Here is a 115,343-nt window from a genome sequence, read left to right on the forward strand (position 1 = left end):
AGGCAGCCTGAGACGCTATGTACCGAGCCAGTACCTCCCCCATGATCGTTCCGATCGAGGAGCTGGTATAAAAGTCGCCTTCACGCCCGATTTTGGTCCTATCACTCATGTAGTAGCCGTATTCCGGATGATACAAGCACTGCTCCATGTAATCGTGAAACGAAATAGCCTGATCCGGGCTTCGGCGGATTTGTTCTACAATCGACCGGACCAGCTGCGGATTCCCCTGAATCATGATTTCTCCTCCCCCTTCGGACCCTTGAATTCCTTTGAAACATGTCACCTTTTGACTAAAGACAAATTCGCCCATAGTCGTTATAATTGAAGGATGTTTCATAGATATGTTCGATTTCATTTGGAAGGGGCTTTTATGTTGTTCGCCTATCGTAAGTTTACCGTTATCGTTGCTTTGCTGTTAACCATTGGAATAGCCTTGTTCATGACCGGCTGTACGGACAATGCACAGGTCAAGCAGGAACTGCTCCAAGCCGTCAGCAAGCAGGAGCAGATCGTCAATTATCGTTTCCAAGGCTCTATCGAGCTGAAAGCCGACGCTTCCTTGATCGGCCAAGCCAGCCCGGTGACGGCAGCGCTGTTCGCTTTGCTCAAAGACAGCAAAATCGAGTACAAGGGCGTCTCTTCTCTGGAACCGTCGCGAATGGAGACGACTTTGAACGTGACTCCGAATGGCGGCTCCGCGATCGCGATCCCCGTCATCATTAAAGATAGCAAATTGTTTTTCCATATGCCACCGTTAAATAAGCAGGACGAATACATGGTGCTCCCCATTGCTTCCGGACTTCCGGCTGCATCCGGCGCCAACGGTTCGGCCGACCCGCTGAAAAATACAGGTCATTTGACCGCTGAATTAACGAAGCAATTGCTGAACGGCATCGATCCCAAATGGCTCGTAACCGCCAAGGATCAAGCAACGCTTCAGGACGGCACTCCGGTTAAGAGCATCACGATCGATGTGAACAAAAAGAACGAGCAAGCGTTCAACGATTATCTTAAAGCGACCGTGATCCCGGGGCTGATGAACAGCTTGAAAACCAACGGATTGTCCAACGCGGGAACGCTCGACTCCTTTACGGCTTCCCTGCAGCAGATCAAACTCCATGCCCCAAGCAGCATCAATCTGCGCATCGGCAATGACGGCTACATTCGCGAGCAAACGTGGTCGCTCGTATTTGCCACAGGAACAAGCACGAACGAGAATAAGCTTGTATGGACTCAAACCTTATCCGAGGTGAACCAAAATCCCGCTTTCACTCAGGAGACGCCGGCCAAGCAAAAGTCGCTCGACGAACTGCTGCGATTGGTGAAGCCCGCTCCTGCGGATGCCGGTAAAAAATAACGAATTTTATAGCTTGACCTGCTTCTTCTTCGGAAGAAGTATTTTTTTGCCCATTTCTTCATAGAGTTGTGATAATCTGATTAGGAATTCCACTCAGAAAGGAACAATGCCTGATGAGGCCCTTGCCCAAAGCAGCCTGCATCCTGATTTGCTTTAGCCTATGCTTGTCTCTTCTAGCAGGTCCCGCGCTAGCCGCGAATGATGATACGAAGCAGCTGCTGCAAAAGAGCTTGACCGTATTCGAAATCGATCAAGAGCTGGCGCGAATCGAGCAGGAGCAGTCGAAGCTTGTCCTGCAGCTTGCCTCGACGGAGCAGCGGCTCCAGGAGCAGCAGGCTTTATCCGTACAAACGAAAAAGCATGCCGGCCAGATATTACGAGCGTATTATATGGGCGATCGCGAATCGCTCTGGATGCTGCTTTTTACCGTCTCCTCTTTTAAAGAAGCCCTCGTCATGTTCGAATATATGCAAATGATTCTCGGCAACGACCATAGAACGCTGCAAGCTTATAAGGATAGCGAACGGCAGCTTAAGGATCTCACGTCGTCGCTTCGTTCCTCTCAAGACGCTCTGCAGCAATCGAAAGACCGGTATACGAAGCAGCGGGAGCAGCAGGTTCTGCTTCAACGGCAAATCGATACGGAGCTTTCCATGCAGGCCGATGCAGCGCCCGTTCTAAAGCAAATAACGGATCTGACCGTCCAATGGCAGGAGAAAGGCATTCCGCTGTTTAGAACGTATTTCACGGCGTTGGCACAGGCTATGAAACAGCTTCCCGAACTAGTCAACGCCACCGGTGCCGACGGTAAAAACACCCATCTGATCATGAACGGCTTTCAGTACACATTCCAGATTACGGACCAAGAGCTTAATGCATTCCTTCGTACCAAAAATCCGTTATTCAACAATATGACATTTCGTTTCAAGGATTCACAGGTTATAGCGACGGGGAAGCAGGATCAAATGGAAGTGGAGATTAAGGGGAGCTACGAAATCGCGACGAAGGAAAGCGTAAAGGGCAAATATATCCGATTTCATATGAGTCAGCTCAAATTCAACGGCTTCGACTTGCCACAGACTACTATCGAAGCCATGGAGAAGGATTTCGACCTGGGCATTTACCCGCAAAGCATCGCCTCGTTCCTGCAAGTAACCGATGTTCGTCTGCAGGAAGGGAAGCTGAGTATTTTCCTTAAGCTGGCCTTATAATCTATTGCCGTTGCAACGCAAAGTTTTTTGATGAATAATAGTGATAACGTTCCGGCAAAAACAATCATGACAATTCCTTAAAGAATACGGGGGAGAATAATGGAGCAAAAATACGGATTGCTAATGGAGCTTCCGGACGGTAAGCTTCCTGGATTTTATGCGCAGATCGTCAAAGCGCTAGCCGCTAAGGCGCCTCTATTTGACAGGGATAAGGAGCTGCTCATTTTCTCGGAGACGGAAGAGCGTGATGCCGCCTACCCGATTATGGAGCAGTATAAAATCCCCTTTGAGGATTTGGATCTGATCCTTCTTCCTCCCCCTGTCTATGTGTTGCCTACGCTTACCGATTTCGGCTTGATCAGCCGATCCGAGCATGTATATGTATACAGCGATGCGGCCTGTATATTTACTATCCGCGAAGACGGTCCCGGCGCCGAGCCTGCGCAGGCAGCCCTGCAGATGGACGAGCATTTGCTGGCCCGGTTCGGCCGGGAGGACGAAACCTTCTACGTTGCGCAAGCGCAGTCGGATGAGCTTATGCTCAGAATCGCTGCTGCATACCGCTGTACGGTTCAATACATCCATAAATAAAACAGCGGCTCCGGCTTAGTGATACAAGCAGGGAACCGCTGTTTTTCTTATGCTAGAGCAAATCTGCCGCGAGTTGAGCGAGATGGGAGCGTTCGCCGCGCTCCAGTGTTATATGTCCGCTGATTTGCTGCCCCTTGAAACGCTCTACAACGTACGTGAGGCCGTTGCTGGAGGCATCCAGGTACGGATGGTCTATTTGCTCGGGATCGCCCAGCAAAACGATTTTACTGCCCTCTCCGACCCTCGAGACGATGGTCTTGATCTCATGCTTGGATAAGTTCTGCGCTTCATCGATGATGATAAACTGCCCCGGAATCGAGCGGCCGCGAATGTACGTCAACGCTTCCACCTGAATGCTGCCGAGACCCGCCAGCACTTTATCGATATCGCCCGGTTTTTTCGTATCGAATAAATATTCCAAATTATCGTAAATCGGCTGCATCCACGGGCGGAGTTTCTCTTCCTTCTCGCCCGGCAAATATCCGATATCTTTGCCCATAGGAACGACCGGACGCGCAATCAGCAGCTTCTTATATTTTCGTTCATCCTCTACCTTCATCAATCCTGCCGCTAGCGTCAAGAGCGTCTTCCCTGTGCCGGCCTTGCCCGTCAGCGTAACGATCGGGATATCGTCGTTCAGCAGAAGCTCCAGCGCCATACGCTGCTGCGCGTTGCGGGCTCCTATCCCCCAAATCGGATCGTTACTTAAATATAACGGCTCCAGCTTCTTTCCTTCCGCATTGACTTTCAACAGCGCGGATTTCGAGGTACCCATCTCATCTTTCAAAATAACGAATTCATGCGGGTGCAGCGGGTAGGCCAAATTCAAGGAATTTACGCTCAAAAAACGGTACGAATAAAATTCGTCGATGATCGAAGGATGCGCGTGAATGGTCAAATAGCCCATATACATATCCGGCATGTTGACGATCCGATCGGTCAAATAATCCTGCGCCGTCAATCCGAGCACATCCGCTTTAATCCTCACCAGGGTATCTTTACTTACGATGATGACGGGCCGCGGCACCGCCTTCTCTTGCTCTTCCAGATGATAATTCAGCGCGACCGCCAAGATCCGGTTGTCGCTCGTCACTTCGGCAAACACTTCCTGCAGCTTGGCAAAGCTCCTGTGATTCAATTCTACCTTCAGACTGCCGCCGTTCGGCAGCGGTATTCCCTCATACAGCCTTCCCTTGGAACGCAGGCTGTCCATCATCCGAGAGATCTGTCTGGCATTGCGTCCCAACTCATCCGCATTACGTTTCTTGCTGTCGATCTCCTCCAGCACAATGGCGGGAATGACGACCTCATTATCCTCAAAAGCAAATATTGCGTTAGGATCCTGTAATAATACGTTGGTATCCAATACAAAAATTTTTTCCATTTGAGTCCCTCCCAGGCCGGTGTTTGGTTGCCGTAATACATAGGAATCAACTAGTAAGGACAAACTAACCGCAGCAATTAAGGGATAGAAAGGGTCGATGACTAATGAGAATGTTTGTCTACAGTATTCTGTTGTTGTCTGTATTGGTAGGTTGTAACCAATCACCAAAGAATGGAGCTTCCCCCTCCCCGACGAATGATGCGAATCGACAAGTTCAGGTGCAGCAGACGGCGCCTCAGAAAAAAGAAATCGTCGATTCCCGGGCTGTCTCCGAACGTTTGGAGCAAATCGCCACCAGCATACCTCAGGTTGAAAGCGCCAATTGCGTCGTTTTCGGGAACACGGCGGTAGTCGGGATCAATTTGCCTCCGGATATGGACCGGTCCAAAATCGGAACCATTAAACTATCGGTCGCGGAAGCTTTAAAGAAAGATCCTTACGGCGTTAATGCTGTAGTTACTGCGGATATGGATATGGCCGCAAGGCTTCGCAAAATTAGAGAAAGCATTGCCGGCGGCCGGCCGATAAGCGGGTTTGCCGAAGAGATGGCGGAGATCATCGGCCGGATTATGCCGCAAATTCCGAGGGACGTGCAGCCTGCGCCGCCGTCACCGAGAAGCACGGAACCGCAAATGCCGAATCAACAAATGTAGCGGTTTGAGTCATATGGAGAAAAAGCCTAGAATCAGCAGCATTCTAGGCTTTTTTCATAGCATCGAAAACTTGCGCATCCAGCTTATCTGCTGCGCGTTTATCGTAGGTTTTCTCATATTCAGGCGCAACCGAAATGCGCGAGCCATAGAACATCGCATCGCGTACCGCGGTGATTTGAATGTCATAGCAGGCCAATTTGAACGGAACCCCGTCCAATACATTCGTCACCTGCCGGGCTTTTCCGTAAATGGCATGTACGGACCCCGCTCCGATGAAAGTGACATTAACGAGATCATTGTTGTTCAGGTTGGTAATAATACGGGACCTTTGATCCACAGCGAAGCGAATGGTTTCAGGATCTTTTGCATAGAGCCAGGATACCGCATTCATGCTCGGACCACCGGATTCAAAATCAATAGTGCTGAGCAGCGCAAGAGCTTCTTTTTGCAAAGATGCCATTAAAGGCTCCTGCAGAACTGTGATCGTTTCTGCCATGGTTACCCCTCCTGTGTATCTCTTTATTGTGTTAATGTAACCTCATTATAGCACAGGAACTGCTTGGCAACCACAGACAGTTGCGCTATGGTACTTGCTGCTATGTACTCCAATAATTGTCGGACACTCCTTTCGAACATGTTTAATTTATTGTATCGAAGGCGTCCTATATATATGTCACTGATTGTAGATAGGATTGGAATTAATATCCGTGAGCAGCTGCTCGGCGTTCTCCTTTTCGAACTGAAGCTTTTTGACTTCTTCGCCGATCTGGTAGGTTATCACGATTTTGCTGTCATCGTCTGTGATTTGGTAGGAGGTGACGGAGTGGTCTTCGCGCAGTATTTCTTCAAAAAACAGCCTGGTGTCCTCCGCCGCCCGGTCGTCCGGTCTCGCTTCGGATACAATCTTCATTTGCAGCCAGTTAAAAAAGGCGTCCTCCAATTTCACTTTGTTGTCCTCCTAAGAGCTTTCCGAAGGAAAGCTTGCGTCGTAAGCGGTGCTTGGGTTTTCGAAAGAAAAGCAGACGTCGTAAATCTAGGGAATGAAATTTTACTTGCATACTCCAGTGGAATATGCCCCTCCAGCCGCTGTTGAAATCAGTGAATTTTTATTATATATAATGGTATTTTCACCAATTTCAAAGGCGGACGTAAACTCTTCCGAGGCATATCTCCACTTCCCGTATCGTTAAATTTCAAACCTGGTTTGTAATATCTTACGTCAGCCTTTCAGATTAAGTATCAGTTAAGCAGCAGGATGGAGAAGCCCTTCTCATTCCATTTGTTCATCGTATGCAGCCAGCCCGCAATTGGTTCGTCCGCCGTCGCAGGCGCCTTCAACTCATGACATTGTTGAAGATGATGGCGCATTTCCGCGGTCGTCGGCACCTTATCGAGGTAGGCCTCCGCACAATGGGATAGCTCCAGCATGCCGTCACCGAAACGGATAGGCTTGCCCGAAGCTAGATCAAACGGCGTCTCATCCACCCCGCATGCCGCTTCTGAATCGTCGCTGAGGAGCAAATTCGCCTTAAAAGGAATCAGCATGCGAGGATGGACCGATTTCGCCAGCTGAAGAAATCGCTCAGCCGCAGGCTGCGGAGCCAGAGCTATCCGCTCGTCCGACAATATCATTACCGTTCCCTCGTACACAATAGGTACCAGCCAATATTTCCCCATCATAAGCACCCCGCTAACGTTTAAGTGCGCAAGACTACTGCTTTTTGGCACGCCCCTGAATGAAGTACCGTATCTTCACCAGGAACATCATAGCTACCGCTACGGACAAGCTCGGGATGATCGGCAGCGCTCCCAATTGAAACAACAGCAGCATCCCCGCTCCCAGCGCCAGCATGAGATAGATGATAGCCTCTTTCAAAATAGGCAGTCTGCGAGTTTTGAACACTCTGTTATACACATAAGTGATCAATACAAAAATAATGAGGTAAGTAATGAACGGATGCTCGCGAAACCATTCGGTCATAATGATTGAACCCCCTTTTGTTGAAAAGTCAAAGCAATGTATGCGTATTCCAGGTTGTTGAAAAAGAAAGCCCTGAATTATCAGAGCTTTCCCTCGGATGCATGTTATGCGTTAGCTTCAGCCATTTTGCGGTGTTTCTCCGCACGTTCGCGTTCGCTCTTATTCAAGATCTTTTTACGCAGACGAATGGACTTCGGCGTAATTTCACAATATTCGTCGTCGTTCAAATATTCGAGAGCTTGCTCCAAAGAATAAATACGAGGAGTCTTCATCTTCACCGTATCGTCTTTACCCGCAGAGCGGATGTTGGTCAGCTGCTTCTCTTTACAAATATTGACGATGATGTCGGTATCGCGCGTATGCTCGCCGACGATCATGCCTTCGTATACTTCCGTACCCGGTTCCAGGAACAGAATACCGCGATCCTCTACGGACAGCATGCCGTACATGGTCGATGTGCCGGTCTCGCTCGATACGAGCACGCCCTCGTGACGGCCACCGACTCCTGCTCCGTAATATGGACCGTAGCTGTCAAACGCGTGGTTCATAATACCGTAGCCGCGGGTCAGCGTCAAGAAGTACGTACGGTATCCGATCAAGCCGCGCGCCGGAATCAGGAATTCCAGACGAACGTTGCCGTTGCCGTTGTTGATCATGTTTACCATTTCCGCTTTGCGGGTTCCGAGACTCTCCATTACGGAGCCCATGCTTTCTTCCGGAATATCGATGATCAGACGCTCGATCGGCTCCATCTTTTGACCGTCGATAAGCTTGATAATAACCTCCGGCTTGGAAACTTGCAGCTCGAAGCCTTCACGGCGCATATTCTCGATCAAAATACCAAGATGCAGCTCGCCGCGGCCCGATACGATAAATGCATCCGGGCTGTCGGTTTCATCGACGCGCAAGCTTACGTCGGTTTCCAGCTCCTTGAACAAACGCTCGCGAAGCTTCCGGGAAGTAACCCATTTGCCTTCGCGTCCCGCGAACGGGCTGTTGTTGACGAGGAACGTCATTTGCAGCGTAGGCTCGTCGATTTTGAGTACCGGCAGCGCTTCTGGATTAGCAGGGTCTGCAATGGTTTCTCCGATGTTAATATCTTTAATCCCTGCGATAGCGACAATATCTCCCGCACCCGCTTGATCCACTTCAATCCGCTTCAAGCCTTGGAAGCCGAACAGCTTCTCGATACGTGCTTGCTTCGTTACGCCCTCGCGATTAATAACCGCAACCGGCTGTCCTTGTTTCACGATACCGCGGTTTACGCGACCGATAGCGATACGTCCCAAGTATTCATTGTAATCCATCAAAGTTACCAAAAATTGCATAGGATCTTCGACGCTCTCCGTCGGTGCCGGGATATGGCTAATTACCGTTTCATAAATGGCCTGCATGTTGCTGTCCTGCTTTTCAGGCTCAGGCTCCAGACTGGAGGTTCCCATCAAGCCGGATGCATACACAACAGGGAAGTCGAGCTGATCGTCATTCGCGCCAAGCTCGATAAACAGATCGAGCACTTCGTCCACCACTTCGGCAGGACGGGCATTCGGACGGTCGATTTTGTTAACAACGACGATAGGCGTCAGGTTTTGCTCCAAAGCCTTGCGAAGTACGAATTTCGTTTGCGGCATCGTGCCTTCGAATGCGTCGACAACGAGCAAAACACCGTCAACCATTTTCATAATCCGTTCTACTTCGCCGCCAAAGTCGGCGTGTCCAGGGGTGTCGACGATGTTAATCAAAAACTCTTTATATTGGATTGCGGTATTTTTGGCGAGAATGGTAATGCCGCGCTCTCTCTCCAAATCGTTGGAGTCCATTACACGTTCCTGAACCGCTTCGTTCTCACGGAACGTACCGGATTGCTGCAGCAATTTGTCTACCAGAGTTGTTTTACCATGGTCAACGTGAGCAATAATCGCAATGTTGCGGATTTTATCTCTTGAATGCATGTTTTCCCTTACCTCTCCTTAGTTTGACCCTTCTCTCCTTGCTCCATTATAGGAACAACCGGGGCCCGTTCCACAAAACAAGCGTCGGACATAAGCGCCGACGCTTGACATTTATGTTTATTATACGTGGAAATGCTGCAAAAGGCAAGGCAAAGCGACAACTTTGCCGTTCCATTTACAACCTTTTAACATGTGCCGGTTACGAGTGGTGTGGTTTCGGCTTGGCCAGCAGCTTCTTAAACACTCCGGTTAGAACGACGATGATCGTAGTGGCCAGCGGAATGATCCAGTGCGGCGTGTTCCCGAGCACGAAATGAGAAGCGCTCTCGTCCTTCACGAACATCTCGCCTGCCGTATACCCGAGAATCCCTGCTCCGAGCAATACTAGGATCGGATATTTATTGAGCAAATTCATGACAAGCGTGCTGCCCCAAATGATAATCGGAACGCTCAAGCCGATCCCGAGAATGATAACGGTCAAATCATTATTCGCTTTGGCTGCAATTGCCAGAACGTTGTCGAGGCTCATGACAAAGTCGGCGACGATAATAGTCCAGACCGCTTTGCCGAGCGTCGAAGCTTCCTTCACGTTGGCGTGGCCTTCATCATCAATCAGCAGCTTGATGGCAATCCACATCAGCAGCAGCGACCCTGCCGCCTGAATATACGGGATCGTCAATACGTAAACGGCAATGACCGTCAGAACAAGGCGCAGGCCGATAGCTCCGAATGCTCCCCACCAGATCGCCTTCTTCCGCTGGTGAACAGGCAGGTTTTTGCTCGCAAGCGCGATGACTACGGCATTGTCGCCGCTTAGTACGATGTTAATCAGCATAATTTGCAAAAATAATAGAAACCATTCCCACATTTCCCGTTACCCTCCACATTTCATTTTGAACCACTTTGTTTATTCCATCTTCATCCCGTCTTAGAAAAAGGACGAGAACGGAGTTTGCTCCCCAGCCTGGATCCAGATCGTTTCCGCTCCGGCCACCGCTCGATCGATTTCCTCGTCGAGCCAATCCATGCTCTGTTCAATCGCTTCCACAACTCGCAGATTCGGATTTGTGCTGGGCGACGGCGGCAAAAATAACGTACAGCAATCTTCATGAGGCTGTATAGAAATGTCGTAGGTGTCGATCATTTCCGCAATGCGGATAATTTCTTGCTTCTCCATGCAAATTAATGGCTGCAGAACCGGAAGATCAACCGCACGTCCGATGACGTTCATGCTTCCTAACGTTTGACTTGCAACCTGCCCGAGGCTCTCGCCGGTCACGATGGCCGAAGCTCCGTTCTCTTCGGCTAGCCTCTCCGTAATTCGGAACATTGCTCTACGTAAGACGGTTATTAACAAATTTTTCTTATATGACTGATGGACTCGCGTCTGTAAGCTGGTAAACGGTACCAGATGCAGCTTGATATCGCCGGCATACTCCGCCAGCTTGGATACAAGGTCCTTGACCTTTTGCTGCGATCTTTCGCTCGTATACGGATAGCTGTGAAAGTGAACCGCTTCAACCTTCAAGCCCTGCCTTAGAGCCAAATACCCTGCCGCCGGGCTGTCGATACCGCCCGAGAGCATCAGCATCGCCTTGCCGTTAGTGCCAAGAGGAAAGCCTCCGACACCTTGGATCACACGGGAGAACACGAGAGCCTTCTCCTCGCGAAGCTCTACTCTCAGCTCGACTTCGGGGTGGTTAACATCCACCTTTAGCCCCGGATACGCTCGAAGAACGTAACCGCCTACCAGCTTGTTCATCTCTTGAGAGGAATGGGGAAATTGCTTGTTCACCCGCCGTACCGATACTTTAAAGCTGCTTGGCGTATGTTCGAGATTTGCCATCGCATCCAACGCTCTTTGTTGTATGGCCTCCAGCTCAAGCGGTGCGGTATGTACCGGACTGAATGAGGTCAGCCCGATAATTTTTTTCAATCGGTGCTCTATTTCATTATATGGTTCTCCATTCAACTCCATGTACACTCTGCCAAATTCCCGTAAAAAGGTAAGCTTGGCAAAGGGCTTCATTGCCTTTCTGATCTGATCGTACACGGTTTTCTCGAACCGGTGCCGATTCTTCCCCTTTAAAGTAAGCTCCCCATGGCGGAGAACGATTAAATCCGGTTTCATTGCTACCTCCGTTTATGCTGTGCCTTCATCGCCGGCTTCAATTGCTCCACTACGGCTTGCAACGCGGTACAGAACCGTTCCGCATCTTCCAGGCTCTGACTTAAAGAATAACTGATTCGAATCCCGTTCGCGGCCCTTTCATCGTCATACCCCATCTCATGGAGCACCCGGCTTGGCAGATTGGCTCCCGAGGAACATGCCGATCGGGTCGAAACGTACATATCGTGCTGTTCTAAAGCATGAACAAGAACTTCCGACTTCATACCCGGGAATGAAAAATGAACAATGTGCGGCGCCATATGTTCCGCATGCTCCGATCCGTTAAGCGTCAGCTCCGGGATGGCGCGGATCCCCTCGACGAAACGCTCGCGCAGCCGAGCGGTATGCTCTGCAAACTGCCGCCGCTGCTCAAAGGCGATGCGTACGGCTTTGGCCATTCCGACGATAGCCGGGACGTTCTCGGTACCGGAACGCAATCCCGATTCTTGCCCGCCTCCGAAGACGAGAGGATGAAGCTCCAAACCTTGCCGGCAATACAAAAAGCCTACCCCTTTCGGGCCGCGCAGCTTATGCGCCGAGCAGGACAGCAGATCGATCCGGTCCCTCACCGGGTCCAGTGGCAGCTTGCCGACCGCCTGAACGGCATCGACATGAAACAGCGTCTTCGGATGCGATTTCAATATCGCTCCGATCTCCTCAATCGGCTGAATACGTCCCATTTCATTATTTACCGCCATAACGCTCACCAGAATCGTCTCGTCGGATACCGCTTGCTTGAGCTCCTCCAGCTTTACGCAGCCCGTCTCGTCGACAGGCAAATACGTCACCCGGAATCCCTCCCGCTCCAGCTCGCAGAACGTTTCATACACCGACGCATGCTCAATGACCGTCGTAACCAAATGATTTCCTCTATGGCGGTATTGGCGCGCTGCGCCTTGAATAGCCATATTGTTGCTTTCCGTGCCGCCGGAGGTAAACCGGATTTCTTCAGGCCGAACCTGCAAACATTTCGCAATGACCGTTCGTGCCTGACGAACGAGCTGCTCGGCTTCCACGCCGACGCGATGCAGTGACGAAGGGTTGCCGAAATGCTGTTTCATCACCTGTATCATCGTCTCGGCCACTTCTTCGTAAGGAGGCGTCGTAGCTGCATAATCCAGATAAATCAAGTTCATCTCCTCCTTTTTTTGCTGCTTAACCAGGGTTATGGCTGAAAAAACATTGAGAAAAACCTCTACCGAGACCTTTCACAGAGGAACGGCCGCGTTTAGAGGTTGTTTTTATCGCCAAATAGAATGTCTGCATCCGAATTTCGAATCATATCAATTCTATTGTGGTAAAAATAAGACCTTTCTTAAGCTACATCCCGAAATCGGGACGCTTACAGAAGGTCTCGGTCATGCCTGTTCAATCAAGCCTCGTACTGCCGTTGAAGCCTCATCACTTTGCTTACGTAATCTTGCGTTTCGGACGGCAGCAGGTGCAGCTTCGACATCAGCTCTTGATCCGTCGTTATGCCCAACCGGTCTATGCGCCCCGGACCCGCGTTGTAAGCGGCGAGAGCAACGGCACGATTGCCGTTATACTTGCGCAATAAGCCGGATAAGTACTGCGTTCCGCCGTGGACGTTCTGCTCGGGATCCAACGGATTGCTGACTCCCAGCCCTCTGCTCGTTCCATCCATGAGCTGCATTAATCCTTTGGCACCTGCCCGGGAAACCGCATTCGGGTTAAAGGACGATTCAGCGTCGATAACCGCTTTCACCAAACTCGATTGCACTCCGTAACGCCGGCTTGCCTGATCTATCAGCGGATTCAAAGCGTCAGCCGCGAAGCTGTCTCGGGATCCGTATAACGGATTCATGCTTGTGCCCCATGCCAAATCCGGAACATAGCCCGGCCTTAAGGGCGCTTTGGCACCAAGTTTGCCGTCGATCGCCGCAGTGTCAGCACCAGAGGTCATCTTGTTAGGTACTGTTGCGGCGGACAAGAAGCTGTTCAATATATCCGAAAATGGGGAATCCTCTTCGCTTCCCGCCGGGGAGTCGGAAGAAGATAACAGGCTCAATTGGTTCAGCAGCTGCAGCTGAAGCAGCTCCTTGATTGTACTCGGCTGAATGTTCATCAAGTCGGACTCTCCCTGTTCAAAGATTCACCCATTCATTGTACACTGTTTTGGACCTGCCATCCAGCTATTTTTTGCATAAATTGCCTTAAAAAGCAGGAAACAGGCCTGAAGGCCTGCTTCCCGTCGTTTCATAGACATACCGTTACGAATAAAGCGGGACAAGCAGAAAGTAACCCGCCAACGAAATAAGACCAAGAATAACAGACCATACTCCTAAAGCGCGGCTTCCCAAACCGAATGCAATGGCGCCAATCAACATGGCCCCGCTGCCCAGAATTGCCGGAAGCATGAACATGGACAAAATGGCTAAGGCCAGCGCCGTATAACCCAGCCAACGGCTGTTTGCAGCAGTGCCTCCCCTTGCATTTTCCATGCTTCTCTCATTCGTTTCGGACACTTCTACCGGTGCTTGGAGCGGTCCGCCGTACGCAGCCGACATATCCGCCGCGTATTCCTCTTTGTCGTTCATGCCCGACTCTTTATGCAATTGCTCGAAGGAATATCGCTGCTTGCCGGAAGAGGTCTCGCGTTTCTCCTTATCGCTCATGTGATAATCCTCCCGAATCAGGCTGATGGTTATTTCTTGGCCTTGAACGTATGACAACAGGTGTTGCGCACACTTGTCGCCTGGTCCTGATGGCCTTCGAAATCTTCAGCAAATTCGGAATTCAGATCGGCATTGGCATGCTTGTCGATCTCGATCATGATGGACTTGGCTGCACAATTATTGCCTTCCGCCCAATAAGTACAGTTGGCAACGCTGCATTTCACATCTGGCATCATCATCACCCCTTACTTAGGAGTGCCCGGAAACAGGGTGATGTTATACTAGCCGTAAAGCTGGGAATATAGCACAAGATACATCGCATGAGACCAAAGCAATGGCGTAGCTGGAGTTCCCCATCTATGCACCCATTGCTCGTAAGTATCCTTCGAAGCCAGAGAATGGAACACCTGCTCTGGAAGCCTTCCCCATGCATCGGCTTGACGGGCAATCCACTGGAGCGACTCGGCTGCTTGCTCATATTGGCCGGCGCTATAATCGATCCATCCATACCATGCGGTTAGCAATATCCACTCTCCGCCGCCGTAGTATTCATCCCCGACATATCGTCGAACGCCGCCATCGGCGCTTTTCAATCGGGCTTCAAGCTCGGCCAATGTAGCATTCATGATGGCATGATCAACTCCGAATACTTGAAACGGCTGAGCGAGCCACATTAAACTCGCGTCTACACCCTCAAAGCCGATATCATAGCTATTTGAATCCGCCGCAGGACGGATGCTCTTGACGAAGTATTTTTTTTCCGGATGGATGCAATGCTTCAGAAGAAATAAGCGGATATCATTCACAACATCAGCGATTTCCGGCATATGCACAAACCGATGGATCGAAGAAAGCCCTCCATAGATGCAGGCCAGTGTCGACGGATGAATTTGATCGTTGCGCTCCTCCCAGCAATCGAAATTCGGCTGCTTCCAGAACGCGCACAAATAGCGGATCGTCAGCTCAACGCTGGAACGAAACGATTCCGGCAGCTCATCAATGCCGGTTCTCTTCCAATGCTCGGCAACGCCCCATAACCATGCGCCATATCCATCCAGCTGGAAATGTCCCCATTCCGAGTGGTCGTCGTCTCTGCCGTCGAGATGGTATCTTGTATGTAAAAACTCATGCTGAGCAATCGTCTCGCCATTCGCATGCTTGTGCAGCAGCTGCTCCACCCGGTCCCTCTGCCGGTCCAGCACGCGACGAACCCATTCGTAGAAACGTCCGGCGCTGTCTTTCTCTCCCGCTATATCCATAGCATATGCAATAAAGCTGCCGTCTCTAAGCCAGCTGAATCCGTAATGGGAAAATAAAGGGCAAGCGACATAGCTTCCCGCAGGGTGCTGATTCCATAAAATCAATTGCCGGCTTATTTTAGCCAGCTCATGGACTGTGATCGTTTCGGTCATAGCCCGTAGGACCACTCCTTTCGTTTAAACAAAAAGAGATGCGCGTCAGCATCTCTTTTAGTAAGTATTTCCATGTTGTTATGATTATACGCGTTCGCCTTGCATACGTTTTTGCGTAATATAGTCGGTTTCGTAATAAGACAGCTCTTCGCGGAGCGCTTCGAAAATTTTGGACAGCTCAATCGTCAAATCGCGAACGGCGCGGTTCGGTTTTTTACGGAATCGGATGGCGTCTTGTCCTGTGTAGGCATACCGTCCGTCTTCGGAATAGCACTCGTTTTTCGGATAAAAGAAGCTGTTGACGCAGCTGTGGTATACTTCGTAAAGCACTTTTTCAGCATACTCAACATTGAATGTAGGACGACGCAAGCTGACGCCGAGCTTCTCGTAAGCTACCTCGCAAAATACAAGCAAGTGCCGAGTGTCGGACAAATACCCCTTATAAAATTCCTCCATCGTGGAATCCATTTCGGAATTCAGCTGCTGCAAGGAATGTTCGTTTAGAAAAGTTTCCAGTTTAGCGATCGCATCGCTCAATTTGGTTTTTGTAGTTTCACACACATTTTTGACATTAAACGTCGCCATAAATTCAAGACCTCCTGTATTTAAAACAAAACATCGGTTAAGAAATGATATCTTAGTCCATCGTACCACAAAATGTTTGTAAAAGTAATAGCTAAAAGGACTATCGGCAAAAAACCGAGGGGATGATTTCCGGTTGTAAGAAAATCTCGTTGCGGAGATTACTAAAGGTAAACCAGAAGGTAAAGGAGTCCTATCCATGTGGAAATATGCCTTGTCTTTCGCGCTACTGCTTGCTTTCGGCGCACTCCTCTTTCCTCGCAACGAAGGAGCGCCGCGTATTGCAAGCCTTACGCCAGCCGAAGAGCTGAAGGTTAAGCAAACTACGCTGTCGCAGGACATGCAGCTTACGGACCATTTGTGCCGGACGCAATGCAGTCTGGAGCTTCAACGGATATTGAACCAGGTGAAGCAGCAGCCTGCGGAAGCTAAGCTGAGCGGCCTGCAAGAGCTTCAGAAGGAGCACCCTCATATGGAGAAGCTGATTCTTGCTACGAAGACTCAGTCCGTAGATGAGGGAATCCAGTCCGGCTCCGTGGACTTCAAGGACCCGGCCACCGGCGCTCATGTCCAAAAGGAGCTGAAGCTGGCCAAAGAACATACGGATAAAGGCCAAAGCTATCAATCCGCACCGTTTCAGTATAACGGCTCTACCCATTTCGTCATCGGCGTACCGTCCAACGATTCCGATATCGCTGCCCTAGGCGTTGTAAAGCAAACCATTTTGAAGCAGGTCGAGGATCATCAGCTAAAAAACCTGCGTATTGTCACTTATCCAAGCGACAATCGTTACAAAATCGAATCGGTCGATTCCAAAACGCTGAAGGATGTCAAAGTGGACCATCCTGAGGAAAACGAAGGGACAAGCCATTATCATGTGAATCAGGTGGTAGTCCGGTTCAAGCAGGACCCTTCGCCTGCGGATTTGGCTAAAATCCAATCGGAAATCGGCTCTACCCATTACCGGAAGATTGGGTATACCTACGTATTCGAATCCGGGCAAATGGAAGCTAAGCAGCTGATGAATTATTTTCAAAAGTGGAACGTCGTTTACGCGGAGCCTCACTTTTTGTATTTAACCAATAGCGAGGGCGTTGACGCAGCGACGGATACGGAGCGCGCTCAGGCCGCTTCGCAAAATCAGGACCAGAATAGCGTTAAGCCTAACGATTCGCTGTATCAGCGTTACCAGTGGAACTTGCCGATTATCGAAACCGTGCCCGGCTGGTCGATAACCAAAGGCTCTCAGGATATTAAAGTCGCTATTGTCGATACCGGAGTCGATCTCAACCATCCTGACTTGAAGGACCAGCTCGTAAGCGGCTTTAACGTCGTCAATTCCGATTCTCCACCGCTGGACGATGTCGGTCACGGAACCCACGTTGCCGGAGTCGTAGGCGCCATCGTCAACAACAATTTGGGTGTAGCCGGCATGAGCTGGTACAACCGCATTATGCCGATCAAGGTATTGGACCAGACCGGCGCAGGCAGCACCTATTCCGTAGCGCAAGGCATCATATGGGCGACCGATAACGGAGCCAAGGTAATCAATATGAGTCTTGGCAACTATGCGGATGCAAGCTTCCTCCACGATGCGATTCAATATGCTTTCGATCACGATGTCGTTCTGATTGCAGCAAGCGGCAACGACAATACGGAAACGCCGGGCTATCCCGCCGCTTATCCGGAAGTGTTTGCCGTAGGTGCCGCCGATGCCAACAAGAATAAAGCATCCTTCTCCAACTTCGGCGATTATATCGATGTTGCGGCGCCTGGAGTCAGCATCGCCAGCACCTACCCGCATAACCAATATGCGGCTTTGTCCGGCACTTCGATGGCCAGTCCGCATGTTACGGCGTTGGCCGCTCTTATCCGCTCGGTGAACCCGAATCTTAAAAACACCGAGGTTATGCAAATTATGCGCGATACCGCTCAGGATGTCGGACCCGCAGGTAAAGATAAGTATTTCGGCTATGGTCTGATCGACGTCGTAGCCGCTCTGAAAAAAGCGGAAGCCAGCAAAAATCCGCAAGCACTGCAAAATCCTTCAGCAGCCGGAACGGAAAGCAATCCGCCTTCTGTGTCATGGACGCAAAGATTGCTCGATCGGCTAAGAGGAAGACCATAACAGCACAAAAACCGCCTTGTTAAAGGGCGGTTTTTCTTCGGTTCCAGGAAAGCTTGCCGTAAGCCGGGTTCTGTACTTCCAGTGGTCATAACGGGTACCACCCTCCCACCGTTGAAGCGACAATCATCTATCTAGGCTGAACATTGCTGAACAGCTCAAGCGACCAACCCGAACGCGTCCCGGGCAAGGACTGTCTCGCGAAGAGACTTGCGTTCCACTAGGTCTTGCTCCAAATGGGGTTTACCAGGACCTATGTCACCATAGGTCCTCGTGGTCTCTTACACCACGGTTCCACCCTTACCTGTGCTTAAAGGATAACCCTTAAGCCATCGGCGGTCCATTTCTGTGGCACTAGCCTTCAGCTCGCGCTGACTGGACGTTATCCAGCATCCCGCCCTGCGGAGCCCGGACTTTCCTCTCGTGATTTCTCACCAGCGATTGTCTGTCAAGCTTTCCTGATGTGCATTTGCTAGTATACAGCGAATCGAAACAAAAAACAACCTTCACGTTACTGCCAATGCCGCCAAATCATCGACTTTTTGCTAAATAGTGTACAATCGGCGGCCGAAAGCTTTAAACAAAACGGAACGGCTCCGTATCAATTTGCGATGCAATGACTTGAGTATCGGACTTTTTCTCCTGAAGCTTGCGCCGCAAGTAGTCCGCGACTCCCTGCTTCAAGATTTTCTCAACATTATGGCCCGGATCAATGATCGTAAGCCCAGCAGCCAAAGCGTCTTGGGCCGTGTGATAATCGATGTCGCCGGTAATCAGCACATCGGCGCCGGCAAATAGCGCATGCCGCACGTAGCGGCTTCCCGATCCCCCCAGCACGGCGATTTTACGCACTGCTTTGCCGGGATCGCCTACAAGCCTTACGACGGGAACGTCATAGGCTTGCTTCACGCGCTCGCACAGCTCCTGGAGCGTTACAGCCTCATCCAGCTTGCCTACACGGCCCAAGCCGAAGCTGCGACCCTTCAAGTCAAGCTGATATAAGTCGTACGCCACTTCTTCATACGGATGGGCTTTCAGCATAGCCTGAATCGCTTTGCGTTCGATGCTCTGCGGGATAATCGTTTCGAGCCGCACCTCTTTTACCTGCTCCAGCTTGCCCTGCTTGCCGATAAACGGCTCGCTGCCCGATTCAGGAACAAACGTTCCCGTACCTTCAATATTGAAGCTGCAATGGCTGTATTGGCCGATCCAGCCTGCACCCGCTTGAAACAGCGCTTGCCGCACTTTATCCAGGTGGTCCTCAGGAATGAAGACGACCAGCTTCTTCAGCCTGTCCGTATGAATATCCTCAAGCGGCGACAGCCCACTCAGGCCCAGAGCCTCGGCCATCATATCATTAACGCCGCCTTCGGCTACGTCAAGATTCGTATGCGCGATATAGACCGCGATGTCATGCTTGATCAGCTTCTCGTACAGCCTGCCTGCCGGCGTGTCCGTCTGCAGATGCGATAAAGGCCTATAGATGATGGCATGATGAGCTATGATGAGGTTTGCCTGAAGACGGATCGCTTCGTCCACGACTTCTTCGGTCACGTCCAACGCAACCAGCACATTCAGCACTTCTTTATTCAATGTTCCGAGCTGCAGCCCGATTTTATCGTCGGCGACGGCATAATGCTTGGGCGCCAGTTCTTCCATCAGTTGGATGATGCTTTGTCCTTTTGCAAACAAGCCAATACCTCCCTGATCGTTTTCATTTCCTCTTCGATTTCCCGCTGCTTCTGCTTGGCCTCCGGTTGTTCCGACAGAGCCAGCTGTCCGCGAATCATCTCCAGCTTGCCGTATTCCAGATCCCATTTGGCGAACCAGACCGGAGTCGGGTCTTGCAGCAAATACGGTCCCATTTTCAAAAGCCAATCGCGCTGGACGGGCATTTCCCCGGCAAGCGTTCGATCCCTGTAGATTTCATCGTTAGATGTCGAGGCAAGCCCGGACGGGACTGCCGTCAAAATTTCATAAATTTTGCCGTCTTCTTCAAGAATCATTTCCTCAGCAAGCACCCACTGGTGGTCCAGCAGCCATTGACGGACCATCGCCTCGCCTACATTCGGTTGAAGCACCAGCCGGCTTACTCCCGGGAGCTTCTCCTTGCCGGCCTCAAGAATGCTTGCTATCAATGCTCCGCCCATACCGGCAATCGTAATAACGTCGACCTCGCCGGCCGAGATGACTTCAAGTCCGTTGCCTAACCGGACATCTATCGTATCCGTCAAACGCGCTTCGCGAATTTGTCTCGACGCAGCCTGGTAAGGGCCGGGGTTTACCTCGCCCGCAATGCCTTTCGCGATGCGTCCCTTCTGCGCCAAATACGTTGGAAGCAGCGCATGATCGGAGCCGATATCGGCAACCCTGCTGCCTTCAGGCACTTGGTTCGCTATCATTTCAAGTCGTTTTGACAATCGTATCATAATTTACGCAACCCACTCTGTCCATTTTTTTCTAAATGCGAATAACAATCCGGCTTCGGTAAACAATTTCCCGATTAACGCCAGCTGTACGGTTTGCTCTCCATACTGTTCGGCATAAAGCATACCATACAATTCAGGCATAAACCAAACGATGCAGCTCAGCATAAGGAATACGGTTGCTATTTGCTTCGTTTTCTCGTGCAGCATCCATCCCAGCCATCCGAACAATAAGCACAGCGGAACCCAGCTGAGCTCCAGCGTCAGCCAGTTGATCGTATCCAGCTGGAAATGCAGCAGCCATCCGTAGCAAAACACAAGCACGACCCAGCCGCTTAGCTGGAATAGCAGCAGCCGGGCCAACAGACCGGTTAACAGCCATACCAGGCTGCAGAGCACAACATAGCCTACGAACCATACGGGCGCATCGACTTGGTGAATTCGCAGCAAGTATACGCCTATAAAGAGCAGAAATAAAGATGCCATACCGAACAAAATTTGCGCACGAACCGGCTCCTTTTTATTTTGTATGCTCCCTAACGCATAGCAAATAAATAAGAAGAGCAAAGAAACGCCAATTTGCATTGGCAATTCAAAAGCGGTAAAATTAAGAGCAGTTAAAGAAATAGCCGCTATGATGACGAAGATCAGCATCCATATTTTCCAATTACTGTTTTTTATAACAACCGGCGTGATGCCCATAAATCCGGCCGAAGGCTTACCGGTGCCTTCCTCTAAATAAAGATTTAATAAAAAATCGCAGTAATGCTCGGGCAGCAGCTTGCTTTTGCGCCAGCGCTCTATTTCGCGAATGATGATTTTACGATTTTCATCCATCAGTATCGTTCCACCTCTTCAATCCTTTGAAATTCATTCTTGGCATGTTCCTTTTATCGGTTGAGGTGAAACAAAAAATTAGACCTGACTGCAACGAGCGCAGAAAGGTCGAATAGGTGAGTTGCTTTATTCAAGAAAATCTTTGAGACGCTTGCTTCGGCTAGGATGTCTCAGCTTGCGCAATGCTTTTGCTTCGATTTGACGAATCCGTTCGCGGGTTACGCCGAACACCTTGCCCACTTCCTCCAAGGTGCGGGTACGTCCGTCGTCCAGCCCGAAACGAAGCCGAAGTACATTTTCTTCACGCTCGGTCAATGTATCCAATACATCCTCTAGCTGTTCCTTCAACAGCTCGTATGCCGCGGCATCGGCAGGAGCGAGCGCTTCCTGATCCTCGATGAAATCTCCCAGATGCGAATCGTCCTCTTCCCCGATCGGAGTTTCCAACGATACCGGCTCCTGCGCGATTTTCATAATTTCCCGAACCTTTTCCACGCTTAAATCCATTTCTTTCGCAATTTCTTCCGGCATCGGTTCGCGACCGAGCTCCTGAAGCAATTGACGCGATACGCGGATCAGCTTGTTGATCGTTTCCACCATATGAACCGGAATCCGGATCGTCCGGGCTTGGTCGGCAATAGCGCGAGTAATAGCCTGACGAATCCACCAGGTTGCATACGTACTGAACTTGAAGCCTTTGTCGTGGTCGAATTTCTCAACCGCTTTAATCAAGCCCATGTTGCCTTCCTGAATCAAATCGAGGAAAAGCATGCCACGGCCCACATAGCGCTTTGCAATACTTACGACAAGGCGCAGGTTAGCTTCTGCCAAGCGGCGTTTGGCCTCTTCGTCTCCGAGCTCGATCCGTTTCGCGAGACCGATCTCATCCTCTGCCGATAGCAAAGGCACGCGGCCGATTTCTTTCAAATACATACGAACCGGGTCATTGATCTTGATCCCAGGCGGAAGGGACAAATCATCGTCAAAATGAAAATCGTCCTGATCCTGATCCGGATTCATATCATTATCTTCGTCCGATTCATTGCCTACATCAATGCCCATTTCCGAGAGCTGCTCGAAAAACTCATCGATCTGTTCAGGATCCTGATCAAACGGAGCCAGCTTCTCCATAATATCTTTGTAGGTTAAAGAGGAACGCTTCTTGCCCTGCTCAATCAGCTGCTCCTTGACTTGCTCTAACGTCAACTCAGTCTCTATCTCCGTACGTTGATCGTTCGCCATAATCCAACTCCCTCCTCCCTAGAGTCATCCCCCGTTATGGAACTAGGATGATTTCAATTGCTTTTCTAGGGAAATAATCTCAATGCCTATTTGTGCAGCCCGTATGATATCCCCTGAACGTTCTGCGGAAATCATTTCTTCTCTTTTTCGCTCAATTAGCTGCTGCTGCGGATATTTTTTTATTTCCCGGATGTAATCGTCGATGACTTGATCGTTGACCCCGTGAGAATTGCCCATCATCGCAATAGAACTCGCCAAGCTTTCCAGCTCGGCTTCTTGAAGCATAGCAATAAAGCTGCTTGCGTTCGGCTCGAAGCCTTGTGCAAAATAAGCGTACAAATAAGCAGCCAGAGCCGCGTGCGCATCTACGTTAAACTGGTCCCCCAGCTCCCGCTCCACCTGCTGTGTTACTTCCCGGTCGTACATCATGATGGCCAGGAGCTGGCGTTCAGCATTATGATAAGCTAAAGATAAGGAAGGACTTCGCTCTCGAGGTGTTCCGTCATTCATAACATTATTCCACGCTTTGTCTTTATTATCCCCGAACCTGTTGTTTTTTTCCGCTTGGAGTCTAATTTCATTCAAAGTTTGAAGCGCCGCTTCATAGGAATAACGAAATTCGGATGACAGCTCTCTAACGTAGTGCTCTCTTTCGATTGGTGAAGGAATATCGGCAATAATTTTGAGCGCTTGCTGGATGTACCGAAGCTTTTCTCCATCCTCTTGCAGTTTGAAATTTTTGCGAAAATAAAGAAGTTTATATTTGATCGACGGTACGGCAGCTTCAATCACTTCCCGTACGAATCGTTCAGAACCGTTACTTGTAATATACTCGTCAGGATCTTGCCCGTTCGGGATCATCGCAATCTTGACAACGCAGCCCGCTTTTTCGAGAATCGGAATGCTCTTGTAGGCTGCGGCCTGACCCGCGGAATCGCCGTCATAGGCGACGATAACCTGATCGGCTTGCTTGCGGATGACCTCTGCGTGCTCTTCCGTCAAAGCCGTTCCCATGGTGGCAACGCCTGTCGTAACCCCCGCTTCCCAAGCCTTGATGACGTCTACATATCCTTCGAACAGCACCAATTGCCGGTATTTGCGGATATGAGGCCTGGATAAATGGATATTATACAAGCTTCGGCTTTTGTAAAACAGCATGGATTCCGGGCTGTTCAAATATTTCGGCTGCACATCTCCCATCGCCCTGCCGCCAAATGCTATCAGCTGACCCTTCCAATCATAAATCGGAAACAGGATCCGGTCGCGGAACTTGTCGAAATAACCTTGGCCGTCCTGCCTGGAAGAGATGAGTCCGCCTTTTTCCATTAAAGGTAAAGGAAATTGCCTCCGTTCGAGCAGCTGGGTCAACGTATCCCATTGGGTAGGAGCGTAGCCGATGCCGAACGTTTCGATAAGCTTGTCGTTCAAACCCCGTGATCGTAAATACTGCAAAGCCTGCTTGCCCTGCTCGGTATTCTTCAATATATATTGATATAATTTGCCGGCAAGCTCGTAAGCTTCGAGGAGCTTCGTCTTCTCCGGGTTTTGCTCGGAACGGCGATCCGACCTCGGGTCGATTCCGATATCCAGATTGGCGTCTTTGGCCATTTGACTGATCGCTTCCGCGAAGGTGTATCCTTCCATCGCCATCAAAAACTGAATAACGCCGCCTCCGGCTCCGCAGCCGAAGCAATGATAGATTTGCTTTTCAGGTGTGACGGTGAAAGATGGCGTTCTCTCCGAATGAAAAGGGCAAAGCCCTTTCATGTAGTGGCCCTGCTTGCTTAGATGCACATAGCGGCCGACGACATCTACAATATCATGATGCTTCAGGACCGCCTCAATGATTTCTTCAGGAATGCGTCCGTTACTCATCCTATCCACCTTCAATTCCATTAACACGTATTACTATTCGCTACCTCTCCGCAATCTCCTGCAAGGATCTCAAAAGTTTTGTCAAAGAATGTAGAAAAAAATGTCGATCCTCGTCGGTAAACGGTTTCGGCCCTTTGGAATGCTTGCCTCCGCGCCGCTGCTTCGCCTGCTCGTGCCTCCGGTCCAGCAAAAAATCGATTGTCCTGTCGCTGTATTGCTGGCCGCGGTTGGAGAGAGCGATGGCTTTCTTGCCGAGAGCAAGAGCCGCAAGCCCGAAATCCTGCGTCACCAGAATATCTCCGGGAGCTATCCGGTTTGCAATATACAGATCGACCGATTGATCGGAACGATCGACTTGAACAATCTGCACGCCGTCCATCGGAGACAAGCGATGATCGAAGGAAGCAACCATTACCACATCGACATGAAACTGCGCCGCAGCTTTGACGATTTCCGACTTTACCGGACAAGCGTCGGCATCCACAATGATTTTATGAGTCATAATTCAAGTCCTATCGAATTCGTACTTAAGTACCACCGTAATATTATATACGATGAAGAAATAAAAAATCCTGCTCCCCATCGGGAAAAAACCGTTTATCGGCTTTGGAGCAATTCGATGATCAAACTCGCCGTTTCTTCGACAGCCTTGTTTGACACATCAATGATTCGGCAGCCCAGCCTTTTCATGATTTTGTCGGCAAATGCGAGCTCCATATTGATTCTTTCGACATTTGCGTACATTGCATCCTGAGGCAAGCCGAGCATTTTCAGTCGCTCCGAACGGATCACGTTCAGCTTCTCCGGAGTAATGCGAAGCCCGATGATTTTCTTGTTCGATACGGTGAACAGCTGTTCCGGCGGCTGAATTTCCGGCACCAGCGGAACATTGGCGACCTTGAACTTTTTGTGGGCCAAATACATGGACAACGGGGTTTTCGACGTTCGCGATACACCGACCAGCACGATATCGGCTTGCAGCACGCCGTTGAAATCTCTTCCGTCATCATACTTCACCGCAAATTCGACCGCTTCGACCTTCTTGAAATAATCTTCATCCAGCGGATGTATCATGCCCGGCTGATGGCGCGACTCCTGCTGCAGCTTCTTCTCAAGCGAGCCTATGATCGGCCCAAGCAAATCAATGTATTGCAGCTGGCTGCGAATCGCCTGCTCGACCAAATAATCGCGCAGCTCCGGGATGACGAGCGTAAATACGATGATTCCGTCCCTTTGCTTCGCCGTTTGGATGAGTCTGTCGATTCCCGCCCTGTCCTCCAAAAAAGGAACGATGCGCATATCCACCGGCTGAGGATAAAACTGCACCATGGCCGCGCGAACCACAGCCTCCCCCGTCTCTCCCGCAGAATCGGAAGCAACGTAGATTATCGGATTCGTTTGTTCCCCCATGATCAACCTACTTTCTTTAGACAAGCTACTATTAATACGTATGTAACAGCGATTTGTTTCGCTTGCTTGAACAGGATTCCCTCTTCAAACAAAAAATTCCCGCCGGCATAAAGCATAAAAGAGGGTGCCGGACGAGAAGTCGTCTTTAATGTTAATATATTATATTACCAAACAGCAAGATTAATGTCAAAGCTTTATACGCCGTATTTCTCCATTTGTTCGAGAAAATGGCGAGATTTCAAGTTGAGCCCGATATGAGCGTCAAAATAGCTCCGCATCAGCTGCTTTAAAGCCTGCTTCGTTTCAGGCTTCACATCGATTTGTCCCAGCCTGCGGATGTCGGCTTGGGCAAAAATGCGCAGCAGCTTCAGCATGCCGGCCGACAGCGGGATTGCTTGAGGGTCTTTGCCCCGGCAGCGGTCGCATAAGATGCCTCCCATCCCTGCACTGAACCGCATATCTCCTTGCACCGACCGGCAGGAAACGCATGCATCGAGCTCCGGCAAATAACCGGCATGCATCCATATTTTCATTTCGTACATGAAGCCTATAATCTGCATGTCCTTATCTTCTTCGAGACCTTGCAGCGCGGCTCTCAGCTGCTCAAACAAAAAAGCGTTAGCCTCCTGATCGGCCAGCATCCGATCGGTCAGCTCCGCCATGTAGGAGGCATAAGCCGCTTTATACAAATCGTCCCGGATCCGGTGATGCGAATCCGTTATTTCCGCATGGTTCAGCGTACCCAGCTGCCCTGACTTGAAAAATAAATAATCGCCATACGTAAACAGCTGGGCAACGGATGCATAGCGGCTTTTCACTTTCTTCGCTCCTCTGACAATGACTGCCATCTTGCCGAATTCGAGCGTAAACAAAGTGATGATTTTATTGCCTTCCCCATAATCCATACTGCGGATAACGATCCCCTGTACTCTGTATTGCATCGTCCGTTCCCCCATGCCTTGACCAAAGGTTATTGTAACCCGTCTGCATCGTCCGGCGAAGACTCCTCCTCCAATTCAACGTCGGAGCTATGCTCATCAAACGGAATTTCCTTGTAAAGCAGGTAAGCATCCACATTCCCGGTCATCGAAAAATACTTCCACGAAAAATCTCTCATGTGTATCCATCTCCTCTCCTGAGCACTTCACTATAAGAAGGTTACTTAATAGCTAAGGCAAAAGGATGAACAATATTGTCGACATCATTAGGATGATACGTTTGAGGTGGAAGTATGCCAAGTAATAACTGGCATGGAATGCAAGATGCTTACACAGCCTGCTATTCGTTGCGGAAGCCCAGATCGCGCAGAACGCGCTCCTGGTTGCGCCAGTCCTTCTTCACTTTGACCCATAGCTCCAGGAAGGTTTTCGAGCCGAGCAGCGCTTCGATATCCTGCCGCGCCTTTTGCCCGACTTCTTTCAAGAGCGCTCCTTTTTTCCCGATAATAATCCCTTTTTGCGAATCCCGCTCCACGTAAATGACGGCGGAAATATGTACGACTCCGTTCTCGGCCACTTTCATATCCTCAATCGCGACGGCAATGGAGTGCGGAATCTCTTCGCGCGTCAAATGCAATATTTTCTCGCGAATCAGCTCTGCGCAAACAAACTGCTCCGGATGGTCGGTGACTTGGTCTGCAGGATAATATTGAGGGCCCTCCGGCAAAAACTTGACCACCTGTGCAAGCAATGTGTTCACATTGTTTCCTTGAATGGCGGAGATCGGAACGATTTCGGCAAAAGGATACAAATCCTTATACGTTGTAATGATCGGCAGAAGCTCTTCCGGCTGCACCTGATCGATTTTATTCATGACCAGAATGACCGGGGTCTTGATTTTCTTCAGATTTTCGATAATGAAGCGGTCTCCTCCGCCCAACCCTTCCACAACATCGATTAGAAATAAAATGGCGTCCACTTCGCTCAAGGAGCTTTCCGCCACCTTCATCATATAATCGCCCAGCTTGGATGACGGCTTATGGATGCCCGGCGTATCGAGGAAGACGATCTGTGCTTCATCCGTCGTATACACGCCGTGGATTTTGTTGCGGGTCGTTTGCGGCTTGTCCGACATGATCGCGATTTTTTGCCCGATCACCTGGTTCATCAATGTGGATTTGCCTACATTCGGCCGGCCTATAATAGCTACAAAGCCTGATTTAAATGCTTGTTTATTCGAATTCAATGTCATTTACGGTCAGTTCCTCCATTAAGATCATTCATTGTAAAAGCTCCCGGCAGAAGCGCGCCCACGGTCGTTTCGGCAATATCCCCTTTCGTATTCGCCAAATACACCGGCATATCCGGACGGCACAATTCAACAAGGACCTGCCGGCAAACGCCGCACGGCGTTATCGGAAGCGGAGTGTCGCCTATCACGGCCAATGCTTGAAAAGACTGCGGGGCTTCTCCATCGGCAACCGCTCTGAATAGAGCAGTCCGCTCAGCGCAATTCGTAGGGGAATAAGCCGCGTTCTCGACATTACAGCCCAAATGGACCTTCCCGCTGCTATCCAGAAGCGCAGCCCCCACCTGGAAACGGGAATAGGGTACATAAGCGTTTTGCATAGCTTGCTTAGCTAACGCGACTAATGCTTGCCGATCCATAAGACTCATCCCCATTCGATTAAATGTGTACCAAGTAATAAGCCAGCACGGATACGAAGCTCCCTATTACGGCGCCCAATAGCAGCGCGGGAAAGCCTCTCTTCCGTTTATCGTATAATACCATCATGACCAAAAAAGCCAATAAATACGCGAGCAGCGCAATAAAGGTGATGGTTGCGTAGCAAGCTATAAAGGTCGCAACTGCAAAAGCAAGTGCCGAGAGCAGGCTCGGCTGCACTCTTTTTCCTCCCGAGGAAAATCGGGTCTCCACTACAATTACTGTCAAAGCGACCAAGCATAACAGGATCCAGATCATTCCCGCGGAAAATACCGGACCTTCCTGGCCCTTTACATTGCGGAACAGCCGGTCGACCGGCTCGTAGAACACGATCATGCCGACAATAGCGGCAAAAGCCGCAGACACCAGTACGGAGGCTGCGGCCACATCCTTGGCTATTTTGGCCAGCGGATGGCGGTCCGGCATGGCAAGGTCGACGGCCTTTTCGACAGCCGTATTAATCAACTCCGTTACGATCATCATCGTAACGGCAAGTAAAATAAACAGGATTTCCAGCTTATGAAGACGGAAAAACAAAGCCATCACCAGAACGACGAAAGCTGCGAAAAAATGGAACTTCATGTTCCGCTGCGTGGCTAATGCATACTTGACGCCCTCATATGCGAAGCGAAAGCTCCTGTGCCACTTCACCTGCGGTCTCACCGGGTTAATCCTGCCTGCTGCAAAATGTGCTCCTGCTTCGCAAACATGACTTTCTCTTCCTCTTCGCTCTGATGGTCGTAACCGATCAGGTGCAGGAAACCGTGCACGAACAAGAAACCTAGCTCCCGATCCACCGAGTGGCCGTACTCCTCGCTTTGTTCAATCGCCCGAGGAACGGAGATTATAATATCGCCGAGCGGCTCTTCAAATGCTTCGTATTCTTCGTCTTCATCATGCTCGTCCTGGTCGTCATCATCACGACCGTCCGCATCTAGGGCACGGCTGTCTTCAAGATCCTCCTCTTCCATTTCGCCGAATACGATCTCGATTTCGTCGTCACCCATCTCCTGCATCGCGAAGGACAGCACGTCCGTCGGCTTGTCGAGGCCTCTGTATTCCTTGTTCAGCCGGCGAATTTCATTGTCGTCGACAAAGGTCAGAGCAACCTCTCCATCCCGTATATTCTCAGCTTCGCCTGCAAGCTGCAGAAGCTGACGGAGCTTCTCAATCAGCTCCTCCGAAACAGGAAATTCATTTTGTTCGTTGTTCCATTCCAGCCGCAAGCTCATACGTTAACTCCTTTTCCCCTGCTTAGCCGCCCCGTCCTGATTTTGCGCGGACAGATCGTTAGGGTATTCGATTCTCGAATGAAAAATGCCGAGCAGTGTTTCGTTCAATATTTTGGCGACAAGATCCAGTTCTTTGATGGTCAAGTCGCATTCGTTGAATTGCCCGTCGTCCAGACGGCTTTTGATGATTTTACGTACCATCGTATCGATTTGCTCCAGCGTCGGACTGCGGAGCGAGCGCACCGCGGCCTCCACACAATCCGCGATCCCGACTATCGCCGCTTCCTTGGACTGGGCTTTCGGCCCAGGGTAACGGAAGTCCGCTTCCTCAACAGGCTTCGGCTCGTTCTCCGCTTCGGCGATTTTCTTGGCCTTGTGGTAAAAATACTGCAGCAGCGTCGTACCGTGGTGCTGCTCGGCAATATCCCGGATCGGCTTCGGAATGTTGTAATCCTTCAGCATCTCCACGCCGTCCCGCGCATGAGCCACGATAATGGATTTGCTCAAGTTCGGATCCATTTTGTCGTGAGGATTCTCGATATTCGTCTGGTTCTCGATAAAATAATTCGGGCGCTTCGTCTTGCCGATATCGTGATAGTAAGCCCCTACCCTGCACAGCAGCCCGTTAGCACCGATAGCTTCGGCTGCAGCTTCCGCCAAATTGCCGACCATGACACTGTGATGATACGTGCCCGGCGTTTCGGTCAGAAGCTTGCGCAGCAGCGGATGGTTCGGATTCGACAGCTCAACGAGCTTTAACGGCGAAAGAATGCCGAACGCCGCTTCGAAAAAGGGCAGCAGGCCGATGACAAACACCGCTGTCAGCAATCCGCCTCCGACGATGAAAGAAAGCGCGAACAACATCGTCTGCTTCGTCTCATGATCATCCAGCAGCAATAACGATGCGATGCACACCATGCCCAGCAAGGAAACGATGATCCCCGCCTTTAGAATGGAAGACCGCTGACTGGCGCGCTGGATCGAGAAAATAGCGGCAAAGGACGTTACTAGCGTAACGAGTCCATACCGGAAGTCAAACGTCTGCTGATGATCCGTGTTGAAGATGACGCTCGCCATTACGCTGAACAACACCGTGGATATAAACGCAAGATTCGTATCAAGCAATATCGCAATCAGCATCGCACCGAGCGCGGTCGGAGCCAAAAAGCCGATATACGGGTAATCCAGGTTTTGTACGAGCGAGAACAGCTTCATTCCAAGTATATTGATAAGCATTATAAGAACTAACATTAACAGCTGGGCGTTGTTCTGGCTTATCGCCAAGCTGCTCTGCTTGACGAACATATACATGACGAGCCCGAACATCATGGTAATGAGCAAAAGCCCTATTTTAGGCCAGTAGCTGGTATCGTCCCTGAGCATCTCCAGCCCGCTTAAGCGCTGATATATTTCCTCGGTAATAATGTCGCCCTTTTTCACGAGCACATCGTTCTTATTGATGAACACCGGCTTCACATTATCTCGGGCATGTCCCTTTGCTTCATCGGTGCCTTTCTGATCGAAAAACTTGTTCGGCGTAATAGCCGCTCTTACCAGCTCGAGCACAATTTCGCGCGTCGTGCTTTTGGTCAGCGTCGAAGTGTTGACGAGCTCGGCCACCTTGGCCCTTGCAGTCTGCGCATCCATTATCTGATCGTTCATAAGCCGGGTCACGATATCTTTAGCAACCGGCTCCATCGCGGTCAAATCCTCTTTGGCCACCCGCGGCAGCTTATAGTAGGTCTCTTCCGGTATACGGTACTGCTGCTCGCTGATTTTCTTGTGCATTTCCTGCAGCATCGGCTCGTTGTATTGGCCGCTTGCGGTATAAGATTTGGCTTGCTTATCCACATGATCGTCAATAATATTTTGAATGACCGTCTTGAAAATATTCACTTTATCGCCAAGCGTTACTTCCGTATCCGCATTGATTTGCTGCAGCTTCTCGAACATCGCCTCGATGATCATTTCGTTCTTCAAGGCAACAATCCGGTACACGGGCTGCACCCGCTGCGCCGCATCCTCTTTGGCCTTCTCCGTCGCCACTGCGTTTTCCACAGCCCTTGGAGCGAGCAAATCCTTCTCGGCCGTAGAGCCTAGCTGGATATCGAACGTCTGCGGAATCAGCTTGCCCATTAATGCCGTATAGAAAATGACGACCAGCACAAGAAACAGAAGAAAGCGCACAGGTGCGCTATATTTCCAGCCTGCCAGCCGGTATTGAAACTTGCCTTGAATGGAAACCTGGTTTTTCATCCCGAAAGGTCAACCCTTTCTTAGCTTATCCCCATGTTTTAACGGTCGAGCTGTTTTTCTTTATCCTCATTGTAAGCGACAATAATCTTTTGAACCAATGAGTGTCTGACCACGTCCGCTTCAGCAAATTCAATCATACCAATTTCTTCCACATTCTTCAAGATACGCTGCGCTTCTACAAGACCGGACGATTTCCCGCGAGGCAAATCGATCTGCGTCACGTCTCCGGTAATAACCATCTTCGAGCCGAACCCGAGCCGCGTCAAAAACATCTTCATTTGCTCCGGCGTCGTATTCTGCGCTTCATCCAAAATAATAAAGGAATCGTCCAAAGTTCTGCCGCGCATATAAGCCAGCGGGGCGATCTCGATGAGCCCTCTTTCGAGCGATTTCACTACTTGCTCCGGCCCCAGGACGTCATTAAGAGCATCATACAATGGACGTAAATAAGGGTCAACCTTTTCTTGTAAATCCCCGGGGAGAAATCCCAGGCTCTCTCCGGCTTCCACGGCAGGCCGGGTCAACACGATCCGTTTGACCTTGCCCTCCTTAAGCGCCGATACGGCAAGCACGACGGCGATATACGTTTTCCCCGTTCCTGCAGGACCGATACCGAACACTATATCTTTCTGCTTGATCGTAGACACATACTGCTTCTGCCCGATCGTTTTCACCCGGATGGGCTTCCCTTTATGGGTAGTAGCGATGTCCCCTCTAAAAAGATCCAGCAGCTGATCGGCTTTCATTTGCTTGGCAAGCTCGATTGCGTAATGAATGTCCCGCTCGTTCAGTATGTAATTGTTGCGCACAAGCTCCAGCAATACCTCGAACAGCTGCTGCAATGAATCCAGCTCGCCCGGCTCGCCTTGAATGACGATCTCTTCTTCGCGGGAGCGGATTTTGGCAGAGGTCTGCTCTTCGATCAGATGCAGGAACTTGTCCTGCGGTCCAAAGAGCGCCAGCCCTTCCGCCGTATTTTTCAGTGATACTTTCACGATTCGTGCGTTGTCGATCAACAGGCCTCTTCTCCTTCATGCGAACGCGTTATGGAACGATAGGTTGCTCTGCAGTGATAGATTCTTCCACTTCCAAATGTACTTCCATATAAACTTTACCATTCTCCGTCTTTTCATGCAAAATTTTTTCGCCTATCACCTTGGCATCCTTGCCTGCTGACGCGATGATTTCTCGCTTAGCCTGCTCCAAACCGAGCTTTCTCGCCTCTTCCTGATCCAGCGTCCGTTCCAGCTGCCGTACCTCCATTACGCGTTCTTTAAGCCAGCCTACCGGCAGGACCCAGTTTCTCCACTGCAGCGTTTTCCGTTCCCCAATCGTTTCGAATTGATCGAAGGCGAGCTTCCCGTATCCCGTAAGCTGTAAGGCCCGGTTACCGAATACAACATATTGCCGCTCCTTCGTCTCGCCTGTGTAAGCCTTATATTGATGAAGAAGCGGTACCTCCACCTTCGGGGTATACCACACTAGACCTCTTACCTCTCCGGACGCCACAACCGTCTGGCGGTTTACATCGTCGCCGATGATGCCGGATATAAGGATGTCCCCTTTTCGGACATACGTATTCTGCTTAACGACAGGCTTCCCCTTCTCCGCCAATATCGAGGTGACCATCGCGTTTTTCGATGCAACCAGGTGTCGCGGGCTGAGCAGTGGCGGCTTCTCCGGTATCGTTGCTTCCACCACTTTGATCACGATATGCGTTCCGTGAATTTCTACTCCGACCCATGCGGTTCCGGGCAGATGGGTTTGAATCGTCTTGGCCAATGTCTCCGGATTTTTCAGGCGATGCTTCCACTGCATTTTATATACTCCCTGTTCTTTGGCCGCCTCCAGGATTTGCTGCGTGCTGAGCAGCTCATTACCTTCGACGCGCACCTGCCAAACGATCGACGACAGTAAATATAAGCCAACGACAAACCCGATGATGCCGATGGCGAAAATTTTTCTTTTTTCCAGCCGGTCCAAGAGAAACGGCATCCCATGTCTCTCCTTGACATGTACGCGACAGCCTGTCTTGCGCAGCAGCGGACGAAGACGAAAAAAATCCTTGATCAGGATGAACAGCTCCGCACGGGACTCGTCCAACAAGCGAATGTCCCACACTGTCATCCGCTTTTCCGTCAATTCATTGATCAGCCGATCGATTCGTGCTCCTCTGACATCAACCCTGACATATCCTCGCAGCGATAAGAGAAACGATGATTTCAATGTCGAACACCTCTTTACGGGATAATTTTTATGTCCTCTATAACCCCTTCAATGAACACTTCTTCCGATAAAATCGCCCGAATCACCAGCTGTTTGCCTCGTACCTCCAGGCTCCCCTTGGATAGCGCCAATCGTAAATAATCGCTGGAAAAATGCAGTACGCCCCGATGATTTTCAATGTACAGCTGCATATTCCCGATCATCGTCATTCGAGGCAGGTCCATTACTACATCTTGGGGAAGGTCCAGCAGCTTGGCGGTGAATTGGTTGAATCTTCGTGTCAGACTGCGCATACGGTTCCCCCTCAAGGCATGAATTTGGCCGCGAATAACGCAGCATAGGCTATTTACACCATATGCTGGAAGAACGGCAATTATGAGAGGTGGAAGAACGTATTGCATGATTCTAAAAAACAAAGAAGCACCGGCCCCAACCTGTGTTGGAGACCGATGCTCTTATCGCTTTTATGGGTAAGGCTATTTATTTTTTACCATACGGCTTCTTCGCCCGCGGAGGGCCGAGAATTTCGGCCCAGACTACCGCTTGCGCCAAAGTATCCTGTTTAATCGGCTGCAAAGAACCCTCTTGCTTCGGCTCGGATGGCATCCCCCACCTCTCCGACGGCAATATGCGCGTTCGCAGCGCCTCCCGAGAAGATTCCCGCCTCTTATCGCGCTCTGAAACGCCGTTATCAACCGTTTGAGGCCCTTTAGCCATTTCTTGAAGTCTAGGTTCCCTCGCTTCCTTAGGCTGCTCAGAACGAACTACAGGCTGTCGTGTTTTGGTAACGGCCGGCTGCTGCTTGACCGGCTTTCCCCAGCCACCGCTTCCACTACCGCCTCCTCCGAAAGGAGGCATCGATTGCTTGGGGGCAGACTTGTTCCCCCCATCGCCAGAACGTGCTTTCACATTTTTCCAAATGTTATTAAGCACAATGAAGATAATGGCGAGAATAAACCAGTTTTTCAACAAAAATTCTATGATATTCATGCCGGCACGCTCCTTCGATGCAATCTGGAGGCGTTATTCCTGCTCATCGCTTTTGCCGCTGTCGCTGGTTTTGCCGCCGATAGAAGAACGCATTTGCGTGTCGGCGTCGATATTTTTCAGATTCATGTAGTCCATAACGCCAAGCTTGCCTCCGCGCAGCGCTTCCGCCATGGCGAGCGGAACTTGAGACTCCGACTCCACTACTTTCGCCTTCATCTCGACAACTCGGGCTTTCATCTCTTGCTCCTGCGCAACCGCCATCGCACGGCGCTCTTCTGCTTTCGCTTGCGCAATACGTTTGTCTGCTTCCGCTTGCTCCGTCTGCAGGTGGGCGCCGATATTTTTGCCTACATCCACATCCGCGATATCGATGGACAAGATCTCAAATGCCGTACCCGCATCCAATCCTTTGCCAAGCACTGTCCGGGAGATCATATCCGGATTTTCAAGCACGTCTTTATGCGATCCGGACGAACCGACCGTCGTAACGATCCCTTCACCTACACGAGCGATGATCGTCTCTTCGCCGGCGCCGCCGACAAGTCGTTCGATATTGGCGCGAACCGTGACCCGTGCAATAACTTTAACTTCAATACCGTCTTTCGCTACAGCGGAAACGACCGGTGTTTCGATAACTCTCGGATTAACGCTCATTTGTACCGCTTGAAGCACATCACGACCGGCGAGGTCGATAGCAGCCGCCCGTTCGAATTCCAGATGAATGTTGGCGCGGTGAGCCGCGATCAGCGCATTGACGACACGATCCACATTACCGCCCGCCAGGAAATGGCTTTCCAGCTGATTGATCGTAACGTCCAGTCCGGCTTTCGTCGCTTTAATCATCGGATTGACGATACGGCTTGGAATAACGCGGCGCAAACGCATAGCAACCAGCGTAATGATGCCGATCCGCACGCCCGATGCCAACGCGGAAATCCACAGCATGATCGGTACGAAGCTTAAGAATACGGACAGCGCAATAATGATGATGGCCGCCAACAAAAAGAAATACACAATGGGATCCATAAAAATCTGTACCTCCAGTAGGTTTATTTTGACCGGTACAAGCCCGGCAGTTGCTGCAGCGTCATCTCAACGCTTTAGTGCACGATTTCATGAGCTTCTCTCACCACGATTCGCGAGCCTTCCACCAGAACGACGACTACCGGTTTGTTGACGGCAATAAATTCGCCCGAGGTGACGACATCGATACGTTCCTCCCCTACGGCTACTACACCCGCAGGACGAAGAGGAGTAAGCGCGACACCGGATTTGCCCAGCAAATCGCTTCTTGTAGTCGAGGAGGTATATCCCTGCTCCGCGGTGAGCTTATCCTTCAGAATGAATCGGTTCCAGACTCCGCGATGCTTGAAGATTCGGATGAAAATAATGACGACGATAATGGCCAGTACGCTGGCGATCATCAGGTTTAATGCAGCCTGCTTCGTGCTGTAGGCCGCCATGACGACGCTGCTGAATAAGCTGATGATGCCAAGTATCCCCAAAATACCAAAGCTGGACACGAAAATCTCGATGATCAGAAGGACGACGCCGATAATAAAGAGCGCGATTTCCTCCACCCCCGCAAACCCGACGATATAGTGGCCGAAAAAGTAAAGCCCGAAACCGAGAAGCCCGATAATTCCCGGGATTCCGAAGCCTGGTACGAACAGCTCAATCACAATTCCTGCAATTCCGATGAATAAAAGCAGTGTAGCTACCACTGGCTGGGTCAAAAAGCGCGAAAGCTTCTCCGCTGCGGACGGGTTCAGATGAATGACCGGGTGCTCCGCAGCGCCGATGAACCGCACCACTTCATTCAAATCGGCTGCCTTCGTTTCGGCGTACCCTACCTTCACCGCGTCGTCAGCCGTTAAGGAAACGAGCTGCCCTTTCGGCACCGTCTTGTTAATCGCTTTCAGCTCAACACCCACGTTTTTGTCGACCATGGCTTCGGCAATTAACGGATCCCGTCCTCTAAGCTCAGCCGCGGAGCGCATTTGACTGGCCCAGTGCGAGATGACCTTGACATTGTCAATCTCGCTGCCGGAAGCGTCTACAACCGCAGCCGCACCCATAGTGCTTCCCGGTCCCATGGCAATTTTGTTCGCATTTAAGGCAATGTAGCTTCCCGCAGACACCGCCCGGCCATGAACGTAAGCTATGGTCGGTATTTTGCTGTTCACGATCAGCTTCCCAATCTCTTCTGCCGAATCGACTCGTCCTCCTAGCGTATCGATGTCCAAAATAATGTACATCGCATGCGCTTCCTCCGCTTCCTTGAAGGCTCTTTCCAGAAACCTCTGCAGCCCGGTTTCCACCGTCTGGTGCACCGGAATGACCACGACGGGAGCCGAGAGCGGAACCGAAGCGGTTGTGCCTTTGGCGCTGTCGGCCGCATACACCGCTGCCAACGGCATCAGCAGAAGCACCGTCAGAAGCAGCAGAAACGCCAATCTGAATAGCAAGGAGCCAGGCTTGGCAATCGACATCTGCAAATGACCTCCTTTGAACCATTTTCCACCTATCCATAAAATACTACGTAAAGCATAGCCTATTCGATTCAAACATGCAAAATATTCCTGAAAGCTATGAAGCTGGCAGCACAAAAAAAGAACATCCCCCGAAAGGAATGTTCTTTCTCACTGCTATGATAAGAGTTGTTGAACAGCCTGATTGACAATCTTGCCATCAGCCCGTCCCTTCACCTTAGGCATTAATGCACCCATGACTTTTCCCATATCCGCTTTAGAAGAAGCACCCACTTCTTGGATGGTCTGCTGTACAATGGCTTTTACTTCTTCCTCAGATAACTGTTGCGGTAAGTACTCCATCAGAATTTCTATCTCTGCCTTAACGGTAACGGCCAAGTCTTCACGTCCGGCCTTTTCAAATTCTTGGAGGGAATCTTTGCGCTGTTTGATCTCGCGACTCAAAACGTCAAGTACTTCCTGGTCATCTAAGGTTTTACGCTGATCTATCTCAATATTCTTGATAGCTGCACGAACCATACGGATTACGGTGAGTTTGAACTTGTCTTGGCTCTTCATCGCAAGCTTCATATCTTCGTTTAATCTCTCGCTTAAGCTCATCGATTAAGCCTCCTAGAACTTTCTCTTACGAGCAGCCTCTGACTTCTTCTTACGTTTCACGCTTGGCTTCTCATAATGCTTGCGTTTCTTTACCTCCGCTAATACGCCATCTTTTGCGATGGAGCGCTTAAAGCGACGAAGTGCAGCATCTATAGTTTCATTTTTGCGAACTCGAGTTTCTGACACCAGTTTTCCCTCCCTCCGAACAGACCGTCCAAGACGAAAAAAGCGTTCATCAAACCTCATTATATGGTATACATAAACTAGGTGTCAACCTAAGGAAAAAGATTCTTCACTTGGCGTTGAGCGGACCTAATTTCTCCCCAGCTAACAGGTGATAATGAATATGAAAAACTACTTGTCCTCCGTCTTTACCGCAGTTATTGATGAGCCGGTAGCCGCTTTCGGCCACACCTTCCTGTCTGGCAATTTCTTGGGCGGCGCGATGAATTTCACCGATCAAGCCCCAGTCGCCGGGCTCAACATCGTTCATGGTTGCTATGTGTTTCTTGGGAATGATCAAAATATGTACGGGAGCGGCAGGCTGAATGTCGTGAAAAGCCAGTACGTGCTCATTTTCATACACTTTTTTGGAAGGAATTGATCCTTCAACAATCTTACAAAATATACAATCCATGACGGGTTGTCCTCCCAGCTCCATAAACTATGACGGTTTATTATTGGCCTCTAAACACGGTCGCTTCCTACTAAAAGAACCCCGATAGAAGTTTTTCTCCTAATAATATACCTAATTTTCGCCAAAAAAGAAACTGTACGTCTAAAGATTTGTAAAAGAAATGCAAAGAATAGGATACAAAGCGGGTTTTCGCCGGTTGAATCGAATGAATGTTCTTTCTTTGAGACGTTGATCCGTGTGAAAATCAGCAGCTTGAGTCACCTGCTCCATTCGTTGAAATGCGGAGTCATCGATGACGGTTCAGGGTAAAAGATAAGCAAAGATACGGGATACGCCGCTTTGGTTTATTTGGTGTAATAGCGGGCTGCCGCAGATGCGCAAAATAGACGAAAACCGTGAAAAATAAAGTGCACCCACACTTCTAGACTACCAGTCTAATATTATGTATAATGGAGCCGAAAAGAGTTGTGAGGTGAGCTTGAGATGAGCCGGTTGATGAGGGAGGCAACGCGTAAAAAGCGGGAGTACATGGCTGAGGTTGCACTCCGGCTATTTATGGAACGAGGCTACGAGCAGGTTTCCGTCGACGATATCATCGCCGCTACGAATACATCTAAAGGAACTTTTTATCATTATTTTCAGGGAAAAGACGAAATATTGCGCGAAATTTCACGCAAGCAAATGAACACGATTACCGAATGGGCTGTTAAGACACCCTCACAGGTGCAATCGTTGGAAGGACATATTACCAAGCTTTTTTTAGACTTGTCGTCCAATATTCAAGCTTACCCGCGTCTCGTGCGGAGTCTGATCGCTTTATCGCTGCAGAACGAATCGGTGAAAGCCATTGAGGAGGAACAATACCAGCTGCTTCATGAGCGGCTGCTTCGCTGGCTGCCCGATCCGAACAAGGTCCGGCTGCTGATCACTTCGTATAGAGGAACTCTATGGATGTGGTGTACGCAGGAGAATAAAGAATTGCCCGCTATGATGCGCAGCAACCTGGCTTGGGTTTGGTCAGGTCTACGTTCTGAACAACATGAACCATCCATCTCGGTAGAAACGGGGCAAGCCGGTATGCATAAAACTTGGCTTGCGCACAGCGCTAAGGAGGAAGTAAAAATGAGAGTAGCAATTATTGGCGGCGGATTGGCCGGTTTGACGGCTGCCGCATACTTGTCGGAGCAGCACGGTGTAGAAGGAATTCTATTTGAAAGAAGTCCTCAGTTCGGCGGCCGCGCATTTACATATGAAAAAGCCGGCTTTACGCTGAACTACGGCGCGCACGCCGTGTACGGCATCGACCGTCATGAGCTATCGGCTATGGAACGCGAGCTGGGGCTGTCGTTCAGCTCCAAGCAGGTGGATAAGCGCAAGGTCATGTATGCCAAGCACGATCACCTGACGCCCGCTCCGCTGGATTTCGTCAATCTGATGAAGACCGAGCTGCTGAATACGATGCAAAAGGTTCGCTTCGTCGGTGAAATCGCGGCGATTATCGGCAATATCCATAACTTGAAAAATTACGATACATTGGGCGACTATTTGGCCCATTCCGATGCGGATGAAGATGTCAAAGAGCTGTGGGAGCACTTGGTATGCTCGAACTTCTTTATTGCGCCGGAGGAAGCCCGCAAGGTTCCGGGTTCTGTAATCAGCGAATATTATCATAACCTGTTCTTGTCCAGCCGGCCTGTAAACTATGTTCTGGGCAGCTGGGCGGTCATTACGAATCAGCTCCGTCAAAAAATCGAAATTTCCGGGCGCTGGGAGCTTGCGCTTCAAGAAGGCGTCGATGCCATCCGTTACGAGGATCGGAAATTTATTCTTAAAACGAAAAACCGCGAGGAAGCGTTCGACCGTGTTGTCTTCGCGATGCCGGTACAGCAGACGTGCAAGCTGCTGAAAGGGACTCCTTGGGAACCGTTCCTGGCTCCATTCGAGAACAATACGGCAACCGAGGTTATGGTATACGATATCGGCCTGAAGCGTGTCGTCGCCCGTCCATTCTCCTACATCAGCGATATGGATAATAAAATGTTCATAAGCGACGTGTCCGCTACGGATCACACGCTGGTTCCGGATGGAGGCCAATTGCTGCAAGGTATCGCTTACCTCAGCGATTCGTTCGGCGACGAGCAGGAGCGCAAAGAATATTTGGAAACCAAAACGAAGCAAATGGAGAATTTGTTCGATCACTATTATCCGGGCTGGCGCGATGAAACAGCTGTAAAACGGGTGTCCAAAAAAGCAATGGTTTCGAGCGTTAAAAACATTGTAACGAACGAGCTGCTTCCAACCCGTCTGGATCATGTGCCTTTCTATTTCTGCGGCGACGGCTGCGTCGGGAAGGGTGAATTGGCGGAACGAGCGTTTTCGAGCGCCCGTCAAGTCGCGAAGTCGATTATCGAGGATGTTAAAGTTCCGGCCAGAGTATAAAAATTATAGGATGGACGCCACAAGATTGGCTATCCATGCCGCGGCTGCCTGCATCATTTTGTGAACCTGAAGCAGTGCGGCTGCCACATAGTGGAGCCAACCCGATTCTTGAGAATCGGGTTTTTGCTCGTTTGCTGGTGTAAGTGGAGCGGGACTATTGGTCGGCTGCGGCCCGGCTATGGAAACCGCTCCGTCTTTGGCGGCAGCGGATGTGCTGCCGCCGCTCTTCATTTGGACGGTTCTTGTCTTGCCGTCCCACTGCAATTGTCCGCCGAAGGCTTCGCCGATAAACCTCGCCGGTCCCATAGTATAGCCGTTGACAAGCAGGGCGGGAACCTCCAGCTCAACGGTTTTGCCGTTCACGACAGCTTGCTTGTCTCCGACCTTCAAGGAGACGCTCGTATTCCCCTTGCGCCCCGTTGCCGTCTGGGTAGCGGCATCCCATGTGACGGTCGCCCCCATAGCTTCAAAGATGGCGCGCAGCGGCGTCAAAGTGCTGCCATTGCGAATGACCGGCGGCTGCTCGAACGATTGCCGTTTGCCGTCCAGCGTAAACGTAACCTGTGATGACAGCGGCAGCGACTTGGACGCAACCTTGGTGCCGCTTCGATTGTACACGGTCAGCTCCAGCCGCGATCCTTCCGGAACTTGTCCTGCATCGAGCTCGAATCCGAAAGGCGGATTGGTTTGTGACTTTACCACGCTCCCGTTAATGGCATAATCCACTTTCCCGATATATATATCCGGTATTTTGATCCAAGGCGTTATTTTCGTTTTTTCGGTGAATGTATTGCCGCTATCAGACAGCTTTACATGGCCTGCGCCATCCGCAGGCTTGGCTCCCTGTTCGACCTTCGTCAAATACAACGGGCTCGAAATCATTAAGCTGTACAGCTTCTTCATCGTCTCGTTCGCACCAAGCAAGTAGTTGTTGCGGGATTCCCGGTCCTTCAAATCGACGTTAAAATAGGTGATCGACTTCAACCGGGGATATTTCAGCGGCATAATCTCATACAGCCGATGCAAATTCAGCAGCCCATAATCGGTGAACGATTCCTGAGGAATGTGAGCGTAATGGGACACGGCTGTTTCGCTGATCATCAGCGGCTTGCGGTCCGAATAAGTCTTGTACAAGTAATCCAGCCTTTCAACCGGGCTGGTCGCCTGCATATTCCCCTGCTTCGGATCTCCGTTCTCATACGGCTCCGTATACATGCTGACCCCTACCCAATCGACATATTCGTCGCCTGGATAATAGACATCCATGGAGTAAGCGGGAACGTCGCCGGGACTCCAAACCATCGCAACGTTCGGCGCTTCCTCCGCCATCACATCGTGAACAAGACGGAACTTCTCAATATACTTTTGCGGATCGCCGTGCCACACGACCCAATTGCCGTTCATTTCGCTAGCATAACGTAAAAAGATAGGAATTCCGCTCGCCTTGGCCGCGCGTGCCCATTTGCGCAAATAGTCGTTGTCCTGCACGGAGTCCAAGCCGTTGCTCGGCTCCCAGGCTATTTGCAGCGCGGCCCCCGCTTCCTTCGCCCTTGAGGCATAGGCTTGCGGGAACGGTTTGTCCAGCTGAGAATAGGCCAAATACAGGGCGTGCTTTTTCCCGTAGATCGATTCGGAGCGTGTAAAATAATTTTGCATTGCGGGGTCCTGCTCGGAATACATGCCGATATACGTTCCGTATTCCGGCTCGAACTTCGCCAATTTGCCGTTGGCCGGCGCCGCCTGCTTTTTCAACAGCTCCGTATCCTGCGTGCTCATGTAGACATCTACAATCGTCCGTATTTGCTCGGCGCGCTGCAGATCGACGGCTCCCCAATCCTTTCCGTCCATCAGCCAATATTTGTTCTCCAGCTCGTAGTAGCGGATAGCATTGTCGTAATCTTGAATACTGTCAAAGTATTCGTCCAGTCTTCCGCAGAACAAAGCGGCACTATGCCAGTCCTGTATTGAAGCATAATGCTCCACAAGAAATTGCCAGTGCGGCACGGCACCTGCAGGGTTGCCGCTGTTGACGGCGGCATCCGCGGCCTGCCAGCGGTCCCATATCGGGTCCGCCTCCGCTTGGGAGCCCCCGAGCAGCAGCCCGGCGGCCAAGGACAAGGCAGTGAGCCCTTTGAGGCAGCGATTCGTCCATTGTCGGATATTCATAATCGGTTGTCTCCTCTCGCTGTAGTATCCATATTGAATTGCTTTATAACGTCTCAAGGAACACTCTGCTGCCCTTTCCGCCTGGCTCGGCAGGAAGCACAACCAGCCTTCTCGGCAAACGGGCCCTCAGCTCCGGCACATGGCTTATTACCCCGACCGTGAGCTTATCCATATGGAGCTTTTCCAGCGCAACGATAACCGTCTCCAGCAAGTCCTGATCGAGAGTACCGAACCCTTCATCCAGGAAGAAAAATTCTAGAGGATACTGTCCTTTCAGCTGGATTTGCGCCGATAAAGCCAACGCCAGCGACAAGGAAGTCAGGAACGTTTCTCCTCCCGAAAGCGTAGTAACGGGCCTCTTGACGCCGCCGTTCGAATCGTCGCGGATAATGAAGCCCCCGGCCGAATCCACCTCGATGGCGTACTTCTGGCGGGTCAGCTGACCTAACCGTTCAGACGCTGCGCGGCTTACCTGCATCAGCTGCTCCTCGGCCAAAAATTCCACGAACGCGTTGCCGCGCAGCACCGACTGCAGCTTGCTGAGCAGCGTAAGCTCGTTTTGGCGGGCTGTTCGCTTCGTTTCCAGCTCGGTCCACCGTGCATGCTTCTCCTGCAGCGACTCCCAATCGCGCTCGGCTTTTGCCTTGGCCTGCAAAGCCGCATCGTCGCGCTTCTTGCATTCAGCCAGCTCTTCCTCCAGCTGCGCCCATTCAGCGTCCGTAACCATGCGGTCGCCAAGCTGTTCGGACAGCTGCCGCACCTGCACGTTAAGCTGATGCTCCAGCTTGCCGTAAGCCTCGACCTCTTCAGCCCAAGTCTGCCTCAGCGCATCGGCAATCCTCGCCGCTTCTACGTCTTCCGGCTTCAAGAAGCCGTATAGCTTGGCTTGCGCGTCCCACTCCTTCTCTGCGTTGGCCGCCTGCTCCATTGCGGTCTGAACCGCTTGAGAGGCTGCCGCCATCGCTGCTGCCGCTTCCTGGCCGGATAACTGTGCCTGCTCGTAATCGAGCTTCGTCTTCTCATTGGCTCCCCGCAGCTGCTCCAATTGGTTCGACACGCGGATTAATTGAGGACCGACCTCTTCTTCTCCGGCCCAATCCTTCAGCCGATCCGCTTTTTCCGACACCTGCTGCTGCAAATGCTTCCATTCGGTTTGCAGCTGGACCGTTTGCCGGTCGAATTCGTTCAGCTTCTCCTGGACTTGCCCTATCAGGCTCAGCTTTTCTTCTATAAAAGTAACGCTCTTGTCCAACCGTTCGCGAAGGTCGTCCGCTTTTTGCTGCTGAAGCCTCAGCTGCTCTGCCGCCGCTTCGACACGGTCAAAATCAACGCCAGCAAACTTCCGGTTCCATTCGTCCGTTTGCGCGGCGACGGTCTCTTTCAGTCGGTCGGTCTTCTCTTTCGCTGACGCGATGAATGTATGTAAGGTTTGCCGGCGGGATTGCTGCTCCGCCATCGTACGGTCGATCTGCCCGCGCAGCTGCAGAAGCTCCTGCTGCCGCTTTTGCATCGCTAGATATCGTCTGCTGAGCTGCAGCAGCTCGTCTTCGACCGACTGCAGCACGGTCAACAGCTCCGCCTCTCCGAGCAGCTCATCTATCGCAGTACGGACAACGCCGCCTGCGACGCTATCGTTCGTCTGCTCCCAAGCTTGTACGGCTGCCGCCGCTTCGGCGAGAGAATCGTTATGCTGCAGCTGGGGAAGCACCGGCTTCCATTGCTGCACGATCCCGTTCAAGCTGAGCAGCAATTGGCTTGCCGACAGCTGCTGCTGCCTTGCCCTAAGCTGCTGCTCCTCCAGACGTGCCATCGCCGCATCGCCTTCGGTTTGCAGCGAAGCTTCGTGCTCATGCAGCGTGAACAGCCCGGGATGCTCCGTAGCTCCGCATACCGGACAGCGGTCCCCCGCTTCCAGCTGCGAGGCCAAGGCAGCCGCCATCGCTCTCCGTTCCGCTTCGCGCCCCTTTGCCTTATGTTCCGCGATCCAAGCGGGTATAGCGGCAAGCACCCTGCCAAGCTTGGCTTCCTGCTCCTTCGCCTCGGCATACGCCTGTGCCGCTTCCTGGAGCCAGCCGGCCAGCCATTGCCCCCACTGCTTCTCCCGCTCCTGCACCGCGCCCTCCTCGCGCTCGAGCGCTTGCAGCTCCTTGCCGTGCTTCTCCAGCTCGGCACGCTGCTCCTCCAGCTGGCGGCGCCATTGCTCGATCGCCCGTTTCTCCTGCAGCGCTTCCTGCAGCCGGTCTCTCTCGGCGCTCGGCACCTCCGCCAGCTTCAGCTCCGCCTTAAGCTCCGCCTGGCGCTTGACGGCTTTGTCTCGCAGCTCCTGCTCACGCTGCAGCTGCTCCCGCGCGGCCGCGAGCTGGCCGGCCGCCTGCTCCGTCTGCTGCGCGAGCCGGCTTGCCGCTCCGCGCTGCTGCGCCAGCTCCGCTGCCAGCGCTTGCGCCTGCTGCAGCTTGTCGAGCCGCAGCAGCAGCGGCGCCTCCTGCGCAGCCAGCGCATCGCGCGCTTGCTTGTGCGCCGCTTGCGCCGCGGCAAGCGCGGCCTGCGCCCTCGCAAGCGCAGCTTCGGCGCCGCCCAAGGCGCTGCGCTCGCGGGCTTGCCGCGCCTGCGCCTGCGCGAGCTGCTGCGCGTACGGCCGCGCCAGCTCGGCCTGCGCCGCGCGGGCGAGCTGCGCTTGCAGCGCCCGCACCTGCGGCGCGCGGGCCTCGTGCTGCGCGAGCTGCTCCCGCGCGGCCGCGAGCGCCTGCTGCAGCTCGCGGATGCGGCGCTGCTCGGCGGCGCGGGTCTCGCACGCGGCAAGCTGCGCCCGCAGCTGCAGCGAGGCTTGCGCCGCATCCGCAAGCGCGGCCGCCGCGGCGTCCAGCGCCTGCTGCGAAGCGTCGCCGAGCCCTTGCTGCTCGGCCTGCAGCTCTTTGATCGCCACGTCCGTTTCCTTGAAGCGGACGGCGGTTTTGGCGCTCAGCTGATCTCCGTACGGCTCCAGATGGAACAGCCGCTGCAGCATTTGCCTGCGCTCGCTGCCCTTCAAGGCGAGAAACTCCGCAAACTTTCCTTGCGGCAGCACAACCGCCCGGGTGAAGTCCTGCATCGACAGGCCCAATACATCCTGGACCTGCTGGTTCACTTCACCCGCCTTATCCGCGAGGACTACGGTCTCTCCGTCCTGATATCGAATCAAACGGCTTACCGTGTTGTTGACCGACACATCGCCTCCGCGCTTGAACTGCCTGTCCACGCGGTAACGCTGCGCGCCGGACGCATGACCCAGCTCGAAAGTAAACGATACCGACAACGTGTTCTCGGCATGGTTCATTATGCCCTGCGTACCGTTGGCGGCACGTTCCACTTTGCCGAACAACGCCAGCGTCACCGCATCGAGAATCGTCGATTTGCCGCTGCCTGTCTGTCCGAAAATACCGAATACGCCGGCATCGCATAATGCTGTGAAATCAATCTCTTGAAGCTCTCTATAGCTTTGAAGCCCGGCCATTTGCAAATAAATCGGCCTCATGGCAAGCCATCCCCCTTTCCATGCATATGATGCAATTCCAATCGTATGTCAATTTCCGGCTACGCCTCCAACAGCTCCATAAACAACCGGACAAGCTCCGCTTCCGGCTCCGCGCCTCCGGTTTGCCGCGCATAATAGCGGCGGAACAGCTCGTCCATCGGCATGCTGTTCATTGAAACAGCGGAAGCCGCGGCCGCTTCCATTTCCGGATAAATGGGCCGGATGTTGACGATGCCTTCATGCGCTTTGCGCAGCATATGGATTTGCTCCGTCGACATCGCTTCCGACATATGTACTTCCAAATCGATCCAGGCTCCGGCATCTTTGCCATCCGCAAGCCATTGATGAATTTCCGTTAAGCCGCCGGCCGCTTTCCACTTGACCAACGGGCGGCCGCTCGACAAGAACAGTTCCTCCAGCTTCGGCACCTCTCCCGGGCCAACATCCAGCACCGTCACCGACTTGGCTTGTCCCGCTTCAGAGAAGCTGTAGGCAAGCGGTGACCCGCTGTACCTCATCAGCGAGGAAGATTTTATCGTTTGGGGGCGATGCAAGTGGCCCAAGGCAACGTACTGCGCTCCTACCGCCAATGCCTCCGTATCGACCGTATAAGCGCCGCCTACTTGAATCGGCCGCTCCGATTCGCTCTCCGCCCCACCCAGCACGTAAATATGGCTCATCAGCAAATTGACAGTATGTAGGCTGAAATGCTTCGCCTGCTGCGAAGCGATAAATTTGACGCGGTCCGAGTAAGCAACCCGCAGCAGCTCTTCCTCAACGTGATCCGTCAACAGCTCTTTTAAGCGCGATTCAGACGGATACGGCAGCGAAAACAAACAAGCTTGCTCCCCCGTTCTTGCTATGGGGATGATTTCATGCCGGTCCTCCGGCAGACCTGCCAGCCGGACTCCGAGCTTTTGCGCCAGCGGCGCAGCCGCCGCCAGCCGGTCGGGATGGTCATGGTTCCCCGCTATGACCGCCACCGGTCTCTTGCCGTTATCGGCCAACCGGGCAAGCGCGTCGTAAAAAAGCTGCTCCGCCGCAGCCGGAGGATTGACCGAATCATAGACATCCCCTGCAAGGAGCACGAGGTCAATATGCTGATCGTTCACCATCCGAACCAGCTCCTCCACGAACGCCTCCTGCTCGGCCATCCGGCTTCTTCCTTCCAGCGTCCGGCCGAAATGCCAGTCCGCGGTATGCAATATCCGCATGGATTCAGTTCCTCCTCTCTTGACTCCTTCTATATCAAGCTCATCTCTCAAAATTTCATTTATTCTTTTGAAAATGCCTTTCCGGCTACAGCTCCAATATATGAGCACCGTCAAATAAAAAAATGTATTTAGCCAATACCGGTTTTTTCCATATTCTAGAAACCGCCTGAGCATACAAATCGAGCTGCAGCTGATACCTTTCCCTCACGGCTTGCAGTGCAGCCGTTCCTCCGCCCTTCAGCTGGTCGGTCTTATAATCCAGCAGCACCAGCCCGTCCTGCTCTTCGAACAGGCAGTCGATAACCCCTTGCAGCAGGATCGTCTCCTCCGAAACGGCCGGATCCGTATTCCCGTAAACTTCCCTTGCGGGAAGCCCATAGCTGAAAGGCACTTCACGGTGAACTGCCGCAGACTTCAGCAATCTTTGTCCCAGCGGGCTCCGGAAAAAGGATACAATGACTTCGGCATCGATTACTTCGCTTTGTGCATCCGTCAACAATTCCTTGCGGACCATATTCGCCAAAGTTTCTTTCACCTCATGAACAGTTGGCTCGAAATGGACCGGCATATGCTGCATCACCGAGTGAAATACGGTTCCGCGTTCCGCAGCGCTCAGCTTCGTCTGCTCCATGAATCTCGGACGGCGGACGATGGCCGGGCGAAATCCTTTTTTCCGCTCCTGCGTTTCCAACAGAACCGGCTCCAAAGGCTCGTCAGACACAAGCTCCAGCAGCTTATGGTGCTCCGACATCCGTTTCAGCTCGGTGACCGACGTTTTGGAAAGCAGTGTGGACGCCTGCTCATTCGAATACGTCCATGACAGCTTGTTCCATACGGAGGATTCGAACGGTCCTCCCTCCCCCGTTTCGCCATCGACAGTCTCCAGCCTGAGTACCGACTGCATCCTCTCTGCCGAAACCTCGTAGACGGCGGCCGCCTCGGCCATCGCGGTGAACGCCTCAGGACGAACCCAGCGGATCTCCCATCGGGAAGGCTCATCGAGCAGCCATTCCGGCCTCCGGTATGCAGCAGCGGCATCTTCACGCAGCGCATGACCATCCGGATGCCGTATCAAAGCAGGTCCAAGCCAGTCCAAGTAAGACCGCGCCTTGGCAACAGTATCGTCCGGCATCAGCATATCCTCATGCTCCGCTAAACGCGACCAGCTCTGGATCAGCTTGTCCGATCCTTTCACCGTAGCAAGCAGATACAGCTTCTCCCGTGCTCTGGTCAATGCAACATAGAGCACGCGCATTTCCTCGGCCAGCATTTCCATCCGCATTTTGCGGCGGATCGCAAGCCACGGCAGCGTAGGATAGCTGATTCTCGCATCCGCATCCATCAGCTTCGGACCGAAACCCAAATCTTTATGAACCATAAACGCATCGGTCAAATCACGCTGATTGAACCGCTTCGCCATCCCTGCGACGAATACGACCGGAAATTCCAGTCCTTTACTTTTATGTATCGACATGATGCGAACAACGTCTTCCTGCTCACCTAGCGCGCGCGCAGTCCCCAAGTCGCCACCGCTGTCTTTCATCCGCTCGACAAACCGGAGAAAACGGAACAGCCCGCGGAATGACGTCGCCTCATATTGTCTCGCCCGGTCATACAATGCGCGCAAATTAGTCTGGCGCTGCTGCCCTCCGGGCAAGCCTCCGACAAAATCGTAAATTCCGGTTTCGCTGTATATATTCCAAATCAGTTCGGATAATGTGCCTTGCTGGGCAGCTTCCCTCCAGGAGCGGAGTCTGCGCATAAACAGCTGCAGCTTTTGCAGTAAGTCCTCATCGAGGGCCGATTCAAGAACGTTTCCTTCAGAAACCCGGCTCACTCCGACAACATCATCAATTCCTGCAGCGACTTCCTTCCAGGCTTCCTGGATCTCGACTGTTTCCGTTTCCGTTTCCGCTTCCGCCGGCTCATAATCATCGCTTGCCAGCGTCGTCTTTTCATGCTCCTGTTCGTTTCTGTGCGTACCTATGTAAGCCCTTACGGCGTCATAAAAAGCACCATGCTTGCCTGTAATCCGGATTTGCGCCAGCTGCTCGGTCGTCAACTGAACGAGCGGTGAGCGCAGGACGGCGGCGAGCGGAATATCTTGATACGGATTGTCGATAATTTTGAGCAGCGATAACAGCATCTCGACTTCCGTTGCAGAGAAGTAACCGCTGTTCAGCTCGGCATATGCCGGAATTCCTTGCTGCTTCAGCTCTTCGATGAACACCGGGGACCACTGCTGAGTAGCTCTGAGCAGAATAACCATGTCCCGGAACGTAATGTCTCTTTTGCCGCCTGTTGATTTATCGAACACTTGGAATGCGCCTGTGCCTCCCGCTCCGAGCAGCTGATGGATTTGTGCAGCAATAGCTCTCGCCTCCAGCTGCGCCGTCTCCAGCTCGCGCGCTTCTGCAGCCGGGTCGAGCTTGTCCGCGGATTCGCCCTCTTCGCCCGACGCATCTTGCGCTGCGCCTTCCTTGTCGGCATCCTCCGGACTATACGGCGTATCCTGCTCCGTTCGGTCAATTAAAATCAGCTCGGCCGCTTCCGTACCGTTACTCTGAACGTCCCATTCAGGATAATAAGCGGCACCGTACTTCAGCTCGGCACGGTCGTCATAAGAAATCTCCCCCACTGTTTCGCCCATCAGCTGTTTGAAAATATAGTTAACCCCATGGACTATCGACAACCGGCTCCGGAAATTACGGGCGAGGTCGATTCGTTGTCCAGGCTCTGTGCCTTCGGTCCGATAGCTCTTGTATTTACCAAGAAACAAGCCGGGTTCAGCTAACCGGAACCGGTAAATGCTCTGCTTGACGTCACCGACCATAAACCGGTTGCCCGGCGCCTCCCTTGAGATCAGAGCTACGATAGACTCTTGAACGCGGTTTGTATCCTGATATTCGTCAAGCAGTACTTCAACGAATCGCTCTCTGTAGCCGAGCGCAGCCTGCGACGGCATCATGGCATCGCCGTCTTCATCTACCGTGGATAATATTTGCAGGCAATAGTGCTCCAAATCGCCAAAATCGACAAGGCCTTTGGCCTTCTTCGCTTCCTGGTATCTTCGGCCGAATTCAATGACAAGCTCCACCAGCGTCTTCATTACCGGAGCCATTTGCCGCAGCTCTTCGTCGTACTGCTGGGGTGTGCGAGCAAACAGCTCCTCCGTCAGGTCGGACAGCTGATCCTTCGCACGGCTTCTCAGCTCCTTCACCTGCTCCTGCAGCTCTTTATCGTATTGATCTCCCTTGCACGGCTTCAGCTTTCCGAAGGAAGCTCCTTGAAACGACTCGTATAGGTGCTCCCACGAATAGCCTGCCACCTGCTGCAGATAGTTCACGGCTTCGATATCATCCTGCAGGTTTTGAAGGTAAGGGGCAGGGCCTCCAGGCTGCTCGGCCACTCGTACGGCTTCCCTCAGAATGGAGGCAATGCCTTCCAGCTCCAGCTGAACGGATGCCAGCAAGCTGGGCAGCCAAGGGTTCGGATCATCCGGGCTCCTGTCGAACATGGCGGCCATTTCACGCAGCCATGCGGCCGGACGCGGATGGCTTCGGGATTCGTCGTAGAGCCGCTGCACCAGCCGGTACAGCACATCGTCGCTCTTTTCGCCGCTGAAACCGTCCACCAGCCGCCAAAAATCTCCGCCTTCCTCCGCAGCGCCATACTGTTCCTCGAACAGCTCCTCGATCAGGTCCTGGCGCATAAGCTCGCTCTCCGTTTCGTTGGCGATACGGAACCCCGGATCCAAAGCAATGGTCTGATAGTGCGTTTGGATCACTTCCAGACAAAAGGAGTGCAGCGTCGTAATAGACGCTCTGCCGATCAATGCAAGCTGTCTGCGGATATGGTCTGACCCGGGATGAAGCTCCAATGCTTTTTCCAGCGCTTCGCTAATCCGGTGTCTCATTTCCGCTGCAGCGGCATTCGTAAACGTAGCGACGAGCAGCCTGTCGACATCCACCGGCTCCTGCTCGTCGGATATTCGCCGAATAATCCGTTCCACCAGGACGGCCGTTTTTCCCGAGCCTGCTGCCGCAGCGACCAGCATGTCGTGGCCATGAATCGTAATCGCATCCCATTGATCGTCCGTCCACGAGGCATTCTCAGGCTTAGGTATTTTGTTGATCATCCGGTTCACCTCCCGATTTCCCGTCCGGCTCATCGAACAGTGTCAGCTGCTCTGCCGTAGTATCCTCTTTCTGTTCAATAGCAGCTCGCTCCAGCTTTCTGCCAGCTTGGACCGCCGATCTGGCAGGGCGGAACGGAATCACTTGGGGAGCAGGCAGCGCTTCAACCCGTTCCTTCATCATCTCCAACGCCCGCTCCTTGCCGACTGGCGTCAGCACCTTGTGCTCGTTGGCTTCAAACTGCGTATCGAACTGACAGACCGGCTTGAACGAGCAGAAAGTACATGCGGCTTCCGTACCCATACGGTACGGTTTGATTGCGACATCGCCGCTTGTCATTGCCGTTCCTATGCCTTTAATCGTCCTGCGCACATAGCTTCGAAGCACGTCCCACTGAGCGTCGTCCGCGACGGACGACGATTTGTAGAAGCTCCCGTCGTTCTTCAAGGCCGCGGGAATCAGCTGGGAATGACCGCTCGATTTCACAAGCGTCGTATCCATCATTCGGGCCGTTTCCGCATCGGCACGGATCAAGCCTCTCATTTTGTACCGTTTGCGAAGCTCCTCCTCCGCTTTTTGCTCAGAAATCCGGTTCTGCGTCTGAAGCAATGGATTATGCACATGGAAATAAAGGACACCTGCAGGCTTGGCCTCCGTCCCTAACCATTCGTTGGCGTGGGTCAATATGACATCCAGATACGTGAGCATCTGCAGCGACAAGCCATAGTACACCTCCGACAGCTGCAGGGCCGTCGGGCTTGACTTGTAATCGATGACCCTCAGCAGCGTCCCCTGCTCCGTATCCGCACGATCGACCCGGTCGATCCGCCCTCTGACGTCCATCCGGATGCCGTTCTCAAGCATATAAGAAAGCGGAGGAATCGGCTGATCCGCCCCAAAACCGATCTCGAGCCCCACCGGCACGAACTGCCCTAGCTTGGCATGCTCTCCGAGCATTTGCGCCGAGCGCCCGATGACCTGCTTCAGCTTGCGGGCAATGTACGAGTAGCGCTGAGAGCTGAACAAAATTTCGCTTTGCAGTCTAGGCGCCAGCAAATCGACAACATTTCCCGCCTTGACCAAATAATCATCGGCGGTCAGATTCGCCCAGTCGCCTCCTTCCTCGGTTATACGCTCGGCGAACATGCTGAGCGCAGCGTGAAACAGCTGCCCGATATCGGGAGCCTGCAGGCGGAAAATACGCCGTTCCTGCAGCCGCAAGCCGTGTGATGCGAATTGGGAGAATGGACACGCTACAAACCGCTCCATTCTGGAGACGCTCGTCAGAACATGCTCTCCATACAGCTGCCGGCTTGTATCCGGCGTCAAAGGCATGGCTTCATTCGTAAATGTCAGCGCCTGCAGCATTTGCTTGAGTCGCTCGCTCCAGCCGGGCTGACGAACAAACCAATTGTATACGTCCCACCATACGGACGATATCGTCTCTCCCTTCATCCAGCCCTTTAGCTGAACTACGAGGTACGACATGGCTTTCTCGGGGCGCGCAATATAGCCAAGCTGCTCCGTGGCGGACATGTCCGCTGAAGGCTCCGCCATCATGAGCCGTTCCTTGATCTCTGGGAACATGCGCTTCATATGCCGGATCACATCGGATGGCAGCAATGACTTCCCTTCCTCGTCCGCGAGAGGATAACTAAGCCACAAGCATTCCGAAGGCGTACAAAATGCGCAGTAAATCAAAAACTGCTCGTCCAGCAGCTTCCTCCGGCTCCCTTCAGCCATGGACAATCCAAGGCCCGTCAGTGTTTCCCGCTCCGGCTCGCTTAACACGCCGTCCTCTTTCATCTTCGCAGGGAGCACGCCTTCATTCACTCCGAGCACAAACACATGCTTTACATTGCCGGACCGGGTACGGTCCATGCTTCCAATCAGTACCTGATCCAGCGACGGGGGCACTAATCCAAGCTTGATGCTCTCCATTCCGGTTTCCAGAAGACCTGCGAACATCTCCGTGGTTACCTCTTCGTCTCCCATCAGCTCGACCAATTGATCGAACATATCGATAACCCGATCCCATACTTGCGCATGTTCTCTCGCCTTTTCCGGCTTGCCTTCATTTATCGCCCGCTGGCTCCAGCTCTCGAGCCTGTCCGGAACGCGCAGCTCAACTAGCAGCTCGTATAATGCTTTTACTTTATCCATGACGGATTTGGCCCGTCTCATCGATTCCTGAAGCTTGAACAGCGGTTGTGCCACACTATTGCGGCAAACGTTCATTTTATGTATAAAAGCCGCTTCCGTCTCGCTGGCCGCTGCATCCGGCTGCTCCAAGCTCGAACGCAAGGAGTAGGTCCAAGGCTTTCCATCGAACCATTTCGAGCCTTGAATGCCAAAGGCAAGCACATAATTCTCCAGCTGATCCATAGCATGCCTGTCCAGACGGATCCCGTCTGCTTTCTGCTCCAGAGGGATGAAAAACTCTGTTTTCACACAGCGGAACACCGCATCGTATTTCCAGTAACGCTCTATGACCTCAAGCGAAGAACGGATAAGCTCCACTACGGGATGGTGCATGACGGACCGCTTTTGATCGAAAAAATGCGGGATGCCGAAATCGGTGAACGTAGCCGACAGCAGCTCGCCGTAGGCTTCCGCATTTCGCACCGTCACCGTGATATCCCGGAACCTGAGATTGTTCTCTCGAACGAGCCGCAAAACCTCCCGCGCGGTCCCTTCCACTTCCGCTCTCCGGCTTACCGCAGCCGTCAGCTTGACCCCGTCCCTCTCTTTCGATGCGCTGCCAGCGGAACGATATGGCTTCTTCAGCCGCTGATCCATCTCCTTTTCCAGATGCGTCAGCATCGGGCTGTCCTTAAACCTTACGGGGGGATCGCATTGCAGCAGAATCGTTTCCCTAACCGGAATATGCAGCTTGTCGAGCCGTTCCTGCAGCTGAAGCATAGTTCTTGCCGTCGGATGGAACAAATCCAATTCGTGAGGCATATCCCCAAGCCTATATTCACGGTCAAGATTCAAAGTCATCGTAACTTCCCGGCACGAAGCAACCATGCTCTCAACAACCGCAAGCTCCTGCGGAGTAAACCCGTGGAAGCCGTCAATCCAGCATTCGGCGCCGCGAACATAATCGGACTTGGGCAGCTGGGCGGCAAGCAGCGTCAGGAAATCTTCCCCGTCCAAATAAGTGCGTGACAGCTCCTGCTCGAATTCCCCGTACAGCAGCTGAAGATCATGCAGCTTATCCTTAATTGAAGACGATTGATCGTGAACGGGCGAGCTTCTGTAGAATGATTCCAACCCTTCCGATGTAATGCAATACCGTTTGAATTCCTTGAATAAATCGCTTATTTTCTCTATGAAGCCCATCTGATCCGCACTGGCGGAAAATAGCTTTAGACGGTCGCGTTGCTTATGTAATAGTTTGTGCAGCAGCAGTTTTTTCCCCGTATCGTCAATCGGCAGTCTCGCAGTCCCTCCGACCTCCTGCATGACCCGCCAGGCGAGTCTTCGAAAGCTGAGCACCTGAGCCCGCAGCGTTCCGCCCAGCTCCGGAGTCGAAGCCAACGCATATTCAGCCTGAAAGGTCGCCTGCTCGGGAACCAGAAGAATAAGCGGACGTCCGCTTGGCGCTTCGAGCAGCTTCTCTTTAATACTGCTCAGGCAGTATTCGCTTTTTCCGCTGCCCGCTCTTCCCAACACAAAACGGAATGCCATGGAGCTTCCTCCTCATCTATGTACAATAGTCACTTGGATATAGGTAGCCATAAGAAAGTAACATTTCACTCTAATTCTATTATTCTACCAAAAAACACTCTTTTTGGGGTAAGGGATGTTTTGGTTCATATTATACCACACAGAGAACATATGTTCTATTACCTCGAAACGAAGCCATGATGGTACGTTGGTGCGCGCTCTAAGCTTATTGAATCGCACGAAAAAAACCGGCACCTGTTCTTCGACAGCTCCGGTTTCGTAAGATCCGTTTTTTAGTTAGACCGCAAATAATGTTGGAGAGGCTCCACTCCGGCCTCGCGGATACATTCCGTCACAAGCCGTGCAATTTCAACGCCTCCGTATTCCGTAAAGTGCGTGTTATCCTGCGCCCCATCCGGAAAATTGGCATATTCGTTCGGCTCCGCCCACATAAAAATACGTTTGGTCGCCTCTTCGCCCCGCTCCTCGAACAGCCGCTTGCTTTTGCCTGCCAAATCCAGAAAAGGAACCTCCTCGCGTTCAGCCAGCTGCCGCATTGCTTCGATATAATCGCCGTGGGTATTCTCAATGCAATGCCGCGCATCAAAAAAGCGTCTGTGCATCGGCGATACAAGCACCGGATAAGCGCCTCTCTGCCGTGCACCGTCAATATACTGCTTCAGATAGTGCTGGTACGTAGTGAAAGCGTCCGTCCCGCCTTCGTTGTCCTTCTCATCGTTATGAGCGAACTGAATGAGTAAGAAATCCGAAGGAGCTATCTGATTCCAAATATGATTCAGCCGGTTTTCGGTAATAAAGCTTTTGGAGCTTCTGCCCGAGCGCGCATGGTTGGATACCGCAATGTCCGCCGTCAGAAACTTCGGGAACATTTGGCCCCATCCCGCATAAGGATACTGGCCTGAGGGCTGGTCGGTTACCGTAGAATCTCCTGCCAAAAATAACGTAGGCATCTCTCCCGCCCGTTCGATTTCTATGGCGTAAACGCTCGGCGCAGCGCCGGAAAACGCCAGCTTCAGCTGTCCGTCCTCGGCTCTCACGGCAAAGGTTTCCCGGACGAACTGTCCTGGAGCGGTATGAATATTGTCCAGCATCAACCGCCCGAGACCGGCTTTGACCGTCGTCGCGGATGGAGCATCCGGGTGCCCCAATGTTAAGGTAACGGAATAATTGCCGAAAGGCACGTCCACTCTGAACGTCGGCACCGGCTGAAGAAAATAATCCCCAGGCCACGAATCGCGTAAATCCTCGTTCCTAGAGGGATGCACCGACTGGGAGAAGCCATAGCCTCTGGCGCTGCTGTACGAAGTATTCAGTGTCACGGGAATAAATTCTGAGCTTGTTTCATTGGGATGAAAAGCAAATTGTATTTTCATTAGGTTCCTCCAACAAGCGGTAATGTCGCTGACTTCTCGAAACATGATGATATGAAACTAAGTCAGCGATCGGTCTTTTGTTAATATTACCTTATAGTAAGCGCTTAGCCCCCTGAATTCAATCCGAATAATTTCGCATTTTATCAATTTTTGAAACCAGACTGCAGGAGGGACGTCGAACCATGTCCGCTACCAGACAGGACGAAACGCTCCAGGCTTGGCATTGGGAAAGCTGTGAACCAATTCCCGCATATCGTGGCGGAGCGATCGTATGGCTTCTTCTCCAACCATCTGTTCCCAACGTCGCTCTATCGAGGAAAATACAGCTTCCGTAGTTCGGATACATCGCCAGCCACGCTCCGTTAATACGACGAGCTTCCCCCTGCGGTCGGATGGATGCGGCTCCCTGCTGACATAACCCCGCTCTTCCAAATAATCTATTGTCAAACTGGCAGCCTGTTTGGTAATTCCAAGATGATCCGCTATTTCGTTTCCCGTTGCGCCTCCATGGGATAGTTTTTGAAAAATAAATCCGTGAGACGGACGAACGTCGTCAAATCCTGCCTTGGCCAATTCATCATGCAATTCGTCTACCGCCAAGCGAAATGCAGTTGCAAAGAGAATCGTAAGCTCGTATCCCGGTGCCTCGTGCGCCAATGCCCTGTCCCCTCCTAACGAATTCGATCCAGCAAACTCATCCATCCATTTTACCACGATTCCTGAAAATAACTAAGGCCGCCCGATGAAAGAGCGACCTTAAGCATTTCATAAGCTATTTAATTCGGCAGGCTGGCTGCTGGTGAAGCTCCGCTCCGATTTGGCGCAGCAAGGAGGCTGTGTCGAAAAGCGCCCAATGCTCAGCGATTTTACCGTTGATAAGCCGATATTCGCGATAAACCTTAACATCCACACGGTTGCCGGTAGCTTCTGTCCCTCTAAACAAGCCCAAATGGGTTCCTGTCATTGCAAGTCTTACGACAACGCGGTCACCTTGCGCCACAATGCTTTCTACGGCAGAGCACTGATCCGGAAATGCAGTATGCAGGACGCGAGCCGTCTCCTTGAGTCCAATTACGTTATTAGGGACGTAAGCATGATCCTCATAATCTTCGGTTGTATACTGATCCGTACATGCGAGATTGCCTTCGTTCCAGAATGCCTGAATAAAAGAACGTACCGTTTCCATATTAGTTTCAGCTTTCATATTCAGCCCTCCACCTCACAATATAGTCAAGTTAATTGACTATATTTGATTATAACTCCGTTTCGTATTTAGTCAAGTAAATTGACTAAAATTTCGAGCCATTAAAAAACTCCCTATCGCTAAGGGCAATAATGCCTTGCGACAGGGAGCATTTATTACTCGGATATCCAGACCGTCTTCTCCGATACGGGTCTTCTCTTGCCGGGAAGCAGCTGCATGTCAGGGTAGCCAACATAGACCAGGCCTACCAATTCATCGGACGGAGCGAGTCCGAAGGCTTGCTTCATCCGCGGGTGATACATCGGTTCTCCGGAGCGCCAGATCGTGCCCAAACCCAAACCGTGCGCCGCCAGCAGCATATTTTGCACTGCGCTGTGAGCGGCCGCGAATTCCTCCATCCGGTTCACGGATGGAGCGTCGGATGGCGATACCGCCACAGCGATTACGACCGGAGCGCGAAACGCCTTGCCCGCCGCTTTGCTGCGTATCGTCTCGAGCTCTTCCCCAGCCGAACCCGCTGCGCCTTCCGCCGCAATATCGGCATATGCATCCGCCAGCTTTTGTCTGCCGCCGCCTGTCATTACGAAAAATCGCCACGGCTCGGTTGCATGATGGCTCGGCGCCCAATTGGCGGCATCCAGCAGCGCTTCGATCTGCTGTTTGTCCACCGGATCCTGCTTCACCCTGCCGATGCTGCGCCGGCCTGCAATTGCCTCTCCCAAGGACATAGATAATTTCATGAAATCCGTCATATATAATAGCCACCTTTTCTTATATCAATGGACTTGTTACCGCAAATTATTCTTGAGAATAATTATCATTCCCATTTCACATTATAAAAGCGCTGCCGCGAAAATTCAAGCCCGGCTGCAGCCTTTTCTTCTCTGAACCATTGGCACCGCTCAAAAAATAAAGCCGCTGTCTTTGGTATAGAACCAAAAACAACGGCTAATCGATCTATTTGCTCCGCACTTCAAAAATAGCAAATTTCAGATAGTTTCCTTCATCTACCCCTAAAATCCGCGGGTGATCTTTCCCTGCCGCTCTGAACTCGATCAAACGCAGTATTTTATTCGCATCGGCCGCCGCAGCGTGAATCGTTTCTAGAAATAGTTCAGGCTTCATATGATATGAACAGCTGGCGGTTACTAGATAGCCGCCCTCGTTGACCAGCTTCATCCCGTGAAGGTTGATGTCCTTGTACCCTCTGCAAGCGCCTTCGACAGCGCTGCGCGTTTTGGCAAACGCCGGAGGGTCGAGAATGACGACGTCCCACGTTTTGCTTTTGGATGACAAGGGTTGAGAGGTATCGACCTTCTTCTTGTCCGCATGTGCTCTTTCCTTACGCTGCTCGAGCCCCTTCACCTGCTCACGCAAGTATTCGAACGCGTCGGCGACTACGAATTCTACCCGGTCCTCGAAGCCGTTCAGCTTCACATTCGTTCTGGCGCTTTCAATCGCATGCTCCGAAATGTCGAGGCAGGTTACCTTCTTGGCGCCGTATTTGCACGCGTTCAGCGTAAAGCTGCCGGTATGGGAGAAGCATTCGAGCACTGTCGCACCGTCCCAGAAAGGAAAGGAAACCGTCTTCCCGTTGGCGTTAACCGGCGCTTGGACGTTCGTCCCGTCCTCCTGCACGACGTCTTTCAGCTCGATTCCGCTTCGTTTGCCCCATCCGAGCATCAGAGGAGCAATAGCAGCGCGATTTTCCCGCTGATCGAAGAAATACCCTGTCTTTTGCCCCTGCATAATATCGATATCGAGCAGCAATCCGTTCTCGGTAATCCGGACATGCTGCGGACATTCCCCATACAGCAGTCCCGTACGCTGCTCGAGACCCTCCAGCTGGCGAACGGAAACGTCGCTTCGCTCATAGATGCCGGCAGGACAGATTACTTCCGCTAATGCCGATACGATCGCCTCGCGCGCACGATCCATGCCCAAAGTAAGAAGCTGTACGACGAGAACGTCCTCAAACCGGTCGACGATCAACCCCGGCAGGAAATCCGCTTCGCCATATACGAGCCGGTAAGAACGGGCGCCGGGCAGGAATCGCTCCCGGTGCTCCAGACAGCGGCGGAACCGCTCTGCAAAAAAGTGATGATCCATCGCTTCCAGAGGTTCGTAGGAAACGACACGCACTACAATTTGCGATTCCGGATTCCAGTATCCGGTAGCGGCATACTGGCCAAGATGCGTATGTACATCAATCAATTGGCCGGGCACGGGATCCCCTTCGATTCGGTCCGCTTCCGTTTTGAATACCCAGGGATGCCCTGCTTCCAGCCGTTTCTTTCTTTTCTTGCTCAAAAATAATGAAGCCACGTTTTTCCTCCCACATTCACTTACGTCCGCTAAATGGTTAATATGTCGATGAGCCGGAAACTCCTTGCATTATAGCAACTCCCGAGCTTGTGCCGAGTCTCGTCGCTCCCGCCTCAATCATGTTCAAAGCCGTTTGTAAATCTCTGACTCCGCCGGAGGCTTTCACTCCGATAGAAGACGATACGTTGGCACGCATCAGTCGAATGTCATCGGCAACCGCTCCGCCCGGGCCGAAGCCAGTGGAGGTTTTCACATAATGTGCTCCAGCCTCTTCCGATAAGCGGCACGCTGTTTTCTTCTGTTCCTCGTTAAGGAATCCCGTTTCAAATATTACTTTGACAATGGCTTGACCCTCAACGGCGTTTACAACGGCTCGGATATCTTTCCTTACCGCATCGAAATTGCCTTCCAGAAGCTGGCCGATCTGCAATACCATATCTATCTCGGAAGCGCCCGCTTCGGCTGCTTTCGCCGCCTCGTAGGCTTTCACTCCGCTATCGTTGGCACCCAGAGGGAACCCGCATACGACGCTGATACGAACGCCGCTCCCGGCAAGGGCTTGTTTGCACAGAGGTACCCATATGCCGTTAACGCAAACACTGTAAAAGCCATACTGCACAGCTTCCTCGCACAGCTTGCGCACCATTTGCGAGGTGGCGTCGGCTTTAAGCAGCGTATGGTCAATGTACGAAGGCAGCTTTGCGATCAAGTTCGATTGGTCTGACATTCTAGTTCACCTCATATCCAAGGGAATTCAATGCTTTTTTCAATACCGTATCGTTGTTGCCGTATCCGGAGTGCGTCTGCTGATGCCAAGCCTCCAGAGGGTGAAGCCATTCGACTCCGCGAATCTCCTCCACTTGCGCCTGGAGAGAGCCTCCCGTCGCCTCGACCAAAAAATAATGCACCTCTTTATCGACCATGCCTACGCCAGCCATCGTGAATTGATAGGTGATCGTCTCTATGGGCTCCACAATCGCTCCGACAATGCCCGTTTCCTCCAGAATTTCTCTTAAAGCCGTTTGCTCTATCGTTTCTCCCGGCTCCATTTTCCCTTTGGGAAGCGTGATCTTGCCGTAGCGATCCTGAATCATTTGGACGTGAATCTCATTTCCGTTTTTGCGAAACACTACGCCTCCTGCGGAAATTTCCTTCATATCAACCACCCTTTCCGATTCCATCATTAGAAAGAACAAGGATTTCATCCTACGTTCGGAATGAAATCCTTGGCTCACTTTGCTTTACACGATCAATGCTTTGGGCATTTCAGGTACGCGCAGCAGCTGTCCCCGCGATTCGTTGACACCGGCTTCCGTAACTTTGACTTTGCAAACAGAGCCGATCCAGTCCTCGCTTCCTTCAAAAACAAGCTGTAAATAGTTGTCCGAATAGCCCATGATCAAGCCGCTGTTCGGTTCACCCTTATACGCGCGCTCCGGAATCACTTCCAGCACTTGACCTACGAATTTCTTCGCATAAGCGAGCTGCATCCGCTCGGACAAGTCGATCAACTCGTGAACGCGGGCATTCTTGAGCTCCTCGTCGATTTGATCCTCCATCCTTGCGGCAGGGGTTCCTGTACGTTTGGAATAAGGGAACACATGCATTTCAGAGAACTGCATTTGCTCCATGAACCGGTAGCCTGCGCGGAACATCTCCTCGGTTTCCCCAGGGAATCCTACGATGACGTCCGTCGTAATGGCTGCGCCCGGCATAATCTTATGAATCTTCTCAATCTTGTTTCCGAATTCGGCCGTCGTATATTTGCGGCGCATCCGGGCAAGAACGGCGTCGTCGCCCGCCTGCAAAGGAATATGCAGATGCCGGCACATTTTATCCGAGGCATTGAGTACTTCCAATACTTCCTCGGTAATTTGGCTCGCTTCGATCGAGCTGATCCGGATCCGCTTCAGTCCGTCCACTTTATCCAGATCCCATAGCAGCTTCGCCAAGCTGTAGTTCTCCATATCTTCCCCATACCCGCCGGTATGAATACCTGTCAGAACAATTTCCTGGTATCCTGCGTCCACGAGCATGTGTGCTTGCTTCAATACACTCTCCGGTTCACGGCTTCTCATCAGGCCGCGAGACCATGGGATAATACAGAATGTACAGAAGTTGTTGCAGCCCTCTTGGATTTTCAGGAACGCACGGGTCCGGTCGGCAAAATCCGGCACGTCCAATTCCTCGAACTGGCGGGTTTTCATAATATTGCGCACCGCATTGATCGGCTTGCGCTCCTGGTCCAGCTGCTGCACGTATGGAATAATTTTGTCCCGATCCTGGGTGCCGATCACCAAATCGACTCCGGGAATCGCCATAATTTCCGCAGGGGACGTCTGGGCATAGCAGCCCGTAACCGCGATAATCGCTTCCGGATTGCGGCGAACCGCACGACGAATCATCTGCCGGCTCTTTTTATCGCCCGTATTGGTTACGGTACAAGTGTTAATTACATATACATCCGCCGTCGATTCGAAATCGACCTGTTCATAGCCTTCATGCTTGAACAGCTGCCAAATCGCTTCCGTATCGTAAAAGTTGACTTTACAGCCTAACGTGTGAAACGCAACTGTAGGCATCTTCGTTATCCTCCCATCTCTCCGGTTTCATATAAAATGCAAGTAAGACCGACCATAGCGGCGGTCTCCGTCCGCAAAATGCGTCTTCCAAGACTGACGGAATGAGCCCCTGCAGCTTCGGCAGCCTTCACCTCTTGCTCGGTAAATCCGCCTTCAGGGCCGACAATTAACAGCAGCTTGATTCGCTGCTCTGCGGTATAGGCTTGAGTCGGTCCGTCCGCAGCGGTCCTGCTGACCGAAGAGTCCCGATGCTTGGTTAAGGCTTCTTGAATGCGCTGTTTCAGCTGGAGTCCGTCCTGCTTCTCATAACAAATCCAGGCTGCATCCGCCTGTCCGATCCGCTCCAAGAGCTGCTTCCACGACAAAGGCGCTTCTACGGCAGGCACCCGGTTGCGGTGCGCTTGCTCCGCCGCTTCCTTAGCGATCTTCTGCCATCGCTCCACCCGCTTGCCCTCTTTCTTTGCATCCAGCTGGACAACCGTGCGCTCTGATTGAAAAGGAATAAACCGGTCGGCGCCGATTTCGGTTCCCTTTTGAATCACGAGTTCCATCTTGTCGCCTTTCGGAAGGCTCTGAGCGATCCAAACCTCAACTGCAGGCTCATTGAGCATAGGAAGCCATTCTACTATATCGGCAACCACCCGATCCTTCTCCGGTTCCCGAAGCCGCACTACCGCTTCACGATCCAAGCCGTTGCTTACAATGACTTGATCGCCGGCCTTTCCGCGCATTACGCGGATAATATGATGTGCGTCGTCACCGACAATGGTAACGTCCGTTTCGGTTAACAGCTCGGGGGCAATAAAATAACGCTGCATGGTCTTCTCTACTTTCTTTATTCAGTGCTCGTATTTCATTAACAATTCGTAAAGCATCAAATTTCATCATACAACTTTTTTGACGAAAAAGCCACCGTTGTCAGCAATCTCCAAACGGACAGCCCCTGCCGTTATTCCCGCCGACAAGTGCATAAAAACCCGTATTCACATTTTTACCACTCCGCTGCCAAATATCCATACGGCAATCTTATGGAATGCGTTGAAAATATCCCACTGCAGAGCAAATATCGGCGCAATCGTAATTCTACGGATAGGCGGGATGAAGAACATCAAGAGCATGGCGTAGAACATCCACTGCTCGTAGGCCTTTATCTTCATCATGATCGATGTCGGCAGCAAATCCTCGATGATCCGGTAACCGTCAAGCGGCGGCAGCGGCAGCAGGTTCAAGATGAACAGAAAGATATTGGTCATGATCATAAAACTGAAGAACAGTCTGACCGCTTCGGTAACGCCTTGCGATGCATTATCGAGAACATTGAACTTGAACAGCAGGAAAAAGACCAGTAGGCTGATAAATCCCAAAATCAGATTGCTGATTGGGCCGGCCGCAGACACGATGATTCCCATAATCCGCGGATTTTTGAACCGGGCACGGTTGACCAGAACGGGTTTGGCCCAGCCGATGCCGATGATGAGAAAAAAGATCATCCCGAGCCAATCCATATGAACTCTCGGATTTAACGTAAGCCGGCCCAAGGAACGGGGAGTCGGATCCCCGAACCGGTCGGCAAAAAAAGCGTGAGCGAATTCATGCACGGTAAAGCTCAACAGCAGCACAATAAAAATGAATGGCAGCTGATCTACCGGGTAAGCCAAAAAAGAACTCCAATCCATATCGGCCACCTACAGCTTTCGGGCAATAATGACTACCCAGTCCTGATCTTCATAGCTTTCCGTTACCGTAAAGCCAACAGCCGTCAAGCCCTGCTCCACGTCCTTCTGCTTGCTCTGGATAATACCGGATACTACATAAGTCCCGCCTTCGGCGAGCACATCGTAGACATCCTTAACGAACAGCAAAATGATCTCAGCCAATATATTGGCTACGACAACCTGTACGGGGATTTTCACTCCCAGGGCAGCCGATGCATCGCCTGACGCGCTTTCCTGCAGAACTCCGAGCAAATCGCTAAGCTTCACGGTAATGTCGTTGTCCATACCGTTCAACCGGGCGTTTTCCGTCGCGCTCGACACGGCGACCGGATCTAAATCCACAGCCAGCACATGTTTGGCTCCAAGCTTCGCGGCCGCGATAGCTAGGACACCCGATCCGGTGCCGACATCGATGACGTCCTCGCCGCCCTGGATGACCTTCTCCAGCGTTTTCAAGCACAGGGAGGTCGTAGCATGTGTTCCGGTTCCAAACGCCATTCCCGGGTCAAGCTCGATAATCAGCTCCTCTTCCTGCGGCGTATATTCCTCCCAGGTCGGCTTGATCGTCAAACGCTCCGAAATACGCAGCGGCTTGAAATATTGCTTCCAAGCGTTAGCCCAGTCTTCATCGTCGACTTCCTTCAGCTCATAGGTCGGATTGCCGGTATCGATATCGAACTCCGTCAATTGAGCTACGGAACGCTGCAAAGACTCCATAATGTCTTTCATTTCGGTTCCTTCGGAAAAATATCCCTTAATAACGGCTCTTCCTTCCGGAATATCGTTGAGCGGAAGCTCGTACCATTGGCCTAACGAGGTATCTCGCTGTTTGTTCAGCGTTCCTGATTCCTCAATGGATACTCCTCCTGCGCCAAGCTCGTGAATAAAATTCGAGATCATCTCAATGGCTTCTTCTGTGGTATGTACTGTTACTTCATGCCAACGCATGGTTGTTATCCTCCCTAAACGATCAACTAAGAAATGCACATGATTCCCAGTATACAATAATTCGTCCAAACAAAAAAGCTTCCTTGTCCAGGAAGCTTCCGCTACATGTAACATTATAGCTTGCCGCCGCCGTCATTGATAACGCGGAGCGCCTGATCATAGCACCGTTCATCAACAACAACCGTCATCAGCGTATCCATCCGGTCGGTTCCCTCATAGGCGCCGGTAAATACTTCCGACATCGGCGCGCTCATACCGCTCGCATCCACACTGGCCGCCGTCAGTATCCCTTCATCAATCCCTTGGCCTTCCTTGCCTAAGGTCAAGAACGACAATCCCGGGAAACGGCCGACGAGCGGATTCATGGACTCGCTAACTCCGGTTCCGTTAATGTTATGAAGATGATCGACGGAGACGTCGGCGACCCGAAGAGCTTGTAGCTTCGGAACGATACGCTGTGCCTGTTCTTGAGACGGGAATAATGCCAATATGCTTTTCTCAGCCATGCTGCCAATACCTCCTGCAACTTCAGGTTCCTTAGTTCATCAGGACTGCTGCTGTCTCGTATCCGCCTGATTTGCGCGTTCTACCGCCTCTAGATCGTTTTCATCAGCCATTTCCGCACTGTAATCGACATCTTCGTTCTTGGCGATAGGGAGCTTGCGATTTTTTTGCAACGATTGTTGTTTATTCTTCATCCGTGGTCACTCCTCGTCAATAGGTTGAGTAAAACGCTCCTTCTATTGTCCGCAAAAGGGATGAGAATATGCGCTTGTAGCGTAACCCACAAATTGCACAAGAAAAAAAGCACACCGACAAGGGAAGCTTCCCTGTGTCAGATGTGCCTCTAATCGATATGTGCTATTCATCTAGCCATAACGAATGATTAATCGCCCAAAAACGCTTTTTTCATCCGCTCGAAGATGGACTGCTGCTGTTCGTGCGTATTTTCACCGCTCAAACGGGAGAACTCGCGCAGCAATTCCTTTTGTTCCTCGTTCATATTCGTCGGCGTCACGACAACGACCTTCACGTGCTGATCTCCTTGCCCGTAACCTCTCAGACGCGGCACGCCTTTCCCTTTTAAGCGGAAATACGTATCGGTTTGAGTGCCGGCAGGAATTTTCAGTTTGACCTTCTCGGTCAAAGTCGGTATTTCGATCTCGTCGCCCAATGCCGCTTGAGCGAACGTTAAAGGAATTTCACAGTAAATATCGTCGCCTTCACGTTCGAAGAAGTCATGCGGCTTCACCCGGATAACTACGTACAGATCGCCGGACGGACCTCCGCGCGTTCCCGATTCCCCTTCGCCGGAAACGCGAAGCTGTGCCCCATCGTCGACACCTGCAGGAATGTTCAAATGAATCGTGCGCTGCTTCTTTACTTTCCCCGAGCCATGGCACGTTCCGCACTTCTCCTTGATCGTTACCCCTTGACCGCCGCAAGTCGAACAAACGCGCCGGTTGACGATACGTCCGAAGGCGGTGTTCTGGACGACTTCCTGCTGGCCCGTACCCTTACACGTCGTACACGTTTCAGGCTTCGTACCAGGCTTGGCGCCGTTGCCGTGACATGTATCGCACGTTTCCGTACGCGGAATGTGAATATCGGTTTCTTTGCCGAATACGGCTTCCTTGAATTCGATAGTCAGAGTATACTGCAAATCGTTGCCGCGTTGTGGAGCATTCGGGTTGCGGCGCTGCCCCTGACCGCCGAAAAACATATCGAACAAGTCGCCGAAGCCGCCGAAATCGGCATTGCCTCCGAAGCCGCCGCCCATACCTTGATTCGGGTCTACATGACCGAAACGGTCGTACTGGGCTTTCTTCTGATCGTCGCTTAGCACATCATAGGCTTCTTTGGCCTCTTTGAACTTCTGCTCGGCATCGTCGGCTTTATTCACGTCCGGATGATATTGACGAGCCATTTGACGGTATGCTTTCTTGATATCATCCTGCGATGCATCCTTGCCTACCCCGAGTACCTCGTAATAATCGCGTTTGCTCATTGTTCCACTCCCATTCTTAAAGCCGATAAAAAAGTGCCCCGAAAGGGAAGCTAATTGCCTTTAGCCGCCCAAATCTCGGGATTTCCCCGCTCTATAGAAATGCCAAGCCGGTAAAAGCTTAGCAATTCCTATACAACATAGGGAAAGTCAAAGCCGGCGAGCGGCTTTGACCTGTCATTTCACTATAAAAGTTCAGGCTGGATTAGCCTTGCTTCTTGTCGTCAACTACTTCAAAGTCAGCGTCTACGACATTATCCTTTTTCGGTGCGCCTTCCGCTCCGGCTGCTCCTGCATCGCCAGCTTGCTGTGCTTGAGCTTGCTCATACAGCTTTACGGATAGCTGCTGAACCACTTCAGTCAACTCGTCCGTAGCCGCTTTGATTTCATCCAGATTATCGCCTTCCAGCGCTTTTTTCACTTTCTCTTTCGCTGCATTGGCTTTATCGATTTCGCCTTGGTCTACTTTGTCGCCAAGATCTTTAATCGTTTTATCTACCGAGTATACCAGCTGATCGGCATTATTGCGAGCCTCTACCAATTCTTTACGCTTCCGGTCTTCGTCGGCATGCGATTCAGCGTCCTTCATCATGCGGTCGATTTCTTCGTCGCTCAAGCCGCTGGAAGAAGTGATCGTAATTTTTTGGCTCTTGCCTGTGCCTTTATCCGTAGCGTTAACGTTAACGATACCGTTGGCATCGATATCGAAAGTAACTTCGATTTGCGGAATGCCGCGCGGAGCCGGAGGAATGTCTCCCAAGATGAAGCGGCCCAGCGTTTTGTTATCGTTAGCCATAGCGCGTTCCCCTTGAAGAACATGGATTTCTACGCTTGGCTGATTGTCTGCATACGTTGTGAATACTTGCGATTTTGTAGTAGGAATCGTTGTATTGCGGTCGATCATTTTCGTAAATACGCCGCCTGCCGTCTCGATCCCCAAGGACAATGGAGTTACGTCGAGCAATACAACGTCTTTCACGTCGCCTGTCAATACGCCCGCTTGAACCGCCGCTCCAAGAGCAACGACCTCATCCGGATTAACGCCTTTGTGAGGCTCTTTACCGATCAGACGTTTTACCGCTTCTTGTACCGCAGGAATACGAGTGGATCCGCCGACTAGTACAACTTTATCGATTTGGTTAGCAGACAAGCCTGCATCACTCAATGCCTGGCGAGCAGGACCCATAGTTCTTTCTACCAGAGATGCGGAAATTTCTTCGAATTTCGCGCGGGTCAAGTTGACTTCCAAGTGCTGAGGCACTCCGTCAACAACGGTAATGAACGGTAAGGAAATCGTCGTAGTCAATACGCCGGACAATTCCTTTTTCGCTTTTTCAGCCGCGTCTTTCAGACGTTGAACCGCCGCTTTATCTTTGCTCAGGTCGATGCCTTGCTCTTTTTTGAATTCAGCTACCAAATAGTCGATGATTACTTGGTCGAAGTCGTCGCCGCCGAGACGGTTGTCACCGCTGGTCGCTTTAACTTCGAAGAAACCGTCGCCGAGCTCGAGAATCGATACGTCGAACGTACCGCCGCCCAAGTCGTATACGAGAATCGTTTGGTCCTCGGATTTCTCCATACCGTATGCCAAAGCGGCTGCCGTCGGCTCGTTAACGATACGCAATACTTCCAGACCGGCAATTTTACCTGCATCTTTAGTCGCTTGACGCTGGCTGTCGTTAAAGTAAGCCGGAACGGTAATAACCGCTTGCGTTACAGTAGTACCCAGGTAAGCTTCGGCATCGGCTTTCAGCTTTTGCAGAATCATTGCGGAAATTTCTTGCGGCGTGTACTCGGTGCCGTCAATGTTTTCCTTATGGTTCGTACCCATGTGGCGTTTAATAGAAATGACGGTACGGTCCGGATTCGTGATGGCTTGGCGTTTTGCCGTTTCGCCGATTACGCGCTCCCCGTCTTTTTTGAAGCCTACTACGGATGGAGTTGTACGGTTTCCTTCCGGGTTAGGAATTACAACGGCTTCGCCGCCTTCCATTACAGCAACACAAGAGTTCGTTGTTCCCAAGTCAATACCAATTACCTTACTCATGTCGAATAGAACCTCCTTTAATTTATCAAACCAATCGGTTCATTTTGTTGTGTTGTAGTGAATCATAATCCAGGAAGATTGCAATAGCAGCAAATACTAGGAGCTGACTTTAACCATCGCTGGGCGCAGTACTTTATCTTTAAGAAGGTAGCCCTTCTGAACTTCTTCTACGACGATTCCTTCACCATGCTCTTCGGATTCCACCTGCATGATCGCTTGATGGAATTCCGGATTGAACGGCTGGCCTACCGCGTTCATCGCCTGCAGACCTTCGTTCGCTAACACTTGATCGAGTTGACGGAAAATCATATCGACGCCCTTCAGGAGCGCATCGTAATCTTTACTGTCTTTACCCGCGGCGAGCGCACGCTCGAAGTTGTCCACTACCGGCAGAAGCTGCTCGATCACCTTCAAGGAAGCGTATTTGGCGAATTCCTCTTTCTCCTGACGAGTGCGTCTTCTGAAGTTGTCAAAATCCGCTTGAGCCCGCAGGTAACGTTGATGGTTGTCATCCGCTTGCTTGCGAAGCTCCTCCAGTTCAGGGGATTGAGCTGCCGATTCTGCTGCTTCCGTGGTTTCCTCATTGGCTTCTGTATATGTAGCGTCAGCTTGAACCTCGCTCTCCGCTTGACCTTCAACAGGGTTCTTTTGTTCAGTACTCATTGTGTGTGTCACCTCCTTGACCTAATCCGCATAGTATCAAATCTATTGTAACCATCCGATATGCAATGTAAGCAGTACGGACAGGCTTGCATCATGCATCATGTGACGGAGGCCGGCTTACTCCTCCGTGCGGAGCTGCTTCATCTTGATGACCGTATGAATCCGCAGCACCGCGGCGGCTACCTCGCCCGCTGCCTGGAGCGCATGCAGCTTCACCTGGGTAGGATCCACGACGCCGTGCTCCAGCATATTGACCACCGCACCGGTATCGCAATCGATTCCGAGCGAATCGGTGCCGGTGTTAATCTGCGCCGCCTTCACTTCCTCGACCTTTTCGAGCGGATTGTAGCCTGCGTTCACGACGATTTGCGCGAGCGGCTTGCGCAGCGCCTGGGCTACGGCCGCTACGCCGAAGCCCTCCATCCCCTGGATCGTCTCACGCAGACGATCCAGATCATAGGCGGCGGCCATCTCGGCCGAGCCGCCGCCGGGCAAGCACCCGCCGCGCAGCGCAGCCTGCACGGCGGAAGCCGCATCCTTGGCGATGCGCAGCCGCTCGCCAACGACCTCGCTCGTGCTGGCGCCTACGACGATCGTCACCTGCGTCCGCCCTTTGCCTTCGGCCATACGGACGCATTCAAGGCGATCGTCGTACGATACGCGCCCAGCGAAGCCGAGATAGCCTGCCAGCTCCGAGGCAGGCTTGCGCAGCCCGCTGCGGCGTATCGGCCGCGCGCCGGTGTATTCGCACACGAGCCGGAGGTCGTGGCGCGGTACTCTCTGCACGACCATGATGCCATGGTCGGTGCAAAACTGCTCGGCGTCCGCGTTCACTCCGCGGTCGGCGATGATAAGGCCGACCTGGAGCTCGACGAGCTTCTCCAGCGACTTGCGGAACTGTTCCTTCAGCTGCATCTGCTTCTGGAAGCCGGCCTCCGTCATGAGCGCTTCATCGTCAACCGTTTCCGGCTCGAATGCATCCTGAAAGACCAGGACGGACGCCGCATCCGGCGGAAAGTCAAGCTGCGCGTTGACAGGCTTCTTCTGTATGAGCAGGCCGGGCCAAACCTCGCTTATCGCTCTGCTGTGCGATATGACTACATCGGAGAAGCGGAAATTTTCCTCCTGCAGCTTGTGAACGCCAAGCCGCTTCACCCCTTCGAGTATCAGCTCCGCCAAATCCGAATGCTCGCGGCCCGCGATATACCCGATCCGGTACAGCAGCGGATCCTTCAAGCCTTCCATGCGGCGGCTCCGTTCGGCAAGCGACGACAGAGCGGCTTGAACGCCCAGCTGGATGCCCTTGACCACCTTCGCTACCGGCACGCCGCGCGTAACCTGGGCCACCCCTTCGGCTACAAGCGCACCCGCCAGCACCGTGGCGGTCGTCGTTCCGTCGCCGACCTGCTGCTGCTGGGAGCGCGCCACCTGAATCAATAAGCGGGCGGCGGGATGGGTCACGTCCATTTTTTCAAGAATTGTGACCCCGTCATTCGTAATAATGACTTCGCCTTGGCCGCCGACCAGCATCGTGTCGAGTCCTTTGGGCCCTAGCGTGCCTTCTACAGCCGAACAAATCGCACGGATCGCTCCCGCATTGTTCAATAAAGTAGCATACGTATCGTCGCCCTCGTTCGTGACAGGTTTCATTTGGCTCATTTGTACCAGCGCTCCAGCATTGTCGTCATATCCTTGGACAGATGATTGAGCAAATTGATCACTTTGCCGTAGTCCATCCGAGTCGGTCCGAGAATCCCTATCGTCCCGAGATGCTTACCGTCGAACGAATAGGAAGCGGTGATCAGACTGCAGTTATTGATTGCTTCGACCGTATTCTCGCTGCCGATCTTCACCTGGATGCCTGCCGAGGCTCCGGTAATGATCTTGGCCAGCATCGGAGCTTCCGCCAGCAAATCGAGAATGTTTTTGACCTTCTCCATATCCTGAAATTCCGGCTGCGTCAGCATATTGGTCGTTCCGCTCAAGAAAATGCGGTCTTCCTCGCTCTGATCGACGACCCCGTTCAGCATCATCATCAGCTCTTCGTAGCCTGAAACGTAGCTCCGCATTTCTTCGCCGATCTCGGTGAACAGCTTCGATTTGAATTGCAGCAGTGGCACGTTGGCGAGGCGCGCATTCAAAAGATTGACGACCTTCTCGATCTCGGACATCGGCACGCCTTCCGGGATCGTTACCGTCTTGTTCTCCACGTGGCCGGTATTCGTTACGATAATGGCAACCGCCGTCCGCTCATTCAGCGGAACGATCTGCAAATGCCGCAGCGTCGTATTGAACATTTCCGGCTTCATGACGATCGATGTATAGTTAGTGAGATTGGACAGCATCATCGCAACGTGCTGTATGACCTGCTCCATCTCCTGCATTTTACCTGCGAAAAAAGATTTTAAAGCCTCCACCTCATGCTGCGCAAGGCTGCCGCCGAAGGTGATCAGATGATCGACATAGTACCGGTATCCTTTATGAGACGGGATCCGTCCGGCGGACGTATGCGGCTGCTCCAGATAGCCCATCTCCTCCAAATCGGACATCTCGTTCCGAATGGTGGCAGGGCTGAATCCCACATTGCCGCGCTTGGATATGCTGCGGGAGCCTACCGGCTCTGCTGAACGAATATAATCATCTACGATGGCACTCAAAATATGGCGTTGGCGTTCGGTCAACATATTCAACCCTCCCAAACATTTTCGATACGGTATTGCCGTTGTCCATTCATTGCTATAGTTACTGGGCGGAAGCTGCAACCGGGCAGATTTCCCGGTGACCTCCCACCCAACCTTTGTCAAAGCCGATCATGTCAAGAAACATCCTTTGCTGTCGCAAAAAGACGGGATCCTGCATTTTCCATTCCGTCGTTAGCACTCCAATCTGTCGAGTGCTAAATCATAATACAAAAATAACAGACCCGAAGGTCTGTGTCAAGTCAATCCAACCGCTTCAAAACGGCTATTTCATCGCAGCAATGCTGCTTTTTGCAATGAATACAGTCCCGCCATACCTTCTCGGGAAAAATCTCTTTTTGCACAACGGTAAATCCGTTCCGTTCAAAGAAGGCGACTTCATACGTCAACGCCATTACCTTGGGGATTTCCTGCCGTCTCGCTTCTTCCACCAATGCGCTGACAATTGCTTTGCCGATGCCTTGCCCTTTATATCCTGCCGTGACTCCCAGTGAACGAATCTCGACCAAATCCTGCCCTAAGCGGGTCAACGATCCGCAGCCGACCAGGCGGTCTTCTATAACAGCCACAACAAAGGTGTCAATCTGCGACGCCAGCGTCTCGCGCGACCTCGGCAGCATGATCCCCTGCTCCGCATATCCTTGTATAATATCATATAATGTATCAATGTCTTGTTCCGTCGCATTTCTGCATGTGACTGCCATAGAAAACCCACCATTCGTAGTAAAAATTCGATATGAATAAATATACAACAAGACGTATAAAAAATTCAATAAGAAAAATATACGTAAGCTCGCCTCAGACAAGCCTAGATAGCCTTCTATAATAAAACTCCCCTCCGATATCCGAATACCTCAGAATGTACTGTGGTTTTCACGATTCGAAGGGGAATGTTCCGCCTATAATTAGCTGACGCTTGCCTGCTCCAGCCCGCCCAAAAATTCGCCGAACACCTCGTTGCCGAGCAGAACGCCCTGCTCCGACAACCGGTACCCGTCCGCTGTTTTTTCCAACAGCTTCTGACTTAAGAGCTTATTCAGTACGGAGCCGAAGACGGATTCCAGCTCGCGTTGAAATTGCGTGTAGAAATCCGCACTCCTCACGCCCTTCAGCAGTCTCAGGCCTACCATCATAAAGTCTTCCATCGCATCCTGCTCGCTCACTTCATGCTTTTCAAGAATCGGAAGCCCTGTGCGGGTAGCGTCGATATACGGCTGCACGCCTTTAATATTGATGTGACGTATGCCGCGGGTATACCCGTGAGCGCCAGCCCCGATGCCGTAATAGCTCCGGTTCAGCCAATACATGCTGTTATGCCGGCTCTCGAAGCCGGGCTTGGCGAAGTTGCTGATTTCATACTGGGTATATCCTGCATCCTTCAGCCTGTTCATAATGAGCAGGAACATGTCCAGCTCCTCGTCCTCCTCGGGGAGGGGCAGCTGATTTTTCTGATACAGCGTATGGAAGAGCGTATTCTCCTCCACCTTCAAGCTGTAGATGGAGTAATGCGGCAAATCCAGGGCCAGCGCCTTATCCAGCGAATCGTTCATCGTCGCGACGGTTTGCTTCGGCAGACCGAACATCAGGTCGATGGACATATTCGTGAAACCGACCTTGCGGGCATTTTCCAGACTGCGGTATACGTCGTCCGTATTATGAATGCGGCCGATGCCCTCTAGCAGCGCATTATCGAACGACTGAACACCGAAGCTGATCCGGTTGACGCCGCCTTCCTTCATCGCCTGCAGCTTCTCCAAATCGGTTGTGCCGGGGTTCGCCTCCATCGTGAACTCGATGTTTGGCGCCTGATCCGGGAAATACGTCTTCACCCGCCGCAAAAAGCTTTCCATCTGGTCCGGCAGCAGCACCGTCGGAGTTCCGCCGCCTACAAAGATCGTCTCGATCTGCCGCGGAGGCACCAGAGTCGCCGTCTGCTCCATCTCCCGCTCCAGTGCGTCGAGATAGTCCATCACCGGCTGCCCCTTCAATACATAGGAATTAAAATCGCAATAGTGGCATTTATTCGTGCAAAACGGAATGTGGATATAAACCGCCTGAGGCGTTTCGTGCCTTTGAATCATCGTTATTCTCCTCCTTTCCTTCTTCTTAATGCAAAAGCAGATGCGCTTGCTTGGGCGCACCTGCCTCGCTCTCATCTATTCGTCGATTCTCAAAACGGCCATGAACGCTTCCTGCGGCACCTCGACGCTGCCGACCTGCTTCATCCGTTTTTTACCTTCCTTCTGCTTCTCCAGCAGCTTCCGCTTCCTGGAAATGTCACCGCCGTAACATTTGGCGAGTACGTTTTTGCGCATTGCCTTAACGGTTTCACGGGAGATGATCTTCTGACCGATCGCCGCCTGAATCGGCACCTCGAACATTTGACGCGGAATAAGATCCTTCAGCTTCTCGCAAATGATTCGGCCTCGGTTGTAAGAACGATCGCGGTGTACGATGAACGACAAGGCGTCGACCTGCTCTCCGTTCAGCATGATATCCATCTTCACGAGATTGGACCTTCTGTAGCCCGACAGCTCGTAATCGAACGATGCGTAGCCTTTGGTGCTCGATTTCAACTGATCGAAGAAGTCGTAGACGATTTCGGACAGAGGAATTTGGTACGTCAGCGTTACCCTTGTCGTATCCAAATACTCCATGTTGACGAACTCGCCGCGCTTGCCTTGGCAAAGCTCCATGATCGCCCCAACGTAATCGTTCGGAACAATAATCGCCGCTTTGACGTACGGCTCTTCTACGAAGTCGATTTTGCCGACCTCGGGGAATAGGGACGGGTTCTCAATCGTGAGAACCTCTCCACTAGTCAAAGTGACTTTGAACACAACGCTCGGCGCCGTCGTAATCAGCGGAATATTGAACTCGCGCTCGATCCGCTCCTGAATAACGTCCATATGGAGCAGACCGAGGAAGCCGCAGCGGAACCCGAAGCCGAGCGCCGTCGATGTCTCAGGCTCCCAGCTAAGCGAAGCATCGTTAAGCTGAAGCTTTTCCAATGCTTCGCGCAGGTCGTTGTAATCGCTCGTTTCGATTGGATACAATCCGCAGAACACCATAGGGTTGATTTTGCGGTAACCGGGCAGTGCTTCCGGAGCCGGATTTTTCGCATCCGTTACCGTATCCCCGACGCGCGTATCGCCGACATTCTTAATTCCCGCTACGATGAAGCCTACGTCGCCGATGTCCAAAGAATCCACGATCGTCATCCGCGGCTTGAACGCTCCGACCTCGATAACCTCGAACACCTTGTCGGTAGCCATAAATTTGATTTTCGATCCCGAACGGATGGTCCCGTCCAAAACGCGGACGTACACGATGACGCCTTTGTAAGGGTCGTAATGAGAGTCGAAAATAAGCGCCTTCAGCGGCTGATCGGGACTGCCTGTCGGAGCCGGCACTCTTTGTACGACCTGCTCCAGGATTTCCTTGATCCCGATTCCGGCTTTGGCCGAAGCCAATACCGCTTCGCTTGCATCCAGGCCGATAACATCCTCGATCTCCTGCTTTACCCGATCCGGGTCAGCGCTTGGCAAATCGATTTTGTTGATGACCGGCAAAATTTCCAGATTGTTGTCGAGCGCCAGATACACGTTCGCCAGTGTCTGCGCTTCGATACCTTGCGCCGCGTCAACGACCAGCAAGGCGCCTTCACAGGCCGCCAGGCTTCGGGATACCTCGTACGTAAAGTCGACGTGTCCCGGCGTATCGATCAAATTCAAAATATATTCTTCACCGTCTTCCGCCCGGTAGTTCAAACGTACGGCTTGCAGCTTGATGGTAATGCCCCGCTCCCGCTCCAGATCCATCTGGTCGAGCACCTGCTCTTGCATCTCGCGCGAAGAAAGTGCTCCCGTGAACTCCAGAATACGGTCGGCCAACGTCGATTTGCCGTGGTCGATGTGGGCAATAATCGAGAAGTTTCTTATCTTTTTCTGTCTTGCTACAATATCCATCTGCGCGGACCCTCACTAACCTACAAATTTACAATACCTCTAATTATAGCAGTTGTGAGGTTGCGCATCAATGGATGACTGACCAAAGCTTATCCTGTAATTGCATCGAAGATCGCGACGAACCATTTCACGCCATGATGCGCAATAATTTGCAGCAGCTCTCCAAGCTTGTTGCCGAGCCGGTTGATCCCCGACGCTTCCGTAATTTCCGCCTTCGGCTCAGGGGGCTCGGACTCCGCTTTCGCCTTTTCCTTGGATTCCTGGGAGGCGGGCTTGGGAGTCGTCTTGCCGCTGCTCGTCTCTTTTGCGGCTGCCTTATTGTCCTGTGCCTTGTCGGTCTGCCACACTTTGCCCGTACCCGAAGAGGAAGGAGCCGCCGTGATCGGCCCCTGAACCTGCTCGACGCCCCGAGTCGCCAAATCGACGCCGAAGAAGATACTGAACCCGATCCCCAACACAATTAGCAGCAGCTTAACGTAAAAATTCCTCACCTTTCCCGCCCCCGTAATCCTGAATTCTAGTTTGCTTTCTTGCCGTCCTTAGTTTCGCCCGGCGCGCTTCCGTCCACCTTTTGCACATTTAGAACGACTTCAGATATGACCTGAGCCAGCAAATCGACCGTCCGGTAGCACTCCTCGAGCGAATTATCCACTCCTCCCACCTCAATCAGCACGCTGTTCGGTGAAAAGTTCTGGTTGTAGACGCCGTTGCCTTCGCCCGCTTTGGCGAACATCCCTTTGGATATGCCCGGATATTTGGCCTCCATCGTCTGGTGGATTTGCGAAGCGAACTCCTCGTTCTCTTTCCAATTAGGGTTTTTGCCTCCAATAATAAAGTACAGCTGCGCATAGTCTTTGCCGTTCAACGTAACCGTCGTTTTTTCCCTCCGCTGCGAATCGCGGTGAATGTCGAAGTAAAATTTCAGATCCGGATGGGATGCCGACGCTTCCTGCAATGTTTTCAGAGAGTATTTATAGGAATACGGGTAATAAAACTTTTTCTCTATAGCGGGGTAGTTCTGATCGGAATGAACCGCTCCAATCCCGTCTTGCTCCAGCTTTTGCGCCAAACGGAGGCCAACGAGAGTGACGTTCTTCTTGGAGTCGTAAGCTTTGTCGGGATCCGTTACGCCGGGAAGCTCGGGCAAATACGATTCGGTATTGTGCGTTTGATAGATGAAGGCGATATTTTTCCCTGCGGTTTTGGGCCCCTGGGCGGTCGGTGCAGGGATGGCCGGACCTTGAACGGCTCCTTCTCCTTCATTAGAGACAGGCGGATTAGCGGTGATCGCGCCTTCGCTGCCTTCTCCCGTCTTCGGTAGGGCGTCCGCCTTGGGACCGTAATCCTCCGGACCGTCATGTCCGGTGGTGCTCGTTTTGCGTAATACAACGGCACGGTCGCTTGTCATGCCCGGCATTTCTCGGGCGATGAACGTTTTCGGATCCTTCAGGTTCAGATCGGTAATAAGAGAGAACAAAAATCCGGAGACGTTGGCCTGAGAGAACGTGAACGATTTACCCTCATTCTGCAAATGGGGCAGCTCCATCCCCATCATATCCATAAAAAATTGGCTCGATACGGATGAGGCCAAGCCTTTCATGGACGAGCTCGGCTCCGCGTTGGTCAGCCTCGACTGGGCGTAGCCTAGCAGCCCTAACGCTACGAAAAAGAGCAGGCTTCCGGTTACCAGATAGCTTATGACTCGGAAGTAGACTCTCAGGTCTTGTCCCGCTTTGCGATATTTGCTTAAATTGACGGTTACGGCAGTCCATTTCATCGTGTTAATCCTCCCTATCAACCTATCATTCAATGACTCAACAACAACGAAAGCTTCTACTTCAAATCTATGAGCGAATGGTAGGAGCTAGAACCATAAAATCATAGTCATAGTTTGTAAATTCCAGTAGATTCGTTACGCGCAAAAAAGCGTCAAGCCATCGGCTGAAAACACCGAGCTTAACGCTTTCTTCATTAATAAAGGAGACGTATCAATGCGTATACGCCGATACGTTATCCGAATCGACCGCTTCATGCAGCGCGGCATTCAGGCCGCTTGCAATAATGTTGGCGATGTCTTCGATAAATTGATCGATTTCCTTCGGAGTCACCAGCAGATCGTGGCCCAGCGGATTCAACACTTCTCTAACGAGCTCAAGCCGCTCATTCTCCTGCATATTGTCGAGCAAGCCCAATATTTGCCCCGTATTGCTCGTCTGCTTCCGGAAGTGGTTATGCATCATGTCGAACGCGTTGTTAACGATAGTGGAAGCATAGACGACGGTCGGAACCCCGATCGCTATGACGGGAACGCCCAATGTATCCAGCGTCAGCCCTTTGCGCTTGTTGCCGATTCCCGAGCCCGGATGAATCCCCGTGTCCGCGATCTGTATCGTTGTGTTCACCCGCTCCAGCGAACGGGAAGCGAGCGCATCGATAGCAATGACGAGATCGGGCTTGGATTTCTCCACGATCCCCTGAACGATCTCTCCCGTTTCGATTCCGGTGATGCCGAGCACGCCGGGCGCTACCGCACTGACCGGACGGTAGCCGGGGCTTACTTGATCGGGCATCAGCTCGAAGTAATGCCGGGTCACCAGCATATTCTCGACTACAATAGGCCCGAGCGCGTCAGGAGTGACATTCCAGTTACCCAGCCCGATGACCAATACCTTCGCCATCGGTGCGATATTGAGCTTGGCCAGGAAGGCTTCGAATTGCTTTGCCATCACCATGGCGACTCGGTCCTGCAGGTCGCTGTCCTTCACGCGGAGCTCCGGAACCTCGATGGTAATATAATGACCGGGAAGCTTGCCGACGGACCGCGAGCCTTCCTCAGAGGTAATGTCGATCGTGCTGATCTTGATTCCTTCTAAATTTTCGACGGATCTATGTACACCCGGAATGAGCTGTCCTGACGAAGAAGCCAGGTCGTGCGCCTCGAGGGCAAGGTCGGTACGGACGGAATAAACGCTTAAATCCATTGAGCTGTTCTCCTTTCGGCATAAGTCTGCTAATTATTGTGTGACAAAGCATTGGACGCTATTCAAACATTTGTCAGGCCTGTCCGCCCACTCTATTGCAATTTGATATGGAGCATGTTAGAATATCAAGAGTTGTCAACAAAAAAGCACCGATATGCAAGTCGTATTAGGAGGTGAACGTCAATGCCGAACATTAAATCCGCGATCAAAAGAGTTAAAGTAAGTGAAAAGCGTCGTCTTCGCAACGCATCTCACAAATCCGCTCTTCGCACTGCAGTAAAGAGCTTCGAAACTGCTGCAGCTAGCAGCAATGTGGAAACTGCACAAGCAGCCTTGATTGCTGCCAGCAAAAAGCTGGATAAAGCAGCAAGTAAAGGTTTAATCCATAAAAATGCCGCTGCCCGCAAAAAATCCCGCTTAGCTAAAAAGCTTAACGCGATTTCTGCACAGGCATAATAAAAAAATGGCCGATTCCTAAGGGAGTCGGCCATTTTTCGTTTCTAATCAGCATCGCCTCCCGACTCCGGCATTTACTAGCGGACGGGAGGCGATAGCTCGCTTTAAGTGATCAGCTTTAACAAAAACATCTCAAGCCCGAGCACCTTATCGATCTTTCCGCTTTTCATCTGATAATCCAGGTCCGACAGCTGGTCAAGAATATTCGCGAGCTTCTTCAGCTCGAACCGGCTGCACTGGCCGGAAGCGATCTTGACCGCGTATGGATGCAAGCCGAGCTGCGACGCCATCTGCTGCTGCGAATACCCCTGCTGCTGCAAATCCTTGACCTGGAACATGATGCGGAACTGCCGCGCTATTAGAGCCATGATCTTGATCGGCTCCTCTTTTCTTTTCAAGAGCTCCGACAGCATCGTAAAAGCTTTCTCCAGCTGCAGCTGTACGATATGCTCGATCAGGATAAATATGTTCTGCTCGATGCTGCGCGTTACAAGCTGCTCCAGTGCGTCTGCCGTCAGCACTCCGCCTTGCCCTACAAACAGAGCGCATTTCTCCAATTCGCTCGACAATGCCTGCAGGCTCGTACCCGTATACAGGATGAACTGATCGAGCACACCCGGAGCGAAGCCAAAGCCTGCCTTATCAGCCTCCTGCTTGACCCAATTCGTCAAATCCTCCGCCGTAAGCGTCAAGCATGGCACGAGACAATTCGCTTCCTTAAGCGATTTGACGAGCTTTTTGCGCTCATCGAGCTTGTCCGCATCAACCGTAAACACAATCACCGAGAAATCCGCCGGCGATTTCATGTAGTCCAGCAATCGTTCCGTCTTATGCTCCACCTTGGTGCTCTCCTTGGCTCCCGTCAAGAACAGAGCGTTTGTAGCGATGACCAGCTTGTTCGGCACCATAAACGGCAGCGTCTCCGCTTCTTCGATGACCGTATCGAGCGGCGTCTCCGAGAGGTCGTATTTGTTGACGGCAAACGATTTATGCTCAGGATCGACCAAGCGATCCGTCAGCTTCTCGATAAAGGAGTGGATCAAATAAGACTCCGCCCCGTAGCATACATAAACCGGAGCAAATTTCCCCTGCTGGATTTGCTTTAAAGCCGTTTTGTAATCCATCCGTTCGCCCACCTCACAGTATTCTGTAGACATTGTAGCAACAACAAAGGGATTACGTCAAAACCCGAAGGTTTTGGACATAATCCCTTTGTACGAAACCCCATCTATATAAACACTTAGAGGAAAGCTCTAGAAACCTTCCCCGTGGTGGTCATACGACGCGACTCGTATTGTAGTGCTCACCATATAGTATGCGCTTGCTGCCAATATGGTGAGCCCGATAAATTATTTTTTGACTTCCGTTTTTGCTTTCATATCGATCGTATAGGTAGTGACAGCCGTTCCGCTGGTTACCTTGTAGCTCAGCTTCCCGTCCTCCGTCCATTCGGTCAGCTCGACTTTGTCCTTCTCCGTCCATTTATTAGAGGAAATAAACAGATCCTTGCCTTGATTATCACGGATGACGACCTGCCGCTGCTCCGTCACTACCGCTACATAAGCGTGGTCCTTCGACGCCAGCGTGCTGCCGGCAACCGCTGTGCCGCTAATGGAAAACAGCCCGTTAATCGGCGCATCCTGAGCCTTGTCTTTGGCCGCATCTTTGGTATCTGTTGGCGTCTGCGCAAAGCCCTGCTGCCTCTCATCAGGAGCGATCGTCTTGTTCATCATTCCTCTCGCCGCATCGGATGGAACGGATGGCTCCCCCGACTTTTGCAGCGGACTTTCTGTCGATGGACTAACGGCACCGGAGCTGCCTCCGGCTGCCGGCGGGACGGAGTCCGCCTCTGGCACGGATAGAGCTGCTGCAGGAGCCTGATCCGAGACATCAGGGGCTTGAGCCGAATCATCGGGAGCTTGCTGCTCGGCCGGAGGGGTCGGCACAGCTTCGTTTACCTGCTGCCTGGTAGTGTCCAGCGGCTCGCTCTTCGGTTGAACGGTTCTGGCTTGGTTAGGTTCAACCATCTCCTCGGCCTTATTGGGTCCAGGTACAGGAGCAGCCGGATCCGCTGTGCTATTGTCCGTTTTCAGCTTTGCATCCGATTTCTCCGTAGTATCCGCAGTCATCCGGTCCAGCATAGGTTTGTTTGCATTGGAATCCGCTGCCGGCGTCTTACTCTCCGAACCCGCCGACTTGCTCTGAGCCGACTGCGGGAGCAGCATTCCCCCCGCTTCCGTATTTGCCGTATGCTGCTGCTGTTGATCGAAGACGAAAAATCCGAGCACCAGACCCGCCGCGACGACTCCTCCGACGATTTTCATCGAGACCCATCCGCGCATTCTGCGCCGCCAGCCTTCCACTTCAGCGACCTTCGATTCCTGTTCCGCTCCAAGATTGTCCTGAGGGGCGGAAACGGGCGGAATCGCTGCAGCCGGAAACTCAACGGCAGGGTATCCTTCATCAATCCGCTGGAGCTTCGGCAATATCGCATCGACCAAGCTGTAAGCAGGCGTAACCTTGGGCAATTGCTCCAGCTCCTGGGACAAGGCTACCAAACGCTGGAACAGCTCCGTGCAATCAGGGCACTGCTGCAAATGACCGAGCATTTGCTCATATTCCATTTCATCGAGATCCTGATCGAGGTATCTCTGCATGAGTTCGATCACCTCTTGACACATCATCCCGCACACTACCTTTCTGCACAATTCACAATTGATATTTTACAAGTACAAGCAGAATCATTGACTATGCCAAACCATCGGGCGTTTAGCCGCGGACGGCGTCGCTTTTGGTTTTTTTGTAATCCTGCAATAACGTCTGTAACTGCTGCCTCGCCCTGAATAAGTATGATTTCACCGTGTTGATGGGCAGATCCAAAGATTCGGCAATTTCGTTGTAGGAGAAATCCTGCAAATACCGCAGTACAACAACCGATCGATGATGCTCCGGCAGCTTATCAATCGCCTCTTTGATATCTTGGGCAATATACGCGGACATAACCTCATCTTCTACTGTCCTGTTTGCACTAAAAACCATCTCATGCTCATCAATGGAAACGGTAGGCTTGGACCTCCTGAATTTGTCGATGCACAAATTGGTGACGATCCGTTGAACCCACGTTTTGAACTGAGCTTTTTCTTCATAAGAATGAATTTTCGTATAAATACGTATTAACGCTTCCTGTGCGGCATCCATAGCGTCCTGCTCATTGCCCAGAATATAATAAGCAGTACGATACACATGATTTTCTATTTCACGCAGTAGGGTAATTAGAGCGTCGCGATCGCCCGATTGGGCAGCCTTTATAAGTTCTGGCGCTACCACTGGGATCCCCCTCTCTTGCAACTATATAAACGTATGTTGTTTTTAAAATGTTGCAGCCTATCGAACTCTATTAAAGAATAGCAAATTTTAGACGGCAGGTATATAAAATAACTCGACAAAACGTAACAAGCCGGGCGCAGGCCCGACATGTTATGGGGACAATCTATGAATATCTTCCTTGCAAGACTATGCTCTCCGTCCGCTAGAATACAAGACTTACGAAATCAGCTTTAAGCCGACAACGGCCGCGATAACGCAGGCGATAAAAAACACTCTCTTAGCGCTCTTCGACTCGCCGTATACATACATCCCAAGCACCGTGCTGCCTACGGTCCCGATTCCCGTCCAAACGGCATAAGCCGTTCCTATCGGGATAGAGCCTAACGACCTGGAAAGAAAGAAAAAGCTGAACGCAAAGCACAGCAATAACGATAAGACCGAGCGAACGTTCACGCTGCGGTTCACCTGCTGTAGGCAGACGAAGCCGACAACCTCGCAAGCTCCGGCACACAATAAAAAGAGCCAGCTCATTGCTTCGCACCCGCCTTTTCCGCCTTGGCATCGTCCTCTCCATGATCGGTAACCATCTTAAGTCCAATGACTCCTACGAGCAGCAGCGCGATAAGCGCAAGCTTGGACCAGCGCAGCGGCTCCCCCCACAACAGCATTTCCGCCACCACGGCTCCAGCCGCGCCTATTCCTGTAAAAACCGCGTAGACGGTACCTGCCGGAAGTGTTTTGCAAGCCAGTAAAATAAGCACGAACGAAATGGATATCATCAGTGCTACTAGCAGCCAGTCCGCTATGCTGTCGGCCGTCTTCATGCCGGAAATCCAGACCACCTCCAACAGGCCGCCGATCCAAATAAAATACCACCCTTTGTTCATAAAATTACCCTCTCCTTTATGCTGCGGAACGTCTGAGATGTCACACGGAAATCCCTCGCCAATACACCTTCCATGAAAGCTCGAACGCCTTATCGAACGATTTCGGCGTCTCATAGACCAATTGGGTCATAAGGCCGTCAAACATCGTCGTAAACGCCGTAATCCCCTCTTCGGTCGTAACGGCAATATTCGGCGCTTTGGCAAAGGCGGCGGTCAGCAGCGTCTTTAAATGAAGTAAATGAATGTTGTATGAGTTCAAGAAGTACACTTCCAAATGCTTAGGCGGAATGAACGACATGAGAAACATAAACTTGTATTTTTTGTCGTTTAGGTACTTTTCTCTGTATTCGTCGATTAACGTATGGAGCACTTCCTCCAGCGGGGAATCCTTCATCCGTTCGAAATAACGGGTCAAGAAATCTACGTCATCCTGAATGATCTCCTGATTGATCGTAAGAACAAGATCATCCTTGTTTTTAAAATGGCAGTACACGGACTGCTTCTTGATCCCTACCTCTTCCGCTATTTCCGACAGCGAAGTCCCCTCATATCCATTTTCAGTAAACTTCAAAATGGCAGCTTGCTTGATACGCTCGGCACTCATTTTCCAACCTCCAGACTGACTCTAGTAAGGAATTATAATAATGGCAGCCTTTACAAGTCAATTAGTGAGGTAAAATTTTAACTGACGATCGTCAGTTTGTCACATTTTCGTCAAAAGTCAGGCCGTTTGTCCGAATGATTACTGAACCTCCTGCTTCGCCACTTTTATCGTTTATTGCTTGGTTATCCCGGTCGCTTCGTGACATTCGCCAAGGGATCGCAGATCTTTTGCGCATCCTAAACCACCGTTTTCCACAAAGATTATTGTCATGTTCAACAATGACCAATCTTATAGGTTTGTTGTAAAATGATGAGCAAATAACATACACATCCTTTTGGGGAGGGACCTTCTATGCCGCAAGGCCATCAAGACCGCACATTTTGGATCGATACATTAAGCCGAATCGCTCATCCTGTGCTGCATCATTTAAGCAATCGGCAATTGAAAGCGAAAATGCCTGTCGAAGGAAAGCTCGACGACCGGCCTATGTATACTTATTTGGAAGCATTGGGACGCCTGTTGACAGGCATAGCCCCATGGCTAGAAAACGGCGGCAAGGAAGGCGAGGAAGGCCGTCTGAGAGATCATTACGCGGAATGGGCGAGACAAGCTATCGATGCTGCGACCGACCCGGCTTCCCCCGACTTCATGAATTTCGCTGAAGGGTATCAGCCTATTGTTGATGCGGCCTTTTTATCGCATGCGATCCTCAGGGCGCCCGAGCAATTGTGGAACAAGCTGGACTCCCGGGTGCAAAACAACGTAATCAAGGCGCTGCAATCGACACGTACCCGCAAGCCTGGCTACAATAACTGGCTGTTGTTCGCAGCCATGATCGAGACCGCGCTATATCGCGCAGGCGCCGATTGGGATCGGATGCGCGTCGACTACGCGCTGCGGCAGCATGAGCTTTGGTACAAAGGGGACGGCGTGTACGGAGACGGACCGGATTTTCATGCCGATTATTATAACAGCTTCGTGATCCAGCCGATGCTGGTGGACATTATCGAAGCATTGGAATCCGAAGATGCCGCGTGGGCTTCCATGAAAGAAAAAGTACTGAAGCGCGCCCAGCGGTATGCGACGCAGCAAGAACGATTGATTTCGCCGGAAGGAACGTTCCCGGCCGTCGGACGATCGCTCGCTTACCGCTTCGGAGCCTTTCAACTGCTCAGCCAAATGGCGCTGCAGCATCGTCTGGAAGCTTCGCTGCAGCCCGCTCAAGTGCGATGCGCGCTCACGGCGGTTATCCGCCGCATGATCGATGCACCAGGAACTTTCGACGAGGACGGCTGGCTAACCATCGGCTTCTGCGGCCATCAGCCTGAGGTCGGCGAAACGTATATTTCTACCGGCAGCCTCTACTTGTGCGCAGCCGTATTCCTGCCGTTAGGCTTGTCCGAGGACGACCCGTTCTGGCAGGGCGAGGCGGAGTGGACGAACAAAAAAGCGTGGAGCGGCCAAAGCTTCCCGATCGACAAAGCGCTCTATTAAGCTTTAGGCTTCACTATACGGAGCATCACAAAAAGAAAGACGCAGTGACCGACTGATAACGGTCACTGCGTTTTTTTGACCACAATAGAATTTATAAGATTCCGAGGTCATCGGATGTAAAAATTCTATTTGGCGATAAAAACAACCTCTTAACGCGGTCGCTCCTCTGTGAAAGGACGTCGATAGACGTTTTTCTCATGTCGATTATCTAATTAATTAAACCTGTGTTGTGAGGTATTGTGCTATGCTTGTGTGCTTGGGTTTCCTTCGAATTTTCGTTCCGATACGATAACACCGAGCAAAATCATCGCTATCCCTACCCATTGCATGAAGTAAGTGGACTCATGCAGCAGCAGCGCGGAGCAGACGATAACAACAGGCAGCTCAACGGATCCGAGTACAGCAGCCAGCCCGGTTTCAATATGAGGAGCTCCTTTGGCATAAAAGAATGGCGGCAGAATCATTCCGAATACGCTAAGCAGCAGCCCCCACATCCAAAGCCCTTGTCCCAGCGAGCCGTTCCATAGAAATTGCGGCGGCATCAGCGTAAGAACAAGAATTGCCGCGCCGGTAATCATCCATGTACTCCGGAACAGCGCAGGCAAATGAGCAGCTACCCTGCCGCTGAAGTAAATAAATACCGTATAGCAGCAGGCGGCCAGCAAGCCGAGTCCAATCCCGCTTGCGCTCGGACGGTCCAGTGTGCCGGACAGTACCCCGGATGCGAAAACCGTCCCGCCCAGAGTCAACACCATCGCGATCCATTGAAACAGCGTCGGAGCTTTTCTCTCCGTAATCCAGTCGAGCAGCATCCCCATCCAGGTGAACTGGAACAATAACAATACGGCGAACGATGCATCCAATGATTGCAGCGATTGATAATAAAAATAGCCGGTCAAGCCGGTAAACATACCGCCTACAAGCAGCTTCAGAATGATGCTTCCCGAAATTCCTCTCATTTGACGAAGTTGTGGCAAGCTAAGAAGCCATAAAACGACGAATCCGAAAAATACTTGGCTTCCGGTTATTTCCGCAGCGGAAAAACCCTGCTGGTAACCGAGCTTCACAAAAGTAGACAACACGCCGTAAGAGGCGGCGCCCAACAAGACGAACCAAATGGCTTTCCAACGGTTCTTTGATGTCATGTCTTTTCCTTCTTTTTCATTAGTCCCTCACCCACCCGTGAAGTCTTATCATAAGACTCATAAGACTCACACAATCTAACACTATACGGGAATGCGAGCCAATATTCAAGAGATGTATGCAGTGCAATAGGATCTATACAAAAATTGGGTTCGTTACTAAGACCCATGGAACGAAACAATTCCGTACAGCATTCGTATAACTTTCAAACCGTCGGTTTTTGGGGATATCAATGTCATACTTTGAGATGAAAGGATGGAAGCAGCATGGAAGACTTCGGATTGTATGTCACTTTGTCACTCATCGTACCTATTCTCGTTCTGCTCGGGATCATAAGCGCCAAAATCATCTCAGGAAAAGGGATTCCCAACAGCGACTATACTCCGTTCGACCAAATCACGGGTCACGCGACCGTAGCATTCCATGAGGAAAAACAAGAAAAAGAAGAGGATGACGATCAGGGAGACGATAAAGATAAATATAAAAAGTGGCAGAAAATCCACGGTAAGCAAGGGGGCTAACGCCCTCTTTTTTTTTAACTCGCCTGACCGTTAGAGCCGCTGATGAAAGATCGGATGTTCACCACAATATGATCCAAGAGCTTGATCGTTTGCACTAGCGTATCCAATCTCCGCATTTTAGCAGGAATACAGCTGCAAAACAGCGTTTACAACAGAACGTATGTTTGGTATTATATTTTTTGTACTGTTAATAAATGGAATGGAGATGATCATTTGACCACTGCCATGCAGCTTGTAAACGAGCTTACCGCTGTCGCATGCAGCGCGGATCAGACGAACGAAGGCTTGACCCTCTATTGCAAAAACGACGGAGGATATGCGGTCACGCCAAACAAGTACAAGGTGCCTCTGACGATTGAAGCGGTAGCCAAGACCGACTCGACGAATATTCGTCTGATATTCCATCAAGGTCAAGTGATCATGAACTGGGAAAACAATCTGGACGAGCTCCGCTGGCATGATCCCGCAACCGGTAAGGGCATTGGCATTCAAGGAAAAGGACGCATCCCCGTCAATGAGTGGGTAATCATGACATGGCGGATCAGGAAGGACTATGCCAGCCTGGAAATCAACGGCGAGGAACGATTCCGCACGACGGGCGACTTCACAGCTCTCGCAGGACAGATTGGCATCGGAGCCGCACATCGCTCTCATGTGACAGTACAATCTTTCCGTGTTACGGGCGAGACAACCGACGTGGGAAGCTCCATTACAGGACCGCCGCGTTTAAGCTGGGACGGAGGATTTATTTATGTGCCTTATGAGCAGCATGAAGAAGCTATCGACTGGTACACGAGGCATTTAGGATTAGGCTGGAACAAGAAGACCTGGTCAGGGAAGCAGGATCCCCAATCCGAAGTCGAGAAAATGAGCTCGCTAGCTTTTGCGGAACGCGGACTTATTCATTTGAAATCCTTTGTTTCGCCAAGTCCCCTCGTCCATTTCCGTTCCGATTGGGGAGCCAAGGAAGCTCGCGTCCGTTATACGTTCAGTTGTCCGGATATATCGGAGGCCGACCGCTATTTCAGTGAACACAACATTCGGACCACCGGCCCCTATATAGATATTACAGGACAGGAAAGTCTGGACGTGTTCGCTTTTGACGGCACGAGGCATACGCTGATAAGCTCGAATCAGCCCGCGATGCATGCCGATAAGCGGGTGACCGACTACTCTCACTGGCGCGTTGCGGTTCCGGATTTGGACAGGGCGGCAGCCTGGTATCACGAAATATTGGGCTTACCTATCGTGCATGACGCTCATGCTCAAGGATACATCATCCTAGATGAAAATTTGCTCTTGGAGCAGCAGCCTCGCGAGCTATTTCAAGGGATTGCGGATGGGACCGCCAACCCTTACTTCCGATTAAGGGATATGGAAGAAGAGCATCGGAGATGGAAGGAGCAAGGCGTCTCCGTTTCCGATATTGTGGGCACCGGCTTCAAGTCCATGCACTTCTATGATCCCTACGGTAACCGGATCAACTTTTGGAGCTATTAAATTCAATTCTTTCTTACACTTAGAAAACCTGGCCGACTTATTTTCAAGATAAGCCGGGTTTCGTTTTACTAGTTCAGTCTTGATCTATCTAAGACCGCTCGCCAAGCTTTGTTCTTACATGAATGGCTCCGTCACGGATGCTCATTTGCACTTCACCATGGGCATCCGTTCTCAGTACCCCGATCCCCCGCTCCTCCAGCCGTGCAACAACCGTAGGGTGAGGATGACGGTATATATTGTTCACACCCGCTGAAATCACGGCAAACTTAGGATTCCATGCTTTGAGCCAAGCTTCCGTTGTCGAAGTTTTGCTACCGTGATGTGCAACCTTGAGCACGTCGACAGGGCCCGTCGGCAAAAGCGGCTTACGGCTTGCAGGCAGCGAAGAAGCATTCGTATCCAAGCTGGCTGATGCACTCTTGTCGTTTTCCATCATCCGAAGCACAGCGGTTTCCGAGCTTGGCTCCATATCTCCCGTAAACAGCCATTTCGTTCCTTGCATCTCCATTACAAACACGACGGATTCGGCATTTTGTTCCGACTCCATCCTTACCGCTTCCGCCTTGTCCAGCGAGACAGGGTACAGAAACCGGAGACGCGTATCCGCATCCACCTGAAGAATATCGCCGGCATAAGCTTTTACAAGCTTCACGTTGTAATCCAACGCCGTCCGGAACAGCTTCTCTACTCCCGGCGAAGGCTTAAGCGTTCCATTGAACAACAGCTGCCTGACCGGGATTTGCTCAAGAACCGACTGCAGCCCTCCAATGTGGTCGGCGTCCTCATGCGTCACAATTAAATAATCGATAGTCTGAATCCCTCTCTTCTTGAGCAGCGGAACGAGCAGCTTACGTCCCACCTCATACGGATCGGAACGCTGCTTCCACTCATCTCCCGGCTTACGAAAGGTGACGGTTCCTCCTCCGTCGATGAGAATGACGCTTCGGCTTTGTGGAGTACGAATGAAAATGCTGTCTCCTTGGCCTACATCGATAAAATGCACCTGTCCCTCTCGGCTCCACCGGTCCGGCTCATACGCGTAAATCATCAGCACCGCCAGCATAACTGCCGCTGCGGGAAGGCGAACGATGGACACCCCGTTTCGGATTCGAGCATAGATGCCGAGGCTAGATCTCTTTTTCCCAGGCTTATACGAAAGCATCGGTTCCACGGGACTAACGGACGTATCACCTGCAGCCCGGTTCATCAAAGCAAAATAAAGCAGCAGCGCCCAAGCAGCGTAATACGCAATAATCCATGCGATCCCCGGCGTTGGCCATATCGTCTGAAACAAGTGCCATTTACTGCTAATTGCTACCAGCTTGAAAATCCACTCGTTAAGCTTCGCAACGATCCATGCCAACACTTGACCTGCAGGCTGGTACAGGAAGCTGATCAGCAGCGATGCAGTTCCCGCTGGCATCGTGAACATACTGAACACCGGAACGAGGGCAAAATTAGCCGCCAGCGATAACAAAGAAAACTGATTGAAATAGTAGACTGACACCGGAAAGGAAATGCATTGGGCGACGACTGTTATAGAGATAGCGTCCCTCCAAGAGGACGAACGTATAGGCATCAGCTTGTTGGCTACCGGTACGCCGAGAATAAGGCCGATCGTTACAAGGAAAGAAAGCTGGAAGCTGACATCCAGCAAATAATACGGCTCCCATACCAGCATCAGCAATCCAACGATCAGCACCGTATGCAGCCCGTCCTTCAACGTATGGCGATAAGCGGCATACAGCGCAATCATAGCCATCAATCCCGCCCGGATAATCGAAGGCGAGGCACCGGTAACCATGATATACAATGGCATCAGAGCCATCGAGGTCAACAAATACGTTTCTTTCGTAAAGCCCAGCTTGCGCATAATCCACAGCACGCAGCCAAGAAATATCGCTACGTTCAACCCTGAAATCGCGATAATATGGGTGAGCCCCAGCTGTGAAAATTGCTGAAATTGCTCCGGTTCGATGTCATCCGTCAGCCCGATCAGCATTCCCTTCATAAAGCCCGACTGTTCGGGCGGAAATAACCGTTCCACCCCCGCTCCGAGCATGGAGCGAAACTGGTCGTTCCAGCGAAGAATCGTTCTCCAAGTCCATATATCGGGCGGTGCAGCATGGATCTGGGAAGCGCCCTTTGCATTCAGCTGCCAGTGAATATGCTTCCATCTCAAATAGCTGCGGTAATCGAACCCGCCGAAATTCCGTGCTTCCCCAGGGGCTTGAAGCGCTCCCTGGACACCGATCTTATCTCCCCTTTGCCAGCCGGCAGCTACTTGCTGCTCCTGCTTGGACAGCAGCCTCACACTTACAGCCACCAGCTCGGACAGCTCCCCATCCGTACGCATGGTAAAAGAAGCCTTATCTCCATCGACTTCCACTTGGCTGACAATGATCCCATTGTATACTCCATTGGCGTTAGAATCGCTGTCGGCAAGTGATTCCGGGGACAAATTGGTTACATTACGTTTGTCATAGTCTTCAAAATAACCAGCTGCAATAATAATCAGCAATAATGCGCAAATCGCCGTTCTTCCTCTCAAGTTCAACATCCATACAACGACTCCAACCATCGCTGCAACCAGGCTTGTATATAAAGAAACGAACGGCAGCTCAACACCATATGCAATAATATATCCGAACGTCCAGAGCAGGGTAACCCCGATAATCGGCCTCTGCATCACGCGCTAACTCCCCCCTCCCTAAATCGAAAAAAAGAAAAAGAACCCCGTCGCATCTGTGCGAAAGAGGTTCTTCCTCATAACCTATGATTAGTGCTGTACTTCCGATACCGTACCTACAGGCGGCTCGTATGCCTCCAAACACCGGATCGTAATGCCTTTCGCATCCATCAGCGACTTCACTTTATCGCTGTCCTTAGGATACGGGCGATGATATACGATCTCGATAATTCCGCTATTGGCAAGCATATTGGCGCATGTCCAGCAAGGCTGATCGGTTACATACACTACCGAGCCTTCCCTGTCCTTCGGGTCCGTAAACAGCAGCAAATTTTGCTCCGCATGGATCGTTCGGATGCAGCGCTGCTTCTTAACAACCTGCTCCGTGCCGGCTTGCTCGACCAGCTCATATTCTTCGACCAGCATGCATCCGGCCTCCGAGCAGTCCTGCACTCCCATTGGCGCACCGTTATAGGCGGCTCCCAAAAGCTTCTTTCCTTGTACCAGTACGGCGCCGACATGCCTGCGGCTGCATTGGGACCGAGTCGATGCCATATACGCCATATCCAAGAAGTAAGTATCCCAATTTTTCCGTGTCGTCATCGTTTTATTCTCCGTTGTTTAGTTCTGGCTAGCACGAATGGCTTGATCCAGATCATAAATAATGTCATTGATCGATTCCGTTCCGATAGACAGGCGAATCATTCCCGGCGTTACGCCTGCCGCCGCCTGCTCCTGCTCGGACAATTGCTGATGCGTCGTGCTCGCAGGATGGATGATCAGCGACTTGGAATCGCCGACGTTCGCGAGATGCGAGAACAGCTTCACGTTATTGATCACCTTCCGGCCCGCTTCGATGCCGCCCTTGATGCCAAAGGTCATGATCGCGCCTTGGCCGTTCGGCATATATTTTTGCGCCAGCTCGTACGAAGGATGGCTTGGCAGACCCGCGAAGCTAACCCATTCTACCGCGTCGTGCTGCTCCAGGAACTCGGCGACCTTCTGTGCGTTGGAGCTGTGGCGCTCCATGCGCAAGTGCAGTGTTTCCAATCCTTGCAGCAGCTGGAACGAGTTGAACGGCGATATCGCGGCGCCCATATCCCGCAAAAGCTGAACGCGTGCTTTAATAATAAAAGCGATCGGTCCTACCGCATCTGTATAGACTACGCCATGGTAGCTTGGGTCCGGTTCCGTTAAGCCTGGGAACTTGCCGCTAGCTTTCCAGTCGAAACGTCCGCCATCGACAATAATGCCGCCAATGGACGTGCCGTGTCCGCCGATAAATTTGGTTGCTGAATGAACGACAATATCCGCACCATGTTCAATTGGACGGCACAAGTAAGGGCTCGGGAACGTATTATCCACGATCAGCGGAATGCCGTTCTCGTGAGCGATGGCCGCTACCGCAGCGATATCCAGGATGTCGCCCTTCGGATTGCCGACCGTTTCGGCATACAGAGCCTTCGTCTTCGGTGTGATCGCCGCACGGAAATTTTCCGGATCGGACGGATCCACGAAATGTACCTTGATGCCAAGCTTGGCCAAAGTGGTGGAGAACAAGTTATATGTACCGCCATAGAGGCTCGCTGCCGATACGATCTCATCGCCGGAGCCGGCAATATTCAAGATCGAATAAGTAATGGCTGCTTGTCCGGAAGCCGTAGCCAAAGCGGCAGGCGCTCCCTCGAGAGCAGCGACTCTTTTCTCAAATACGTCTGTTGTCGGATTCATAAGACGAGTATAGATGTTGCCGAATTCTTTAAGTGCAAACAAATTAGCCGCATGTTCCGTATCGCGGAATCCGTAGGATGTCGTTTGATACAATGGAACTGCGCGCGACATCGTTGCTGGATCGATCTCCTGACCTGCATGTACTGCCAATGTTTCCAAGCCTAACTTTCTATCCTCGCTCATCTTCAAAATACCTCCCCAAAGTAAGAAAACTCTCCTCTCAATCATTCTCTCATATATTGTCAAAAAACGAAAGTTGTTTCAGTAGATTAAGGCTCTAGGGTAAGATACGGACGCATTTTCTCCAGCAGCTTCTCCCCAATGCCCTTCACATCCATTAGCTGCTCCACGGATTGAAATTTACCTCCCAGCTTCTCCCGATGTGCGACGATCGCTTTCGCCTTGCTTTCACCGATACCGGGGATCTCATCCAGCTGCTGCAGGGTAGCCGTGTTTAAATTCATTTTCTTGCCGGTTAACGTGGTGGATGGTACGGAAGCAGCCGTTCCTTGGTCCCCCGCTTGCTTGGAATCCCCTGAACTATCGGCAGTCTTTGAAGCTGTAGCGCTTGAGGCCGGGTTAGCCGCGTTTTGGGGTTCATCCGAAGCTCCCTCTGCCTTCTCTTTCGTTCCGGTAGGAACCGACTGCTCCGGATTCGTCTTAGCTTCAGGCTGCCGCGCAAGAAGCTCCTGCATTTCCTCATTGGCAATCCGCCATTGGGACGATTCGCTGGCCGCTTCCTTCCATCCTGTGTACCCGAACCAACCTCCCAGACCGATCGTTAGCAAAATCACCAAAAGTACGGTACCGGATTTCGTTTTATCCTTAAATAAGAAGTCCAAACGTCACTTTCCCTCCTTTGTTCATTTCGGGCAAAAAACGAACATATTCGAATACGTCACTGCATAATGATTAAGAAGGCTGCACTTTATCAGGGGGGATGGTCATGAAAGTAGGATTCATAGGCACAGGCAGCATGGGCAGTATTCTCATCGAGGCATTCATTCAATCCGGGGCTCTGAATCCGGAACAAATCGTTGCAACCAATCGAACCATTGACAAAGTGGAGCGTCTGGCAGCCGTTTATCCGGGGCTACAGGTAGCCCTTTCCAATATAGAAGTGGTCCGTCATTGCAGGCTTATTTTTCTATGTATAAAGCCTGGCGACTATAAAACGGTCATCGATGAAATCCGCAGCACCACTGAGCCCGAGCAAATTATCGTCTCCATCACTAGTCCCGTGCTGATTCAGCTGTTGGAAGAGCAGCTCCCGTCCAAAATCGCCAAGATTATTCCGAGCATCACCAATTATGTATTTAGCGGAGCGACTCTATGCATTTATGGCGACCGGCTGGAAGCTGAGGATAAAGAACTGCTCGACAATTTAATGTCTCATATCAGCGCTCCGATTCGCGTTTCCGAGCAATTCACTCGCATTTCATCGGATTTATCGAGCTGCGGTCCCGCTTTCATCGCCTTCTTTCTCGAAAAATTCGTTCAAGCCGCTGTAGAGGAAACCGGAATTGCCGAAGCCGAAGCCACTCAGCTTGCCTGTGAAATGCTGCTCGGCACCGGAAAGCTTCTGACGACGGGAGGCTTCTCCCCTGCGACACTGCAAAAGAGAGTGTCCGTTCCCGGCGGTATTACGGCCGAAGGACTCCGTATAATGCAAAATGAGCTGCACGGATTGTTTAACAACCTGGTCCGCACAACTCATTCGAAATATGAAGAAGATTTGGAAAAGGTGGGAGCCCTGTTTTCAACAAATAAGGACAGTTAAAAACGCGATGCTTTCACGCTTTTCCATATGAACCGCTGCTGCTTCGGCAGAGCGGTTATTTTTATTTACAAAATGATCTAGCCAACGACAATGTTGACCAGCTTGCCTTTAACTGCAATCACCTTGCGCACAGACTTCCCGTTCATCGCTTCCTGTACTTTGCTCATCCCCATAGCAAGCTCCTGCATATCCGCTTCGCTTGCGTCTTTGGATACCATCGTACGCTCGACGATTTTGCCGTTCACTTGAACGACGATTTCCACTTCGTTATCTACTGTCCATGCTTCGTCATACGTAGGCCACTCTACATAAGAAACGGATTCTGTATGCCCCAGCTTCTCCCACAGCTCTTCAGCCAAATGCGGTGCGATAGGAGATAGCATTTGTACGAAATGCTCCATCGCTGCCTTAGGCAGACGATCGGTTTTGTAAGCCTCGTTTACGAAAATCATCAGCTGGCTGATCGCCGTATTAAAGCGCAGCGCCTCGAGATCCTCCGTAATTTTCTTGATGCTGCGGTGCCACGTACGTTTGAACGTATCGCTGCCCAACGTTTCGTCCGCGCTGATTTTCGGCTGAAGCTCACCGTTATCCCCGACGAACAAACGCCAAATCCGGTTCAAGAAGCGGTACGTACCCTCTACGCCGTTGACATTCCAAGGCTTGGTAGCCTCAAGAGGCCCCATGAACATTTCATACATGCGGAGCGTATCCGCACCGAACTCGTTCACAATAACATCCGGGTTGATTACGTTGCCGCGGGATTTACTCATTTTTTCGTTATTTTCACCCAGGATCATCCCCTGGTTAACCAGCTTGTAAAACGGCTCCTTCGTGGAGACGACGCCCAGATCGTACAGCACCTTATGCCAGAAGCGGGCGTACAGCAAGTGAAGCACCGCATGCTCGGCTCCGCCGATGTACAGATCAACCGGCAGCCATTTTTGCTGCAAGTCCTTGGAGCACAGCTCCTTGTCGTTCTTCGGATCGATGAAGCGCAAATAGTACCAGCAGCTTCCCGCCCATTGCGGCATCGTATTCGTCTCGCGGCGTGCTTTCATGCCGGTTTCCGGATCGACCGTTTCTACCCATTCCGTCACATTGGCAAGCGGCGATTCGCCTGTACCCGAAGGCGCAATCTGCTCGACATCCGGCAGCAGCAATGGAAGCTGATCCTCAGGAACGGTTTTCATCGTGCCGTCTTCCAAGTGAAGAATCGGAATCGGCTCGCCCCAATAGCGTTGACGGCTGAACAACCAGTCGCGCAAACGGTACGTTACTTTGCCTTGACCTTTTCCGTTAGCTTCCAGCCACTCGATCATGGAGGCGATCCCCTGCTCGTTGTTCAAACCGTTCAACAGCCCGGAATTCACGTGCTCGCCGTCTCCGGCGTACGCTTCCTTCGTTACGTCTCCACCCTTGACTACTTCAACAATCGGCAGATCGAACTGCTTCGCAAACTCCCAGTCACGCTGATCGTGTCCTGGAACCGCCATGATGGCGCCTGTTCCGTAGCCTGCAAGCACATAGTCGGCAATCCAGATCGGCACTTTGCCTCCGTTTACCGGATTGATCGCATAAGCGCCCGTGAATACGCCGGATTTGTCTTTCGCCAGGTCGGTACGCTCCAGGTCGCTTTTGCGCGCCGCTTTGTCCTGATATTCCTTCACAGCGGCTGCCTGATCGGCCGACATAATTTGCTCCACCATCTCATGCTCCGGAGCCATTACGCAGTACGTAGCGCCGAACAAGGTGTCCGGACGGGTAGTAAATACTTTCAAGCTTTGATCCGCGTGGCCTTCGATTTGGAAGACGACCTCGGCGCCCTTCGATTTGCCGATCCAGTTGCGCTGCATATCCTTGATCGATTCGGACCAGTCAAGCTCCTCCAAATCTTCCAGCAAGCGTTCCGCATACTCGGTAATTTTCAATACCCATTGACGCATCGGCTTACGGATAACCGGATGGCCGCCGCGTTCGCTCAAGCCGTCAATAACTTCCTCGTTGGCCAGAACCGTTCCCAGTGCAGGACACCAGTTTACCGGCACTTCATCGACGTAAGCGAGACCTTTGTTGTACAGCTGAATGAAGATCCACTGCGTCCATTTGTAATACTCCGGATCGGTCGTGCTGATCTCGCGGTCCCAATCATAGGAGAAGCCGAGCGACTTGATTTGCCGGCGGAAATTGTTGATGTTCTTGATCGTAATATCGCGCGGATGCTGCCCGGTATCGAGTGCATGCTGCTCCGCTGGAAGTCCGAATGCGTCCCATCCCATCGGATGAAGAACGTTATAACCGCGCATCCGCTTGTAGCGGGATACGATATCCGTAGCTGTGTAGCCTTCCGGGTGTCCTACGTGCAGACCGGCACCGGACGGATAAGGAAACATGTCCAGAGCGTAAAATTTCGGTTTACTCTCATCGTCCAGCACTTTGAACGTTTTATTGTTTTCCCAATGTGATTGCCATTTCGGTTCGATGACCAGGGGGTTATAGCCCTGCTGCTCTTTAGCTTCTTGTGTCATACGAATGTGCCTCCTCCAAAATTCAAAAAAGTTCAGCTGCAAAATAGAAAAGCCCCTCATCGCTAGCGCAACGCTAGGGACGAGAGGCGAGCTTCCCGTGGTACCACCCTAGTTAACAGAAGGCATGCTTTGCCCCTGTTCACTCTTCCCCTTAACGCGAGGGCGACGATCAGGCTAGATTCGAGTTTATGCAGAAGATCACACGATCTAATGCATGCTTGAACTTCACCCTCTAGCTCCAAGACGAGTTCACTCTCACCAAGTGCCAGCTCACACCAACCGCTGACTCTCTGAATAACATGATGCAGAGTTACTACTTCTTATCTCAGCCGGTAACTACATATAAAGCGATTATATGTAAAATACGGCAGCAATGTCAAGCCCGCTCGAATCTATTGTACATGAAGACGCCTGATTTGATTACTTCACCGGTAAAATGGCAATGCTAGTGCTAGTTTAGCACTTAACAAGCAAGGAGGTTCCTTACATGTCCGGGATTATCAACGGCATTGCTTTGTCTCTTCCACTATGGGGGATCATTCTAGGAATCGTGAACATAATCATGAAAGGATAGCCCTGCTCTATGCGTCCATGGGCAAGCTAACCTATTTGCGCGCGACGAAAAAAGCGCGTTCCGTCTCTTCCGCAACCGACTTCCACATAAAATCGGCGTACACATCCACTTCTCGAAAGCCGGCTTCCTGCAGCTCCTGCTTCAGCCATTCCAACGGGTAAGCCCGCTGCGAATGCAGCTCCTCGACTCTACGGAAGCATTCGTCCGCACCATGGGAGGACGCTTCGTCTTTAACAAAGATCGTAAGCGCGTGCTCAATCTCGCATCGTTCCGAATCGTAATCGCTTGTCCATATGTAGGCGATGTCGTCTTCGTTCAGGAAGAACGGCTGTTCTTCCGCATACGATTCCAGCTGATGGCGGGTATGTACGTCAAACACGAAAAGACCGCCTTCCTTCAGCCCCGCATAAGCCTGGCGAATCGCTTGCGCCACATCTTCTTCTTCCAATAAGTAGTTCATGCAGTCGCATAGGGAAATGACGGCATCTACAGGCTGCATCAAGCTCCAGTCCCGCATATCCTGCTGAAGCCAGGTCACTTCGCCGCGGCCTTGAAACGGCTGCTCCCGCTGCGCTTCGTAAGCTTTTTGCTGGGCTACCGCCAGCATATCCTCGGACAAGTCGATGCCGAACACTTCATAGCCTTGTTGAGCCAATGGCAGAGCAATATTGCCGGTACCGCAGCCAAGATCGGCGACGGTTTGCGGCTGACCGTATTTCACCCAGCACTGGTTCAAGAAATCAAGCCATTCCGCATAAGGCATATCTTCCATAAGGCGGTCATAATGATAGGCGAACAATTCGTAGGCCACGTTTCTTCCGCTCCTTTCCGGCAGGCATGCAAAAACCGGCAGCCTTGTCCTCCCGCAACCCCTGTCAAGATCGTTGCAGGCAGCCTTCAAGGCAAAGCCGGTACGCATACGCTTATTTAATTCTTTGGATTCATTTCCGATTCCGCAGCCGAATCCTTCTTCAGGTGAGTCCAGCTGCCTTCCTGGTATACAAGCCCTTCCTTCATCAGCTTTCCGACCGCTCGCTTAAAAGCCGATTTGCTGATTTTGAAGCGCTGCATGATCACATCCGCCGGCGTCTCGTCCGAATAAGGCATAGAGCCGTTCGGGCGCTCCTGCAAAAACTGGAGCAGCTTCTCCGCATCCTCGTCGCGGCCGACTTCCTTGACCGCCCTCATCGTACAGTTCACTTTGCCGTCGTCACGTACGTAGCTGACCCGTACTTCCACCTGCTCGCCAAGTCGTAACAATCTTGTCCGTTCCGAAGCGTGGATCATCCCAATGGCTCCGAAACCGAGAACTCCGCCTTCGCATATGACGAACGTCCCCATCTGCAGCGTCTTATATACTCTGCCTTGAACCCAAGTGTTACGCCACGTGGTCGGCGCATGAAAGCACAGCGGCAGCAAATCCTTTTCTCCTGCCAGCTTGGCTACAAGACGGCCCTGACGGTCGTGGGCTAGCATAACGAACACCTTGTCCCCCACTTGCGGACGTAGCTCCGGAAGCTCCGGAAGCTCACGGAAAGGCAGCAGCAAATGGCGGCCAAGGCCCATTTCAAGAAAACAGCCGAAGCGGCGATGAATATCGACGACTTCCAGCAGCGCCACTTCGCCTAATTGAATCAGCGGCTTACGCATCGTCGCAGCCAGCCGGTCCTCCGAATCATAGAACAGAAACACATCGACCATGCCGCCTACCGTGATATCGCCTTCCACTTCGCTATAATGCAGCAGCACATCCTGATTCTCGTCGGTCAAAAAATAGCCGTGGGGCGAGACTTCTCTCGCCACCTCTAGCTTGACCCAATTGCCTGCTTCCAGTCTCATACCCGCTCAACCACTTTCGCGTCAGACCACAGACGCTCGATATTGTAATATTCCCGGTCATCGCGATGGAACACATGAACGATAACATCGCCCAGATCGACCAGCACCCAGCGTGCCGTATCCATTCCTTCCAATCCGCGAACTCGTGCGCCCTTCTCTTCGGCCTTTTTCTTGATTTCAGTGGCAATCGCCTGCACTTGCGTTTCGGAATTCCCGTGACAGATTACGAAGTAATCGGCAATGAGGGAAATGCCTTGCAGGTCCAACGTGACCACATTCATCGCTTTTTTGTCGTCTGCCGCATCTACAGCAAGGGCCATCAATTTATCCGGGGTTATACTCATTCATGTTCCTCCTCTTAAATGGTAGTTCCTTTATGGTTGTTCTATTCATTATGCCAATGACTTATGTCTTCTCTTAATGATTATAATGATTGCTGCTCTTCCAGCCGCTTGATTTCTTCCAGAAGCGCGTTTCGCGTCAAAACCGTAAGCGGATAGATTTTCTTGCCTTTTTCCAGCAAAAACCGTATCGTGCCATCGAATCCGGCGACCAACGCCTTCTCTACACTATGTTCAGCGATTTCACGGATATTATTCACGCCCGGAAAATCGCGTCCTGGCTCGATATAATCGGCGAGACAAACGACCTTCTCCAGCAACGACATCCCGACCCGGCCCGATGTATGGAAGCGAATCGCATTCAATACATCTTCGTCCGTTATACCGTAGTCCCGCTCCGCAACAAAAGCTCCCGCCGGAGCATGCCAGAGTTCCTTATCATAATCGAGTAAATCGTCAGACAAATGGTTGTCCCGGATTATACTTTCCTGTTCCTTGACAGGCCAATATTTGCATACGTCGTGAGCGATAGCGGCCAAATAAGCCTTTTCCTGGTCACATCCGTATTGCCTGGCCAGCAGGACTGCCGTTTCCATGACCCCTAGCGTATGCTCCCACCGTTTGGCGGGCATTTGCGCTTTTACCGCTTCCATCAGCTGCTTACGATCCATAAATTCCGTTCACCTCGATATACTCATATACACGGTCGGGAACCATGTATCGGATGGATTGGTTCCGGCTTCTTCTCTCCCTAATCGTTGTGGAGGACAGCTCGATTAAAGGCATCACAGCCATCGTTACGGCCTGGCGAATGGCCTGGGGAAGCAGGTCCTCCTCCAACACGTATCCCGGCCTCTGCAGGCCGATGAACGAGACCAGCTGGACCAGCTCCTCCGCCTTGTACCATTTCGGCAAATACTGCACCATGTCCGCTCCAATAATATATGCAAAATGATGGCCGGGATGCTCCTGCCGAAGCAGCTTGACCGTATCGATACTGTAAGATACGCCGCCTTTTTTCAATTCCAGATCCGTTGGCCGGAAATAAGGATGCCCGTCGACAGCGCGGCACACCATCTCCCATCGCTGCTCGGGCGTCGCTCCGGGAGCTTGCCGTTTATGAGGCGGAACATTCGTCGGCATGAACCAGACCTCGTCCAGTCCCGCCTGCTCGCAAGCACATTGCGCTGCAATCAGGTGGCCGATATGGATCGGATCGAACGTTCCCCCCATGATGCCAATCTTCATGCATACACCTCATTTTGCTTCCGCTGCCCACGGTTTTCTACGGTCCTCTCCGGCATTCGCCGGCATCGGTTACACCGGCAGCTCGATAGTTTTGTGTTCGCGCGATTCTTTGTACAAAATAATGATTTTGCCGATAACTTGAACAAGCTCCGCTCCGGCTCCTTCAGCCAGCTGCTCGGCAACCTCGCTGCGGTCCTCCATACAGTTGTTCAGTACGGTAATTTTGATCAATTCCCGCACTTCCAAAGCTTCCTCAATGTGACGGATCAAATGATCGTTGACACCGCCTTTGCCGACTTGAAAAATCGGGTTCAAATGATGCGCCTGCGAGCGCAAATAACGCTTCTGTTTGCCTGTTAACATATGATTTGCCTCTATTCTGATGTGATACGCGTTGACTTGATTTCAGCTTGCATTTGCCTGCAACACGTTGTTATTTCGTAAACGATTGCTCCACGACTTGACGCATAGCCGCAATAGGAGCAGGGACCCCAGTCCAATATTCAAAGGCGTATGCCCCCTGGTAGATGAACATGCCAAGCCCGGGATGAATGACGGCGCCGCGTTCTTTCGCTTCGCGAAGAAACTTCGTAACCAGCGGATTGTAGACTGTATCGCTAACAACCAGATGATCCTTGATCAGCGACGTGTCCATGGGGACTGTATCGACATTCGGATGCATGCCTGCCGGCGTAATATTGACGATTAAGCTGACCTCATCGACAACGTCCGCCACACGGTCGGTCCCCATGCCGCTAGTGCTAGTGAAGCCGGAGAGCGTTTCAGCCAGCTCGTCCGCTTTTTCCACCGTCCGGTTGGAAATGTAGATGTGTGAGGCGCCTTCCTTGGCCAACGCATAACCGACACCGCGTGCCGCTCCGCCGGCTCCGAGCATGAGCACCTTTTTCCCTTTCAGATCAATCCCGGTCTCCTCTTTCAAGGAACGTACATACCCGATTCCATCGGTATTATAGCCGGTCAACCGGCCGTTATCGTTCACGATCGTATTGACGGCTCCGATCACTCGGGCGCTCTCGTCGATTTCGTCCATATAGTCCATAACCTCGACTTTATGAGGGATCGTCACGTTAACGCCGCGGAACTGCAGCGCGCGAATTCCCGCAACGGCATCCTTCAATTGGCCCGGTAAAATATGAAACGCCGCATAGGCAGCGTTAATTCCCGTCTCCTCAAAAGCGCGGTTGAGCATAATCGGCGATTTGGAATGCCGGATCGGATCACCGAATACTCCGTACATTATCGTATGACTGTCCAACTTATTCCCCATGATACTTCTGACCCCCGCTCCCATACTTGCTGTTGCTCGACTAAATATTTATATAATCGCTTCTCTTACTGCAACTTTAACGCCTTTCGGAGCGTGAATGACCAGATCGGCCCCGGCGCTGCTGTTGACCTTTACCCAGCCGAGTCCCGAGATCGAGACGTCGTACAGCTTCCCTTTCGGTATTCTGACCGGATTCTTGACCAGCTTAGGCAAGAGTTCCAGCGCTTCGCGGGTAGGCGGAGCAAGCAGCTCTCCTTTATGCTCTTCGTACAGCTCGTCCGCACGCTCCAGCTTCGTCCGATGCGGCTGCAAGGCGTTCGATACGTAGAACGTAAACGACTGCCGTTCGCCCTGAACGAAATCAAATCGGGCAAAGCTTCCGAAGAACAGCGTCTGCTGCTCGTTCAGCTGAAACACAAGCGGCTTGACCGGTTTATCCGGCATGAGCTTGCCCAAGTCCTGCTTGCTGACCAGTTCGGTCAACCGGTGGCTGTAGACGATTCCCGGCGTATCGATAATGAACGTTCCGTCATCAAGCGGAATTTTGACCAGATCAAGCGTCGTACCCGGGTAATGCGAAGTTGTCAGCTCGGCGTCCAAATCGCTATAGTCGCGAATGAGACGGTTGATCAGCGTGGATTTGCCGACATTGGTCGCACCGACGACATAGATGTCGCGTCCGTTCCGATGCTTGTCCAGCGCTTCAAGCACCCGCTCGAATCCCATATTTTGCTTGGCGGAGCACAATACGACCTCAACGACCTTCAAGCCGAATTCTTTGGCCTGCCGCTGCACCCAGTTCACAATTTTATTGTAGTTGGTTACTTTAGGCAGCAGATCGATCTTGTTGACGGCCAGCACGATCGGATTGTTGCCGACGAATCGGGACAAGCCGCTGATTAATGTACCTTCAAAGTCGAATATATCGACGATATTGACGACGAGCGAATCCGTGCTGCCGACATGGCTGAGCAGCTTGAGGAAGTCGTCCTGATTCAGTGTGACGCCGGACACTTCATTATAATTTTTAATCCTGAAGCAGCGCTGGCAAATGACCGGCGTCCGTTCCAAAGCCTTCTCGGGAACATAGCCGAGCTTCTCCGCCGATTCGGTCTGCAGCTTCACTCCGCAGCCGGCACAGGCCGCGTGCTCCAAATTCGTTTCTGTCATGTTGTCAATTACCTACTTTCTCATCCATGTTAATGCAGCTTTTTCCAGCGTCCGGTTCACGATCTTCGTAAAAATCCCCTCGTCGCCTCTGGCGATCGGAAGGACCAATATCGTGTACAATCCCATTCGGTTGCCGCCAAGAACATCAGTCATCATCTGGTCGCCTATGACGACCGTCTCTTCCGGCTTCAGGTTCATAAGCTTCAACGCCTTGTGGAACGCCGCGCTTGTCGGCTTTTTGGCCCGGTAAATAAAAGGAAGCGATAAGGGCTCCGCAAATTTGCTTACGCGCAGCTTGTTATTGTTGGATACGATAACAACCTGAAAACCGAGCTGTCCTACAACCTTCAGCCAGTCGATCAGCTCCGGAGTGGCCAAAGGCGCCTTCGCCCCTACCAGAGTATTATCGAGATCCGTAATAATCCCGCGCTTGCCCTGCTCCCACAATGCATGCAGATCAATGTCGTAAATCGTATTCACTTGCAGTTGCGGAACCAGCTTTTTTAGCAAAAAATTCACCTCAAGAAACGAACATTTATACGCAAACTATACCATATATGCCCTTTTTGTTGCAAAAAATTACGAACTGAAGCCAGGAACAAGCTCCCGTCTTGTGACGGCCCCGCCCGCCCCGGCATTTCAACAAAAAAGCACCCGAGCAAGTAGTCGGATGCGGGATGTTACGATTCGTCCATTTCCTTTTTCAGCTTCATCAGTTCTTCTCCGCGGGACGGGTCTCTGCGGAAATACTCAAGCAGCGTTTCAATACAAGTTATGGAATCCCAGCTCAAGTGATGCTCGATTCCTTCCACATCTTTATAAATCGTATCCTCCGATACGCCGATCATAGTCAGAAATTCTTCCAACAGCTGGTGCCGGTCGACCAGTCTCTTGCCCATCTTTTGCCCTTTGGATGTCAGTACGAGACCGCGGTACTTTTCATACACCAAATAGTTATCTTTGTCCAATTTCTGGATCATCTTGGTGACTGAAGAAGGATGCACTTCCAAGCCTTCGGCGATGTCGGATACGCGGGCATATCCTTTTTCATCGATCAGCTTGTAGATCCTTTCCAGATAATCCTCCATACTCGGTGTAGCCATCTGCTCTTCCTCCCGTACATCGTCAACCGTTGCGTGGTCCTGCTGATGTATCGCTTCTCGTAAAAAAGCCCCGTCTTGCAAGCTTCATTGCAATTCCCATGAGTGAGCTGAAGCGAACAGGATCAAACTATGGTCATAATAAGCGCCTTTTACTATAACACATGCCGCCTGCAGGAAGCAAGTCAAGTCACCAAAATGTGCTAATCCATCTGAAGGAGTGCTAGACACCATGTCGGTTGAAATGTTATCTCCGCCGGTTCGCCAGACGGATGTGTTCGTTCCCGAGCTTGTTTATTTCGAGCCGGACGCTCTGAATTATCCGAAAGGCCAACGAATTCTGGAATGGGCCAAGCAGCAAGGGCTTCCGATTCATATGACGACGTCGCATAACCGCATCACCAACCTGCCCGGGGAAAGCGACCTGGAGAAGTACCGCATCGCCAAACGAACGCTTGTCGTAGGTATCCGCAAAACATTGAAGTTCGATACGTCCAAGCCATCCGCCGAATATGCCATACCTATCGCAACAGGCTGTATGGCGCACTGTCACTACTGCTATTTGCAGACTACGCTCGGCGCCAAGCCGTACATTCGCATCTATGTGAATACGGACGATATTTTACAAGCGGCCAAACAATACATCGAAGAACGCGCGCCGGAAATTACCCGGTTCGAAGCGGCGTGTACCTCCGATCCCGTAGGCTTGGAGCATATAAGCGGCTCACTCAAAGAGCTGATTGAATTTATGGGCAAGGAACCGCTCGGCCGGTTGCGTTTTGTAACGAAGTTTCACCATGTGGAACCACTGTTGGACGCTAAACATAATAAACATACCCGATTTCGTTTTAGCGTGAATGCCGATTATGTCATCAAAAATTTCGAGCCTGCCACCTCCAGCTTCTACGAACGAATCACGGCCGCTGGCAAAGTGGCGAAAGCCGGCTATCCGTTAGGCTTCATCATCGCCCCCATCATCTGGCATGAAGGCTGGGAGGATGGATACCGCGTGCTGCTGGAAAAATTAAAAGAGGCGCTTCCCGAAGAAGCCACCTCTGATTTAACGTTCGAATTGATTCAGCACCGTTTTACTAAGACCGCCAAGAACGTGATCCAGCAGCGTTATCCCAAAACGAAGCTTGAGCTCGACGAAACGAAGCGCAAGTATAAATGGGGCCGCTGGGGTCAAGGCAAGTACGTCTATCCCGATGAACAGGCAACGGCGCTGCGCGAGTTCATAACCGAGCAAATTTTCGATAAGTTCCCAAATGCTAAGATCGATTATTTCACTTAAAACTTCAAGTAGTCGGGGGTAATCGAGTTCAGCCAAATGGTGATGCGGGTCATTTGATCCGTATACAGCAGGATAGCCATGACGATCATCAAGCCCCCGCCTATTTTCATAATTTTAGAGGAATAGCGCAAAATCCACTTCGTGGTTCCGATGAAAAACGCCAGAACGAAAAACGGAATCGCGAAGCCGAGCGAATACATGCTGATCAGCGGGAACCATGAATCCGGATTCGTAGCAGCCAATGCGAGAATCGCCGATAGAATCGGTCCGATACACGGACTCCAGCCCGCTGCAAACCCCATTCCTACCAGGATAGAGCCCAAATAGCCCGCAGGCTTAAACTTCCACTGCACCTTGCGTTCCTTCAAAAGCCATTGCGGCTGGAATATCCCCAGTAAGAACAGGCCCATGGCAAAAATGAGAATAGCGGCAATCTGACGCAGCAAATCTTTATAATCAATGAAAAGATTCGAAACGAGTCCGGCGCCCCAGCCCAGGCTGTAAAAAATAATCGAAAAGCCGATAATGAAACAAAGCGTGTGAGATACCGTCTTGGCGCGCACTCCGGTATTGGCGCCTTCCTTCAACTGACTGACGGATATCCCGGTTATGTACGATAAATATGAGGGATAGAGCGGCAGGCAGCAAGGTGAAATAAACGATGCAAACCCGGCCCATAGCGCTATCCATAAGTTCACTTCCATGTCTACGAGATGCCCCCTTCTTGCGAAATTCTCTTACACTTACAAACGGAATCCCCGTTTAACAAACATGCTGATAATCAGCAAGCCGATCAGCACCAGCACAATCGTAGCTCCCGGCGCCAAGCTCCATACTCCAGCGGCGATCAGTCCTCCCAGAACCGCGATTTCGGAGAACAATACCGCCCAGAACAACGAGTTCCGGAAGCTCTTGGCAACTAGCAGACTGCAAGCGACCGGAATGGTTAACAGGGAGGATACTAGCAGCGCCCCTACGATTTTGATCGCCACGCTGATGACGAGCGCCGTAAGCATTGTAATCATGATATTGTAGAAACGTAACGGCAGCCCGCTCACACCGGCCGCATCCTCATCGAAAAACATCAGAAACAGCTCTTTGTAATTAAACAAAATGACGCCGACCACAAGGACCGTGACTCCCAGAACGACCCATACGTCCGTTGTATCAAGTGTATAGATGCTTCCGAAAAAATAGCTCATCACATTAATATTGAAGCCTTTGCCCAGCGTAAACAGCAGCGTCGCCAAGGCCACCCCGCCAGACATAATGATGGCTATCGACAGCTCGGCGTAGGTCTTATATGCTTTTCGCAGGCGTTCTATCGCAAACGAAGCCAATATCGCGAATAAAAGGCCGACGCCTATAGGATATACGTTGATCAAAAATCCGAGGGCGATACCGGCTATCGACACGTGGGCTAATGTATCGCCGATCATCGATAGTCTGCGCAGCACAAGAAATACCCCCATCATGGGAGCGGCTAGACCGATCAGCAAGCCTCCCAGCAGCGCTCTTTGAAAAAAATACTCCGAAAAAATATCCACCTGATTCTCTCCTAGCTTCAGCTCCGCAGCTTTCCTGCAAGCTGATCCTGTTTCCCGATCCTATTTCCTGAATGATACGCTGCGTTTTTTTGAATTAGGATAGTACCTCTATCTGCTCCCGCAGCTGCTGCATCGTATGGGTTAAGTTCGTTTCCTTGCAATTTTCCGGTTCATGCGTATGCTTCACGTAAAAGGAGAGCGTCCCGCTCTTCTGAACCGGCTCCGTCCCGATATATGATTGTACCATATCCATATCGTGGGATACCATTATAAATGTAATGTGGTGATGCTGGTGCATATGCCGGATCATCCGGAAAAAGCCGGCCTGCGTCTCGGCGTCGATCCCTACCGTTGGCTCGTCCAATATGAGCAGCTCCGGGTTGTTAATTAGCGCCCGCGCCAAAAATACGCGCTGCTGCTGTCCGCCCGACAGCTGGCCTATCCGGCGGTCGGCCAAATCCTCGATGCGCATGACGTACAGCGCGTCCTCGCATTTTTGCTGGTCGGCCTTCGTCAGCCGGCGGAACATGCTCTTTTTCCCGTACAGTCCCGACAGCACAACCTCGCGAACCGTCGCCGGAAACAGCGGGTTGAACGCGTTCTTTTGCGGCACGTAGCCGATTCTATCCCAATCGCGGAACGTGGAGATAGGCTGTCCGAACAGCCGGATTTCCCCTTGGGTCGGCTTCAAAAGCCCGACGATCATTTTCAGCAGCGTTGTTTTGCCCGCCCCGTTCGATCCGATCAGGCCGACAAAATCCCTCTCAAGCACATTGAAATTGAGATGTTCAATGACTTTTTTATTTTCGTAGAAAAAAAAGACGTCATCAATCGAGACAATGCTCTGATGACATCCTGCATTCACTTGTTCCATAGCTGCAAGCTCCTTTTTTCGCAGGTCTTACTTCTATTGTAATGCTTTTATTAAATTATTCAAATTCGACTCCATCACAGACAGGTAATCGGCACCGGATTTCGTCTGCTCTTCCGTTAAGCCTTCCAGTGGGTTCAGCACTATGGTCTCTACTTTGGCGTCCTTGGCCAACGTTTTCGCCAGGCGGTCGGATACGAGCTCTTCGAAAAAGATATATTTCACATTGTTGTTCCGGATAAAATCGTTAATCTCCTTCAAATCCTTGGACGTCGGCTCCGAATCCGGCGACAAGCCCATGATGGCTTTCTGGGTCAGCCCATACTCTTTGGTCAAATAGCCGAACGATTGGTGCGTAACGACGATTTCTTTCTTCGGCAGCTTGGACAGCGACTCTTTATATTTGTTGTGCAGCTGATCCAGCTGGCCCGCCAGTTTGGCGTAGTTGGCTTCATAATCCGCTTGGTGCGCAGCGTCGGTTTTCACGAGCTGATCTTTAATATTGCGCGCAATCACCTTCGCGTTGACGGGGCTTAACCAGACGTGCGGGTCAAACTCCGCTTCATTATGATCATGAGCGTCTTTGCTCTCTTTTGCATGGTCGTGACCTTCCTCAGTGGATGCGATGAGCTCCACGCCTTTGCTTCCTTCTACTATAGCTACTGTCGAGTCTTTCGGAAGACTATCGAGCGTATCGTGAACCCAGCCTTCGAACCCGGCGCCCAAGTAGACGAACATTTGCGACTTGGACAAGTTCTGCATATCGCGGCTCTTTGGCGACCAGTCGTGGGGCTCTACCCCGGTCGGCACGAGATTGATAACGTTGACGTGGTCTCCGCCTATCTTTTTCGTAAAATCATATAGAGGATAGAAGCTTGCAACGACATTGATTTTCCCGTTGACCAGCGTAGCTTGCGACTTTCCGCACCCTGAAAGGGCGACTGCGGCTATCAATGCCAGCAGCATCGGAACAACAAGCATTTTTTTGCGAAACAGCATGAAACGTTCCCCCTGAAATGTAAATCGTAAAGTTTTTTATTAGCCGATTTCGATTATACGTCCGCACCGGGCTTGTGTCAATAGTTAATAATATTTACGATTAACGAGGTTTAGAGGCTGGGGGCGGAATTACAAGTAAATGATTTCATCCGCCCAATTTTTCACTTGTTGGTCGTTATGTACGGGAATAATAATGATAGAGTTGTGACTTCTAAGAAGTTCAATATACCTTCTGTTATAATCTCCAATAATGTAATTCAACCAATCTTTATTGGGCATCATCAACGGGGCAGCATATACTTTCTTTCCATAGGCAAAACCGATGGCCATGGAGGCTCTCCATATTTCATTGCCCTGATACGCTAATGGTCTATGGACCCGGCCGTTTCTCTCATCATGCTCATAGACGCCGGTTAATTCAAACATTGCCGCAACATCTTCATAGCTATACCTGTTATTACTAAATAAAATTCCTTGTTGGATCTGCTCCGCTACTGTTTTTATTCCGAAAAGTTTTCTGGTGAATTTATTCCGGTAACGTTTTATTGATTGAAAAGGGTGTTCTGAAACTCCCTCCCCTATGTAACAAGCTATTTTTCGGAATAAAAGGGAATTGGCTTTTTCGCCGTTTACATACACCGAATCGTAACAGCGTTCATTTTCCTCGGATCTTCCAGTCAGAAAATAGGATAAAGCCCAGCCGCCATTCCAACCCTTTCCTACAAGGGCATAAATTTTGCCGCTCTCAAAATGAGATGAAAAGTTATTGATTTCATCCAGCATTGTCCAATATTTGAATAATGAGCACTCGACCCTGCAATTTAGCTGGTTGATATTGATTTCCAATGATGACATGATGCGAATACTCCCTCTTTCCTATATAAGTGCTACTAGGGTTGTTCTGCATCATATAGTAAAGCACCTTCTCCACAGCAAACAATTCAGGCTTATTTTGTTTATCTTGACTCGAATCCACATGACAAGTTACAATTTGTAAAAAACAAACCATTGCGTCGTGAAGCACACGCCGCCATTTCATTCAGCCTTTGCTGATGGATGGCGGCTTTATTTATTTCCAAGGGGTGGAATAGGGATGGGCTTCGAGTTATCCTATGAGAATTTCATTGAGTATCACAGGCAACTTCGCCGCGGTGAACGGCTGCGCCGATTCGCAGATGGACATGGCTATGCGGAAAATTTTTTTTGGAGCAGGTTTGGTGGCCTGCTTTCGGTCATTTCAATCATCTGCACCCCGAATATGAGGTGAATGATTTTCGAGACGGATTCCGCTATTTGGATTTTGCTTATATCCAATCCTCGATTCGGGAAATTGAGATTGACGGGTTCGGTCCGCATCTGCAAAGAATAAGCAGAACTCAATTTTCCGATCAATGGATTCGGCAAAACCATTTGGTCATCGACGGATGGAAAATTTTGCGGTTTTCATTTGATGATGTAAAGGAACGTCCGCGAATGTGTGAACAACTCCTTCAGCAGTTTATGGGGAGATGGCTGGGAGGGGTTTCGTTCAATCCTATACTCAGTGGTCTAACTCCTGAGGAAAAAGAAATACTTCGATTGGCGATTCGAACGAATCGCAGCTTGGTACCTAATGACGTCCGCTTATTGCTCGACGTAGCACCTGAAAAAGCTCGGAAGCTGCTTCACACTTTGCTTACTAAAGGGTTGCTCGTCTCCGGCGGGAGTGAAAAAGAACGCATTCGATGCTATCGATTGGCTCAAGGTATCGCTTCGGATTGGGCAGGGCTGTAGGAGAGCAGCTGTAAGTCGGCTTTTCCGACTTACAGCTCATTCTTACGCCGCTTGCTGCCTCTGTTGGCTCTGTAACGCGATTTTTCCGCGTTACAGCTGCTCTCGGCCTGCGGCGGGCCTGCTGTAAGTCGGCTTTTCCGACTTACAGCTCTCTCTTGCGCCGCTTGCTGCCGCTGTTGCGCTCTGTAACGCGGTTTTTCCGCGTTACAGCTGCTCTCGGCCTGCGGCGTACCCTCTGTAAGTCGGCTTTTCCGACTTACAGCTCCCTCTTGCGCCGCTTGCTGCCGCTGTTGCGCTCTGTAACGCGGTTTTTCCGCGTTACAGCTGCTCTCGGCCTGCGGCGGGCCTGCTGTAAGTCGGCTTTTCCGACTTACTGCTCATTCTTGCGCCGCCTGCTGCCGTTGTTGCAGCCTGTAACGCGATTTTTCCGCGTTACAGCTGCCCTCGGCCTGCGGCGGATCCTCTGTAAGTCGGCTTTTCCGAATTACAGCTCTCTCTTGCGCCGCTTGCTGCCGCTGTTGCGCTCTGTAACGCGGTTTTTCCGCGTTACAGCTGCCCTCGGCCTGCAGTGCGTGCAACAAAAAAACACCCGCCCTCCCGACCATCAAGGTCGGGAGAACAGGTGCTCTATGCAAAACAACGACTACTCTACGCGCACCGCTTGCAATTGCGCTTTCACGCAAAGCTCGCCCGCCTTGAAGGCATGCTCTTGCGTCATCGCAATTTCCGTACGGTTGATGCAGTCAAGGATCAGCTGGCCGAAGAACGGAAAGCCTACTTCGCCTCTCAACGAGAAATGCTTCTCGCCTTCTTTGTTGACGAGGTACAGATGGTCGCCCTTCGGATCGCGGGCGATATCGATGTACTTACGAATCTCGATGTACCCTTCGGTACCGAGAATCGTCGTCCGTCCGTCGCCCCAAGTGCCTAGACCAGCCGGGGTCAGCCAGTCAACGCGGAAATAGTTCGTCGCGCCATTGTCGGCAACGAGCGTTGCATCGCCGAAATCTTCAAGCTCCGGATAGTCCTTGCTGTTGTAGTTGGCAATTTTACTGTGCAGCACCGTTGCGTCTTTGGCTCCGGTGTAGTACAAGAACTGCTCGATTTGGTGGCTGCCGATGTCGCACAAAATGCCGCCGTAATTTTCATGCTTGAAGAACCAGTCCGGTCTCGAAGGTGCGTTCAGACGGTGAGGTCCGAAGCCGATAACCTGAACGACACGGCCGATAGCTCCCTGCTCGATTAACTGGCCGGCGAATACAGCGCTCTCTACATGCAGACGCTCGCTGTAGTAAACCATGTATTTCTTGCCGGTTTCTTTTACTTTAGCGCGAGCTTGTTCGATCTGCTCCAACGTTGTGAAAGGCGTCTTGTCCGTGAAGTAATCTTTGCCATGATCCATAGCGCGAAGTCCCAAGGCACAACGCTCGGAAGGAACGGCAGCTCCAGCGATCAGCTTGATCGTCGGATCGTTCAAAATTTCTTCTTCGGAGGAAGCCGCTCTTGCTTGCGGGTACTTTTTAATGAATGCTTCCACTTTGGCAGGGTCCCGATCGTACACAGCGACCAAGTCCGCACCTGCTTCGATCAAGCCGTTACACATACCGTAAATGTGGCCGTGGTCCAGAGCAATCGCGGCAAAAGCAAATTCGCCTTTCTCCACTACCTTGTTCGGTTTGCCCTGCGGTGCGTAGTTCATTCCATCATTGTTTTGCATAGATCAAAGCCTCCTGGTAAAAGAGTCATAAAATTTCATTATGAATTGTTAACGTGAACAATCCTCATTTTACCACAGATCCGTTAGGAAGTGCATCAGAAATTGTAGCTAAAGTCAATTGATCTCCGTGCGATGCCGCGAGGATCATTCCTTGGGACATTTCGCCGCGCAGCTTCACCGGCTTCAAGTTCGTTACGCAAATCACTTTGCGGCCAACCAATTGCTCCGGCGTGTAAAATTTCGCGATGCCGGAAACAACCTGACGGCGCTCTGTACCAAGATCGAGCTGCAGCTTGAGCAGCTTGTCGGCGC

At 51.6% G+C, this 115,343-nt stretch carries 109 protein-coding genes, 1 other RNA gene and 1 other annotated feature (2 of these 111 only partly in view); of the genes, 13 read left to right on the forward strand and 97 right to left on the reverse strand.

Translation table 11 applies throughout. The annotated features are described in order from the left end of the window. A protein-coding gene (locus DVH26_RS25935; protein ID WP_239626993.1) for a class I SAM-dependent methyltransferase crosses the window boundary here: on the reverse strand, positions 1–235 show its 5' portion. Its footprint begins 884 nt before the window's first position; the window shows 235 of its 1,119 coding nt (coding positions 1–235); it begins with the start codon at positions 233–235; its stop codon lies off the left edge, out of view. 135 nt (positions 236–370) lie between these two features. On the opposite strand from DVH26_RS25935, the gene DVH26_RS25940 reads away from it, so the two are divergent. The 3 genes from DVH26_RS25940 (at position 371) to DVH26_RS25950 (ending at position 3,159) form a co-directional block, all read left to right on the forward strand. After that, positions 371–1,357 carry a hypothetical protein gene (locus DVH26_RS25940; RefSeq protein ID WP_239626994.1) on the forward strand — a complete coding sequence of 329 codons (987 nt, stop codon included), beginning with the start codon at positions 371–373 and terminating at the stop codon, positions 1,355–1,357. A gap of 113 nt (positions 1,358–1,470) precedes the next feature. After that, entirely contained in the window at positions 1,471–2,568 is a 1,098-nt protein-coding gene (locus DVH26_RS25945; protein WP_239626995.1) for a hypothetical protein, read from the forward strand. A gap of 99 nt (positions 2,569–2,667) precedes the next feature. Continuing rightward, positions 2,668–3,159 (forward strand): hypothetical protein, encoded by a 492-nt coding sequence (locus DVH26_RS25950; RefSeq protein WP_239626996.1) that lies wholly within the window; start codon positions 2,668–2,670, stop codon positions 3,157–3,159. 52 nt (positions 3,160–3,211) lie between these two features. On the opposite strand, the gene DVH26_RS25955 is transcribed toward DVH26_RS25950, so the two are convergent. After that, positions 3,212–4,543, reverse strand: coding sequence for a PhoH family protein (locus DVH26_RS25955; RefSeq protein WP_239626997.1), 1,332 nt, complete (start codon positions 4,541–4,543; stop codon positions 3,212–3,214). A gap of 104 nt (positions 4,544–4,647) precedes the next feature. On the opposite strand from DVH26_RS25955, the gene DVH26_RS25960 reads away from it, so the two are divergent. After that, positions 4,648–5,196 carry a YhcN/YlaJ family sporulation lipoprotein gene (locus DVH26_RS25960; protein WP_239626998.1) on the forward strand — a complete coding sequence of 183 codons (549 nt, stop codon included), beginning with the start codon at positions 4,648–4,650 and terminating at the stop codon, positions 5,194–5,196. Positions 5,197–5,239: 43 nt separating this feature from the next. Here DVH26_RS25960 and DVH26_RS25965 read toward each other — a convergent pair whose 3' ends face one another. The 13 genes from DVH26_RS25965 to DVH26_RS26025 form a co-directional block, all read right to left on the reverse strand. Then, positions 5,240–5,692: a pyridoxamine 5'-phosphate oxidase family protein gene (locus tag DVH26_RS25965; RefSeq protein WP_239627000.1), complete on the reverse strand. Its 453-nt coding sequence runs from the start codon at positions 5,690–5,692 to the stop codon at positions 5,240–5,242. Positions 5,693–5,869: 177 nt separating this feature from the next. Beyond that, positions 5,870–6,142 carry a hypothetical protein gene (locus DVH26_RS25970; protein ID WP_239627002.1) on the reverse strand — a complete coding sequence of 91 codons (273 nt, stop codon included), beginning with the start codon at positions 6,140–6,142 and terminating at the stop codon, positions 5,870–5,872. 293 nt (positions 6,143–6,435) lie between these two features. Next, positions 6,436–6,876 (reverse strand): hypothetical protein, encoded by a 441-nt coding sequence (locus tag DVH26_RS25975; protein ID WP_239627004.1) that lies wholly within the window; start codon positions 6,874–6,876, stop codon positions 6,436–6,438. 31 nt (positions 6,877–6,907) lie between these two features. Further along, positions 6,908–7,177, reverse strand: coding sequence for a YlaH-like family protein (locus DVH26_RS25980; protein WP_239627006.1), 270 nt, complete (start codon positions 7,175–7,177; stop codon positions 6,908–6,910). A 104-nt stretch (positions 7,178–7,281) separates the two neighbouring features. After that, the gene (typA, locus tag DVH26_RS25985; RefSeq protein WP_239627008.1) at positions 7,282–9,129 is read right to left on the reverse strand and encodes a translational GTPase TypA; all 1,848 of its coding nucleotides are present in this window, start codon (positions 9,127–9,129) and stop codon (positions 7,282–7,284) included. 199 nt (positions 9,130–9,328) lie between these two features. After that, complete coding sequence (locus DVH26_RS25990; protein WP_239627009.1) at positions 9,329–9,997, reverse strand: TerC family protein; 669 nt, start codon at positions 9,995–9,997, stop codon at positions 9,329–9,331. A 60-nt stretch (positions 9,998–10,057) separates the two neighbouring features. Next, positions 10,058–11,260, reverse strand: a complete 1,203-nt coding sequence (gene thiI, locus DVH26_RS25995) for a tRNA uracil 4-sulfurtransferase ThiI (RefSeq protein WP_239627010.1) — start codon at positions 11,258–11,260, stop codon at positions 10,058–10,060. Between the two features lie 2 nt (positions 11,261–11,262). After that, the gene (locus tag DVH26_RS26000; protein ID WP_481857546.1) at positions 11,263–12,429 is read right to left on the reverse strand and encodes a cysteine desulfurase family protein; all 1,167 of its coding nucleotides are present in this window, start codon (positions 12,427–12,429) and stop codon (positions 11,263–11,265) included. A 242-nt stretch (positions 12,430–12,671) separates the two neighbouring features. Further along, the gene (locus DVH26_RS26005) at positions 12,672–13,385 is read right to left on the reverse strand and encodes a lytic transglycosylase domain-containing protein (protein ID WP_239627012.1); all 714 of its coding nucleotides are present in this window, start codon (positions 13,383–13,385) and stop codon (positions 12,672–12,674) included. Positions 13,386–13,530: 145 nt separating this feature from the next. Beyond that, positions 13,531–13,935, reverse strand: coding sequence for a SoxR reducing system RseC family protein (locus DVH26_RS26010; RefSeq protein ID WP_239627013.1), 405 nt, complete (start codon positions 13,933–13,935; stop codon positions 13,531–13,533). A 29-nt stretch (positions 13,936–13,964) separates the two neighbouring features. Beyond that, on the reverse strand, positions 13,965–14,168 hold the full coding sequence (locus DVH26_RS26015) for a DUF1540 domain-containing protein (protein WP_239627014.1): 204 nt from the start codon (positions 14,166–14,168) through the stop codon (positions 13,965–13,967). A 48-nt stretch (positions 14,169–14,216) separates the two neighbouring features. Further along, positions 14,217–15,347, reverse strand: a complete 1,131-nt coding sequence (locus DVH26_RS26020; protein WP_239627015.1) for a glycoside hydrolase family 15 protein — start codon at positions 15,345–15,347, stop codon at positions 14,217–14,219. Between the two features lie 84 nt (positions 15,348–15,431). After that, a complete protein-coding gene (locus DVH26_RS26025; RefSeq protein ID WP_239627017.1) occupies positions 15,432–15,932 on the reverse strand; it encodes a YpuI family protein in 501 nt (166 codons plus the stop codon). A gap of 196 nt (positions 15,933–16,128) precedes the next feature. Here DVH26_RS26025 and DVH26_RS26030 point away from each other — a divergent pair, with 196 nt between their 5' ends. Next, the gene (locus DVH26_RS26030; protein WP_239627019.1) at positions 16,129–18,057 is read left to right on the forward strand and encodes a S8 family peptidase; all 1,929 of its coding nucleotides are present in this window, start codon (positions 16,129–16,131) and stop codon (positions 18,055–18,057) included. A gap of 44 nt (positions 18,058–18,101) precedes the next feature. Here the strand turns inward: DVH26_RS26030 and rnpB are convergent. From rnpB to DVH26_RS26150, 24 genes are all read right to left on the reverse strand, one after another. Further along, an RNA gene (rnpB, locus tag DVH26_RS26035) (RNase P RNA component class A) lies at positions 18,102–18,511 on the reverse strand. 119 nt (positions 18,512–18,630) lie between these two features. Continuing rightward, a complete protein-coding gene (locus DVH26_RS26040) occupies positions 18,631–19,746 on the reverse strand; it encodes a Nif3-like dinuclear metal center hexameric protein (protein WP_239627021.1) in 1,116 nt (371 codons plus the stop codon). After that, positions 19,713–20,483, reverse strand: coding sequence for a tRNA (adenine(22)-N(1))-methyltransferase (locus DVH26_RS26045; protein ID WP_239627022.1), 771 nt, complete (start codon positions 20,481–20,483; stop codon positions 19,713–19,715). The genes DVH26_RS26040 and DVH26_RS26045 overlap by 34 nt, the downstream gene beginning before the upstream one ends. A gap of 3 nt (positions 20,484–20,486) precedes the next feature. After that, positions 20,487–21,317 (reverse strand): hypothetical protein, encoded by an 831-nt coding sequence (locus tag DVH26_RS26050; RefSeq protein WP_239627023.1) that lies wholly within the window; start codon positions 21,315–21,317, stop codon positions 20,487–20,489. Between the two features lie 126 nt (positions 21,318–21,443). Continuing rightward, on the reverse strand, positions 21,444–22,559 hold the full coding sequence (rpoD, locus tag DVH26_RS26055) for an RNA polymerase sigma factor RpoD (protein WP_239627024.1): 1,116 nt from the start codon (positions 22,557–22,559) through the stop codon (positions 21,444–21,446). Between the two features lie 42 nt (positions 22,560–22,601). Beyond that, complete coding sequence (dnaG, locus tag DVH26_RS26060) at positions 22,602–24,434, reverse strand: DNA primase (protein ID WP_239627025.1); 1,833 nt, start codon at positions 24,432–24,434, stop codon at positions 22,602–22,604. Positions 24,435–24,474: 40 nt separating this feature from the next. After that, positions 24,475–24,936 (reverse strand): YaiI/YqxD family protein, encoded by a 462-nt coding sequence (locus tag DVH26_RS26065; RefSeq protein WP_239627026.1) that lies wholly within the window; start codon positions 24,934–24,936, stop codon positions 24,475–24,477. Between the two features lie 95 nt (positions 24,937–25,031). Next, positions 25,032–25,844 (reverse strand): pyruvate, water dikinase regulatory protein, encoded by an 813-nt coding sequence (locus tag DVH26_RS26070; RefSeq protein WP_239627029.1) that lies wholly within the window; start codon positions 25,842–25,844, stop codon positions 25,032–25,034. Between the two features lie 194 nt (positions 25,845–26,038). Continuing rightward, the gene (gene recO / locus DVH26_RS26075) at positions 26,039–26,785 is read right to left on the reverse strand and encodes a DNA repair protein RecO (RefSeq protein WP_239627031.1); all 747 of its coding nucleotides are present in this window, start codon (positions 26,783–26,785) and stop codon (positions 26,039–26,041) included. A 29-nt stretch (positions 26,786–26,814) separates the two neighbouring features. Beyond that, positions 26,815–26,961 carry a YqzL family protein gene (locus tag DVH26_RS26080; RefSeq protein WP_239627033.1) on the reverse strand — a complete coding sequence of 49 codons (147 nt, stop codon included), beginning with the start codon at positions 26,959–26,961 and terminating at the stop codon, positions 26,815–26,817. 161 nt (positions 26,962–27,122) lie between these two features. Next, on the reverse strand, positions 27,123–28,034 hold the full coding sequence (gene era, locus DVH26_RS26085) for a GTPase Era (protein ID WP_239627035.1): 912 nt from the start codon (positions 28,032–28,034) through the stop codon (positions 27,123–27,125). Then, on the reverse strand, positions 28,031–28,450 hold the full coding sequence (cdd, locus tag DVH26_RS26090) for a cytidine deaminase (protein WP_239627037.1): 420 nt from the start codon (positions 28,448–28,450) through the stop codon (positions 28,031–28,033). The genes era and cdd overlap by 4 nt, the downstream gene beginning before the upstream one ends. A 19-nt stretch (positions 28,451–28,469) precedes the next feature. Next, a complete protein-coding gene (locus DVH26_RS26095; protein ID WP_239627040.1) occupies positions 28,470–29,159 on the reverse strand; it encodes a diacylglycerol kinase family protein in 690 nt (229 codons plus the stop codon). Positions 29,160–29,167: 8 nt separating this feature from the next. After that, the gene (gene ybeY / locus DVH26_RS26100) at positions 29,168–29,740 is read right to left on the reverse strand and encodes an rRNA maturation RNase YbeY (protein WP_239627043.1); all 573 of its coding nucleotides are present in this window, start codon (positions 29,738–29,740) and stop codon (positions 29,168–29,170) included. 3 nt (positions 29,741–29,743) lie between these two features. After that, positions 29,744–31,996 carry an HD family phosphohydrolase gene (locus tag DVH26_RS26105; RefSeq protein ID WP_239627046.1) on the reverse strand — a complete coding sequence of 751 codons (2,253 nt, stop codon included), beginning with the start codon at positions 31,994–31,996 and terminating at the stop codon, positions 29,744–29,746. A 38-nt stretch (positions 31,997–32,034) separates the two neighbouring features. Next, a complete protein-coding gene (locus DVH26_RS26110) occupies positions 32,035–33,009 on the reverse strand; it encodes a PhoH family protein (RefSeq protein WP_481857621.1) in 975 nt (324 codons plus the stop codon). Positions 33,010–33,040: 31 nt separating this feature from the next. Continuing rightward, positions 33,041–34,222 (reverse strand): sporulation protein YqfD, encoded by a 1,182-nt coding sequence (gene yqfD, locus DVH26_RS26115; protein ID WP_239627051.1) that lies wholly within the window; start codon positions 34,220–34,222, stop codon positions 33,041–33,043. Positions 34,223–34,236: 14 nt separating this feature from the next. After that, complete coding sequence (yqfC, locus tag DVH26_RS26120; protein ID WP_239627054.1) at positions 34,237–34,515, reverse strand: sporulation protein YqfC; 279 nt, start codon at positions 34,513–34,515, stop codon at positions 34,237–34,239. A gap of 187 nt (positions 34,516–34,702) precedes the next feature. After that, positions 34,703–35,212, reverse strand: coding sequence for a hypothetical protein (locus DVH26_RS26125; RefSeq protein ID WP_239627056.1), 510 nt, complete (start codon positions 35,210–35,212; stop codon positions 34,703–34,705). 33 nt (positions 35,213–35,245) lie between these two features. After that, positions 35,246–36,238, reverse strand: a complete 993-nt coding sequence (gene floA / locus DVH26_RS26130; RefSeq protein WP_239627058.1) for a flotillin-like protein FloA — start codon at positions 36,236–36,238, stop codon at positions 35,246–35,248. Positions 36,239–36,312: 74 nt separating this feature from the next. Then, complete coding sequence (locus tag DVH26_RS26135) at positions 36,313–37,704, reverse strand: NfeD family protein (protein ID WP_239627060.1); 1,392 nt, start codon at positions 37,702–37,704, stop codon at positions 36,313–36,315. Positions 37,705–37,860: 156 nt separating this feature from the next. After that, entirely contained in the window at positions 37,861–38,304 is a 444-nt protein-coding gene (locus DVH26_RS26140; protein WP_239627062.1) for a GatB/YqeY domain-containing protein, read from the reverse strand. A 12-nt stretch (positions 38,305–38,316) separates the two neighbouring features. Continuing rightward, positions 38,317–38,490 (reverse strand): 30S ribosomal protein S21, encoded by a 174-nt coding sequence (rpsU, locus tag DVH26_RS26145; protein WP_010491812.1) that lies wholly within the window; start codon positions 38,488–38,490, stop codon positions 38,317–38,319. Positions 38,491–38,596: 106 nt separating this feature from the next. Continuing rightward, a complete protein-coding gene (locus tag DVH26_RS26150) occupies positions 38,597–38,941 on the reverse strand; it encodes a histidine triad nucleotide-binding protein (RefSeq protein ID WP_239627064.1) in 345 nt (114 codons plus the stop codon). A 483-nt stretch (positions 38,942–39,424) separates the two neighbouring features. Between DVH26_RS26150 and DVH26_RS26155 the strand changes: the two genes are divergently transcribed. After that, positions 39,425–41,380: an FAD-dependent oxidoreductase gene (locus tag DVH26_RS26155; RefSeq protein ID WP_239627066.1), complete on the forward strand. Its 1,956-nt coding sequence runs from the start codon at positions 39,425–39,427 to the stop codon at positions 41,378–41,380. A 3-nt stretch (positions 41,381–41,383) separates the two neighbouring features. On the opposite strand, the gene DVH26_RS26160 is transcribed toward DVH26_RS26155, so the two are convergent. From DVH26_RS26160 to gpr, 29 genes are all read right to left on the reverse strand, one after another. Next, on the reverse strand, positions 41,384–43,546 hold the full coding sequence (locus DVH26_RS26160) for a stalk domain-containing protein (protein WP_239627068.1): 2,163 nt from the start codon (positions 43,544–43,546) through the stop codon (positions 41,384–41,386). A 43-nt stretch (positions 43,547–43,589) separates the two neighbouring features. Further along, the gene (locus DVH26_RS26165; protein ID WP_239627070.1) at positions 43,590–47,057 is read right to left on the reverse strand and encodes an AAA family ATPase; all 3,468 of its coding nucleotides are present in this window, start codon (positions 47,055–47,057) and stop codon (positions 43,590–43,592) included. A gap of 59 nt (positions 47,058–47,116) precedes the next feature. Next, entirely contained in the window at positions 47,117–48,271 is a 1,155-nt protein-coding gene (locus tag DVH26_RS26170; protein WP_239627072.1) for an exonuclease SbcCD subunit D, read from the reverse strand. An 85-nt stretch (positions 48,272–48,356) separates the two neighbouring features. Further along, complete coding sequence (gene addA / locus DVH26_RS26175; protein ID WP_239627074.1) at positions 48,357–52,409, reverse strand: helicase-exonuclease AddAB subunit AddA; 4,053 nt, start codon at positions 52,407–52,409, stop codon at positions 48,357–48,359. After that, a complete protein-coding gene (gene addB, locus DVH26_RS26180; RefSeq protein WP_239627076.1) occupies positions 52,390–56,100 on the reverse strand; it encodes a helicase-exonuclease AddAB subunit AddB in 3,711 nt (1,236 codons plus the stop codon). The genes addA and addB overlap by 20 nt, the downstream gene beginning before the upstream one ends. A 272-nt stretch (positions 56,101–56,372) precedes the next feature. Then, a complete protein-coding gene (locus DVH26_RS26185; RefSeq protein WP_239627078.1) occupies positions 56,373–57,473 on the reverse strand; it encodes a rhamnogalacturonan acetylesterase in 1,101 nt (366 codons plus the stop codon). A gap of 189 nt (positions 57,474–57,662) precedes the next feature. After that, entirely contained in the window at positions 57,663–58,130 is a 468-nt protein-coding gene (locus tag DVH26_RS26190; RefSeq protein WP_239627081.1) for a MarR family winged helix-turn-helix transcriptional regulator, read from the reverse strand. 115 nt (positions 58,131–58,245) lie between these two features. Next, positions 58,246–58,677 carry an ester cyclase gene (locus tag DVH26_RS26195; RefSeq protein ID WP_239627084.1) on the reverse strand — a complete coding sequence of 144 codons (432 nt, stop codon included), beginning with the start codon at positions 58,675–58,677 and terminating at the stop codon, positions 58,246–58,248. Between the two features lie 155 nt (positions 58,678–58,832). Then, positions 58,833–59,417 (reverse strand): nitroreductase family protein, encoded by a 585-nt coding sequence (locus DVH26_RS26200; RefSeq protein ID WP_481857622.1) that lies wholly within the window; start codon positions 59,415–59,417, stop codon positions 58,833–58,835. Positions 59,418–59,634: 217 nt separating this feature from the next. Continuing rightward, positions 59,635–61,002 carry a class I SAM-dependent rRNA methyltransferase gene (locus DVH26_RS26205; RefSeq protein ID WP_239627088.1) on the reverse strand — a complete coding sequence of 456 codons (1,368 nt, stop codon included), beginning with the start codon at positions 61,000–61,002 and terminating at the stop codon, positions 59,635–59,637. A 37-nt stretch (positions 61,003–61,039) separates the two neighbouring features. Next, positions 61,040–61,729, reverse strand: coding sequence for a deoxyribose-phosphate aldolase (gene deoC, locus DVH26_RS26210; protein WP_239627090.1), 690 nt, complete (start codon positions 61,727–61,729; stop codon positions 61,040–61,042). 1 nt (position 61,730) lies between these two features. Continuing rightward, positions 61,731–62,159 (reverse strand): NUDIX hydrolase, encoded by a 429-nt coding sequence (locus tag DVH26_RS26215; protein ID WP_239627092.1) that lies wholly within the window; start codon positions 62,157–62,159, stop codon positions 61,731–61,733. Between the two features lie 84 nt (positions 62,160–62,243). Further along, positions 62,244–63,584: a tRNA (N(6)-L-threonylcarbamoyladenosine(37)-C(2))-methylthiotransferase MtaB gene (gene mtaB, locus DVH26_RS26220; RefSeq protein WP_239627093.1), complete on the reverse strand. Its 1,341-nt coding sequence runs from the start codon at positions 63,582–63,584 to the stop codon at positions 62,244–62,246. Between the two features lie 5 nt (positions 63,585–63,589). Continuing rightward, the gene (locus DVH26_RS26225; RefSeq protein WP_239627094.1) at positions 63,590–64,402 is read right to left on the reverse strand and encodes a 16S rRNA (uracil(1498)-N(3))-methyltransferase; all 813 of its coding nucleotides are present in this window, start codon (positions 64,400–64,402) and stop codon (positions 63,590–63,592) included. 165 nt (positions 64,403–64,567) lie between these two features. After that, positions 64,568–65,260, reverse strand: a complete 693-nt coding sequence (locus tag DVH26_RS26230; RefSeq protein WP_239627095.1) for a site-2 protease family protein — start codon at positions 65,258–65,260, stop codon at positions 64,568–64,570. 9 nt (positions 65,261–65,269) lie between these two features. After that, on the reverse strand, positions 65,270–66,247 hold the full coding sequence (gene prmA, locus DVH26_RS26235) for a 50S ribosomal protein L11 methyltransferase (RefSeq protein ID WP_239627096.1): 978 nt from the start codon (positions 66,245–66,247) through the stop codon (positions 65,270–65,272). 113 nt (positions 66,248–66,360) lie between these two features. Beyond that, positions 66,361–66,753: a hypothetical protein gene (locus tag DVH26_RS26240; protein ID WP_239627097.1), complete on the reverse strand. Its 393-nt coding sequence runs from the start codon at positions 66,751–66,753 to the stop codon at positions 66,361–66,363. Between the two features lie 39 nt (positions 66,754–66,792). Further along, positions 66,793–66,945: a YfhD family protein gene (locus DVH26_RS26245; RefSeq protein WP_239627098.1), complete on the reverse strand. Its 153-nt coding sequence runs from the start codon at positions 66,943–66,945 to the stop codon at positions 66,793–66,795. A gap of 188 nt (positions 66,946–67,133) precedes the next feature. Then, entirely contained in the window at positions 67,134–68,255 is a 1,122-nt protein-coding gene (dnaJ, locus tag DVH26_RS26250; protein ID WP_239627100.1) for a molecular chaperone DnaJ, read from the reverse strand. 202 nt (positions 68,256–68,457) lie between these two features. Further along, positions 68,458–70,299: a molecular chaperone DnaK gene (dnaK, locus tag DVH26_RS26255; RefSeq protein WP_239627102.1), complete on the reverse strand. Its 1,842-nt coding sequence runs from the start codon at positions 70,297–70,299 to the stop codon at positions 68,458–68,460. Positions 70,300–70,395: 96 nt separating this feature from the next. Then, entirely contained in the window at positions 70,396–70,962 is a 567-nt protein-coding gene (gene grpE, locus DVH26_RS26260; protein WP_239627104.1) for a nucleotide exchange factor GrpE, read from the reverse strand. Between the two features lie 117 nt (positions 70,963–71,079). Then, positions 71,080–72,621 (reverse strand): TCP-1/cpn60 chaperonin family protein, encoded by a 1,542-nt coding sequence (locus DVH26_RS26265; protein WP_239627106.1) that lies wholly within the window; start codon positions 72,619–72,621, stop codon positions 71,080–71,082. Then, positions 72,618–73,646, reverse strand: a complete 1,029-nt coding sequence (gene hrcA / locus DVH26_RS26270; protein ID WP_239627108.1) for a heat-inducible transcriptional repressor HrcA — start codon at positions 73,644–73,646, stop codon at positions 72,618–72,620. The genes DVH26_RS26265 and hrcA overlap by 4 nt, the downstream gene beginning before the upstream one ends. Positions 73,647–73,903: 257 nt before the next feature. Further along, complete coding sequence (locus DVH26_RS26275) at positions 73,904–74,365, reverse strand: N-acetyltransferase (RefSeq protein ID WP_239627110.1); 462 nt, start codon at positions 74,363–74,365, stop codon at positions 73,904–73,906. A gap of 201 nt (positions 74,366–74,566) precedes the next feature. Next, positions 74,567–75,742, reverse strand: coding sequence for a radical SAM family heme chaperone HemW (hemW, locus tag DVH26_RS26280; protein ID WP_239627112.1), 1,176 nt, complete (start codon positions 75,740–75,742; stop codon positions 74,567–74,569). A 75-nt stretch (positions 75,743–75,817) separates the two neighbouring features. After that, positions 75,818–77,629 (reverse strand): translation elongation factor 4, encoded by a 1,812-nt coding sequence (gene lepA, locus DVH26_RS26285; RefSeq protein ID WP_239627114.1) that lies wholly within the window; start codon positions 77,627–77,629, stop codon positions 75,818–75,820. An 89-nt stretch (positions 77,630–77,718) separates the two neighbouring features. Further along, positions 77,719–78,120, reverse strand: a complete 402-nt coding sequence (locus DVH26_RS26290; RefSeq protein WP_239627116.1) for a DUF3679 domain-containing protein — start codon at positions 78,118–78,120, stop codon at positions 77,719–77,721. Positions 78,121–78,146: 26 nt separating this feature from the next. Further along, entirely contained in the window at positions 78,147–79,406 is a 1,260-nt protein-coding gene (locus DVH26_RS26295) for a stage II sporulation protein P (RefSeq protein WP_239627119.1), read from the reverse strand. Positions 79,407–79,617: 211 nt separating this feature from the next. Next, the gene (gpr, locus tag DVH26_RS26300) at positions 79,618–80,610 is read right to left on the reverse strand and encodes a GPR endopeptidase (RefSeq protein ID WP_239627121.1); all 993 of its coding nucleotides are present in this window, start codon (positions 80,608–80,610) and stop codon (positions 79,618–79,620) included. A gap of 183 nt (positions 80,611–80,793) precedes the next feature. Here gpr and rpsT point away from each other — a divergent pair, with 183 nt between their 5' ends. Continuing rightward, on the forward strand, positions 80,794–81,066 hold the full coding sequence (rpsT, locus tag DVH26_RS26305) for a 30S ribosomal protein S20 (RefSeq protein WP_239627123.1): 273 nt from the start codon (positions 80,794–80,796) through the stop codon (positions 81,064–81,066). Positions 81,067–81,170: 104 nt separating this feature from the next. On the opposite strand, the gene holA is transcribed toward rpsT, so the two are convergent. From holA to DVH26_RS26335, 6 genes are all read right to left on the reverse strand, one after another. Then, entirely contained in the window at positions 81,171–82,190 is a 1,020-nt protein-coding gene (holA, locus tag DVH26_RS26310) for a DNA polymerase III subunit delta (protein WP_239627124.1), read from the reverse strand. Positions 82,191–82,415: 225 nt separating this feature from the next. After that, on the reverse strand, positions 82,416–83,723 hold the full coding sequence (locus DVH26_RS26315; RefSeq protein ID WP_239627126.1) for an anti-sigma factor family protein: 1,308 nt from the start codon (positions 83,721–83,723) through the stop codon (positions 82,416–82,418). Positions 83,724–83,835: 112 nt separating this feature from the next. Continuing rightward, entirely contained in the window at positions 83,836–84,393 is a 558-nt protein-coding gene (locus DVH26_RS26320) for an RNA polymerase sigma factor (protein ID WP_239627129.1), read from the reverse strand. Positions 84,394–84,609: 216 nt separating this feature from the next. Beyond that, entirely contained in the window at positions 84,610–84,924 is a 315-nt protein-coding gene (locus DVH26_RS26325) for a DMT family transporter (protein ID WP_239627131.1), read from the reverse strand. Further along, positions 84,921–85,280: a DMT family transporter gene (locus DVH26_RS26330; protein WP_239627133.1), complete on the reverse strand. Its 360-nt coding sequence runs from the start codon at positions 85,278–85,280 to the stop codon at positions 84,921–84,923. The genes DVH26_RS26325 and DVH26_RS26330 overlap by 4 nt, the downstream gene beginning before the upstream one ends. Positions 85,281–85,320: 40 nt before the next feature. Continuing rightward, complete coding sequence (locus tag DVH26_RS26335) at positions 85,321–85,884, reverse strand: TetR/AcrR family transcriptional regulator (RefSeq protein ID WP_239627135.1); 564 nt, start codon at positions 85,882–85,884, stop codon at positions 85,321–85,323. Between the two features lie 351 nt (positions 85,885–86,235). Between DVH26_RS26335 and DVH26_RS26340 the strand changes: the two genes are divergently transcribed. Beyond that, a complete protein-coding gene (locus DVH26_RS26340) occupies positions 86,236–87,378 on the forward strand; it encodes a DUF2264 domain-containing protein (protein ID WP_239627137.1) in 1,143 nt (380 codons plus the stop codon). 242 nt (positions 87,379–87,620) lie between these two features. On the opposite strand, the gene DVH26_RS26345 is transcribed toward DVH26_RS26340, so the two are convergent. Continuing rightward, positions 87,621–88,523 carry an EamA family transporter gene (locus DVH26_RS26345; protein WP_239627140.1) on the reverse strand — a complete coding sequence of 301 codons (903 nt, stop codon included), beginning with the start codon at positions 88,521–88,523 and terminating at the stop codon, positions 87,621–87,623. Positions 88,524–88,787: 264 nt separating this feature from the next. On the opposite strand from DVH26_RS26345, the gene DVH26_RS26350 reads away from it, so the two are divergent. Both DVH26_RS26350 and DVH26_RS26355 read left to right on the forward strand, forming a co-directional pair. Beyond that, positions 88,788–89,042, forward strand: coding sequence for a DUF3951 domain-containing protein (locus DVH26_RS26350; RefSeq protein WP_239627142.1), 255 nt, complete (start codon positions 88,788–88,790; stop codon positions 89,040–89,042). 213 nt (positions 89,043–89,255) lie between these two features. Beyond that, positions 89,256–90,542, forward strand: coding sequence for a VOC family protein (locus DVH26_RS26355; RefSeq protein WP_239627144.1), 1,287 nt, complete (start codon positions 89,256–89,258; stop codon positions 90,540–90,542). A gap of 88 nt (positions 90,543–90,630) precedes the next feature. Here DVH26_RS26355 and DVH26_RS26360 read toward each other — a convergent pair whose 3' ends face one another. The 4 genes from DVH26_RS26360 to DVH26_RS26375 form a co-directional block, all read right to left on the reverse strand. Continuing rightward, complete coding sequence (locus DVH26_RS26360) at positions 90,631–93,231, reverse strand: DNA internalization-related competence protein ComEC/Rec2 (RefSeq protein WP_239627146.1); 2,601 nt, start codon at positions 93,229–93,231, stop codon at positions 90,631–90,633. Between the two features lie 90 nt (positions 93,232–93,321). Next, entirely contained in the window at positions 93,322–93,834 is a 513-nt protein-coding gene (locus tag DVH26_RS26365) for a deoxycytidylate deaminase (protein ID WP_239627148.1), read from the reverse strand. A gap of 18 nt (positions 93,835–93,852) precedes the next feature. After that, positions 93,853–95,145: a homocysteine synthase gene (locus DVH26_RS26370; RefSeq protein WP_239627150.1), complete on the reverse strand. Its 1,293-nt coding sequence runs from the start codon at positions 95,143–95,145 to the stop codon at positions 93,853–93,855. A gap of 86 nt (positions 95,146–95,231) precedes the next feature. Next, positions 95,232–95,804, reverse strand: coding sequence for a ComEA family DNA-binding protein (locus tag DVH26_RS26375; protein WP_239627153.1), 573 nt, complete (start codon positions 95,802–95,804; stop codon positions 95,232–95,234). 104 nt (positions 95,805–95,908) lie between these two features. Between DVH26_RS26375 and comER the strand changes: the two genes are divergently transcribed. Continuing rightward, entirely contained in the window at positions 95,909–96,742 is an 834-nt protein-coding gene (comER, locus tag DVH26_RS26380) for a late competence protein ComER (RefSeq protein WP_239627155.1), read from the forward strand. Positions 96,743–96,819: 77 nt separating this feature from the next. Here comER and leuS read toward each other — a convergent pair whose 3' ends face one another. The 11 genes from leuS to mntR all read right to left on the reverse strand — a co-directional run bounded on the left by leuS (position 96,820) and on the right by mntR (position 106,833). After that, positions 96,820–99,270 carry a leucine--tRNA ligase gene (gene leuS / locus DVH26_RS26385; protein WP_239627158.1) on the reverse strand — a complete coding sequence of 817 codons (2,451 nt, stop codon included), beginning with the start codon at positions 99,268–99,270 and terminating at the stop codon, positions 96,820–96,822. A gap of 72 nt (positions 99,271–99,342) precedes the next feature. After that, positions 99,343–99,606 (reverse strand) — a binding site (T-box leader). A 269-nt stretch (positions 99,607–99,875) separates the two neighbouring features. Beyond that, positions 99,876–100,655, reverse strand: a complete 780-nt coding sequence (locus DVH26_RS26390; RefSeq protein WP_239627160.1) for a class I SAM-dependent DNA methyltransferase — start codon at positions 100,653–100,655, stop codon at positions 99,876–99,878. A gap of 116 nt (positions 100,656–100,771) precedes the next feature. Then, entirely contained in the window at positions 100,772–101,683 is a 912-nt protein-coding gene (locus tag DVH26_RS26395; RefSeq protein ID WP_239627163.1) for a CvfB family protein, read from the reverse strand. Beyond that, on the reverse strand, positions 101,680–102,027 hold the full coding sequence (rsfS, locus tag DVH26_RS26400) for a ribosome silencing factor (protein WP_239627165.1): 348 nt from the start codon (positions 102,025–102,027) through the stop codon (positions 101,680–101,682). Before rsfS ends, DVH26_RS26395 begins: the two co-directional genes overlap by 4 nt. A gap of 80 nt (positions 102,028–102,107) precedes the next feature. After that, positions 102,108–102,695 carry a bis(5'-nucleosyl)-tetraphosphatase (symmetrical) YqeK gene (yqeK, locus tag DVH26_RS26405; RefSeq protein WP_239627167.1) on the reverse strand — a complete coding sequence of 196 codons (588 nt, stop codon included), beginning with the start codon at positions 102,693–102,695 and terminating at the stop codon, positions 102,108–102,110. Continuing rightward, the gene (locus DVH26_RS26410; RefSeq protein ID WP_239627188.1) at positions 102,685–103,272 is read right to left on the reverse strand and encodes a nicotinate-nucleotide adenylyltransferase; all 588 of its coding nucleotides are present in this window, start codon (positions 103,270–103,272) and stop codon (positions 102,685–102,687) included. Before DVH26_RS26410 ends, yqeK begins: the two co-directional genes overlap by 11 nt. A gap of 69 nt (positions 103,273–103,341) precedes the next feature. Further along, positions 103,342–103,635, reverse strand: a complete 294-nt coding sequence (gene yhbY, locus DVH26_RS26415; protein ID WP_239627191.1) for a ribosome assembly RNA-binding protein YhbY — start codon at positions 103,633–103,635, stop codon at positions 103,342–103,344. Between the two features lie 70 nt (positions 103,636–103,705). Then, the gene (gene aroE / locus DVH26_RS26420; RefSeq protein ID WP_239627194.1) at positions 103,706–104,560 is read right to left on the reverse strand and encodes a shikimate dehydrogenase; all 855 of its coding nucleotides are present in this window, start codon (positions 104,558–104,560) and stop codon (positions 103,706–103,708) included. Positions 104,561–104,608: 48 nt separating this feature from the next. Next, a complete protein-coding gene (yqeH, locus tag DVH26_RS26425; RefSeq protein ID WP_239627196.1) occupies positions 104,609–105,730 on the reverse strand; it encodes a ribosome biogenesis GTPase YqeH in 1,122 nt (373 codons plus the stop codon). 12 nt (positions 105,731–105,742) lie between these two features. Beyond that, positions 105,743–106,240 (reverse strand): YqeG family HAD IIIA-type phosphatase, encoded by a 498-nt coding sequence (locus DVH26_RS26430; protein WP_239627199.1) that lies wholly within the window; start codon positions 106,238–106,240, stop codon positions 105,743–105,745. Positions 106,241–106,410: 170 nt separating this feature from the next. After that, on the reverse strand, positions 106,411–106,833 hold the full coding sequence (mntR, locus tag DVH26_RS26435; RefSeq protein ID WP_239627202.1) for a transcriptional regulator MntR: 423 nt from the start codon (positions 106,831–106,833) through the stop codon (positions 106,411–106,413). 229 nt (positions 106,834–107,062) lie between these two features. Here mntR and splB point away from each other — a divergent pair, with 229 nt between their 5' ends. Further along, a complete protein-coding gene (gene splB, locus DVH26_RS26440) occupies positions 107,063–108,124 on the forward strand; it encodes a spore photoproduct lyase (RefSeq protein WP_239627204.1) in 1,062 nt (353 codons plus the stop codon). On the opposite strand, the gene DVH26_RS26445 is transcribed toward splB, so the two are convergent. The 5 genes from DVH26_RS26445 to DVH26_RS26465 all read right to left on the reverse strand — a co-directional run bounded on the left by DVH26_RS26445 (position 108,121) and on the right by DVH26_RS26465 (position 112,396). Then, positions 108,121–108,828: a cytochrome c biogenesis CcdA family protein gene (locus tag DVH26_RS26445; RefSeq protein WP_239627206.1), complete on the reverse strand. Its 708-nt coding sequence runs from the start codon at positions 108,826–108,828 to the stop codon at positions 108,121–108,123. The genes splB and DVH26_RS26445 overlap by 4 nt on opposite strands. Positions 108,829–108,867: 39 nt before the next feature. After that, positions 108,868–109,671, reverse strand: coding sequence for a metal ABC transporter permease (locus DVH26_RS26450; RefSeq protein WP_239627208.1), 804 nt, complete (start codon positions 109,669–109,671; stop codon positions 108,868–108,870). A 94-nt stretch (positions 109,672–109,765) separates the two neighbouring features. Next, positions 109,766–110,545: a metal ABC transporter ATP-binding protein gene (locus DVH26_RS26455; RefSeq protein ID WP_239627210.1), complete on the reverse strand. Its 780-nt coding sequence runs from the start codon at positions 110,543–110,545 to the stop codon at positions 109,766–109,768. A gap of 33 nt (positions 110,546–110,578) precedes the next feature. Continuing rightward, complete coding sequence (locus DVH26_RS26460; protein WP_239627213.1) at positions 110,579–111,541, reverse strand: metal ABC transporter substrate-binding protein; 963 nt, start codon at positions 111,539–111,541, stop codon at positions 110,579–110,581. Between the two features lie 129 nt (positions 111,542–111,670). Beyond that, on the reverse strand, positions 111,671–112,396 hold the full coding sequence (locus DVH26_RS26465) for a P-loop NTPase family protein (protein WP_239627215.1): 726 nt from the start codon (positions 112,394–112,396) through the stop codon (positions 111,671–111,673). Positions 112,397–112,744: 348 nt separating this feature from the next. On the opposite strand from DVH26_RS26465, the gene DVH26_RS26470 reads away from it, so the two are divergent. Further along, positions 112,745–113,314 carry a DNA-binding response regulator gene (locus DVH26_RS26470; RefSeq protein WP_239627218.1) on the forward strand — a complete coding sequence of 190 codons (570 nt, stop codon included), beginning with the start codon at positions 112,745–112,747 and terminating at the stop codon, positions 113,312–113,314. Between the two features lie 643 nt (positions 113,315–113,957). Here the strand turns inward: DVH26_RS26470 and DVH26_RS26475 are convergent. Continuing rightward, a complete protein-coding gene (locus DVH26_RS26475) occupies positions 113,958–115,031 on the reverse strand; it encodes a Gfo/Idh/MocA family protein (RefSeq protein ID WP_239627221.1) in 1,074 nt (357 codons plus the stop codon). A gap of 64 nt (positions 115,032–115,095) precedes the next feature. Continuing rightward, positions 115,096–115,343, reverse strand: partial view of a methionine--tRNA ligase gene (gene metG / locus DVH26_RS26480; protein ID WP_239627223.1) — the final stretch only. Its footprint extends 1,768 nt past the window's final position; only the last 248 of its 2,016 coding nucleotides appear in the window; the start codon falls outside the window, past its right edge; it ends in the stop codon at positions 115,096–115,098.

The sequence above is a fragment of the Paenibacillus sp. H1-7 genome (genome assembly GCF_022354825.1).
GTDB lineage: Bacteria > Bacillota > Bacilli > Paenibacillales > NBRC-103111 > Paenibacillus_S.

What these genes read in the sequence shown, in the direction of transcription:
- DVH26_RS25940 (WP_239626994.1), top strand. Translation starts at nt 371, where the DNA reads ATGTTGTTCGCCTATCGTAAGTTTACCGTTATCGTTGCTTTGCTGTTA.
- DVH26_RS25945 (WP_239626995.1), top strand. Translation starts at nt 1,471, where the DNA reads ATGAGGCCCTTGCCCAAAGCAGCCTGCATCCTGATTTGCTTTAGCCTA.
- DVH26_RS25950 (WP_239626996.1), top strand. Translation starts at nt 2,668, where the DNA reads ATGGAGCAAAAATACGGATTGCTAATGGAGCTTCCGGACGGTAAGCTT.
- DVH26_RS25955 (WP_239626997.1), bottom strand. Translation starts at nt 4,543, where the DNA reads ATGGAAAAAATTTTTGTATTGGATACCAACGTATTATTACAGGATCCT.
- DVH26_RS25960 (WP_239626998.1), top strand. Translation starts at nt 4,648, where the DNA reads ATGAGAATGTTTGTCTACAGTATTCTGTTGTTGTCTGTATTGGTAGGT.
- DVH26_RS25965 (WP_239627000.1), bottom strand. Translation starts at nt 5,692, where the DNA reads ATGGCAGAAACGATCACAGTTCTGCAGGAGCCTTTAATGGCATCTTTG.
- DVH26_RS25975 (WP_239627004.1), bottom strand. Translation starts at nt 6,876, where the DNA reads ATGATGGGGAAATATTGGCTGGTACCTATTGTGTACGAGGGAACGGTA.
- DVH26_RS25980 (WP_239627006.1), bottom strand. Translation starts at nt 7,177, where the DNA reads ATGACCGAATGGTTTCGCGAGCATCCGTTCATTACTTACCTCATTATT.
- typA (WP_239627008.1), bottom strand. Translation starts at nt 9,129, where the DNA reads ATGCATTCAAGAGATAAAATCCGCAACATTGCGATTATTGCTCACGTT.
- DVH26_RS25990 (WP_239627009.1), bottom strand. Translation starts at nt 9,997, where the DNA reads ATGTGGGAATGGTTTCTATTATTTTTGCAAATTATGCTGATTAACATC.
- thiI (WP_239627010.1), bottom strand. Translation starts at nt 11,260, where the DNA reads ATGAAACCGGATTTAATCGTTCTCCGCCATGGGGAGCTTACTTTAAAG.
- DVH26_RS26005 (WP_239627012.1), bottom strand. Translation starts at nt 13,385, where the DNA reads ATGAACATTCAGCCGAGTACAATCAAGGAGCTGCTTCAGCTGCAGCTG.
- DVH26_RS26010 (WP_239627013.1), bottom strand. Translation starts at nt 13,935, where the DNA reads ATGAGCGATAAGGAGAAACGCGAGACCTCTTCCGGCAAGCAGCGATAT.
- DVH26_RS26015 (WP_239627014.1), bottom strand. Translation starts at nt 14,168, where the DNA reads ATGCCAGATGTGAAATGCAGCGTTGCCAACTGTACTTATTGGGCGGAA.
- DVH26_RS26020 (WP_239627015.1), bottom strand. Translation starts at nt 15,347, where the DNA reads ATGACCGAAACGATCACAGTCCATGAGCTGGCTAAAATAAGCCGGCAA.
- DVH26_RS26025 (WP_239627017.1), bottom strand. Translation starts at nt 15,932, where the DNA reads ATGGCGACGTTTAATGTCAAAAATGTGTGTGAAACTACAAAAACCAAA.
- DVH26_RS26030 (WP_239627019.1), top strand. Translation starts at nt 16,129, where the DNA reads ATGTGGAAATATGCCTTGTCTTTCGCGCTACTGCTTGCTTTCGGCGCA.
- DVH26_RS26045 (WP_239627022.1), bottom strand. Translation starts at nt 20,483, where the DNA reads ATGATACGATTGTCAAAACGACTTGAAATGATAGCGAACCAAGTGCCT.
- DVH26_RS26050 (WP_239627023.1), bottom strand. Translation starts at nt 21,317, where the DNA reads ATGGATGAAAATCGTAAAATCATCATTCGCGAAATAGAGCGCTGGCGC.
- rpoD (WP_239627024.1), bottom strand. Translation starts at nt 22,559, where the DNA reads ATGGCGAACGATCAACGTACGGAGATAGAGACTGAGTTGACGTTAGAG.
- dnaG (WP_239627025.1), bottom strand. Translation starts at nt 24,434, where the DNA reads ATGAGTAACGGACGCATTCCTGAAGAAATCATTGAGGCGGTCCTGAAG.
- DVH26_RS26065 (WP_239627026.1), bottom strand. Translation starts at nt 24,936, where the DNA reads ATGACTCATAAAATCATTGTGGATGCCGACGCTTGTCCGGTAAAGTCG.
- DVH26_RS26070 (WP_239627029.1), bottom strand. Translation starts at nt 25,844, where the DNA reads ATGGGGGAACAAACGAATCCGATAATCTACGTTGCTTCCGATTCTGCG.
- recO (WP_239627031.1), bottom strand. Translation starts at nt 26,785, where the DNA reads ATGCAATACAGAGTACAGGGGATCGTTATCCGCAGTATGGATTATGGG.
- DVH26_RS26080 (WP_239627033.1), bottom strand. Translation starts at nt 26,961, where the DNA reads ATGAGAGATTTTTCGTGGAAGTATTTTTCGATGACCGGGAATGTGGAT.
- era (WP_239627035.1), bottom strand. Translation starts at nt 28,034, where the DNA reads ATGACATTGAATTCGAATAAACAAGCATTTAAATCAGGCTTTGTAGCT.
- cdd (WP_239627037.1), bottom strand. Translation starts at nt 28,450, where the DNA reads ATGGATCGGCAAGCATTAGTCGCGTTAGCTAAGCAAGCTATGCAAAAC.
- ybeY (WP_239627043.1), bottom strand. Translation starts at nt 29,740, where the DNA reads ATGAGCTTGCGGCTGGAATGGAACAACGAACAAAATGAATTTCCTGTT.
- DVH26_RS26105 (WP_239627046.1), bottom strand. Translation starts at nt 31,996, where the DNA reads ATGAAAAACCAGGTTTCCATTCAAGGCAAGTTTCAATACCGGCTGGCA.
- yqfC (WP_239627054.1), bottom strand. Translation starts at nt 34,515, where the DNA reads ATGCGCAGTCTGACACGAAGATTCAACCAATTCACCGCCAAGCTGCTG.
- DVH26_RS26125 (WP_239627056.1), bottom strand. Translation starts at nt 35,212, where the DNA reads ATGAATATCATAGAATTTTTGTTGAAAAACTGGTTTATTCTCGCCATT.
- floA (WP_239627058.1), bottom strand. Translation starts at nt 36,238, where the DNA reads ATGGATCCCATTGTGTATTTCTTTTTGTTGGCGGCCATCATCATTATT.
- DVH26_RS26135 (WP_239627060.1), bottom strand. Translation starts at nt 37,704, where the DNA reads ATGTCGATTGCCAAGCCTGGCTCCTTGCTATTCAGATTGGCGTTTCTG.
- DVH26_RS26140 (WP_239627062.1), bottom strand. Translation starts at nt 38,304, where the DNA reads ATGAGCTTAAGCGAGAGATTAAACGAAGATATGAAGCTTGCGATGAAG.
- DVH26_RS26150 (WP_239627064.1), bottom strand. Translation starts at nt 38,941, where the DNA reads ATGGATTGTATATTTTGTAAGATTGTTGAAGGATCAATTCCTTCCAAA.
- DVH26_RS26155 (WP_239627066.1), top strand. Translation starts at nt 39,425, where the DNA reads ATGAGCCGGTTGATGAGGGAGGCAACGCGTAAAAAGCGGGAGTACATG.
- DVH26_RS26160 (WP_239627068.1), bottom strand. Translation starts at nt 43,546, where the DNA reads ATGAATATCCGACAATGGACGAATCGCTGCCTCAAAGGGCTCACTGCC.
- DVH26_RS26165 (WP_239627070.1), bottom strand. Translation starts at nt 47,057, where the DNA reads ATGAGGCCGATTTATTTGCAAATGGCCGGGCTTCAAAGCTATAGAGAG.
- DVH26_RS26170 (WP_239627072.1), bottom strand. Translation starts at nt 48,271, where the DNA reads ATGCGGATATTGCATACCGCGGACTGGCATTTCGGCCGGACGCTGGAA.
- addA (WP_239627074.1), bottom strand. Translation starts at nt 52,409, where the DNA reads ATGATCAACAAAATACCTAAGCCTGAGAATGCCTCGTGGACGGACGAT.
- addB (WP_239627076.1), bottom strand. Translation starts at nt 56,100, where the DNA reads ATGGCATTCCGTTTTGTGTTGGGAAGAGCGGGCAGCGGAAAAAGCGAA.
- DVH26_RS26185 (WP_239627078.1), bottom strand. Translation starts at nt 57,473, where the DNA reads ATGAAAATACAATTTGCTTTTCATCCCAATGAAACAAGCTCAGAATTT.
- DVH26_RS26195 (WP_239627084.1), bottom strand. Translation starts at nt 58,677, where the DNA reads ATGAAAGCTGAAACTAATATGGAAACGGTACGTTCTTTTATTCAGGCA.
- DVH26_RS26200 (WP_481857622.1), bottom strand. Translation starts at nt 59,417, where the DNA reads ATGAAATTATCTATGTCCTTGGGAGAGGCAATTGCAGGCCGGCGCAGC.
- deoC (WP_239627090.1), bottom strand. Translation starts at nt 61,729, where the DNA reads ATGTCAGACCAATCGAACTTGATCGCAAAGCTGCCTTCGTACATTGAC.
- DVH26_RS26215 (WP_239627092.1), bottom strand. Translation starts at nt 62,159, where the DNA reads ATGAAGGAAATTTCCGCAGGAGGCGTAGTGTTTCGCAAAAACGGAAAT.
- mtaB (WP_239627093.1), bottom strand. Translation starts at nt 63,584, where the DNA reads ATGCCTACAGTTGCGTTTCACACGTTAGGCTGTAAAGTCAACTTTTAC.
- DVH26_RS26225 (WP_239627094.1), bottom strand. Translation starts at nt 64,402, where the DNA reads ATGCAGCGTTATTTTATTGCCCCCGAGCTGTTAACCGAAACGGACGTT.
- DVH26_RS26230 (WP_239627095.1), bottom strand. Translation starts at nt 65,260, where the DNA reads ATGGATTGGAGTTCTTTTTTGGCTTACCCGGTAGATCAGCTGCCATTC.
- prmA (WP_239627096.1), bottom strand. Translation starts at nt 66,247, where the DNA reads ATGCGTTGGCATGAAGTAACAGTACATACCACAGAAGAAGCCATTGAG.
- DVH26_RS26240 (WP_239627097.1), bottom strand. Translation starts at nt 66,753, where the DNA reads ATGGCTGAGAAAAGCATATTGGCATTATTCCCGTCTCAAGAACAGGCA.
- DVH26_RS26245 (WP_239627098.1), bottom strand. Translation starts at nt 66,945, where the DNA reads ATGAAGAATAAACAACAATCGTTGCAAAAAAATCGCAAGCTCCCTATC.
- dnaJ (WP_239627100.1), bottom strand. Translation starts at nt 68,255, where the DNA reads ATGAGCAAACGCGATTATTACGAGGTACTCGGGGTAGGCAAGGATGCA.
- dnaK (WP_239627102.1), bottom strand. Translation starts at nt 70,299, where the DNA reads ATGAGTAAGGTAATTGGTATTGACTTGGGAACAACGAACTCTTGTGTT.
- grpE (WP_239627104.1), bottom strand. Translation starts at nt 70,962, where the DNA reads ATGAGTACTGAACAAAAGAACCCTGTTGAAGGTCAAGCGGAGAGCGAG.
- DVH26_RS26265 (WP_239627106.1), bottom strand. Translation starts at nt 72,621, where the DNA reads ATGAGCCAAATGAAACCTGTCACGAACGAGGGCGACGATACGTATGCT.
- hrcA (WP_239627108.1), bottom strand. Translation starts at nt 73,646, where the DNA reads ATGTTGACCGAACGCCAACGCCATATTTTGAGTGCCATCGTAGATGAT.
- DVH26_RS26275 (WP_239627110.1), bottom strand. Translation starts at nt 74,365, where the DNA reads ATGGCAGTCACATGCAGAAATGCGACGGAACAAGACATTGATACATTA.
- hemW (WP_239627112.1), bottom strand. Translation starts at nt 75,742, where the DNA reads ATGATTCAAAGGCACGAAACGCCTCAGGCGGTTTATATCCACATTCCG.
- lepA (WP_239627114.1), bottom strand. Translation starts at nt 77,629, where the DNA reads ATGGATATTGTAGCAAGACAGAAAAAGATAAGAAACTTCTCGATTATT.
- DVH26_RS26295 (WP_239627119.1), bottom strand. Translation starts at nt 79,406, where the DNA reads ATGAAATGGACTGCCGTAACCGTCAATTTAAGCAAATATCGCAAAGCG.
- gpr (WP_239627121.1), bottom strand. Translation starts at nt 80,610, where the DNA reads ATGGATTTAAGCGTTTATTCCGTCCGTACCGACCTTGCCCTCGAGGCG.
- rpsT (WP_239627123.1), top strand. Translation starts at nt 80,794, where the DNA reads ATGCCGAACATTAAATCCGCGATCAAAAGAGTTAAAGTAAGTGAAAAG.
- holA (WP_239627124.1), bottom strand. Translation starts at nt 82,190, where the DNA reads ATGGATTACAAAACGGCTTTAAAGCAAATCCAGCAGGGGAAATTTGCT.
- DVH26_RS26315 (WP_239627126.1), bottom strand. Translation starts at nt 83,723, where the DNA reads ATGCAGAGATACCTCGATCAGGATCTCGATGAAATGGAATATGAGCAA.
- DVH26_RS26325 (WP_239627131.1), bottom strand. Translation starts at nt 84,924, where the DNA reads ATGAGCTGGCTCTTTTTATTGTGTGCCGGAGCTTGCGAGGTTGTCGGC.
- DVH26_RS26330 (WP_239627133.1), bottom strand. Translation starts at nt 85,280, where the DNA reads ATGAACAAAGGGTGGTATTTTATTTGGATCGGCGGCCTGTTGGAGGTG.
- DVH26_RS26335 (WP_239627135.1), bottom strand. Translation starts at nt 85,884, where the DNA reads ATGAGTGCCGAGCGTATCAAGCAAGCTGCCATTTTGAAGTTTACTGAA.
- DVH26_RS26340 (WP_239627137.1), top strand. Translation starts at nt 86,236, where the DNA reads ATGCCGCAAGGCCATCAAGACCGCACATTTTGGATCGATACATTAAGC.
- DVH26_RS26345 (WP_239627140.1), bottom strand. Translation starts at nt 88,523, where the DNA reads ATGACATCAAAGAACCGTTGGAAAGCCATTTGGTTCGTCTTGTTGGGC.
- DVH26_RS26350 (WP_239627142.1), top strand. Translation starts at nt 88,788, where the DNA reads ATGGAAGACTTCGGATTGTATGTCACTTTGTCACTCATCGTACCTATT.
- DVH26_RS26360 (WP_239627146.1), bottom strand. Translation starts at nt 93,231, where the DNA reads ATGCAGAGGCCGATTATCGGGGTTACCCTGCTCTGGACGTTCGGATAT.
- DVH26_RS26365 (WP_239627148.1), bottom strand. Translation starts at nt 93,834, where the DNA reads ATGACGACACGGAAAAATTGGGATACTTACTTCTTGGATATGGCGTAT.
- DVH26_RS26370 (WP_239627150.1), bottom strand. Translation starts at nt 95,145, where the DNA reads ATGAGCGAGGATAGAAAGTTAGGCTTGGAAACATTGGCAGTACATGCA.
- comER (WP_239627155.1), top strand. Translation starts at nt 95,909, where the DNA reads ATGAAAGTAGGATTCATAGGCACAGGCAGCATGGGCAGTATTCTCATC.
- leuS (WP_239627158.1), bottom strand. Translation starts at nt 99,270, where the DNA reads ATGACACAAGAAGCTAAAGAGCAGCAGGGCTATAACCCCCTGGTCATC.
- DVH26_RS26395 (WP_239627163.1), bottom strand. Translation starts at nt 101,683, where the DNA reads ATGAGACTGGAAGCAGGCAATTGGGTCAAGCTAGAGGTGGCGAGAGAA.
- rsfS (WP_239627165.1), bottom strand. Translation starts at nt 102,027, where the DNA reads ATGAGTATAACCCCGGATAAATTGATGGCCCTTGCTGTAGATGCGGCA.
- yqeK (WP_239627167.1), bottom strand. Translation starts at nt 102,695, where the DNA reads ATGGATCGTAAGCAGCTGATGGAAGCGGTAAAAGCGCAAATGCCCGCC.
- DVH26_RS26410 (WP_239627188.1), bottom strand. Translation starts at nt 103,272, where the DNA reads ATGAAGATTGGCATCATGGGGGGAACGTTCGATCCGATCCATATCGGC.
- yhbY (WP_239627191.1), bottom strand. Translation starts at nt 103,635, where the DNA reads ATGTTAACAGGCAAACAGAAGCGTTATTTGCGCTCGCAGGCGCATCAT.
- aroE (WP_239627194.1), bottom strand. Translation starts at nt 104,560, where the DNA reads ATGGGGAATAAGTTGGACAGTCATACGATAATGTACGGAGTATTCGGT.
- yqeH (WP_239627196.1), bottom strand. Translation starts at nt 105,730, where the DNA reads ATGACAGAAACGAATTTGGAGCACGCGGCCTGTGCCGGCTGCGGAGTG.
- mntR (WP_239627202.1), bottom strand. Translation starts at nt 106,833, where the DNA reads ATGGCTACACCGAGTATGGAGGATTATCTGGAAAGGATCTACAAGCTG.
- splB (WP_239627204.1), top strand. Translation starts at nt 107,063, where the DNA reads ATGTCGGTTGAAATGTTATCTCCGCCGGTTCGCCAGACGGATGTGTTC.
- DVH26_RS26445 (WP_239627206.1), bottom strand. Translation starts at nt 108,828, where the DNA reads ATGGAAGTGAACTTATGGATAGCGCTATGGGCCGGGTTTGCATCGTTT.
- DVH26_RS26455 (WP_239627210.1), bottom strand. Translation starts at nt 110,545, where the DNA reads ATGGAACAAGTGAATGCAGGATGTCATCAGAGCATTGTCTCGATTGAT.
- DVH26_RS26460 (WP_239627213.1), bottom strand. Translation starts at nt 111,541, where the DNA reads ATGCTGTTTCGCAAAAAAATGCTTGTTGTTCCGATGCTGCTGGCATTG.
- DVH26_RS26465 (WP_239627215.1), bottom strand. Translation starts at nt 112,396, where the DNA reads ATGTCATCATTGGAAATCAATATCAACCAGCTAAATTGCAGGGTCGAG.
- DVH26_RS26475 (WP_239627221.1), bottom strand. Translation starts at nt 115,031, where the DNA reads ATGCAAAACAATGATGGAATGAACTACGCACCGCAGGGCAAACCGAAC.